The sequence below is a fragment of the Falsarthrobacter nasiphocae genome (assembly GCF_031456275.1).
Lineage (GTDB): Bacteria > Actinomycetota > Actinomycetes > Actinomycetales > Micrococcaceae > Falsarthrobacter > Falsarthrobacter nasiphocae.
Genome location: NZ_JAVDUI010000001.1, coordinates 2057804 through 2172851, shown reverse-complemented (window position 1 = coordinate 2172851; position 115048 = coordinate 2057804). Strand labels below are relative to the sequence as shown.

General features: G+C 68.7%; 99 protein-coding genes, 5 tRNA genes and 1 other RNA gene (2 of these 105 cut by a window edge). 24 read left to right on the top strand and 81 right to left on the bottom strand.

The genetic code is table 11. The features are described from left to right. The 16 genes from J2S35_RS09820 to aspS form a co-directional block, all read right to left on the bottom strand. Positions 1-150, bottom strand: partial view of a PH-like domain-containing protein gene (locus tag J2S35_RS09820; protein WP_309852882.1) — the 5' end (the start) only. 396 nt of this gene lie to the left of the window's left edge; 150 of the gene's 546 nt are visible here — the first part of the coding sequence; the start codon lies at positions 148-150; its stop codon lies beyond the left edge, outside the window. Beyond that, the gene (locus tag J2S35_RS09815) at positions 150-1520 is read right to left on the bottom strand and encodes a dihydroorotase (RefSeq protein WP_309852880.1); all 1371 of its coding nucleotides are present in this window, start codon (positions 1518-1520) and stop codon (positions 150-152) included. Before J2S35_RS09815 ends, J2S35_RS09820 begins: the two co-directional genes overlap by 1 nt. After that, on the bottom strand, positions 1517-2512 hold the full coding sequence (locus tag J2S35_RS09810) for an aspartate carbamoyltransferase catalytic subunit (protein ID WP_309852876.1): 996 nt from the start codon (positions 2510-2512) through the stop codon (positions 1517-1519). Before J2S35_RS09810 ends, J2S35_RS09815 begins: the two co-directional genes overlap by 4 nt. After that, the gene (gene pyrR / locus J2S35_RS09805; protein WP_309852874.1) at positions 2509-3111 is read right to left on the bottom strand and encodes a bifunctional pyr operon transcriptional regulator/uracil phosphoribosyltransferase PyrR; all 603 of its coding nucleotides are present in this window, start codon (positions 3109-3111) and stop codon (positions 2509-2511) included. Before pyrR ends, J2S35_RS09810 begins: the two co-directional genes overlap by 4 nt. Positions 3112-3267: 156 nt before the next feature. Continuing rightward, on the bottom strand, positions 3268-3708 hold the full coding sequence (nusB, locus tag J2S35_RS09800; RefSeq protein WP_309852871.1) for a transcription antitermination factor NusB: 441 nt from the start codon (positions 3706-3708) through the stop codon (positions 3268-3270). Next, positions 3705-4268: an elongation factor P gene (efp, locus tag J2S35_RS09795; RefSeq protein WP_309852869.1), complete on the bottom strand. Its 564-nt coding sequence runs from the start codon at positions 4266-4268 to the stop codon at positions 3705-3707. Before efp ends, nusB begins: the two co-directional genes overlap by 4 nt. A 144-nt stretch (positions 4269-4412) precedes the next feature. Next, positions 4413-5540, bottom strand: coding sequence for a 3-dehydroquinate synthase (aroB, locus tag J2S35_RS09790; protein WP_309852867.1), 1128 nt, complete (start codon positions 5538-5540; stop codon positions 4413-4415). Then, entirely contained in the window at positions 5537-6106 is a 570-nt protein-coding gene (locus J2S35_RS09785) for a shikimate kinase (RefSeq protein ID WP_309852865.1), read from the bottom strand. Before J2S35_RS09785 ends, aroB begins: the two co-directional genes overlap by 4 nt. Further along, positions 6103-7314: a chorismate synthase gene (gene aroC, locus J2S35_RS09780; protein ID WP_309852863.1), complete on the bottom strand. Its 1212-nt coding sequence runs from the start codon at positions 7312-7314 to the stop codon at positions 6103-6105. The genes J2S35_RS09785 and aroC overlap by 4 nt, the downstream gene beginning before the upstream one ends. Before the next feature lie 26 nt (positions 7315-7340). Continuing rightward, positions 7341-8255 (bottom strand): shikimate dehydrogenase family protein, encoded by a 915-nt coding sequence (locus tag J2S35_RS09775; protein ID WP_309852861.1) that lies wholly within the window; start codon positions 8253-8255, stop codon positions 7341-7343. Continuing rightward, entirely contained in the window at positions 8252-9574 is a 1323-nt protein-coding gene (mltG, locus tag J2S35_RS09770) for an endolytic transglycosylase MltG (protein ID WP_309852858.1), read from the bottom strand. Before mltG ends, J2S35_RS09775 begins: the two co-directional genes overlap by 4 nt. Continuing rightward, positions 9571-10083: a Holliday junction resolvase RuvX gene (ruvX, locus tag J2S35_RS09765; RefSeq protein ID WP_309852855.1), complete on the bottom strand. Its 513-nt coding sequence runs from the start codon at positions 10081-10083 to the stop codon at positions 9571-9573. The genes mltG and ruvX overlap by 4 nt, the downstream gene beginning before the upstream one ends. Positions 10084-10091: 8 nt before the next feature. Beyond that, positions 10092-12770: an alanine--tRNA ligase gene (gene alaS, locus J2S35_RS09760; RefSeq protein ID WP_309852852.1), complete on the bottom strand. Its 2679-nt coding sequence runs from the start codon at positions 12768-12770 to the stop codon at positions 10092-10094. A gap of 226 nt (positions 12771-12996) precedes the next feature. Continuing rightward, positions 12997-13623, bottom strand: coding sequence for a 30S ribosomal protein S4 (gene rpsD, locus J2S35_RS09755; RefSeq protein WP_309852849.1), 627 nt, complete (start codon positions 13621-13623; stop codon positions 12997-12999). Between the two features lie 191 nt (positions 13624-13814). After that, complete coding sequence (locus tag J2S35_RS09750) at positions 13815-15158, bottom strand: replication-associated recombination protein A (protein ID WP_309852844.1); 1344 nt, start codon at positions 15156-15158, stop codon at positions 13815-13817. A 15-nt stretch (positions 15159-15173) separates the two neighbouring features. Further along, positions 15174-17018 (bottom strand): aspartate--tRNA ligase, encoded by a 1845-nt coding sequence (gene aspS / locus J2S35_RS09745; protein ID WP_309853132.1) that lies wholly within the window; start codon positions 17016-17018, stop codon positions 15174-15176. 217 nt (positions 17019-17235) lie between these two features. Here aspS and J2S35_RS09740 point away from each other — a divergent pair, with 217 nt between their 5' ends. Both J2S35_RS09740 and J2S35_RS09735 read left to right on the top strand, forming a co-directional pair. Beyond that, positions 17236-18624, top strand: a complete 1389-nt coding sequence (locus J2S35_RS09740) for a DUF349 domain-containing protein (protein WP_309852840.1) — start codon at positions 17236-17238, stop codon at positions 18622-18624. Positions 18625-18736: 112 nt separating this feature from the next. Continuing rightward, entirely contained in the window at positions 18737-19363 is a 627-nt protein-coding gene (locus J2S35_RS09735; RefSeq protein WP_309852838.1) for a hypothetical protein, read from the top strand. A 6-nt stretch (positions 19364-19369) separates the two neighbouring features. Here the strand turns inward: J2S35_RS09735 and J2S35_RS09730 are convergent, their stop codons facing one another. The 9 genes from J2S35_RS09730 to pdxT form a co-directional block, all read right to left on the bottom strand. Then, on the bottom strand, positions 19370-21628 hold the full coding sequence (locus tag J2S35_RS09730) for a RelA/SpoT family protein (RefSeq protein WP_309853129.1): 2259 nt from the start codon (positions 21626-21628) through the stop codon (positions 19370-19372). Positions 21629-21757: 129 nt separating this feature from the next. Further along, positions 21758-22852, bottom strand: coding sequence for a protein translocase subunit SecF (secF, locus tag J2S35_RS09725; protein WP_309852835.1), 1095 nt, complete (start codon positions 22850-22852; stop codon positions 21758-21760). Beyond that, positions 22852-24552 (bottom strand): protein translocase subunit SecD, encoded by a 1701-nt coding sequence (secD, locus tag J2S35_RS09720; RefSeq protein ID WP_380083663.1) that lies wholly within the window; start codon positions 24550-24552, stop codon positions 22852-22854. The genes secF and secD overlap by 1 nt, the downstream gene beginning before the upstream one ends. An 86-nt stretch (positions 24553-24638) precedes the next feature. Beyond that, positions 24639-25166, bottom strand: coding sequence for a preprotein translocase subunit YajC (locus J2S35_RS09715; RefSeq protein ID WP_309852832.1), 528 nt, complete (start codon positions 25164-25166; stop codon positions 24639-24641). A 170-nt stretch (positions 25167-25336) separates the two neighbouring features. Next, complete coding sequence (gene ruvB / locus J2S35_RS09710; RefSeq protein WP_309852830.1) at positions 25337-26365, bottom strand: Holliday junction branch migration DNA helicase RuvB; 1029 nt, start codon at positions 26363-26365, stop codon at positions 25337-25339. Further along, positions 26365-26970: a Holliday junction branch migration protein RuvA gene (ruvA, locus tag J2S35_RS09705; protein ID WP_309852827.1), complete on the bottom strand. Its 606-nt coding sequence runs from the start codon at positions 26968-26970 to the stop codon at positions 26365-26367. Before ruvA ends, ruvB begins: the two co-directional genes overlap by 1 nt. A gap of 67 nt (positions 26971-27037) precedes the next feature. Beyond that, positions 27038-27700 carry a crossover junction endodeoxyribonuclease RuvC gene (gene ruvC / locus J2S35_RS09700; RefSeq protein WP_309852825.1) on the bottom strand — a complete coding sequence of 221 codons (663 nt, stop codon included), beginning with the start codon at positions 27698-27700 and terminating at the stop codon, positions 27038-27040. 3 nt (positions 27701-27703) lie between these two features. Continuing rightward, the gene (locus J2S35_RS09695) at positions 27704-28459 is read right to left on the bottom strand and encodes a YebC/PmpR family DNA-binding transcriptional regulator (protein ID WP_309852822.1); all 756 of its coding nucleotides are present in this window, start codon (positions 28457-28459) and stop codon (positions 27704-27706) included. An 8-nt stretch (positions 28460-28467) separates the two neighbouring features. Beyond that, complete coding sequence (pdxT, locus tag J2S35_RS09690) at positions 28468-29097, bottom strand: pyridoxal 5'-phosphate synthase glutaminase subunit PdxT (protein ID WP_309852818.1); 630 nt, start codon at positions 29095-29097, stop codon at positions 28468-28470. 67 nt (positions 29098-29164) lie between these two features. On the opposite strand from pdxT, the gene J2S35_RS09685 reads away from it, so the two are divergent. Both J2S35_RS09685 and J2S35_RS09680 read left to right on the top strand, forming a co-directional pair. Further along, complete coding sequence (locus tag J2S35_RS09685) at positions 29165-30448, top strand: MurT ligase domain-containing protein (RefSeq protein ID WP_309852815.1); 1284 nt, start codon at positions 29165-29167, stop codon at positions 30446-30448. Then, complete coding sequence (locus J2S35_RS09680) at positions 30445-31197, top strand: type 1 glutamine amidotransferase (protein WP_309852811.1); 753 nt, start codon at positions 30445-30447, stop codon at positions 31195-31197. Before J2S35_RS09685 ends, J2S35_RS09680 begins: the two co-directional genes overlap by 4 nt. A 52-nt stretch (positions 31198-31249) precedes the next feature. On the opposite strand, the gene J2S35_RS09675 is transcribed toward J2S35_RS09680, so the two are convergent. Further along, positions 31250-32479: a CapA family protein gene (locus tag J2S35_RS09675; protein ID WP_309852808.1), complete on the bottom strand. Its 1230-nt coding sequence runs from the start codon at positions 32477-32479 to the stop codon at positions 31250-31252. A gap of 88 nt (positions 32480-32567) precedes the next feature. Between J2S35_RS09675 and J2S35_RS09670 the strand changes: the two genes are divergently transcribed. Next, a complete protein-coding gene (locus J2S35_RS09670) occupies positions 32568-34634 on the top strand; it encodes a M3 family metallopeptidase (protein ID WP_309852804.1) in 2067 nt (688 codons plus the stop codon). A 246-nt stretch (positions 34635-34880) separates the two neighbouring features. On the opposite strand, the gene J2S35_RS09665 is transcribed toward J2S35_RS09670, so the two are convergent. After that, entirely contained in the window at positions 34881-35093 is a 213-nt protein-coding gene (locus J2S35_RS09665) for a hypothetical protein (protein ID WP_309852802.1), read from the bottom strand. 50 nt (positions 35094-35143) lie between these two features. Further along, positions 35144-35674: a GNAT family N-acetyltransferase gene (locus tag J2S35_RS09660; RefSeq protein WP_309853126.1), complete on the bottom strand. Its 531-nt coding sequence runs from the start codon at positions 35672-35674 to the stop codon at positions 35144-35146. 275 nt (positions 35675-35949) lie between these two features. Between J2S35_RS09660 and J2S35_RS09655 the strand changes: the two genes are divergently transcribed. Next, positions 35950-37026: a hypothetical protein gene (locus J2S35_RS09655; RefSeq protein WP_309852799.1), complete on the top strand. Its 1077-nt coding sequence runs from the start codon at positions 35950-35952 to the stop codon at positions 37024-37026. Positions 37027-37141: 115 nt separating this feature from the next. Here J2S35_RS09655 and pdxS read toward each other — a convergent pair whose 3' ends face one another. The 19 genes from pdxS to J2S35_RS09560 form a co-directional block, all read right to left on the bottom strand. After that, on the bottom strand, positions 37142-38071 hold the full coding sequence (pdxS, locus tag J2S35_RS09650) for a pyridoxal 5'-phosphate synthase lyase subunit PdxS (RefSeq protein ID WP_309852796.1): 930 nt from the start codon (positions 38069-38071) through the stop codon (positions 37142-37144). Positions 38072-38131: 60 nt separating this feature from the next. Continuing rightward, positions 38132-39244 carry a ThiF family adenylyltransferase gene (locus J2S35_RS09645; protein ID WP_309852793.1) on the bottom strand — a complete coding sequence of 371 codons (1113 nt, stop codon included), beginning with the start codon at positions 39242-39244 and terminating at the stop codon, positions 38132-38134. Further along, on the bottom strand, positions 39241-40026 hold the full coding sequence (locus tag J2S35_RS09640) for a thiazole synthase (RefSeq protein WP_309852790.1): 786 nt from the start codon (positions 40024-40026) through the stop codon (positions 39241-39243). The genes J2S35_RS09645 and J2S35_RS09640 overlap by 4 nt, the downstream gene beginning before the upstream one ends. Before the next feature lie 2 nt (positions 40027-40028). Continuing rightward, complete coding sequence (gene thiS, locus J2S35_RS09635) at positions 40029-40280, bottom strand: sulfur carrier protein ThiS (RefSeq protein ID WP_309852787.1); 252 nt, start codon at positions 40278-40280, stop codon at positions 40029-40031. Next, positions 40277-41446 (bottom strand): FAD-dependent oxidoreductase, encoded by a 1170-nt coding sequence (locus tag J2S35_RS09630; RefSeq protein WP_309852783.1) that lies wholly within the window; start codon positions 41444-41446, stop codon positions 40277-40279. Before J2S35_RS09630 ends, thiS begins: the two co-directional genes overlap by 4 nt. 5 nt (positions 41447-41451) lie before the next feature. After that, positions 41452-42141, bottom strand: a complete 690-nt coding sequence (locus J2S35_RS09625) for an HIT family protein (RefSeq protein WP_309852780.1) — start codon at positions 42139-42141, stop codon at positions 41452-41454. Positions 42142-42247: 106 nt separating this feature from the next. After that, positions 42248-44272 carry a threonine--tRNA ligase gene (thrS, locus tag J2S35_RS09620; RefSeq protein WP_309852778.1) on the bottom strand — a complete coding sequence of 675 codons (2025 nt, stop codon included), beginning with the start codon at positions 44270-44272 and terminating at the stop codon, positions 42248-42250. Positions 44273-44517: 245 nt separating this feature from the next. Beyond that, positions 44518-44590, bottom strand: a tRNA-Ala gene (locus J2S35_RS09615). Between the two features lie 131 nt (positions 44591-44721). Beyond that, entirely contained in the window at positions 44722-45453 is a 732-nt protein-coding gene (locus J2S35_RS09610) for a histidine phosphatase family protein (protein WP_309852776.1), read from the bottom strand. 5 nt (positions 45454-45458) lie between these two features. Continuing rightward, complete coding sequence (gene rsfS / locus J2S35_RS09605) at positions 45459-45968, bottom strand: ribosome silencing factor (protein ID WP_309852773.1); 510 nt, start codon at positions 45966-45968, stop codon at positions 45459-45461. 22 nt (positions 45969-45990) lie between these two features. Then, positions 45991-47847 (bottom strand): hypothetical protein, encoded by a 1857-nt coding sequence (locus J2S35_RS09600; RefSeq protein ID WP_309852770.1) that lies wholly within the window; start codon positions 47845-47847, stop codon positions 45991-45993. Further along, positions 47844-48467: a nicotinate-nucleotide adenylyltransferase gene (gene nadD, locus J2S35_RS09595; RefSeq protein ID WP_380083660.1), complete on the bottom strand. Its 624-nt coding sequence runs from the start codon at positions 48465-48467 to the stop codon at positions 47844-47846. The genes J2S35_RS09600 and nadD overlap by 4 nt, the downstream gene beginning before the upstream one ends. A 59-nt stretch (positions 48468-48526) precedes the next feature. Continuing rightward, positions 48527-48745, bottom strand: a complete 219-nt coding sequence (locus J2S35_RS09590) for a hypothetical protein (RefSeq protein ID WP_309852765.1) — start codon at positions 48743-48745, stop codon at positions 48527-48529. A gap of 112 nt (positions 48746-48857) precedes the next feature. Beyond that, positions 48858-50135 (bottom strand): glutamate-5-semialdehyde dehydrogenase, encoded by a 1278-nt coding sequence (locus tag J2S35_RS09585; protein WP_309852762.1) that lies wholly within the window; start codon positions 50133-50135, stop codon positions 48858-48860. An 89-nt stretch (positions 50136-50224) separates the two neighbouring features. After that, on the bottom strand, positions 50225-51370 hold the full coding sequence (proB, locus tag J2S35_RS09580; protein ID WP_343825683.1) for a glutamate 5-kinase: 1146 nt from the start codon (positions 51368-51370) through the stop codon (positions 50225-50227). Between the two features lie 12 nt (positions 51371-51382). Next, on the bottom strand, positions 51383-52936 hold the full coding sequence (obgE, locus tag J2S35_RS09575; RefSeq protein WP_309852756.1) for a GTPase ObgE: 1554 nt from the start codon (positions 52934-52936) through the stop codon (positions 51383-51385). Positions 52937-53061: 125 nt separating this feature from the next. Further along, entirely contained in the window at positions 53062-53322 is a 261-nt protein-coding gene (gene rpmA / locus J2S35_RS09570; protein ID WP_309852753.1) for a 50S ribosomal protein L27, read from the bottom strand. Positions 53323-53370: 48 nt separating this feature from the next. Next, positions 53371-53679: a 50S ribosomal protein L21 gene (rplU, locus tag J2S35_RS09565; RefSeq protein WP_309852750.1), complete on the bottom strand. Its 309-nt coding sequence runs from the start codon at positions 53677-53679 to the stop codon at positions 53371-53373. A gap of 281 nt (positions 53680-53960) precedes the next feature. Then, the gene (locus J2S35_RS09560) at positions 53961-57173 is read right to left on the bottom strand and encodes an Rne/Rng family ribonuclease (RefSeq protein WP_309852748.1); all 3213 of its coding nucleotides are present in this window, start codon (positions 57171-57173) and stop codon (positions 53961-53963) included. 399 nt (positions 57174-57572) lie between these two features. Here J2S35_RS09560 and J2S35_RS09555 point away from each other — a divergent pair, with 399 nt between their 5' ends. After that, complete coding sequence (locus J2S35_RS09555) at positions 57573-58256, top strand: vitamin K epoxide reductase family protein (RefSeq protein ID WP_309852746.1); 684 nt, start codon at positions 57573-57575, stop codon at positions 58254-58256. Between the two features lie 122 nt (positions 58257-58378). After that, positions 58379-59608, top strand: a complete 1230-nt coding sequence (locus J2S35_RS09550; protein ID WP_309852743.1) for a glucose-1-phosphate adenylyltransferase family protein — start codon at positions 58379-58381, stop codon at positions 59606-59608. Between the two features lie 190 nt (positions 59609-59798). Here the strand turns inward: J2S35_RS09550 and J2S35_RS09545 are convergent, their stop codons facing one another. From J2S35_RS09545 to J2S35_RS09500, 10 genes are all read right to left on the bottom strand, one after another. Next, positions 59799-61025 carry an MFS transporter gene (locus J2S35_RS09545; RefSeq protein WP_309852740.1) on the bottom strand — a complete coding sequence of 409 codons (1227 nt, stop codon included), beginning with the start codon at positions 61023-61025 and terminating at the stop codon, positions 59799-59801. Next, positions 61022-62221 carry an ATP-grasp domain-containing protein gene (locus J2S35_RS09540; RefSeq protein ID WP_309852738.1) on the bottom strand — a complete coding sequence of 400 codons (1200 nt, stop codon included), beginning with the start codon at positions 62219-62221 and terminating at the stop codon, positions 61022-61024. The genes J2S35_RS09545 and J2S35_RS09540 overlap by 4 nt, the downstream gene beginning before the upstream one ends. Further along, on the bottom strand, positions 62211-63389 hold the full coding sequence (locus J2S35_RS09535) for a hypothetical protein (protein WP_309852734.1): 1179 nt from the start codon (positions 63387-63389) through the stop codon (positions 62211-62213). Before J2S35_RS09535 ends, J2S35_RS09540 begins: the two co-directional genes overlap by 11 nt. A 132-nt stretch (positions 63390-63521) precedes the next feature. Beyond that, positions 63522-63950 (bottom strand): class I SAM-dependent methyltransferase, encoded by a 429-nt coding sequence (locus J2S35_RS09530; RefSeq protein ID WP_309852731.1) that lies wholly within the window; start codon positions 63948-63950, stop codon positions 63522-63524. 338 nt (positions 63951-64288) lie between these two features. Continuing rightward, on the bottom strand, positions 64289-64705 hold the full coding sequence (ndk, locus tag J2S35_RS09525) for a nucleoside-diphosphate kinase (protein ID WP_309852728.1): 417 nt from the start codon (positions 64703-64705) through the stop codon (positions 64289-64291). Between the two features lie 66 nt (positions 64706-64771). After that, the gene (locus J2S35_RS09520) at positions 64772-65227 is read right to left on the bottom strand and encodes a DUF4233 domain-containing protein (protein ID WP_309852725.1); all 456 of its coding nucleotides are present in this window, start codon (positions 65225-65227) and stop codon (positions 64772-64774) included. Next, entirely contained in the window at positions 65217-66587 is a 1371-nt protein-coding gene (locus tag J2S35_RS09515; protein WP_309852722.1) for a bifunctional folylpolyglutamate synthase/dihydrofolate synthase, read from the bottom strand. Before J2S35_RS09515 ends, J2S35_RS09520 begins: the two co-directional genes overlap by 11 nt. Next, positions 66584-69952 carry an isoleucine--tRNA ligase gene (gene ileS / locus J2S35_RS09510; RefSeq protein ID WP_309852719.1) on the bottom strand — a complete coding sequence of 1123 codons (3369 nt, stop codon included), beginning with the start codon at positions 69950-69952 and terminating at the stop codon, positions 66584-66586. The genes J2S35_RS09515 and ileS overlap by 4 nt, the downstream gene beginning before the upstream one ends. Positions 69953-70458: 506 nt before the next feature. Beyond that, positions 70459-71208, bottom strand: coding sequence for an SDR family oxidoreductase (locus tag J2S35_RS09505; protein WP_309852716.1), 750 nt, complete (start codon positions 71206-71208; stop codon positions 70459-70461). Positions 71209-71361: 153 nt separating this feature from the next. Further along, positions 71362-72045, bottom strand: coding sequence for an HhH-GDP family DNA glycosylase (locus J2S35_RS09500; protein ID WP_309852714.1), 684 nt, complete (start codon positions 72043-72045; stop codon positions 71362-71364). Between the two features lie 103 nt (positions 72046-72148). Here J2S35_RS09500 and valS point away from each other — a divergent pair, with 103 nt between their 5' ends. Beyond that, positions 72149-74761 (top strand): valine--tRNA ligase, encoded by a 2613-nt coding sequence (valS, locus tag J2S35_RS09495; RefSeq protein ID WP_309852712.1) that lies wholly within the window; start codon positions 72149-72151, stop codon positions 74759-74761. 94 nt (positions 74762-74855) lie between these two features. Here valS and J2S35_RS09490 read toward each other — a convergent pair whose 3' ends face one another. Further along, a complete protein-coding gene (locus J2S35_RS09490; RefSeq protein ID WP_309852711.1) occupies positions 74856-75476 on the bottom strand; it encodes a hypothetical protein in 621 nt (206 codons plus the stop codon). Then, positions 75473-78238 (bottom strand): DNA methyltransferase, encoded by a 2766-nt coding sequence (locus tag J2S35_RS09485; protein ID WP_309852708.1) that lies wholly within the window; start codon positions 78236-78238, stop codon positions 75473-75475. The genes J2S35_RS09490 and J2S35_RS09485 overlap by 4 nt, the downstream gene beginning before the upstream one ends. A 258-nt stretch (positions 78239-78496) precedes the next feature. Here J2S35_RS09485 and J2S35_RS09480 point away from each other — a divergent pair, with 258 nt between their 5' ends. Both J2S35_RS09480 and J2S35_RS09475 read left to right on the top strand, forming a co-directional pair. Next, positions 78497-80689, top strand: a complete 2193-nt coding sequence (locus tag J2S35_RS09480) for a glycosyltransferase family 39 protein (protein ID WP_309852705.1) — start codon at positions 78497-78499, stop codon at positions 80687-80689. A gap of 124 nt (positions 80690-80813) precedes the next feature. Then, positions 80814-81281 (top strand): DUF2231 domain-containing protein, encoded by a 468-nt coding sequence (locus tag J2S35_RS09475; protein WP_309852703.1) that lies wholly within the window; start codon positions 80814-80816, stop codon positions 81279-81281. Between the two features lie 110 nt (positions 81282-81391). Here the strand turns inward: J2S35_RS09475 and J2S35_RS09470 are convergent, their stop codons facing one another. The 9 genes from J2S35_RS09470 to J2S35_RS09430 form a co-directional block, all read right to left on the bottom strand. Then, entirely contained in the window at positions 81392-82417 is a 1026-nt protein-coding gene (locus J2S35_RS09470) for a hypothetical protein (protein WP_309852700.1), read from the bottom strand. Positions 82418-82618: 201 nt separating this feature from the next. Further along, positions 82619-83212: a mycothiol-dependent nitroreductase Rv2466c family protein gene (locus J2S35_RS09465; RefSeq protein ID WP_309852698.1), complete on the bottom strand. Its 594-nt coding sequence runs from the start codon at positions 83210-83212 to the stop codon at positions 82619-82621. Positions 83213-83305: 93 nt separating this feature from the next. Continuing rightward, positions 83306-84580, bottom strand: coding sequence for an ATP-dependent Clp protease ATP-binding subunit ClpX (gene clpX, locus J2S35_RS09460; RefSeq protein WP_309852695.1), 1275 nt, complete (start codon positions 84578-84580; stop codon positions 83306-83308). Positions 84581-84714: 134 nt separating this feature from the next. Next, positions 84715-85374, bottom strand: a complete 660-nt coding sequence (locus J2S35_RS09455; RefSeq protein WP_309852692.1) for an ATP-dependent Clp protease proteolytic subunit — start codon at positions 85372-85374, stop codon at positions 84715-84717. Positions 85375-85418: 44 nt separating this feature from the next. Next, on the bottom strand, positions 85419-86045 hold the full coding sequence (locus tag J2S35_RS09450; RefSeq protein ID WP_309852690.1) for an ATP-dependent Clp protease proteolytic subunit: 627 nt from the start codon (positions 86043-86045) through the stop codon (positions 85419-85421). A gap of 196 nt (positions 86046-86241) precedes the next feature. After that, positions 86242-87588, bottom strand: a complete 1347-nt coding sequence (gene tig / locus J2S35_RS09445) for a trigger factor (RefSeq protein ID WP_309852687.1) — start codon at positions 87586-87588, stop codon at positions 86242-86244. A gap of 86 nt (positions 87589-87674) precedes the next feature. After that, positions 87675-87752 (bottom strand) — tRNA-Pro (locus J2S35_RS09440). Between the two features lie 122 nt (positions 87753-87874). Then, positions 87875-87948: transfer RNA gene (locus tag J2S35_RS09435), tRNA-Gly, on the bottom strand. Between the two features lie 77 nt (positions 87949-88025). Then, a complete protein-coding gene (locus J2S35_RS09430; RefSeq protein ID WP_309852683.1) occupies positions 88026-88490 on the bottom strand; it encodes a ribose-5-phosphate isomerase in 465 nt (154 codons plus the stop codon). Between the two features lie 234 nt (positions 88491-88724). Here J2S35_RS09430 and pepN point away from each other — a divergent pair, with 234 nt between their 5' ends. The 5 genes from pepN to J2S35_RS09405 all read left to right on the top strand — a co-directional run bounded on the left by pepN (position 88725) and on the right by J2S35_RS09405 (position 94027). Continuing rightward, positions 88725-91274: an aminopeptidase N gene (gene pepN, locus J2S35_RS09425; RefSeq protein ID WP_309852680.1), complete on the top strand. Its 2550-nt coding sequence runs from the start codon at positions 88725-88727 to the stop codon at positions 91272-91274. 239 nt (positions 91275-91513) lie between these two features. Next, entirely contained in the window at positions 91514-91978 is a 465-nt protein-coding gene (locus J2S35_RS09420) for an OsmC family protein (protein WP_309852677.1), read from the top strand. Next, the gene (locus J2S35_RS09415) at positions 91978-92826 is read left to right on the top strand and encodes a mechanosensitive ion channel family protein (RefSeq protein WP_309852674.1); all 849 of its coding nucleotides are present in this window, start codon (positions 91978-91980) and stop codon (positions 92824-92826) included. The genes J2S35_RS09420 and J2S35_RS09415 overlap by 1 nt, the downstream gene beginning before the upstream one ends. Next, positions 92823-93302, top strand: a complete 480-nt coding sequence (locus J2S35_RS09410; protein ID WP_309852671.1) for a globin — start codon at positions 92823-92825, stop codon at positions 93300-93302. Before J2S35_RS09415 ends, J2S35_RS09410 begins: the two co-directional genes overlap by 4 nt. Beyond that, on the top strand, positions 93299-94027 hold the full coding sequence (locus J2S35_RS09405) for a TenA family protein (RefSeq protein ID WP_309852666.1): 729 nt from the start codon (positions 93299-93301) through the stop codon (positions 94025-94027). Before J2S35_RS09410 ends, J2S35_RS09405 begins: the two co-directional genes overlap by 4 nt. Here the strand turns inward: J2S35_RS09405 and J2S35_RS09400 are convergent. Next, positions 93999-94787, bottom strand: coding sequence for a hypothetical protein (locus J2S35_RS09400; protein ID WP_309852663.1), 789 nt, complete (start codon positions 94785-94787; stop codon positions 93999-94001). The genes J2S35_RS09405 and J2S35_RS09400 overlap by 29 nt on opposite strands. Then, on the bottom strand, positions 94784-95254 hold the full coding sequence (locus tag J2S35_RS09395) for an acyl-CoA thioesterase (RefSeq protein WP_309852660.1): 471 nt from the start codon (positions 95252-95254) through the stop codon (positions 94784-94786). Before J2S35_RS09395 ends, J2S35_RS09400 begins: the two co-directional genes overlap by 4 nt. 61 nt (positions 95255-95315) lie before the next feature. Between J2S35_RS09395 and J2S35_RS09390 the strand changes: the two genes are divergently transcribed. After that, positions 95316-96242, top strand: coding sequence for an acyl-CoA thioesterase (locus J2S35_RS09390; protein WP_309852657.1), 927 nt, complete (start codon positions 95316-95318; stop codon positions 96240-96242). Between the two features lie 278 nt (positions 96243-96520). On the opposite strand, the gene ettA is transcribed toward J2S35_RS09390, so the two are convergent. The 4 genes from ettA to J2S35_RS09370 form a co-directional block, all read right to left on the bottom strand. After that, positions 96521-98203 carry an energy-dependent translational throttle protein EttA gene (ettA, locus tag J2S35_RS09385; protein WP_309852654.1) on the bottom strand — a complete coding sequence of 561 codons (1683 nt, stop codon included), beginning with the start codon at positions 98201-98203 and terminating at the stop codon, positions 96521-96523. A 34-nt stretch (positions 98204-98237) separates the two neighbouring features. Then, positions 98238-98954 (bottom strand): class F sortase, encoded by a 717-nt coding sequence (locus J2S35_RS09380; protein ID WP_309852652.1) that lies wholly within the window; start codon positions 98952-98954, stop codon positions 98238-98240. A 188-nt stretch (positions 98955-99142) separates the two neighbouring features. Continuing rightward, positions 99143-102889, bottom strand: a complete 3747-nt coding sequence (locus tag J2S35_RS09375) for a COG1361 family protein (protein ID WP_309852649.1) — start codon at positions 102887-102889, stop codon at positions 99143-99145. A gap of 165 nt (positions 102890-103054) precedes the next feature. After that, complete coding sequence (locus J2S35_RS09370) at positions 103055-103654, bottom strand: single-stranded DNA-binding protein (protein WP_309852646.1); 600 nt, start codon at positions 103652-103654, stop codon at positions 103055-103057. Between the two features lie 437 nt (positions 103655-104091). Here J2S35_RS09370 and J2S35_RS09365 point away from each other — a divergent pair, with 437 nt between their 5' ends. After that, a complete protein-coding gene (locus J2S35_RS09365) occupies positions 104092-104664 on the top strand; it encodes a hypothetical protein (RefSeq protein WP_309852642.1) in 573 nt (190 codons plus the stop codon). A gap of 125 nt (positions 104665-104789) precedes the next feature. Next, positions 104790-105302, top strand: coding sequence for a hypothetical protein (locus tag J2S35_RS09360; RefSeq protein ID WP_309852639.1), 513 nt, complete (start codon positions 104790-104792; stop codon positions 105300-105302). 350 nt (positions 105303-105652) lie between these two features. Here the strand turns inward: J2S35_RS09360 and J2S35_RS09355 are convergent. The 3 genes from J2S35_RS09355 to mptB form a co-directional block, all read right to left on the bottom strand. Further along, a tRNA-Arg gene (locus J2S35_RS09355) sits at positions 105653-105725 on the bottom strand. Positions 105726-105814: 89 nt separating this feature from the next. Continuing rightward, positions 105815-106234 (bottom strand): DUF3224 domain-containing protein, encoded by a 420-nt coding sequence (locus J2S35_RS09350; protein ID WP_309852636.1) that lies wholly within the window; start codon positions 106232-106234, stop codon positions 105815-105817. A 26-nt stretch (positions 106235-106260) separates the two neighbouring features. Beyond that, positions 106261-108048 (bottom strand): polyprenol phosphomannose-dependent alpha 1,6 mannosyltransferase MptB, encoded by a 1788-nt coding sequence (gene mptB / locus J2S35_RS09345; protein WP_309852633.1) that lies wholly within the window; start codon positions 108046-108048, stop codon positions 106261-106263. Between the two features lie 127 nt (positions 108049-108175). Between mptB and orn the strand changes: the two genes are divergently transcribed. The 3 genes from orn (at position 108176) to def (ending at position 109683) form a co-directional block, all read left to right on the top strand. Next, positions 108176-108796, top strand: a complete 621-nt coding sequence (orn, locus tag J2S35_RS09340) for an oligoribonuclease (protein WP_309852632.1) — start codon at positions 108176-108178, stop codon at positions 108794-108796. 139 nt (positions 108797-108935) lie between these two features. Beyond that, positions 108936-109011 (top strand) — tRNA-His (locus J2S35_RS09335). 99 nt (positions 109012-109110) lie between these two features. After that, the gene (def, locus tag J2S35_RS09330) at positions 109111-109683 is read left to right on the top strand and encodes a peptide deformylase (protein ID WP_309852629.1); all 573 of its coding nucleotides are present in this window, start codon (positions 109111-109113) and stop codon (positions 109681-109683) included. Between the two features lie 261 nt (positions 109684-109944). Here the strand turns inward: def and J2S35_RS09325 are convergent, their stop codons facing one another. Beyond that, a complete protein-coding gene (locus J2S35_RS09325; protein ID WP_309852626.1) occupies positions 109945-111441 on the bottom strand; it encodes a glyceraldehyde-3-phosphate dehydrogenase in 1497 nt (498 codons plus the stop codon). A 143-nt stretch (positions 111442-111584) separates the two neighbouring features. Then, positions 111585-111999, bottom strand: an RNA gene (gene rnpB, locus J2S35_RS09320) — RNase P RNA component class A. Between the two features lie 159 nt (positions 112000-112158). Between rnpB and J2S35_RS09315 the strand changes: the two genes are divergently transcribed. After that, positions 112159-112944: a YaaA family protein gene (locus tag J2S35_RS09315; protein WP_309852623.1), complete on the top strand. Its 786-nt coding sequence runs from the start codon at positions 112159-112161 to the stop codon at positions 112942-112944. A gap of 65 nt (positions 112945-113009) precedes the next feature. Here the strand turns inward: J2S35_RS09315 and J2S35_RS09310 are convergent, their stop codons facing one another. Continuing rightward, entirely contained in the window at positions 113010-113471 is a 462-nt protein-coding gene (locus J2S35_RS09310) for a hypothetical protein (RefSeq protein ID WP_309852621.1), read from the bottom strand. 102 nt (positions 113472-113573) lie between these two features. Beyond that, positions 113574-114461 carry a Nif3-like dinuclear metal center hexameric protein gene (locus J2S35_RS09305; RefSeq protein WP_309852619.1) on the bottom strand — a complete coding sequence of 296 codons (888 nt, stop codon included), beginning with the start codon at positions 114459-114461 and terminating at the stop codon, positions 113574-113576. Positions 114462-114621: 160 nt separating this feature from the next. On the opposite strand from J2S35_RS09305, the gene msrA reads away from it, so the two are divergent. Further along, positions 114622-115048: the 5' portion of a peptide-methionine (S)-S-oxide reductase MsrA gene (msrA, locus tag J2S35_RS09300; RefSeq protein WP_303128650.1), read on the top strand. It continues 134 nt past the right edge of the window; only the first 427 of its 561 coding nucleotides appear in the window; it begins with the start codon at positions 114622-114624; its stop codon lies off the right edge, out of view.

Genomic DNA, 115048 nt, shown 5'->3' with positions numbered 1-115048 from the left:
GAAGGTGTCGCCGGGTCCGTCCGCGGGGACATCCGTCAGGCCCGGCGCGGAGGCCGCGCGGCGGCGGCGGAGGAAGCCCGCCGTGATTGCCGCGCACACGGCTGCCACGGCCACGAGCCCGATGAGGAGCGCGAGGATCTCCGTCCCCATCAGGCGCGCCCGCCTGAGGCGGGGTGCGCCGTCGCGAGCTCGCCGTCCAGCACGGTGGGGTGTCCGTGGAAGATCGTCGCCACGACGGCGGCCGGCAGCGTCATGCCGTGGAACGGCGAGTTGCGGCCCTTCGTCGCCATGGCGGCGGCGTCGATCGTGCGCGAGGCCGACGGGTCGACGAGGACGATGTTCGCGGCGGAGCCCGCCTCGAGCGGCTGCCCCTGGTCGGCCAGGCCGCCGATCCGCGCCGGCGTCGTCGACATGATCTCGGCGACGCGGTCCCAGCCCGCCAGACCGGTCTCGACGAGGGAGGCGACGACGACGCTGAGCGCCGTCTCCAGGCCCGTCATGCCCATGGCCGCCTGCGACCACTCGCAGGACTTGGAGCTCTCCGTGTGCGGGGCGTGATCCGTGCCGATGACGTCGATGACGCCGTCCGCCACGGCCTGGCGGAGGGCGTGGACGTCCTTTGAGGTGCGCAGCGGCGGGTTGACCTTGTAGACCGGGTTGAAGCTCTCCACGAGCTCGTCCGTCAGGAGCAGGTGGTGCGGCGTGACCTCCGCCGTGACCGCGATGCCTCGCTCCTTGGCCCAGCGGATGATCTCCACCGAGCCGGCCGTCGACACGTGGCACACGTGCAGGCGGGAGCCGACGTGGTCGGCGAGGAGCACGTCCCGAGCGATGATCGCCTCTTCGGCGACGGCCGGCCACCCCGGGAGGCCGAGGGTCGCGGACATCTCGCCCTCGTTCATCTGGGCGCCCTCGGTGAGGCGCGGCTCCTGGGCGTGCTGGGCGACGAAGCCATCGAATGCCTTGACGTACTCGAGGGCGCGGCGCATGATCGCGGCGTCGTGCACACACATGCCGTCGTCGGAGAACATCCGCACCTGGGCGCGGGAGTCCGCCATGGCTCCGAGGTCCGCGAGCTGGGCGCCCGCGAGGCCCTTGGTCACGGCCCCCACCGGGCGGACCTCGGCCCAGCCGGCGTTCTTGGCGGCCGTGAAGACCTGCTCGACGACGCCGGCGGAGTCGGCGACGGGGGTCGAGTTGGCCATGGCGAAGACGGCCGTGTATCCGCCCTTGGCCGCGGCCTGGGTGCCCGTGAGGACCGTCTCGGCGGCCTCCTTGCCGGGCTCCCGCAAATGGGTGTGGAGGTCGACGAACCCGGGGAGCGCGACGAGCCCCTCGGCCTCGATGACCCGCGCCCCCTCCCCCGCCTCAAGCGAGCCGGCGGGCGCCACCTCGGCGATGAGCCCGTCGACCACGAGGATGTCCTGCGCCTCGCCCCCGAGGACCTTGGCGCCACGGACGAGGATGCGGCCCTCGGCGGGCCCGAACTGGGAGGTGGACGAAGATGCGGAGCCGGTCATGAGGCGTCCTTTCCGGGGTCGAGGGTGTCCGCGGCGGGGTCCGTGGCGACATGATAGAGCGCGGCCATGCGCATGGACACGCCGTTGGCCACCTGGTCGAGGATCCGCGACTGCGGGGAGTCGGCGGCGCGCGAGCTGATCTCGAGCCCGCGGTTCATGGGGCCCGGGTGCATGACGATCACCTCGTCCTCCCGCCCGGCGATGAAGCGCTCGAAGCGCGCGGCGCTGAGACCCCAGCGGCTCGCGTACTCGCCAGCCGAGGGGAAGTAGGCGGAGTTCATCCGCTCGGCCTGGATGCGGAGCATCATGACGACGTCGGGCTGCGCGGCCAGGACCTCGTCAAGGTCGTAGGACACCGAGCACGGCCAGGCGCCCACCCCGTGGGGCATGAGCGTGGGCGGCGCCACGAGCGTCACGTTGGCCCCGAGCGAGTGAAGCATCCACACGTTGGAGCGGACGACGCGCGAGTGAAGCACGTCGCCGACAATGACGACGTTGAGCCCGGCCAGGTCCGTGCCGACGACGCCGACCCCGTCCCGCTGGGCCTTGAAGCGGCGCATCGTCATGGCGTCGAGGAGAGCCTGGGTGGGGTGCTCGTGCGTGCCGTCGCCCGCGTTGACGACATGGGCCCGCGTCCAGCCGGAGTCGGCCAGCTGGCGGGCCGCGCCGCTGCTCGGGTGGCGCATGACGATCACATCGGCGCCGATGGCCTCGAGCGTCTGGACGGTGTCCTTGAGCGACTCCCCCTTCGAGACGGAGCTGCCCTTGGCCGCGAAGTTGAGCACGTCAGCGGAGAGCCGCTTGGCCGCGGCCTCGAAAGACACGCGCGTGCGGGTCGAGTCCTCGAAGAAGAGGTTGACCACCGTTCGGCCCCGGAGGGCGGGAATCTTCTTGACCTCGCGCGAGGAGACCTCGCGCATGGACTCGCCCGTGTCCAGGAGCGCGACAATCTCCTCCGTCGACAGGTCCCGCGCCGACAGCAGGTGCCTCATGCCGACTCCCCCGTCCCGCGGTCCTCAATGACGACCTGGTCCCCGGCGTCGTCGACCTCAGAGAGGCGCACCATGACGCGCTCCCGGGACGAGGACGGGAGGTTGCGGCCCACGTGGTCCGCGCGGATGGGAAGCTCGCGGTGGCCCCTGTCCACCAGGACGGCGAGGCGAACGCGCGAGGGGCGGCCGAGCTCGACCAGCGCGTCGAGGGCCGCGCGAATGGTGCGGCCAGAGAAGAGGACGTCGTCGACGAGGACGACCGTCTTGCCGTCAATGCCGCCCTCGGGAAGGACCGTGGGGCTCGGGGCGCGGAAAGCGGTGGCTCCCAAGTCATCCCGGAACATCGTGACGTCGAGGCGGCCCACGATGTCTTCGGCCGTGACGCCCTCGGCATTGGCGGCGATGCGGCGGGCGAGCCGCTGGGCCAGCGGGTAGCCCCGGGAGACGATCCCGAGGAGAACGAGGTTCTCCGGCCCCTTGTTGCCCTCGAGGATCTCGAAGGCCATGCGCGTCAGTGCGCGCTCAATCTCTGGACCCGAGAGGACCTGGCGGCCCCCTTCGGTACCGGCGCCGTCTTGGGCGCGCTGGTCTGCGGTCATGCGGACACGTCCTTCCCCGCCTCTCCGGACGGTCATTAAAGGTGTGTGAAGTATGCGCTTGTCGAGGCCGCCCCGAAGCGGTCCATCAGCTCGAATCTAGCACGGCGGCCGCCTCATGGCAGGAAGCGGCGGGCCGCGGGGCCCGCCGCTTCACGCTCAGCGAGAGGAGTCCGTCCCAAGACTCGGGGACAGCTTCTGGATCCGGCCCAAGAGGCCGTTGACGAAGGAGGGGGAGTCATCCGTGGAGAGCTCCCTCGCGATGTCAGTCGCCTCCTTGACGGCCACGGTGGCCGGGACGTCCGCGGGATCCCCAAAGAGGATCTCCCACGCGCCCACACGGAGAATCGCGCGGTCCACGTTCGGCATCCGGTCCAGCGTCCAGCCCTGCGCGTAGGTGGCGAGGATTTCGTCGATCTCCTCGCGGCGCTCGACCACGCCGTACACGAGGCGGCGGGTCAGGGGGTTGAGCACCTGGTCCGTCGCCGTCTCCCGAAGGCGCAGGATCTCGTCCACCGCGATGTCGCGGAGGTCAGCCTCGAAGAGGATGTCGACCGCGCGCCGCCTCGCCTTGCCGCGAGTGGTGACGAACGAGCTCACTCGGAGACACGCCCCAGGTAGTCGCCCGTGCGGGTGTCGACCTTGACGCGGGTATTCTGCTCGACAAAGAGCGGCACCTGGATCTCGTAGCCGGTCTCGAGCGTGGCGGGCTTGGTGCCAGCCGAGGAGCGGTCCCCCTGGAGGCCCGGCTCGGTGTAGGTGATCTCGAGGACGACCGACGGCGGGAGCTCGAGGTAGAGCGGGGAGCCCTCGTGCATGGCGATCGTGGCCATCTGGCTCTCGAGCATGAAGTTGGCGGCGTCGCCGACGACGGCGGCGGGGACCGTCATCTGGTCGTAGTCCGTCGTGTCCATGAACACGAAGTCCTCGCCGTCCTTGTAGAGGTACTGGTAGTCGCGGCGGTCAACCGTGGCCGTCTCGACCTTGGCGCCGGCGTTGAACGTCTTGTCCACGACCTTGCCGGAGAGAACGTTGCGCAGCTTGGTCCGAACGAACGCACCGCCCTTGCCCGGCTTCACGTGCTGGAACTCGATGACGTTCCAGAGGTTTCCTTCAAGCTTGAGAACGGTGCCGTTCTTGATGTCGTTCGTAGTCGCCACGAAATCTCTCTTTTCACTGTTGACAAAGGGCGCGCGGCGCCCAATTGGCCATGGCCGCTCGCGTCAGCGGGGCCTTCCGGGGTCCATTCTACGCGGCCGCCGCGATTCCCTCGCCCCGCCGCGCGGTCCCCCACCGCGAATTCGCTACTCCGCGATCTCCTGATACGCCGCGAAGAGAACGGAGGGGTCAGGGACGTCGAGCACGGTCGGCTGCCCGATCCCCGTGAGGATGACGAAGCGCAGCATGGACCCGCGGGCCTTCTTGTCGCGCCGCATGCCGTCGAGGAGGGCCTGCCACCGGTCCCCGCGGTACGTCGTCGGCAGTCCGAGGCTCGTGAGGATCCTCACGTGACGGTCCGCGTCCTCATCGGAGAGCCGGCCCATGGACCGGGCGAGCTCCGCCACGAACGCCATGCCCACAGACACCGCCGCTCCGTGGCGCCACGAGTAGCGCTCGGCGAGCTCAATCGAGTGGGCGAGCGTGTGACCGTAGTTGAGGAACTCACGCTGTCCGCTCTCGCGGAAGTCAGCGGAGACGATCTCCGCCTTGACGGCGATGGCTCGCTGCACCAGCTCCCGGAAGACGACCGATGCCGGGTCCGTGGCCTCGTCCGTGTGCTCCTCGATGAGCTCGAGGATGCGCGGGTCCCTGATGAATCCGCACTTGACCACCTCGGCGAGCCCGTTGATGAGTTCGTTGCGGGGCAGGGTCGCCAAGGCGTCCAGGTCCGCGAGGACGCCCGCCGGCGCGTAGAAGGTGCCGACGAGGTTCTTGCCCTCGGCCGTGTTGATGCCGGTCTTGCCGCCCACGGCCGCGTCGACCATCCCGAGCAGGCTCGTCGGCATGTGGACGACCTTCACCCCGCGCAGCCAGGTCGAGGCCACGAAGCCCGCCACGTCAGTCACGGCGCCGCCGCCCACCGAGACAATCGCGTCGCTGCGCGTGAAGTCGTTCTGGCCCAGGACCTGCCAGCAGAACCCGGCAACCTGGAGGTGCTTGGCCTCCTCGGCGTCGGGGATCTCGGCCGTCACGGCCTCGTAGCCGCGCTCGGTGAGCTCCTCCCGCACCGCATCGCCGGTCGCGCGCAGGGCGCGCGGGTGAATGACGAGGACCTTGGCCACGCGCTCCCCGAGGAGCTCGGGCAGGCGGGAGAGGAGCCCCCGGCCCACGACGACGTCGTAGCCGCCCTGGTCCTCGCCGCCGACACGGATGCGCCACGGCTCGGCGGCCGCCGCCTCGGGCTGCTGGGGGGCGGGCTGTGCATCGGTCATCGAGGTGTCTCCTTGGACTCGTGCTGGTCAGTCGTGTCTGGCTCGGCTAAGCCATCGAGGATGAGGCCCACAATGGCCTCGGGGCGGCGGACCTCAACGCTCGCGACGTCGATCGTCCGCGTCGCGAGGCGCTCGTAGGTCGAGCGGCGCCGGTCATAGACCCGCTCCCACGCCTCCACGGGATTCTCGGAGAGGAGCGGGCGGCGCCGGTCCCGCGTGATGAAGGGCCGCACGGTCTCCACGTCCGTCTGGAGGTAGACGACGTACTCGCGGGTGAGCAGCTGCGCCGTCCCAGCGTCCAGGACCGCGCCTCCGCCCAGGGACACGACGACGTCCCGTCGAGCGAGGGAGCTCGCGACGAGACGGGCCTCCGCCTCCCTGAAGAACGGCTCCCCGAGAGACTCGAAGACTCGCGAGATGGGCCCGTGCTTCTTCTCGAACTCGTGGTCAGTGTCCACGAACTCGAGGCCCAGGCGCTGGGCCAGGCGGGAGCCGACCGTGGACTTCCCCGCGGCCATGGGGCCGATGAGGACGATCCGCTCGGGCGTCCGCGCGGCTGGCGTCACCGCGTCTCCCGCGGCGCCGTCCGCACGGAGGCGGGAAGCGACTCGAGGTAGGACTCAAGGTTGCGGCGCGTCTCAGCGAGCGAGTCGCCGCCGAACTTCTCCAGAACGGCCTCAGCAAGGACGAGCGCCGTCATGGCCTCGGCGACGACGCCCGCGGCCGGGACCGCACAGACGTCGGAGCGCTGGTGGTGGGCCCGGGACGGCTCTCCCGTGGCCACGTCGATCGTGGCGAGCGCCTTCGGCACCGTGGCGATCGGCTTCATCGCCGCGCGGACGCGGAGGACATCCCCCGTGGACATGCCGCCCTCAACCCCGCCGGCCCGGTTCGCCGCGCGCGTGGCGGCTGCGGGAGCGTCGGCAGGAATGATCTCGTCGTGTGCGGCCGACCCGGGGCGGCGCGCCGTGGCGAACCCGTCGCCGAACTCGACGCCCTTGATGGCCTGGATCCCCATGAGGGCGCCAGCCAGGCGCGCGTCGAGCCTCCGGTCCCAGTGCACGTAGGAGCCGAGTCCCGGCGGAAGACCGTAGGCGAGGACCTCGACGACTCCGCCGAGGGTCTCCCCCGCCTTGTGAGCCTCGTCCACGACACCCACCATGGCCTCGCTCGTTGCTGAGTCGAAGCAGCGCAGCGGGTCGGCGTCGAGAGCGGCCACGTCGTCGGCCGTCGGGAAGGGGGCGTCCTCCGGCACCGCGACCTCAGCGAGGGCCACCGTGTGGCTCACGAGCCGGATCCCCAGCTCCTCGAGGAGAGCGGAGGCGACGGCGCCCAGCGCCACGCGCGCTGCCGTCTCGCGGGCCGAGGCGCGCTCGAGGACGGGCCGGGCCTCGTCGAAGCCGTACTTCTGCATCCCGGCGAGGTCAGCGTGCCCCGGGCGGGGGCGCGTCAGGGGCGCGTTCCGGGCCCGGCCGTCCAGCGATCCCTCGGGGACGGGGTCTGCGCTCATGACCTCAGTCCACTTGGGCCATTCGGTGTTGCCGACCAGAATGGCGACGGGCCCGCCCTGCGTCAGCCCGTGGCGAACGCCGCCGGTGACAGTCACCTCGTCCTGCTCGAAGGACATTCGGGCCCCGCGCCCGTACCCGAGCCGGCGGCGGGCCAGCGCCTCGCGAATCCTCTCGGACGTGACGGGAATGCCCGCGGGGAAACCCTCGAGAATGCCCACGAGGGAAGGGCCATGCGACTCACCTGCTGTTAACCAACGAACCATGGTCCCAGCCTCTCACGTCTCGGGGATCAGGCGCGTGATCGGTCGGCCTCATGAGATGCGGGCAACCCCAAAGCGGCGGCCATGGAGGCCACGACGCGGGCGTCGGCCGCGAGCCCCGTGAAGAGCTCCACCTGGCGGACGGCCTGGTGAAGGAGCATGTCCAGGCCGTGGATGACGCGGCCGGGCCACACCTGGGCCAGGCGGGACGGCCACGGGTCGTACGCCACGTCGAGAAGCATTGTGTGGTGGTCCGCGGCCGCGCGCGCCCACTGCTCCGCGAACGGGTCGGCCGCCCTGGGCGGCAGGGTGGAGATGGCGACGCCGGTGCCGCCGGCGAGGACCGCCGCGGCACCCGCGAGAGGCACCACGTCCACGCGGAGGCCGAGCGCCTCCGCGGCGGCTCGGAGCGAAGGGGCCCCGTCGTCGGCCTTGGCAGGAGAGCGCAAGGCGAGCGTCACGCTCGATGTGCCGAGCTCAGCGAGGGCGGCAAGCGCGGCAAGAGCCGTGCCTCCCCCGCCGACAACGAGGGCATCGCCCGTCTCGGGGCGCGGAAGCCCGGCGCGTGCCGGACTCGCCATGGCGTCGCGGCCGGCACGGAGCGCCTCGACGATCCCGTCGACGTCCGTGTTCTCGGCGAAGACTCCCCCGTCCTCGACGACGAGCGTGTTCGCGGCGCCCAGGAGCTCGACCCTCGGGCTGAGGCGGGTGGCGAAGGCGGCCGCGGCGTGCTTGTGGGGCATCGTCACGGACAGGCCCGCGAACCCCTCGAAGGCCCCGCGGCGCCACTGGCTCGCAAGCTCGCCTTCGGGAACGCGGATGGCCTCGTACGAGGCGCCCTCAATCCCGAGGGCTGCGTACGCCGCCCGGTGGATCGTCGGCGACTGCGAGTGGGAGATCGGGTCCCCCACAACGCCTGCCTTGAGCGCGGCTGAGCCTGTCACTCGCACACGCCGGGGTGATCGGCGCAGTACTGCTGGTACTTGACCTCGTTCTTCTGGTGCTCCGCGTACGTCCTGGCGTACAGCGTTTCGCCCGTCTTGATGTCGATGGTCACCCAGTAGTAGTAGTCGTTCTTCTCAGGGTTGATCGTGGCCTCGATGGCCTTCTTCTCGGGCGAGCCGATGGGGCCGATCGGCAGGCCCTTGTTCGCGTAGGTGTTGTACTTGTTCGACTTGTCCCGCTTCTGGTCCTCGCTGATGTGCAGCGTGCGGGAGCCGAGGCCGTACGTGACGGTGGCGTCGGAGTTGATGAAGCCGCCCGTGTCCTCGTTGGGGCGCTCGACACGGTTCTCCAGGGCGCCGGCGATGGTCGCGTAGTTCGTGGGGTTGCCCTCGGCCTCGACGATGGAGGCCTTGGTCAGCATGATGTACTGCTTGTCCGCGTCCGTCACGCCCCCGGCCTTGAGGATGGAGAGCTGGCGGTCCACCATCTGGCGCACCATCTGCTCGGGAGTCGACTTGATGTCGAAGCGGTACTCGCCCGGGGCGAGGTAGCCCTCGAGATTCTTGGCCTTCGAGCTGAGGCCGAACCGCTTCGGGTCCTCGACGATCTTCTGGAAGTCCGTGAGCGGCATCCGGGTCTTCTCGGAGAGGGTCTTCGTCACCTCGTCGATGCGCATGTTTCCGGCGATCGGAACGTAGTAGACCTTGGTCATGTCCTTGGCCACGAGGGCCTTGACGGCCTCTTCGTTGCTCATCTTCGTCTTGAGCTCGTAGGTGCCGGGCTGGATCGTCGCCCCGTCGCTCAGCTGGTCGAACGAGCGCGCGAAACCCTGCTCGCTCGCGATCACGTCAAGGCTCTTGAGCTTGGCGTAGATGGAGGACGTGGCCATGCCCGGCTTCACCTCTAGCGTCACGGCCGTCTCTCCCGGGCCAGGGTAGGACTGGGGCTCGTTCATGCCCAGCAGCTGGCGCAGGCCGAAGGTGATGAGCCCGACGACGACCGCGAACGTCACGACCACGGACGCAAGGACAATGAGGCGACGACGGCGACGCCGCTGCCGGGCGCGCCGCGCGATGAGGCGGCGCTCGCGCGGTGTCAGCTCCTCCGCGGAGGGAACCTCGGCCGCTTCGGACAGCCGGACGGTCCGGGGGCCGTCCGTCTGCCATTCATCGTCAACCTCGAAGAGGTCGTCGTCTGTGACGCCGAGGTGCGAGCCGTGGAGCGTGCTCGCGGCGGACTCCGCTGCGGCGGCACGCCCAGCGCTCCTCGCGCGGCGGGCTCGTTTGGGCACGGACTTCGGAGAGGTTTCGTCGGTCACAGTGTTTCCTCTCCGGTTGAGTGCGGCGGGGCATCGGGCAACGGGGTGCCGGCTGCTCCATGCCGCTTGAAGGTCTCGAGGGCATGCTCCAGAATGGCCACGGCGGCCACCTGGTCAATGATCTTACGCTGATCCCGTGCGGCGACCCCCACGCCGGAGAGCTGCTGCTGCGCCGTGACGGTGGTCAGGCGCTCGTCCACCATCCGGACCTCGCACTCGACCCCGCCAGCCTGGAGGGCCGCCGCGAGGTGGGAAGCGTAGTCCCGCGCGTCCTGCGTCGAGGCCGTCTCGCGGCCAGACAGGGCGAGCGGAAGGCCGACGAAGACCCTCCGCGCGTCCCGTTCCGCCGCGATGGCGGCGATGCGGTGAACGTCCCGGCGCTTGCCTGCGTCCCGTTTGAGAGTGGCCACGGGTGTGGCCATGATCCCGTCGGGGTCGCTCGCCGCGAGTCCGACGCGGGCCTTGCCCACATCCACTCCCAGGCTCACGCCGGGCCGTTCAACGCTCACTCGGCCGCCTACTTCGCGAGCTCGGCCGTCAGGGCCGCCAGGGCGTGATCGATCTTCGACGCGTCCTGACCTCCGCCCTGGGCGACGTCGTCCTTGCCGCCGCCGCCGCCGCCGAGCACCTTCGTGGCGGCGCGGACGAGCATGCCCGCCTTCGCCCCGCTCGTGCGGGCGGCCTCGTTGGTCATGGCGACGACGATGGGCCGCCCGTTGGACGTGCCGATGAGAACGACGACGGCTGCGTCCGCACCCAGCCGGTCACGCACGGCGGTGGCAAGCTGCTTGAGGTCGTCAGCGGAGTCCACGTCGCCGAGGTTGGCCAGGACGACTCGACGCCCGGCGAGGTCCCGCGCTCCAGCGACGAGTTCGGGGACCCGCGCCGAAAGGGCCTGGGCCCGGTAGCGGGCGATCTCCTTCTCGGCGGCCTTGAGCTTCTCGAGAGTGGCCGTAATGCGGTCCTGCAGCTGGTTGGCCGGGGCCTTGAACTGCTCGGAGAGGGAGTGGACGAGCGCGCGCTCGGCCGCCTGGTGGCGGAAGGCCTCGTAGCCCACGAAGGCCTCGACGCGACGGTTGCCCGAGCCCACCGACTGCTCGCCCAGGAGCGTGAGCGAGCCGATCTGTGCCGAGTTGCCGACGTGCGTGCCGCCGCAGAGCTCGCGGGACCAGTCGCCGTTGATCTCGACGACGCGCACGACATCCCCGTAGTTCTCGCCGAAGAGGGCCATGGCACCGAGAGCCTTGGCCTCCTCGATGGGCATCTCACGGGTCAGAACCTCGTGGTGGCCGAGGATCGCCTGGTTGGCGACGTCCTCGATCTCCGAGCGCGTCTCCGGGGACAGCTGCTGCGCCCACGCGAAGTCGAATCGGAGGTAGCCGGCCTTGTTGAACGAGCCGCGCTGGGTGGCCTCCTTGCCGAGGAGCTGGTGCAGGGCCGCGTGGACGATGTGCGTCGCCGAGTGGGCCTGCTCCCCCGCGTGGCGGCGAACGGCGTCCACCTCTGCGAGGGCAAGGGCACCCTGGGAGACCTCGCCCTCTCGGACGATGGCCTTGTGGACCGAGAGGCCCTTGACGGGGCGCTGGACATCGAGGACTTCGAGGACGAAGCCGTCGCCGCGGATGACACCCGTGTCGGCCGCCTGGCCGCCTGCTTCGGCGTAGAACGGCGTCTCGTCCAGGACGAGCTCGATCTCGCTGCCGGCCGAGGCCGACTGCGTCGCCTGGCCGCCTGCGAGGATGCCGCGGACCGAGGACTCGGAGGTGAGCTCCGTATAGCCGGTGAAGAACGTCTCGCCGGCCTCGCGGAGGGAGGCGTATGCGGAGACGTCGACGCCGCCCAGCTTCTTCGCGAGAGAATCCGCCTTCGCGCGCGTGCGCTGCTCCTGCATGAGGGCTCGGAAGCCGTTCTCGTCGACGGAGACCCCGGCCTCCTCGGCCATTTCGAGAGTCAGGTCGATCGGGAACCCGTACGTGTCGTGGAGCGCGAACGCCTCTGCGCCCGACAGGCTCTCGCCGCGGCTCTTCGCCGCGACGACGGACTCCTCAAGGCGGGCCGTTCCGGACGCGATGGTGCGCAGGAACGACTTCTCCTCTGCCACCGCGATGCGGCGGATGCGCTCGAAGTCCTCGGCAATGTTGGGGTAGGTGCCGCCCATGGCGTCCTTGGACACCTCGACGAGCTCGCCCACGACGGGGCGCTCGACGCCGAGGAGGCGCATCGCGCGGATGGCGCGGCGCAGCAGGCGGCGCAGAACGTAGCCGCGGCCCTCGTTGGAGGGGGTGACCCCGTCCCCGATGAGCATGACCGAGGAGCGAATGTGGTCCGAGACCACGCGCATGCGCACGTCGTCGGCATTGCGGGGATCCGCAGGATCCTCAGTGCCCCCGTATTCCTTGCCGGAGAGCTCCGCAGCCTTGTCAAGGACTGCGCGGACCTGATCCGTCTCGTAGAAGTTCTCGACGCCCTGGAGGAGCATCGCCAGGCGCTCGACACCGAGGCCCGTGTCGATGTTCTTCGTCGGCAGCTCTCCGCGGATCTCGAAGTCATCCTTGCCGATGCCCTCGCCCCGCTCGTACTGCATGAAGACGAGGTTCCAGATCTCGATGTAGCGGTTGTCGTCCGCCGCAGGCCCGCCGTCGGCTCCGTACTCAGGGCCGCGGTCATAGAAGATCTCGGAGTCGGGGCCAGCGGGGCCGCCGGGCTGGCCCGCAGACCAGTAGTTGTCCTTCATGCCCATGCGCTGGATGCGCTCGGCGGGGAAGCCGACCGTCTTGGTCCAGATCTCGAAGGACTCGTCGTCAGTCTCGAAGATCGTGACCCAGAGGCGGTCGGGATCGAGGCCGAAGCCGCCCTTCTCGAGAGGCGACGTCAGAAGCTCCCATGCGAAGGGGATGGCCTTCTCCTTGAAGTAGTCCCCGAACGAGAAGTTGCCGGCCATCTGGAAGAACGTGCCGTGGCGGGCGGTCTTGCCGACCTCATCGATGTCAAGCGTGCGGATGCACTTCTGGATGCTTGTGGCCCGCCGGTACGGGGCCTTCTGCTCACCGAGGAAGTACGGGATAAAGGGGACCATGCCAGCGATCGTGAACATGATCGAGGGGTCGTTCGAGACGAGCGAGGCAGACGGGACAACCGTGTGGCCCTTGCTCTCGAAGAAGTCGAGCCACCGTTTGGTGATCTCCTCGGTCTTCATGCGGCGCGGGTTCCCTTCATTTCGGTGGGCGTTGGGCAACGCCCGTCAGTGCAGGTACTCAAATCTACCAACGAGTCCCGGTGCAGCGGTACAAGCCAGCCCGCGTCCCGGGTTCTGCAGCGCCGCCGTGCCGGCGCGGCACGGACGCGGCGCTCCCGGAAACGGAACGGCCCGCCGGTCCGAAGACCAGCGGGCCGCCCCATGCGCGTTCGCGCGAGAACGAGTGTCAGCGAGCGTAGTACTCGACGACGAGGTTCTCTTCGCACGTCACGGGAACCTCAGAGCGCTTCGGGCGGCGCACAAGGCGTGCCTGCAGCTTCTCGAGGGTGACGTCGAGGTAACCCGGAACGGCGGGGAGGACATCGCGGTGCGCGCCCGTGGCCGCGAGCTGGAACGGCTCGAACTTCTCGCTGCGCTCGTGAACGTGCACAAGCTGGCCCGGGGCCACGCGGAAGGACGGGCGGTCAACGCGCTGGCCGTCAACGAGAATGTGGCGGTGCACCACAAGCTGACGGGCCTGAGCGATCGTGCGGGCGAAGCCTGCACGCAGCACGAGGGCGTCAAGACGCATCTCGAGGAGCTCGATGAGGTTCTCACCGGTCAGGCCGGACGTACGGCGAGCTTCCTCGAAGACCCGGGTCATCTGGGCCTCGCGGATGCCGTACTGTGCGCGCAGACGCTGCTTCTCGCGAAGGCGCACTGCGTAGTCGCTGTCCTGCTTGCGACGAGCGCGGCCGTGCTGGCCGGGACCGTACGGACGGCGCTCCATGTACTTCTCGGCCTTAGGGGTCAGCGCAATGCCAAGGGCGCGCGACTGGCGCACCTTACGGCGGGCACGTGTGTTGTTAGCCACGTAATCCTCTTTTTCTGTCTTCAAGGCATGTCAGTTCACTGGCCTCCGGGCGCCCGAACTCCGTGACAGGCTCAGCCTGAAACGGGTCGATGACGCGGAGAGCTCGGGCCTGCCTTGCGGCCCTGCGCTGCAACCTGGGTGAACTCGCCTTGAAGAAGGCGCACGAAACCCACGGCTTGCCAGTCGTCCTTTCAGCTTACCTCATCCGGGCGCTGAATCCGCCGAATCCTCTCAAGGCGCGCCGCCACCTCGCGCTCCGCTCCGGTCTGCCCGGGCTCGTAGTATCGGGCGGTCTCGATCCCCTCCGGCAGGTACTGCTGGCGGGCCACCGAGGTCGGTTCGTCGTGGGGGTACACGTAGCCCTTGCCGTGCCCCAGCCCCTTGGCGCCCGGGTAGTGCGAGTCCCTCAAGTGCGCGGGCACGAGCCCCGCCTTGCCCGCCCGCACGTCTGCGAGGGCCGCCGAGAGCCCCATGTAGGAGCGGTTGGACTTCGGCGCCGTCGCAATGTGCACCACAGCCTGGGCCAGGACGATCTGCGCCTCCGGCATGCCGATGAGCTGGACCGCCTGGGCCGCGCTCACGGCGACCTGGAGGGCCATCGGGTCCGCCATGCTCACCTCTTCGCTCGCCGCGATGACAATGCGGCGGGCGATGAACCTCGGGTCCTCCCCCGCCTCGATCATGCGAGCAAGGTAGTGCAGGGCGGCATCCGGGTCAGAGCCGCGCATGGACTTGATGAACGCGCTCACCACGTCGTAGTGCTGGTCCCCGTCCTTGTCGTACCGGACGACGGCCTTCTGGAGGGCCTGCGCCACGTCGTCGCGCCCGATGTCCGCCCGCCCCTCCGCCGAGGCGACGTCAGCGGCCGCCTCGAGGGACGTCAGCGCGCGCCGCGCGTCCTGCCCGCTCAGCTCGACGAGGTCAGCCTTGGCCTCAGGCGAGATCGAGAACGCCCCGCCCAGGCCGCGCTCATCGGAGAGGGCCCTGTCCACGAGGGCGGCCACGTCGTCGTTCGTCAGAGGCGAGAGGGTCAGTAAAAGCGACCGGGACAACAGAGGCGCGATGACCGAGAAGGACGGATTCTCCGTCGTCGCCGCAACGAGTGTCACCCAGCCGTTCTCAACGCCCGGAAGGAGCGCGTCCTGCTGGGCCTTGGTGAAACGATGGATCTCGTCGAGGAAGAGGATGGTGCGCGTCCCGTGGAGGTCACGCTGCGTCAGCGCCTCGTCCATGACGCGCCGAACGTCCTTGACGCCGGCCGTGATGGCGGACAGCTCCACGAACTGACGCCCCGGTGCGCGGGCGATCACGTGCGCGAGCGTCGTCTTTCCCGTCCCAGGCGGCCCGTAGAGGATCACGGACGTCGAGCTCGCTCGGTCTCCGCCCTCCATGAGGCGGCGAAGGGCCGAGCCCGGGCTGAGGAGGCGGGACTGGCCCACAACCTCGTCCGCGGTGCGCGGCCGCATGCGGACGGCCAGCGGGGCCGGCGCCTTGGAGGCAGGCGCCGACCCTCCGCTCGAGAAGAGATCCTCCATCAGGCTCCCGGCAGGCTATGCCTTGGCGCCCTCGGCGGTCTGCGGGAGCGCGGCCTCGGCGGCGTCGCCCTCGGCACCGTCAGCGCGCTTGGCGTCGGCCTTGGCACCCTGCGGCTTCGCGTCGATCCCCGCCTCCTTGCGCTGCTGCGCGGTGATGGCTGCGGGAGCGCCGGTGAGCGGATCGAACGCGCCGGCCTTCGGGAAGGCGATGACGTCGCGGATGGACTCCGAGCCCACGAGGATGGACATGATGCGGTCCCAGCCGAAGGCAATTCCACCGTGCGGGGGCGCACCGTACTTGAAGCCCTCGAGGAGGAAGCCGAAGTTGCGCTGCTGGTCCTCCTCGCTCAGCCCCATGACCTCGAAGACGCGCTGCTGAACCTCGCGGTCGTGGATACGGATCGAACCGCCTCCGATCTCGCTGCCGTTGCAGACCACGTCGTAGGCCTGGGCCAGCGCGTTCTGCGGATCCTCATGGAACGTGCCCAGCAGCTCGGGCTTCGGCGAGGTGAAGGCGTGGTGGAGGGCGGTCCAGGCGCCCTGTCCGACGGCGACGTCGCCTGCGGCGGTCGCGGCCGCCGCGGACTCGAACATCGGGAAGTCAACGACCCAGGCGAAGGCGTACTCGCCCTCCTTGATGAGTCCGGTGCGCCGCGCGATCTCAACGCGGGCCGCTCCGAGGAGCTCCCGAGCCGCGTCGCGCTCGCCTGCGGCGAAGAAGACACAGTCACCGGGCTCGGCGCCGACGAAGGCGGCGAGGCCGTCCTTCTCCGCATCGGAGAGGTTCTTGGCGACGGGGCCCGTCAGCTGGCCGTCCTCCTGGATGAGGACATAGGCGAGGCCCTTGTGCCCGCGCTGCTTCGCGAACTCCTGCCACCCGTCGAGGGTGCGGCGCGGCTGCGACGCCCCGCCAGGCATGACGACGGCACCCGTGTAGTCCGCCTGGAACACGCGGAAGGTCGTGTCCTTGAAGTAGCCGGTCATCTCGGTGAGCTCGAGACCGAAGCGCAGGTCCGGCTTGTCAGAGCCGTACTTGTCCATGGCCTCGGCGTACGTGAGGCGCTGGAAGGGCGTCTCGATCTCCACGCCGATGGTCTTCCAGACGTTGACGAGAATGCGCTCAGCGAGGGCGATGACGTCCTCCTGCTCGACGAAGCTCGCCTCGATGTCGAGCTGCGTGAACTCCGGCTGGCGGTCCGCGCGGAAGTCCTCGTCGCGGTAGCAGCGGGCGATCTGGTAGTACTTCTCGAAGCCGCCGACCTGGAGGAGCTGCTTGAAGAGCTGCGGGCTCTGCGGCAGGCCGTACCAGTTGCCCGGAGACAGGCGGGAGGGCACGATGAAGTCTCGCGCTCCACCCGGCGTGGAGAGCGTGAGCGTCGGCGTCTCGATCTCGACGAAGTCCTCGGCCTCGAGGACCTCGCGCGCCGCCTTGTTCACCTGGCTGCGGAGGCGGATGTTCCGGCTCATGTTCGGGCGGCGGAGGTCGAGGTAGCGGTGCTTCAGGCGAGCCTCTTCGCCCACCTCGACGTGCTCGTCCACCTGGAACGGCAGCGCTGCGGCCTTGTTGAGCACGACGACGCGCTCGGCGACAACCTCGATCTCGCCGGACGGGAGGGCCGGGTTCTCGTTGCCCTCGGGGCGTCGCTCGACCGTCCCCTCGACCTGCAGCACGAACTCGTTGCGCAAGTGCGCGAAATCGGCCTCGTCCCGGATGACCACCTGGGAGACCCCGGTGGAGTCACGGAGGTCCACGAAGGCCACCCCGCCATGGTCTCGCCGGCGCGAGACCCATCCGGCCAGTGTCACTCGTTCTCCGATGTCAGCGGCCGTCAGGGCGCCGAGGTCGTGCGTACGCAGCACAGTCAATCCCTCCCAGGGGTAAAGCGCGTTCTTCTCGTTCACACGAGTCTACGTTGAACCTGGCTCGTGGCCTGAAGTGGTGCGGCCCACCCCGCCGCGAGTACGCTTCTAGCACGAGGAGCGAACCGCTGACATCAGCGCGACGCCCTTTGACCACGCCCGGCGGGGCCCCCTCTCGCCGCGGCCTCGACGCATCATTGAGGAAAGAGTTCTCCCGGTGGACCAGAATTCCGACGACCAGACGACGCAGGAACCTCAGGACGGAACCCAGTCCGAGGCGCCGGCACAGCCCGCGCCCGCAGAGGGCCCGGCCATCGTTCCCGCCCCCGAGGCGCCCGTGCGGATTGACGCCGTGGCCACTGACCTCGATGAGGCCCGCCGCTTCGGCCGGGTCGACGACGAAGGGCACGTCTTCGTCGTCGTCGGCGAGAGCGAGTACGCCGTGGGGCAGTACCCCGGCACCGACAAGGACGAAGCGCTCGCCTACTTCGTCAAGAAGTACGACGACGTCGTCAACCAGGTCGCCCTTCTTGAGGCCCGCATCGCCAGCGGCAACGTCCCCGGCAACCTGACGAAGACGCTCCAGCAGATCTCGCTCAGCATTGCCGACCACCGCTTTGTGGGCGACCTCGAAGCGCTCGCTGCCCGGATCGAGGCGCTCCGCGAGAACGCGGCCGAGGCACAGGCGAAGGCCAAGGAGCGCGCCGCAGCCCGCGCCGCAGAATCCCTGACGGCCCGCGAGGCCGTCGTGGCCGAGGCCGAGGAGATCTCGGCTCAGGACCCCCGCCGCATCCAGTGGAAGCAGTCCTCCGCCCGCATGGCGGAGCTCTTCGAGGAGTGGCAGCGCCTTCAGAAGGCGGGCCCGCGGCAGTCGAAGTCCGTCGAGGAGGGGCTGTGGAAGCGCTTCCGCGGCGCCCGCGCAGCCTTCGAGAAGAACCGCCGCTCCCACTTCAGCCAGCTCGATGCCGAGCACGCCGAGGCCAAGGCCGCCAAGGAGAAGCTCATCCAGAAGGCGGAGGAGCTCTCCTCGTCCACGGACTGGGGCGTGACAGCCGGCAAGTACCGCGACCTCATGACCGAGTGGAAGTCCGCCAAGCGCGCCTCCCGCAAGGACGACGACGCTCTCTGGGCCCGCTTCCGCGCCGCGCAGGACGTGTTCTTCAACGCCCGTCAGGCGGCCAACGACGAGATCGACGCGAGCTACCGCGACAACCTCACCGTCAAGGAGGGTCTCCTCAAGCGCGCCGAGGCCCTCCTCCCGGTCAAGGACCTCGCGGCGGCCAAGCGAGAATTCGCCATCATCCGGGACGAGTGGGAGTCCGCCGGCAAGGTGCCGCGCAAGGACATGGGCCGCATGGACGGCGGCCTGCGCCGAGTCGAGGACGCCATTCGCGCTGCAGAGCGCGAGGAGTGGGACCGCACCAACCCCGAGGTCCAGGCCCGCGCGAACTCGGCCCTGAGCCAGCTCGACGAGTCCCTGGCCAAGCTGGAGCGGGCCCTCGAGCGCGCCAAGGCGAGCGGAGACGCGCGCAAGATCGCTGCCGCCGAGGACGAGCTCGAGAAGAAGCGCGCTCTCGCCGCCCTCTTCAAGAACGCGCAGCGCTAGGCTCCTCACGGCCGGCGGCTGACCGCCCGCCCGAACGACCCCGGGCAGAAACGTTATCCACGTTTCTGCCCGGGGTCTTCTTCATCATGACGCCCGTGAGGAAAATGGGCTCATGACATACCTCATCACGAACAAGGGTCAGACGGTCACGACCCCCTACTCCCCCGCCGAATGGCAGTGCATGGAGGCCGAGGGCCTCGTGAGGCCGCTGATCGACGGCGTGTGGGCGGCCGGCGCCTTGCGGCAGACGGCGGACATCCGCGCCCGCGCAGCGGGGCTCGTGACACCGATTCAACTCATCGGCAGGGTGGTGATCGGCTGGTCCTCAGCTGCGTGGGTGCACGGGTGGGCGCCAAGCCCTGCCCGCCTCGAGCTGCTCATCGATCAGTCCAGCCGCACGACGAGCGCCCACAGGATCACGGACAAGGTCATCATCCACGAGGTCAAGAACCCGCTGGACCGCAGCCTCAACATGAGCGGGACCTTCGTGTCAGACCGCGTGCGCACCGCCGTGGATGTAGCCCGGTACTGCAACGACGACGAAGCGGCCGCGATCCTCAGCCACGCCTTCCGGGACCCGAGCCTGCCGGCGCAGATCCAGGCTGCCGAGGAACTGGGATCGCTGCCAGCCCTCACCGGCCCGACCTCCCGTGCGCGCAGACGTCTTCGCAAGGCGGCGCAGGGCGCGTGGCGGCCGCGCGCCGGCTCACGAGGAGTGAAGGCGGCATCAGGGCGGTGACGGGGCCTAGCCCTGTCGCCGGTTGCCGGACATGCGGTAGACGTCGTACACGCCGTCGATCCGCCGAACCGCAGAGAGGACGTGGTCGAGGTAGCGGGGGTCCGTCATCTCGAAGGAGAATCGCGAGCGGGCAATGCGGTCCTCGCTCGTCTGGACGGACGCGGCGAGGATGTTGACGCGGTGGTCGCTCAGAACACGGGTGACGTCGGACAGCAGGTTCTTGCGGTCGAGCGCCTCCACCTGGATCTCCACGAGGAAGACGCCCACGCTCGTCTCCGTCCATGCCACGGGCACGAGGCGGTCCTCCTGCGCCAGGAGAGACTCGGCGTTCGTGCAGTCTCGCCTATGGATGGACACGCCCTTGCCCCGAGTCACAAATCCGAGGATGGGATCTGGCGGGACCGGGGTGCAGCACTTGGCCAGCTTGATCCAGACGTCGGCGTCGCCCTGGACCGCGACAGCGCCGTCGACCGCCCGGCCCTTGCGGGGAGCCGTGATCGTAATGGGCTCGCGGACCTCGAGGTCCGTCTCCCCGAAGTTGCTCTCAAGGGACTGAATGACGGACTGCGGTGAGCTGGTGCCCTCCCCGATCGCCGCGAAGAGGGAGTTGATGTCCCCGAGGCCCATGCTCTCCGCAATGGTCTGAAGCTTGTCCTGGGTGAGGAACTTCTGGATGGGCAGGTTCCGCTTGCGCAGCGCCCGTGTCAGCGAGTCCCGGCCTGCCTCAATGGACTCCTCGCGGCGCTCCCGGCTGAACCAGTGACGGATCTTCGACTTGGCACGGCCGGACTTGACGAAGCTGAGCCAGTCACGGCTGGGACCGGCGTCCGCAGCCTTCGAGGTGACGATCTCGACCCAGTCGCCGTTCTTGAGCTCCGTCGAGAGGGGCATGAGCCGGCCGTTGACCCGCGCGCCGATGGTCCGGTGGCCCACGTCCGTGTGGACCGTGTACGCGAAGTCGACGGGCGTCGAGCCGGCCGGGAGGGCCTGGATGTCGCCCTTCGGCGTGAACACGTAGACCTCCGCCGCGTTCATCTCGTACCGCAGGGACTCGAGGAACTCGCTCGCGTCCCGCGTCTCCTGCTGCCAGTCCATGAGGGACTTCAGCCAGCGCATGTCCTCCGTGCCCTGTGCGGAGGTCGCATTGGGCTGCTGCTTGTACTTCCAGTGCGCTGCGATGCCGTACTCGGCGCGGCGATGCATCTCGTGGGTGCGGATCTGGAACTCGACGGGCCGTCCGCCCGGCCCGATCACCGAGGTGTGCAGGGACTGGTACAGGTTGAACTTGGGGCTCGCGATGTAGTCCTTGAAACGGCCCGGCATCGGCGACCACTCGTTGTGGATGATCCCCAGGGTCGCGTAGCAGTCCCGCACCGAGTCCACGAGGATCCGGATGCCCGTGAGGTCGTGGATCTCATCGAACTCCTTCCCTCGGACGATCATCTTCTGATAGACGGAGTAGTAGTGCTTCGGGCGGCCCGTCACGGTGCAGCGGATGCGGGCCTCGTGGAGGTCGGCGAGGATCGCCTCCCTCACCTGAGCCAGGTACTTCTCCCGTTCCGGGGTCCGCTGGCCAACGAGTCGGACGATCTCCTCGTACCGCTTGGGGTACAGGACGGCGAAGGACAGGTCCTCGAGCTCCCACTTGACGGTGTTCATGCCGAGTCGGTGCGCCAGGGGCGCGAAGATCTCGAGCGTCTCTCGGGCCTTCTTCGCAGCGGACTCCGAGGACACATAGCGCCACGTGCGGGCGTTGTGGAGCCGGTCGGCGAGCTTGATGATGAGAACGCGGATGTCGCTCGACATCGCGATGACCATCTTCCGGACCGTCTCGGCCTGTGTCGCGTCCCCATAGGTGACCTTGTCGAGCTTCGTGACCCCGTCCACGAGCATCGCGACCTCGGCGGAGAACTCGGCGGTCAGCTCCTCGAGCGAATAGTCGGTGTCCTCGACGGTGTCGTGGAGCAGGGCCGCCTGGAGCGTCGTGCCGGTGAAGCCCATCTGAGCGAGGATCGAGGCGACGGCCACGGGATGGGTGATGTACGGGTCCCCGGAACGGCGCTTCTGCCCCTCGTGGAGCCGCTCGGCGACAGCGTAGGCACGACGGATCGGCTCCAGGTCGGCTTTGGGGCTTGTCGCCTTGATCTGCCGCAGGAGCGGGTCGAGGATGGGCGTGGGGCTGGGCGCGCGTCCGGCGAGACGCGCGAGCGGAGACAGGACGGAGGGCCGCCGCTCCCTGGGGCTCGGGGTCACACCATTCGCCATCGTCACGTCTCCTCGCCTGGCCCAGCGGCCGTTCCTCCAGATGCGTCTGACCCGCTCCGGTCACGCGACGCGAAGCGGGTCAGATCAGTGTACGTCCTCCGCTCACATTGGGGCGGTGGGCGGCTCGGGCTAGCCGCGCTCCGGACGGGAGTCGGCGATGGAGCCGCGCTCGTCAGGCTCAGCTGCCTTCTCTGCGGCCGCGTCCATGGCCGCGTTCTCGTGGGCCGCCCCCGGGTCGTCGACGCCGTCCGAGGACAGCACGCCCCGGTCGGCGTCGGCGGGAACGCCGTCATCGATCCCCCGCTCGTTCTCACGCAGCGCCGCGTAGAGGGGCGCCTGGACGTAGATCGTGGCCAGCGTGGCCACAATGATGCCCACGAACAGCGCGAGCGAGAGGTCCTTCAGCGTGCCGGCCCCCAGAAGGAACGCGCCGATGAAGAGGATCGCGCCCACTGGCAGCACGGCCACGACGGAGGTGTTGATGGAGCGAACCAGCGTCTGGTTGATGGCCAGGTTGACGGAGTCGGCAAACCGGCGCCGGCCCTTGCCTGCGCGCGTGTTCTCCCGGATCTTGTCGAAGACCACGACAGTGTCGTAGAGGGAATAGCTGAGGATCGTCAAGAAGCCAATCACCGCGCTCGGGGTGACCTCGAACCCCGTGGCCGCATAGACCCCACCCGTGATGATGAGGACGACGAACAGCCCGGCGATGGCCGCGATGGACATCTTCCACGTGCGGAAGTACAGCGCCATGAGCAGCGTCACGAGGACCACGAACATGACGAACCCGACCAGCGCCCGCTGCGAGACATCCTTGCCCCACGTGGGGCCGACGAACGTGCTCGTCACCTTGTCTTCGCCGACGCCGTAGGCCTCCGTCAGGCGGCGCTTGACCTCAAGGGTCTGCTCGTCCGTCAGGCGCTCCGTCTGGACGCGGACGGTGCCCGCGGCGATGTTCGTGACGTGCGGCTCCGACTGCGGGACCACGGCATGGACCGCGTTCTCACCCGGTTTGATGTCCGTGTGGTTGGTCTGGGAGACCGTGAACTCGGATCCGCCGCGGAAGTCGATGCCGAGGTTGAACCCGCCCCGGATCACCGGAACGAGGATGGAGAGGAGAACGAGGACGCCGGTGATGGCGAACCACAGCTTCTTCTTCCCCACGAAGTCGTAGGACTTCTCTCCCGAATAGAGGGCGTTGCCCCAATCAGCGAGACGCTTCATCACTTGCCTCCCTCCTCAGCCTGGCGCGCCCGCGCACGGGCGGCGGCCCGGCGCTCGGCGATGGTCAGTCCGGCGGTTTCGTCGTCGTCCGTTTCCGTCCCTCGAGGCGAGCGCGGGCCGGTGTCTTCCGGCGTGCGCACGCGCCCCGCCCCTCGGTAGAGGGGCACGGCGCCCAAGGCCCGGGGGTCGAGTCCCGACGCCGGGTGGCCCTCCGCGAAGAAGCGAGTCCTCGAGAGGAGCTCAAGCACGGGGTGCGTGAAGAGGAAGACGACGATGAGGTCGGCGACCGCCGTGAGGCCGAGCGTGAAGGCGAATCCCCGAACGCTGCCGACCGCAGCGATGAAGAGGACCACGGCGGCCAGGAGGTTCACGGCCTTCGAGGCGAGGATCGTCCGCTTGGCGCGGGCCCATCCAAGCTCCACGGCGGCGCTGAGCGTGCGTCCCTCGCGTAGCTCGTCGCGGATGCGCTCGAAGTACACGATGAACGAGTCCGCCGTGAGGCCGATGGCCACGATGACGCCCGCCACGCCCGCCAGGGACAGGCGGTAGTTCGCCGTGACGCCGAGGATGGCGATGGCCACGTAGGTCAGGACGCCTGCGACGATGAGCGAGCCGAGCGTCACCAGAGAGAGCACCCGGTACTGGAAGGCCGAGTAGACGGCCACGAGGGCGAGGCCGATGAGGCCCGCGATGATGCCCATCTTGAGCTGCTCCTGGCCGAGCGTGGCCGAGATCTGCTGCTCGGACTCGATGGAGAAGCTGATCGGCAGGGCGCCGTAGCGCAGCTGCTCGGCCAGGGCCTTCGCGGAGTCCTCCGTGAAGTTGCCCGTGATCTGCGGGCGTCCGTCCGTGATGACCGCGCGGGACATCGGGGCGGAGACGATGGAGCCGTCGAGAACGATGGCGAACTGGCCTCGGTCCGAGGTATTGAGCTTCGTCAGGCGCTCGGTGACCTTGCGGAAGATCTCCGTGCCCTCTTTGTTGAACTCGATGTTCACAGCCCACTGTCCAGTCTGGACGCCGCCGGAGCCCTGGACCTGGCCTGCGGAGGCGGTCTGGATCATCGTGCCGGGAACCTCGACCGGGCCGAGGATGTACTTCAGGGACTGGCTGCCCTCGTACTGGCACGCCACCATGGGCTTGTCTCCGGGCGCGTTCTTCTGCTGTCCGGGGGTTGGGGGCTTGGTGCAGTCCAGCGCCTCGAACGCCTTGCGGACGTCCTTCGTGATCCAGTTGGGATCAGAGGCGTCCTTGGGCTTGGCTGTGGGGGCCTTGATCGCGGAGTCGGGCGTCGGCTTGGCGGCCTTGGCCGGCGCGCCGATCTCCAGGACGGGGCGGAACTCCATGTCCGCTGACGCCTGGATGAGCTGGCGCGTCTTGGCACTCGGAGTGTCAGGCATGCTGACGACGACGTTGCGGCCGTTCTGCGTCGTGATCTCGGCTTCGGAGACGCCCGCGCCGTCCACGCGCTGGCGGATGATCTCGACGGCCTGGTTGAGCTGCTCCTCCGAGACAGGCTGGTTGCCTGTGGTCTTCGGGGACAGAATCATCTGGGTGCCGCCCTCGAGGTCGAGGGCGAGCTTCGGCGCGAACGCCTGCTTGCCCTGGCCCGCCAGCATGCCCATGACGCCGAACGCGAGGGCCGTGAGCAGGAGCAGGACGGTCAGGCTTGCCCAGGGGCGGCTGCGCCGCGGACGCATGGAACTGCGCGTGCCGCGGCGAGGGCGTCCGACCCCAGGCCCGTTCCCCTTGAGGGAGCGGCCGGTGGGAGCTGTGCGCTGCTGGCTCACCGCTGCTCCCCCGCCTCCGGGCGGGTCTCGGCGGACGTGGAGCCAGCGGAGCCGGCGCCCGGGGTCCCAGGCTCCGTGAAGCCGGCTTCCGCCTGGCTCCCGGGGTGACGGTAGGCCGACGACGGCGTGGCCGCCTCACCGGATGCCGCGGCATCGACGGGAGCGGGCTCAACGAGTCCGTCCCCGTCAGCGGGGGCGGTCGTCGCGTCCTCGGCCGCCGGAGCGGTCTCGGGCGCCGGAGCGAGGGCGCCGATGTGCATCGTGACCTCAACACCCGGGGAGATCTCCACGAGGGCGGTGTTCTCAGCGTCGTTGCGGGAGACGACCGTGCCGAAGATGCCCGAGGTGCTCATGACCCGTGCGCCGGCGACGACCTGGGCACGGCGCTCACCCACCTCCTTCTGCTGCTTGCGGAACCGCATGACGGTGAAGAGGAGGAAGAGAACGAGCAGCGCGGGCAGGAAGAGGGAGCCCGGGTTGAAGGCTGCGTCCGCACCGAGAGGCAGGGAGAGGGAAGGTGACACGATGTTCCGTTCGGTTGGCGGCGGGCTCGGTGTCCGGGCGCCTCTCGAAAACGAGGGCGCCCCGGCGGTTGCGAGGGGGCCGATACGGCCTCAAACTCCCCGCACGCCTCGCCGAGAACGCCTGATGTGTACTGGTTCGAGCGTACACGACGGGGATCACACCGGACCGGCTAGAGACCCCCTGTGGAGGACCAGTGGCCCTCGGGAAGCGGCCGGCCCACGTGGGCGTAGGCCGCTGGGGTGGCCACGCGACCGCGGGGTGTGCGCCCGAGCAGCCCTTCGCGGACGAGGTAGGGCTCGGCGACCGTCTCCACGGTCTCCGTCTCCTCTCCCACAGCGATGGCGAGGGTGGACAGGCCGACGGGCCCGCCCCCGAACTTGTCGATCAGCGCGAGGAGGACGCTGCGGTCCAGGCGGTCCAACCCGCGTTCGTCCACCTCGTACATCGTCAGTGCTGTGGCCGCGTGGGACTGTTCGATGTTGGTCACGCCGTGCACCAGGGCCCAGTCCCTCACACGGCGCAAGAGGCGGTTGGCGATGCGGGGCGTCCCCCTGGAGCGCCGGGCGATCTCCGAGAACCCCTGGCCCGAGACGGCCAGGTCAATGAGCAGGGCCGAGCGGCGCAGGACCAGCTCGAGCTCAGCCTCCGAATAGAACTCCAGCTGGCCCGTGAAACCGAACCGATCCCGCAGCGGACCGGGGAGCAGGCCCGCGCGGGTCGTGGCCCCGACCAGCGTGAACGGCGGGAGCTCCAGTGGAATGGACGTGGCCCCGGCGCCCTTGCCCACGATGACGTCCACACGGAAGTCCTCCATGGCCATGTAGAGCATTTCCTCAGCAGGCCGGGACATGCGGTGAATCTCGTCGAGGAAGAGGATCTCCCCCGGGACGAGAGAGGAGAGAATGGCCGCGAGGTCTCCGGAATGCTGGATGGCCGGGCCGCTCGTGATGCGCAGCGGCGCGCCCATCTCCTGGGCCACGATCATGGCCAGGGTTGTCTTGCCGAGCCCGGGCGGGCCGGAGAGCAGCACGTGGTCCGCGGTCCGCTCGCGAATCTGGGCCGCCTTGAGCACGAGGCCAAGCTGTTCCCGGACGCGCTCCTGCCCCACGAAGTCCCCGAGGGTCTTGGGCCGCAGGGCGCCCTCGAGGGCCCTCTCCTCCGGGTCCGCCGTGGGCTGGACGATGTCGCGGTCCGCCACTAGCGCTTCCTCGCCAGGCGCGCCAGGGCGGCCTTGAGCGCCACGGACACGTTCTCCGAGGCGGCGGCATCAGGGTCCTCTGCGACGAGGCCGGACCAGGCAGACTCCGCGTCTTTCTCGCTCCATCCGAGGGAGAGCAGGGCAGCCTGGACCTGGGGCCCGACACCAGCGGGTCCCGCGCCTGATCCGCCGGCGGCGACCGCCGCCGGGCCAAAACGGTCCTTGAGCTCGAGCAGCATGCGGGCGGCGGACTTGGGTCCGATGCCCGGCACGGACTGGAGGGCTGCCTTGTTCTCCGTGGCGATGGCTTCCCGCAGGGCGGCCGGCTCCAGGACGGACATCACCGCGAGCCCCAGCTTGGGGCCCACGCCGGAGATGCTCGTGATGACCTCGAACGCCTCCCGCGCCTCGGCCTCGGTGAACCCGTAGAGGGTCATCGAGTCCTCCCGGACCACCATGGACGTGTACAGCTGCGCCTGGCTGCCCGTGCGCAGCGACGCGAGCGTGGGCGCTGGCGCCATGACCTCGAAGCCGATCCCGCCGACGAGCACGACGGCCCGGTCCAGCCGCACGGAGACGACCTCGCCCCGGAGAATGGAGATCATGGTGTGGTGACGCCCCTTTGTCTGTGCCAATGGCGCCCCGAGCGGACACCTCGCTGATTAGAACATACTAGCGAAAAGTCCCGGGCTTGCGCGATCCCCGCTTGGCGGCCTCCGCCCACGCCTTCTGCGCAGGAGTCAGCGCACCCGAGGGCCTCGGTGCGAGCTCTGTGCGCGCCCGGCCAACGACACGCGCGCCCTCGGCGGCCCCCACCGAGCGCCGCCACCCGGCCGCAATGCACAGGGCGAGCGCGTCCGCCGCGTCCGCGGGCCTGGGAGGGCTGCTCAGCCGCAGAATGCGGACAACCATCTGCGTCACCGCCTCCTTGCCGGCCTGCCCGTCCCCGGTCACCGCCGCCTTGACCTCTGTGGGCGTGTGCAGCGCCACGGGGACGCCACGCCGGGCGGCGGCCACGATGACCACGCCGGAGGCCTGGGCCGTGCCCATGACCGTGCTGACGTTGTTGTGGCTGAACACGCGCTCCAAGGCGAGCATGTCCGGCGAGTGCTTGTCGAGCCACTCGTCGATGGCCAGCGCGATCGTCAGGAGCCGCTGATCCAGCGGCTGCTCCGCGGCGGTGCCCACCACGCCCACATCCACGAGCTCCGCCGTGCGGTTCGCGTGCATGTCGACGACGCCGATGCCGCAGCGGGTGAGACCCGGGTCGACGCCGAGGATGCGCAGAGGCCGCGCCCCCGGCTGGGCGGGGGCGCGGCCTGGAAGCTGGGCCATGGGCTAGTCGTTCTCCAGCTCCGTCATGACCTCGGCCGAGATGTCGGCGTTGGAGTAGACGTTCTGGACGTCGTCGAGCTCTTCGATGGCATCCGCGAGCTTGAGGAACTTGCGCGCGCCGTCCGCGTCGAGCTGAACATGCATGGAGGGAACGAACTCGACCTCGTCGGTCTCGTACTCGATCCCGGCCTCTTCGAGGCCCGCCACGACGGCGCGGAGGTCGCCGGGCTCGCTGATGACCTCGAACGACTCGCCGTCGTCTTTGACCTCTTCGGCGCCGCCGTCGAGGACGGCCATGAGGACGTCGTCTTCCGTCAGGCCGTTCTTCGGCAGGCGCACGAGGCCCTTGCGGGCGAAGAGGTACGCGACAGAGCCCGGGTCCGCCACGGTGCCGCCGTTGCGGGTGATGGCGACGCGCACCTCGGAGGCGGCCCGGTTCTTGTTGTCCGTGAGGCACTCGATCAGGAGCGCGGAGCCCTGCGGTCCGCGTGCTTCGTAGATGATCTCGCTGTAGTCGACGACCTCGCCGGTCAGGCCGGCACCGCGCTTGATGGCGCGGTCGATGTTGTCGTTGGGCACCGACGTCTTCTTCGCCTTCTGGACGGCAAGCTCAAGGGCGGGGTTGCCGGAGAGGTCGGCGCCGCCAGCGCGGGCCGCGACCTCAATGTTCTTGATGAGCTTGGCGAACGCCTTGGCGCGCTTGGCGTCGATCGCGGCCTTCTTGTGCTTCGTGGTAGCCCATTTGGAGTGTCCGGACATACGTCTGCCTATCTCTTCGCGATCATGTGCATAAACAGCTCGTGGATCCGGCGCTCCTGCGTGACCTCCGGATGGAAGCTCGTTGCGAGCAGGTTCCCCGAGCGAACTCCAACGATTCTACCGGCGGCCCGTCCCAGCCCGCCCACGCGCGCAAGGACCTCGACGCCCGGGCCCGCCTCGAGCACCTGCGGCGCCCGGATGAAGACCGCATGGACGGGGTCCGGCTCGAGCCCGGCGAACTCCAGGTCCACCTCGAAGCTCTCGCGCTGGCGGCCGAACGCGTTGCGGACGACCGTCACGTCAAGCCCGCCGAACGTCTCTTGCGGGCACCCGGCGGCGTCGAGCGCCGGGTCCTTGATGCGGTCCGCGAGGAGGATGAGGCCCGCGCACGAGCCGTAGACGGGCAGGCCCTCCCGGATGAGCTCCCGGATGGGGTCCATGATGCCGAGGACGCGGCACAGCTTGGCCATGGCCGTCGACTCCCCGCCGGGCAGGACGAGCCCCTCGATCCCCTCCAGGTCCCGAGGGGTCCGAATTCGCCGCGTTCGCGCTCCCACGTCCTGGAGGAACTGCTCGTGCTCGCGCACGTCCCCCTGAACGGCGAGCACTCCGACCAGCGGTGCTCCCGAGTGCTGCATGTCTGCCCCTTTTGTCGCGGCCCCAGCGCGAGGCCTGCCGCGCATGTCATGAACTAGTATCGAGTCCATGATCCCCGTGAGCATTCTCGTCGGCAAAGCCGTCCGCGCCGCATCCCGCCTCCGGGGCTCAGGATCGGCCCTCCCGGGCCTCGTCGTCGAGCGGTTTGACCCGGGGTTCCTCGCAGCCATGCTCTCGAGGATGCCGCAAGGCGTCGTCGTCGTCTCCGGAACCAACGGCAAGACCACCACGACGAAAATGGTGGTGGAGCTCCTCGCGTCCCAGGGCCTCAAGGTGTTCACGAACCGCTCCGGCTCGAATTTCACGCGCGGCGTGGTGGCGTCCCTCGTCGCCGAGGCGAGCGTCACGGGCCGCCTCGACGCAGACATCGCGGTCCTGGAGCTGGACGAGGCCCACGCGGTGCACTTCGTCCGCCAGTTCCAGCCGACGTACGCCCTCCTCCTCAATGTCCTGCGGGATCAGCTTGACCGATTCGGCGAGATCGACACGACCGCCCGTTTCCTCGACACCATCGCCTCCCGGACCACGGGTACGGTCGTCCTCAATCGCGAGGACCCGCGCGTGGCCCGCATCGCCGAGGGCGGGGCGGCCCACGCGGACGTCGCGTACTTCGGCCTCGCGCCTCAGCTGCGCCGGATGTTCCCGGCCGACGACGACCTGCGCCGCGCGGCCGCCGCGGACTCGGCGACCCCCGCGGACGCCCTGACCGCCGACGTTCTCCTCGCGAGCCTCGAGGGCGAGAAGGCCGAGTTCGACATCGGCGGGCGCCGCGTCCCCGCGACCATGTCGCTCAAGGGCGTCTACAACGTCTACAACGCGGCTGCGGCCCTCGCGCTCGTGCGCCGGATTCTCGGCGACGCGGCAGACGAGGCCGCACTGGTGCAGGCCCTTGAGAACGTCACGCCCGCCTTCGGCCGCGGCGAGTCCTTCGTGGTGAACGGGCAGCCGCTTGAGCTCGTCCTCGTCAAGAACCCTGCCGGGTTCCGCCTGGGTTTGCAGTCCTTCGTCAGCTCGGACGCGGCCACGATGATCGCCGTCAACGACGACTACGCCGACGGCCGCGACATGTCCTGGCTGTGGGACGTCGACTTCGACATCCTCCGCTCCGGGGGCGTCGACCGCGTCTCGGGCGTGCGGGCGGCAGACATGGCCCTGCGTCTGAAGTACGACGACGTGCCTGTCGGCGAGGTGGACGAGGACCTGGCCGCCTCGCTCGAGGCCCTCCTCAAGGAGCACCCGGACCGGCCGAAGCGCATTTTCTCCACGTACACCGCCATGCTCGCCCTCCGCCGCGCACTGGCCCGCCACACGACCGTCGAGGACTTCTCGTGAGCCACCCCATCTTCACCCCCGAGGGACCGTCCAAGGGCGCGCTGCGGATCGTCCAGCTCTACCCGGATGACATGAACATCTACGGGGACTGGGGCAACACCCTGACGCTTGCGCGCCGCGCGGCCTGGCACGGCTACTCCCCCGAGATCGTGGACTACAACGTCGGGGACGCGTTCCCCGAGGACGCAGACGTGATTGTGGGCGGCGGGGGCCAGGACTCCGGGCAGTTCAAGATCATCGATGACCTCGCCCGCATCGCCGACCGTTTGACCGGCCTCGCCGCAGACGGCTCCCCCATGCTCGTCATCTGCGGGATGTACCAGCTCTTCGGTCATGAGTTCGAGACCCTGTCCGGCCGCGTCCTCCCCGGGCTCGGCATCCTCGACCTGACCACAAAGGGCACCGACGAGCGACTCATCGGCAACGTCGTCACCGAGTCGGACGAGTTCGGCCGGATCGTCGGGTACGAGAACCACTCGGGGAAGACCGTCCTCGGCAGCGGCGCCGAGCCCCTCGGCCGCGTCGTCGTCGGTGCGGGAAACAACGGCGAGGACGAGACGGAGGGCGCCCGGCACGCGAACGTCCTGGGCACGTACCTCCATGGGTCCCTTCTGCCAAAGAACCCGGCCCTCGCCGACTGCCTGCTGCGCACCGCGGCGGAGCGCCGCCACGGCGAGTTCGTCCCCGGAGCGCTCGACGACTCGCTCGAGGAGCGGGCTCGGCGTTCGGCCGAGAAGCGGCCGCGCTAGAGCGACCTGTCCCGGCGGGGCGGGCTGTCCCGGCGGGGCGGCACCGCGCCCGCTACGGCGCGATCTTCCACTCGACGGCGCCGTCCTTGTCAGCGCCCATCGAGTTCACCGTCTCCGTTGTGCGCGCCCGGGACTCCGCCGCGGCCGCGGCCGGCGCGCATGTTGGAGCCGGGTTCACGGTGCCGACGGGGCACCACCGGTACGGGTCCTTGACGATGAGGCTCGGCGCCCAGCGCAGCGTCGTCACGGTCCACTTCTCCCCCTTCTTGCCGAAGACCGCGTTGACCATGAGGCCCTCGTTGTTGACGGGGTACCACGGGGAGAGCTCGGTGAGGTTGTTGCCCAGGCCGTAGACGATCCACGTGCCCTTGTACTTCTCGATGGGCAGGACCGAGTGCGTGTGCTCGCCGTAGATCAGGTCGAACTGGCCCGAGTCGACGAGCGCATGGGCGGTGGTCGTCTGCTCCTCGTTGGGCACGGAGGCGTACTCCTCGCCGGCGTGCATGTTGGCCAGGACGATGTCCGCGCCGGCGGCCCGGGCGGCCTTGGCCTTGGCGATCATCGTCGGGGCATCCAGCGTGTCGACCCGCCACGGCACGTCCGGCTCGATCCCGTTGAGCCCGTAGGTCCCCGTCACGACGGCCACCTTGACGCCGTTGGACGAGGTGAAGATGGCCGGCTTCTTCGATTCGGCTTCCGTCAGGTTCCCGCCCGTGCTGCCGAGCTTCGCGGCCGCAAGCGCCTTCCGGGTCCGCTCGACGCCGGGGACGCCTTGGTCGATGGTGTGGTTGCTCGCCATGGTGCAGGCGTCGTAGCCTGCGGCCTTGGCGGCGGGGAGGATCTGCGGCGGGACGTTGAAGGACGGGTAGGCGCTGTAGGGGCCCTTTGCGTCGGCGAGGGGCGTCTCCATCTGGCACATGGACAGGTCTGCCTGGGCCAGGTAGGGCTTCTGGGCGGCGATGAGGGGCCCGAAGTCGAGGCCGTCCTGTCCGCCTCCTGTGGTCCGCGCGTCCGCCTCGGCCTGCCTCCAGAGGCCTTCGTGGAGGAGGAAGTCCCCGCTCACGGAGAGGGAGAAGCACTCGCCCTCACCGCAGGCGTCCTTGCCCGCCGCGGACTCGGTGATGCGGGGCGCTGCGGAAGGCGACGACGACGGGCCGCCCGTCTCTCCCCCGCCGGAGGGCGCGGTGCCCCCTGGGCCGTCCGAGGCGCACCCGGCGAGGGCCAGCGCAAGGCCCAGGGTGGCGGCGGTGACAGCGCGGTGAACGGTGGCTGAGCGTGGCACGTGCGGGTCCTTCCGAAGGTGGTCTGTGTCTCAGTCTTGCACGCGTCGGACTCGTGGGACAGGCGCCGGAGGGCTAACCTCAGGAAGTATGAAACATCACATTCTGAATTCCAGCGCTCTCCCTGGCGGTGTCCCGGACTATTCCGAGCTGACCCCGGAGAGCCTGGACGAGCTGCTGGCCGAGGCCACCGCTCACCAGCGCGCCGCGTGGGCGGCCATCGCCGAGAACCCCGAGTCGGCCACGTTCCAGAACACGATCGTCCCGCTCGAGGAGGCCTACGCGGTGGCTGCGCTCGCGTACGCGGCACTCGGAACATTCGAGGGATCGTGCGGCACGGACGAGATTCTCGACCTCTCCGCCCGGTGGGCCCCGAAGCTCGCGGAGCACTCCGCGGCCATGGCGGAGGACGAGCGGCTGGCAGCGCGCCTCTCGGGCCTGAGCACCGAGGGCCTCTCCCCCGAGCAGGCCCACCTGGTCTCCGAGTGGACCAAGGCGTTCGAGGCGCAGGGCGCGTTCCTCGCGGCAGACGTCAAGGAAGAGGTGGCCCGCATCGACGCGGAGATCGCCTCCCTCATGAGCGAGCACAGCACCGCGCTGCTCAAGGGCGCCGAGGCCGCGGCCTTTGTCACGGACCGGGAGGAGGACCTGGCGGGCCTCTCCGAGGAGGCGGTGGCGCGGGCCGCGGCGAACGCCGCCGAGGCCGGGCTCCCCGGCCACTGGCGGCTCACGCAGGACTTGTTCGCGGCCCCGTCGTCGCTCTCATCCATGACGGACCGCCAGGCGCGCCGGACGTACTACGCCAACTCGATCAACCGCGGCCGTGGCCCCGTCCGGGACACCGGCAGCGCGGACACCCCGGAGAACCTGACCACGGCCGCGAAGATCGCCGCCCTGCGAGTCAAGAAGGCCGAGCTGTTCGGGTTCCCCCGGTACGCGGACCTGTCCCTGCGCACGAGCGTCGCGGGAGACGTGAACACGGCCCTCGGGATGCTCGAGCGCCTCATCCCCGCCGCGCTCGCGAGCTTCGAGCGCGAGCTCGACGTCATGGCCGAGGTCAGCGGGATGGCCCGCGAGGACATCGAGGCCTCCGACGTGCCCTACCTCCAGGCACTGGTGGCCAAGGAGCGCTACAGCGTGGACGAGGACGCGCTCCGCCCGTACTTCGAGCTGGACCGCGTCCTCAACGAGGGCGTGTTCCGGGCCGCGTCCGGCCTCTACGGGATCAGCTTCCGCGAGCTGACCGACGTGCCCACGTACCGGCCGGACGTGCGCGTGTGGGAGGTGACGGACGCGGACGGCAGCCGCCTCGGCATGTTCCTCGGCGACTTCTTCGCGCGCTCCACCAAGCAGGGCGGCGCGTGGATGCATGACCTCGTCCCCGCGAACGGCATGACCGGCGCCCGCCCCGTGGTCATGAACACCCTGAACATCCAGGAGCCGCAGCCCGGCGAGCCCGCGCTGCTCAGCATTGACAACGTGCGCACGCTCTTCCACGAGTTCGGGCACGCGCTTCACTCCCTTCTCACGGACACGGGCTACGTCTCCAACGCGGGCACCAACGTGCCACGGGACTTCGTCGAGTACCCGTCCCAGGTCAACGAGATGTGGATGTTCGCCCCCGGTGTGGTGGAGCACTACGCGGTGCACCACAAGACGGGCGAGCCGCTCTCCGCCGAGACCATCGAGGCCATCCGCCGCTCCGCTGTCTGGGGCGAGGGGTTCAGCACGTCCGAGTACCTCGGGGCCGCGCTTCTCGACATGGCGTGGCACACGCGGACCTCTTCGGACGAGCCCATCGAGACGGCCGAGCAGGCGCTTGAGTTCGAGCGGTCCGTCCTCGCCAAGTATGGGTTCGAGGGCCTGCCCGTCGGTCCGCGCTACCGCACCGGCACGTTCAAGCACATCTTCGGCGGCGGCTACGCGGCGGGCTACTACTCCTACATCTTCTCCGAGATGATGGACGCCGAGACCGTCGCCTGGTTCGAGGAGCGCGGCGGCCTCACGCGCGAGAACGGCGACGCTTTCCGCACCGCCCTCCTCAGCACGGGCAACCGGCAGGACCCGGCCCAGTCCTTCCGGGACCTCCTCGGACGGGACCCGGAGATCGCTCCCCTGCTCACCCGCCGGGGGCTCGTGGTCGACGACGACCGCTAGCGCGAGCACTCAGCACCGCGGCGCCCCAGTCCCGGGTTCGGGGCTGGGGCGCCGGCGTATGCGAGCCTCGGCCTGTCAAACTGCGTCGTCATTGAACAAACTACGTCAAGAACGCGGCGAGCTTTCGCGGAAAAATCCCGGCAATGCCGACGTGGTTCGTTTGAACATGGCGTCGTTCAACCGCGGACTGATTCTCCGCCCCGCCGGCCCTCACGCAAGGATGAGAGCCCCCGGCTTACCGTCCGTCTACCGGAGGGCGTCTTGTCCAAAGGTCTTGGTCGTGAAGATGCGGACTGCGTAGGCGGCAGCGCACACTGTCCCGACCGCCGGGACGCAGACCGCCCCAAGGAGGACCATGTAGCTCAGCGGCGTCCGCCGAATGCCCGCCGTGAACCCAGCGAGGACGACCCCACCGACCCACAACAGAATGAACAGCGTCTCAAGCAGGTTGATCTCCATGGCGTTCCATTCTCTGAGTACATGGGGGAAATGTCTGGTGTACTCGAACACTACAGGTGGGGATCCATTGACCGCGCTGAAGAGCGGGCGATCTTGTTGAGTCGGTATTCGACGTGCCCGCCGCCGTCGCCACAGGCACCCCCAAGCCGGAAACCGAGCTTGAGCGCCAGGCGAGCGGAGGGCTCATTCTTCGGATCAATCATGGCCACGATAGGCACGGAGGGGTGGCGATCACGTGCCCATTCCAGGACGGCTTGCGCGGCCTCAAACGCGAAACCCCGCCCCTGGGCCGAGGGGGCAAACCGGTAGTACAGGTTCAGCACTGCCTCGCTACCAAGCTCGACAAAGCGCACTCCACAGAAGCCGAGAGGCTGATCATCGTGATCGGTCACGAGGCAATAGCCGACCCCATCCTTCTCCCAATGAAGCCGCCATGCCTCGCAGAGGGCGTCTGCCTCCGCGCGCGAAGTCATCACGAGGTCTGGCCTATGCTCATACGTCCGCGGGTCTGAGTGGACTGCCCAGACGGCATCGACGTCGTGCTCCTCAACCGGCCGCAAGCGCAGCCGCTGGGTCCTCATCATCCCCGCATCCTATCCAACGGGCGGAGGGACAATGACCCGTGACCCGAGATATCATGCGACCGGATACACAGGCTCCATGATCGAACGCCTCATATAGGCGATCACGGCAATATCGATTCAGAAATAGAGGTCTCGTCATCAGCATAAATCAACCGAAGCGTCGATGGAATGCAGCATTGAATAGACCTCCACAAAGCCGTCGGTCGCACATTGCTCAGTCCCTGATTCTCGCTGGATTATTCTACTGGTTGGCCCATTCGTTCAGAACCCTGATGACCAACACCACCAGTGTTACTGGCGATTTGGGCATCGTCGACTCAACCAACTCCACCCATCCTGGCGTAGGTCCGGACGATCAAACAGCGGCAGTGGTCAGCTTCTACATTGCGTTGAGCATTGGCGCCTTCGCCGTCTGGTGGCATATTTCTCAGAAATCCACCGATTACGCCAGCGAATCCGCGGCCGACAGACTTGAGGATTCGAACCGTTACTGGTGGGGAAACCATCCGGGACATCTATTCATCGTGTCCGCGTGCGTGGGTTTCGGATTCCTCCCCGCCCGTCCGACCAGCCCGTTCTTTCCCTTGGCCACCGCTCTCGCCATCTCCCTGTGCGTCACCGCAGGCTACTTCACGCACTTTCACCTATATGTGGCAGGCGTTGCGAGCGCGAACGACGGCAGACTGTTCAGGCGCATCAACGAAGCCCTCGGCCTCGACAGGGCTGCCAGCGACGAAGACGACCTAGACCAGAAAACACGAGAATCACTGAAGTCACTACTTCCGCATAGGGACACACCCACACGCCGAAGTGTCTTCGTCCTGCGGTCGATCGTCTTGCTGACGACCCTGTATGCCATCATGGTCCTGCTGCCCGCGGTATTCAGCGTTGGCAAAACAGACCGCAGCCACGCTGCTGCGATTGCGATCATTGCACCGCTCCTTTTGGCAGCGCACTTCCTCCTCGCACACGGATTTCTCAACCGAGACGAGCGCACTTATGTGGATCGAATCCTCCGACGGCGCCCGCTTATTTCCACCTCCGACATTACGCTGCTCACTTCCGCGTCATTCTTGATTGTTCTCTGTTCGGCGGCTACCGTCTCCCCATCCCCTACAAGCAGCGAAGAATTGTGGACCGCCCTAGCGCAGTCGGGAGTGGTAGCTCTGATCTCGGCGTGGGCCTTCTACCGCCATGTGCGGTACCGACACCGCCTCGCGCTCTCCTCCGGAAACATCGAGCACATCGCGAAGGTCGTCTTGGACCTGCGTCGAGACATCGCACCGCCGCCGCCCGAGTCGTCGCAGGACGGCACGTGGTGGAAACGGCTCTGGCGAACACGCTCGTAGGAAGCGCGGAGGCTTCCCGGGCCGAAACCCGGGGAGCCTCCCGATTCGCCGCGCCCACTCACGAGCGCAACAGCCTTCCTAGAATCAGCGCCCGCTCAGGAGCGCCACCGCGGTCCTACCAGCCGCGCTCAGCCAGGCGGTGCGGCTGCGGGATCTCGTCGACGTTGATGCCCACCATCGCCTCGCCGAGGCCGCGGGACGCCTCAGCCACGGCGGCCGGGTCGTCGAACATCGTCGTGGCCTTGACCACGGCCTTGGCACGCTTCTCCGGGTTGCCGGACTTGAAGATGCCGGAGCCAACGAAGACGCCATCGGCGCCGAGCTGCATCATCATCGCGGCGTCAGCCGGCGTCGCAATGCCGCCTGCGGTGAAGAGCACCACGGGGAGCTTGCCGGTCTGGGCGACCTCCCGCACGAGCTCGTACGGCGCCTGAAGCTCCTTGGCCGCGACGTACAGCTCGTCCTCGGCCATCGCGGTGAGCGCGGAGATCTCGGCGCGGATCTTGCGCATGTGCGTCGTCGCGTTGGAGACGTCGCCCGTGCCGGCCTCGCCCTTGGAGCGGATCATGGCCGCGCCCTCGTTGATGCGACGGAGCGCCTCGCCAAGGTTCGTTGCGCCGCACACGAACGGGACGTCGAACGCCTGCTTGTCGATGTGGTTGGCGTAGTCGGCCGGGGTGAGGACCTCGGACTCGTCGATGTAGTCAACGCCGAGCGACTGGAGGACCTGCGCCTCGACGAAGTGGCCAATACGCGCCTTCGCCATGACGGGGATGGAGACGGCGTCGATGATCGCGTCGATCATGTCCGGGTCGCTCATCCGGGACACGCCGCCCTGAGCACGGATGTCCGCGGGAACGCGCTCGAGGGCCATGACGGCCACGGCACCGGCGTCTTCGGCGATCTTGGCCTGCTCGACATTGACGACGTCCATGATGACGCCGCCCTTGAGCATGTCGGCCATGCCCCGCTTGACGCGGTCCGTTCCGATTGCCGGGGTGGTGCCGGCGGTGGCCTTCGAGTTCTGGTCAGGAGCGTGGGTCACGTAGTCCTCTTTCGGTCCGTACTTCCGATGCCGTACGTCACAGCATCAATGTCCTCCAGTCTAGGCCCAGGCGGCGAATCCGCCCCGCACGTGACGCACCCTGCGCGCCCCTTCCAACGAGGCGAGCGCACTGAGCGCCCGGCGGCTCCGCACCCCTGACGCGCAGTACAGCACCACGTCCTCCGTCCCGGCCTGCGCCGGGTCCGCGAGGAAGGCCTCAAGGGGAATGTGGAGCGCGCCCGGAATGCTTCCGGCTGCCAGTTCCGCTTCCTCTCTGAGGTCGACGACGACGGGCGGCCGCCCGGACGCAAGCTCCGCCCGGAGGTCGTCGGCCGTGACGTCGAGCAGCGCCGCGGTGGCCGGCGGGGACTGCGGTGGCGCAGCCGCGTCGTCGTCCGCTGCGGGAGGCAGGGGCGCGCGGTCCGGATCCCGGCAGATGCGCAGGGACCGCCACGCCCCGGAGAGGGCGTCATACGTCCGGAAGGAGCCCACGGGGGTCTCCCCCGCGCCCGTCAGGAGCTTGAGGGCGTCCACGGCCATGGTGGCGCCGATGACGCCGCAGAGCGCGCCGAGGACGCCCGCCGTGGCGCAGTTGGGCTGATCCTCGCCGCTGGGCGTCTCGGGAAATAGGTCCCGGTACCCTGGCCCGTCCGGCTCGTGGAAGGCGCAGACGTGGCCCTCGAAGCGGAGAATCGCGCCCCAGACGTGCGGGATGCCGAGGCGCGCGGCGGCGTCGGCTGCGGCGTAGCGGGTCTCGAAGTTGTCGGCGCCGTCCACGATGAGGTCGTAGCCGCGGGCGATCCCCAGGGCCGTCGAGTCGTCGACGTACGCGCGGATGCGGGAGACGTCCACAGCTGGATCGAGGTCCGTGACGAAGCGGGCGGCGGAGTCCGTCTTGGCCGCGCCAACGTCCTGGGTGCGGTGGATGATCTGCCGCTGGAGGTTGGACTCATCCACGACATCGGTGTCCACGATCCCGATGTGGCCCACCCCGGCCGCCGCGAGGTAGGCGATGACGGGGGCGCCGAGCCCGCCTGCCCCGATGACGAGGACGCGCGCGCGGCCGAGCGCCGCCTGCCCCTCCTCCCCGATCCCGGGCAGGATGACCTGGCGGCTGTGGCGGCTGCTGCGGGGCGCGGGGCCGGGCCCGGCCGCGGAGCAGGAGCCGGTCACAGGTCCGCCCTGCCGTCCATCGGCGAGGACGCCAACGCGCTGTGTCGGCGCTCCGGGATGCGTCCGGCGCGCGCGGCCCACGCCCCCGCCTCGACGGCGTGCCGCATGGCTCGGGCCATCGCGGCCGGGTTCTCGGCGCGGGTCACGGCGGACGCCACGAGGACGGCGTCGCACCCCAGCTCCATGGCGAGCGCGGCATGGGAGGCCGTGCCGATGCCCGCGTCCAGGACGATGGGCACGCTGGCCCGGGAGGCGATGAGCTCGATGTTGTGCGGGTTCAGCACGCCCAGACCGGTGCCGATGGGCGCGCCCGCGGGCATGACGGCCGCGCACCCCAGGCCCTCGAGGCGCTGGGCCAGGGCCGGGTCGTCGTTCGTGTAGGCGAACACCTTGAAGCCGCGGGCCACGAGCTGCTCCGCCGCGTCGACGAGCTCGACCGCCTCGGGCAGGAGCGTCCGCTCGTCGGCGATGACCTCGAGCTTGACCCAGTCCGTCTCAAGCGCCTCCCGCCCGAGCTCCGCTGTCTTGACGGCCTCCCGCGCCGTGAAGCACCCCGCCGTGTTGGGGAGGATGCGCACGCCGAGCCGCGTCAGCATCCCGTACAAAGACTCCTCGCCGGGCGCGTGCCTGCGCAGCGCCACCGTGGTCAGCGCCGTCCCCGACACGCGCAGCGCCTCCTCGAGGGCGCCGAAGGACCGGGCCCCGCCGGTGCCAACGATGAGCCGGGAGTCGAGGGTCTCCCCCGCGACCTCCCACGTTCCAATGCCCGCTGCCTCACTCATGGCTAGCCTCCCTGAACTGCGGTGACGATCTCGACGGCGTCGCCCGCCGCCAGGCGCGTCGTCGCCCACGCGGACCGCGGCACGACCTCCTCACCGACGGCCACGGCCAGGCCCAGGCGGCTGCCGTCCAGCGCCAGCCCCTCGGCCGTGATCTCCCGCCCGGTGTGCCGGGAGACAAGGGTGGAGACGGTGGCGGGCTCCGGGACGTCGGTGGCCTCTCCATTGACGGTGACGACGACGGTGCCGTGGGTCATGACGCACTCCTGTACGGGTTGACGGGCTGTGGGAAGGGCTGGCCGGCAAGGACGTGGTCTGCGACCGACCGGGCGGCCCAGGGAGCCAGGAGGACGCCGTGGCGGTCGAACCCGGTGGCCCACACGAGACCCGGCATCGCGTCCCCGGCCGGGCTCTGGGCGACGCCCAGCACAGGGAGGTGGTCCCGCGTGGCGGGCCGGTCCCGGGTGGTGATGTCCTCGAGTGTGGACTCGCGCAGCGCGGGAACGACCTCGACGGCGTCGTTGAGCAGGTCCAGGGTGGCGCCGACGTGCGTGCCGGAAACGTCGTCCGTGCGGACGGTGGCGCCGATGACCACCGTGCCGTCCGCGCGCGGGACGATGTACGTCTGGCGGCCGCGGACGAACGCGCGAATGACCCGCCCCGGGACGTCCTCGCGGTCCAGGGGCCGGATCCTCAGGACGTCGCCGCGCTCGGCGTGGAGCGGGGTGTGCGGCGCGGCGGGGGTCCGAAGCACGGACGTGCCCAGGGCGGCGGCCACGATGACCGTGCGCTGCGCGGAGACCTCGCCGGCGGTGGTCTCAATGCGCCAGCCTGCGTCGTCGCCCCCTCCGCCGGAGGCCGCAACGACGGAGAGCGCGCGCTCCCGGACGACAGAGCCGGGGCGCCGCGACTCGAGGGCGGCCATGAGGCGAGACGCGAGGCGCCGGGGGTCCAGCCACTGGTCCGTCTCCACGCGGAGGGCGGCCCCGATCCGGGGCGAGAGCGCGGGCTCGAGGCGGCGGGCCTCGCGCACGGTGAGGCGCTGCTCGGCACGCCCTGGCTCGGCGGCGAGGAGGCGCTCGGTCAGGGCGAGCTCGCGGACGTCCGCCTGGTCCACGGCGACGACAAGGGTGCCGGTCCGGCCGAGGTCGACGTCAGCATCCTCCCCAGGCACCACGAGACGCGCCAGGAAGTCCGTGTGCATCGCAGCGGAGGCTCGCGTGAACGCGGCGAGGGCCTCTTCCCCCGGGACCTGCTCGGAGACGGGGGCGATCATGCCCGCCGCCGCCCAGCTCGCGCCCCGGCCCGGCGTGGGGTCAAGGACCAGGACGTCCTCGCCCCGGCTCGCGAGCTCCCAGGCTGTCGCCAGCCCGATCACCCCCGCGCCGATGACGACGTGCGCCGCAGTCCGCGTCCCGCTCATCCGCGCTACTCCTCGCGGGCCCCGGTCTCGGAGCGCTTGAGATCCTCGGGCTCGTCGGCGCCCGGCGCGCCGTGGCCCTCGGCCTGCGTGCCCTGTCCTGGCTTTGTGCCGTGCTCAGCCGGGGTTCCCGCCCCTGAGGCAGGCCACGCGGCGGCCACGCGCTCGCGGACCTCCCCGAGCAGCTGCGGCAGCGCCTTCGTGCCGGCGATGATCGGCAGGAAGTTCGAGTCCCCGCCCCACCGCGGCACGATGTGCTGGTGCAAGTGCGCCGCGACGCCCGCGCCGCCCACGGCGCCCTGATTCATGCCGATGTTGAACCCCTGGCAGCCCGAGGCGTCCTTCAGCGCGCGCATCCCGGCCTGGGTGAGGCGGGAGAACTCGTCGAGCTCCGCGTCGGTCAGGTCCGAGTACATGGGGATGTGCCGGTACGGGCACACGAGCAGGTGCCCCGGGTTGTACGGGAAGAGGTTGAGGAGGACGTAGCAGTGCTCCCCGCGCGCCACAATGAGGCTCTCCTCGTCCGACCGGGGCGGCGCCGCGCAGAACGGGCACTCGTCCTCCTTGTGATCCTTCTGCCCGCCCTTGACGTAGGCCATGCGGTGCGGGGTCCAGAGGCGCTGGAAGGCGTCGGGGACGCCCGGCAGCTCGAAGTCGTCCGTCACCTGTGCGGTGTCCTGGGCGTTCTCGTGGTCCATGCGGCTCCCCCGTGTGTGTCAGAAAGTATGCGGTGCCGCGACCTTCGCGCGGCCGGGTGCGGCCCGGGCCCCGTCCCTCTCGGAAGCGGGGCCCGGGCCTGGCGCTCTAGACGTTCTCGCGGCGCTCGATCACGCCGACGATCCGATCAACGGCCTCGTCCACGGCGATTCCGTTGTCCGTGCTTCCGTCGCGGAACCGGAAGGAGACAGCGCCGGCCTCGGCGTCCTCGCCGCCCGCGATGAGCGTGAAGGGAACCTTGTCCTTGCTGGCGTTGCGGATCTTCTTCGGGAACCGGTCAGACGAGTCGTCGACGACGACGCGCACGCCGCGGGCCTTGAGCTTGCCCGCGACGTCCCACACGTAGTCGTTGAACGCCTCCGCCACGGGGACGAGCCGGACCTGCTCCGGGGCGAGCCACGCGGGGAACGCGCCGGCGTAGTGCTCCGTGAGGACACCGAGGAAGCGCTCGATCGAGCCGAACTTCGCCGAGTGGATCATCACCGGCTCCTGCCGCGTTCCGTCAGCGGCCTGGTACTCGAGGCCGAAGCGGGCGGGCTGGTTGAAGTCGTACTGGATCGTGGACATCTGCCACGTGCGGCCGATCGCGTCGCGAGCCTGGACCGACATCTTCGGGCCGTAGTACGCGGCACCGCCCGGATCCGGGACGAGCTCAAGACCGGACTCGCGCGCCACGTTCTCGAGGACGGCCGTGGCCTCTTCCCACTGCTCGTCCGAGCCGATGAACTTGTCCGACTCGGGGTCCCGCGTGGACAGCTCCAGGTAGAAGTCGTCCAGGCCGAAGTCCCGCAGCAGGCTGAGGACGAAGTTCAGCAGGTGCTTGACCTCCGCCGGCGCCTGCTCCTTCGTCACGTAGGAGTGCGAGTCATCCTGGGCGAACCCGCGCACGCGCGTCAGGCCGTGGACCACGCCCGACTTCTCGTACCGGTAGACGTGACCGAACTCGAAGAGGCGCAGCGGCAGCTCGCGGTACGAGCGCCCGCGGGAGCGGAAGATGAGGTTGTGCATGGGGCAGTTCATCGCCTTGAGCCGGTACTCCTGGCCCGGCTTGGTGACGTTGCCCTCGTCGTCGTACTCCTCATCGACCTTCAGGGCCGGGAACATCGTGTCCGCGTAGTACGGGAGGTGGCCCGACGTGTGGAAGAGGCCGTCCTTCGAGATGTGCGGCGTGCCGACGTACTCGAAGCCCTCCTCGATGTGGCGGCGGCGGACGTAGTCCTCCATCTCCCGCTTGATGACGCCGCCCTTCGGGTGGAAGACGGGCAGGCCGGAGCCCAGCTCGTCCGGGAAGGAGAAGAGGTCGAGCTCGACGCCGAGCTTGCGGTGGTCGCGCCGCTCGGCCTCGGCGAGGCGCTCCTGGTAGGCCTTGAGGGCCTCCTTCGTGGGCCACGCCGTGCCGTAGATGCGCTGCAGCTGCTTGTTGTTCTCGTTGCCGCGCCAGTAGGCCGCGGCCGAGCGCGTCAGGGCGAACGCGTTGGAGATGAGCTTCGTGGCCGGCACGTGGGGGCCGCGGCAGAGGTCCCGCCAGACGACGTCCCCGCTCTTGCGATCCACGTTGTTGTAGAGCGTCATCTCGCCCGCGCCCACCTCAACGGACGCGCCATCGGCGGCGTCGGCGCCCGAACCCGGGCCGCCGGCAAGCTCGATCAGCTCGAGCTTGTACGGCTCGTCTGCCATGGCCTCCCGCGCCTCGTCCGGCGTGACGACCTGGCGCTCGAAGCGCTGGTTCTGGTTGACGATCTTGAGCATCATCTTCTCGAGGGCCTTGAGGTCCTCGGGCGTGAAGGGCTCCTCCACGTCGAAGTCGAAGTAGAAGCCGTCCTTGATGTACGGGCCGATCCCGAGCTTCGCGTCCGGGCGCAGCTGCTGAACGGCCTGCGCCATGACGTGCGCGGCGGAGTGGCGGAGGACGTCGAGGCCCTCCGGGGAGTCGATCGTGACGGCCTGGACGTCGTCGCCCTCCGCGAGGACCGTCGAGAGGTCCTTGAGGTCACCGTTGATGCGCGCAACGACGACGTCCTTGCGGTCCGCGAACACGTCCGCCGCCGTCTGGCCCGTGGTCACCGTCGTGTCCTGCCCGTCAATATTGGCTTGGATCAGTTCTGGTGCCATGGTGCGCTCCTTGCTTGTCGATGGTGAGCCTTCATCAGCGCAGGACAGACTGGGGTCCCGGCCGGCTCGAGAACCAGTCTATCCAGACCCTGCACCACGCGGGGATCTCCTGCGTGTGCGACTGGGCGGGCCGCCTCGTGGCCCACAACCTCCGTGTGGACTAGCGGCCTCACCGCGACCAGCCCCACGTCGAACAGCAAGAAACCCTGCCCCGCATCAAGCGGGACAGGGTTTCTTTGTCTTTGTGGAGGTAAGGGGATTCGAACCCCTGACCTTCTGCATGCCATGCAGACGCGCTACCAACTGCGCCATACCCCCATATTTTGTTTTCATTCCCTCCGGGCTTCACCCCGTGGCAACTCATCCATCGTACTACGGCCTCAGCGGGAATGCAAAATCGGCGGCCTCGTCGTGTCGAGACCGCCGATCTGCACCACAGACAGACCGTCTCAGACGAGGCCCGGCGTCCACACGTTGTGCTGCCGGAGGCGCCACGCGTTGGCGCTGGCGGCCCCAGATTCCGCGGATTCTCCGGACTCAGCCGGGTCTCCGGCACCCACGGCGCCTTCCCGCTGGACCTCCCCCCGGTCCACGCCCGCGAAGTCCTCGCGCAGCACGGACCACGAGCAGTTGCCGAGACCCTCGAATGTGACAAAGGCCTCTTCTGGCAGGCGCAGCAGCGCGTGGATGAGCGCCGCGGCCGCCCCGCCGTGCATGACCACGAGCGTCGTCGACCCGGGCTCGGCGTCGGCGAGGATCCCGTCCACGGCGGCCGTGGCGCGACGCGCGACATCCACCCGGGTCTCCCCCGTGCCGCCAGCGGCGACGTGCATGTCCCCGGACCGCCACTGGGACAGCAGCTCGGGCTCGGCCGCGGCGATCTCGTCCGCCTCGCGGCCCTCCCAGCCACCGAGGAAGGTCTCCATGAGGCCCTCGTGCGTCGAGACGTCCAGACCGAGTTCGCGGCCCACGGCCTGCGCTGTGACGAGCGCCCGTGAGAGCGGCGAGGCGACAATGCGGCTCGGAGCCCACTGCGCCACGATGGGCGCAGCCTGGGCCGCCTGGGACTCGCCCGTCTCGTTGAGCGGGATGTCCGTGCGGCCCTGGAAGCGCCGTTCGGCGTTCCACTCGGTCTGCCCGTGGCGCATGACCACGAGCGTGCGGGGCTTGGGGTGCGGCATCTGGGCTAGGCCTGACGGGCGGCGTCAGCGTCCGCGGAAGAGCCCGCGGTGGTGTCCTCGGCGCCAGCCGCGTCGTCGCCCTCAGAATCCTCAAAGAACCCAGCCGCGGCACCGGCCGCGTGCGTGCCAGGGTGCGCCGGGGCGGAGTCCTCATCCGGCAGGCCGAGGTCAACCTGAGGCGAGTCAGACCAGAGGCGATCGAGCGCGTAAAACGCCCTGTCCTCTCCGTGCTGGACGTTGACCACGACATCGCCGAAGTCCACGAGAACCCAGCGGCCCTGGGCGCGGCCCTCGCGGCGAACGGGCTTGAGCTCGAACTGCTCGCGCAGCTCGTCCTCCACCGCTTCCACGATGGCGTTGACCTGACGCTCGGTCTCGCCGGTGGCGACGAAGTAGGCGTCGGCCAGGCCCACGGTCTCGTGGACGTCGTAGGCCCGGATGTCGGTGGCGAGCTTGTCCCCTGCGGCCTTGGCGGCCGCCTTGAGGATGTCCATCGTGTTGGCGGGAAGTCCCACAGTGCTCCTTTTCAGGGACCGGTCAGCGGTTGATCCACATGACGATCGCCGCGGCCAATGCGGCCACGCCTCCCGCCAGCAGGGCGCCTTCGGTCATGATGCGCTTCCGGCGGCTGCCGGCAGCGTCGTTGGGGTGAAGTGAATCGAGTCCGCTGGAGTTCGAGGCGGGGACGGGGCCGCGCGGCGGCTTGACGTCCTCGGTCTCGTCCGCGTCCTGGGCTGTCGTCGCGTCCGTCGGGGCGGAGGGCTCCGAGGCGGCCGCGCGGTCGGCGGGCGTCACGATGGACACGCTGGCCGTGGGCGGCGCCTTCATGGCGCCCCGCTGGCCGTCCGCGGTCTTCTCGAAGTCCACGGGTGTCACCATGCCGAGGTTGCCGGTGCCGGCAGGTGTCTCGTCGGTCTCGCTCCCGCGTGGCGCGGCGGTGCCCTCGGCGGCTGCTCCCTGGGTCTCGGACTCCTCGGCACCTGCGGCGGCCTTCGCGTCCTTCGGTGCCGACTCGGCGCCGTCAACGGCTGCGCCCTTCTCAGCGGCGTCCTTCGCGGCGCCTGCACCGGCGGGAGCCTGGGCTCCGCCTGCGACGGCACCCGCGGACAGGACGGCGGTGGCGCTGCCCGGGTCCACGACGTCCTTGGACGCCCGCTCCTGCTCCCTCTTCCGCTCCTCGACGGCCGGCGCGGTGAGCTTGCCGATCTTGCTCGTCTGCGGCGCCGGGTCCTCCCACGCGGCGTCCAGGGCGGCGCGGCCCTTCGGCTTGGCCTCGTCCTTCGGAGCGGCATTCTTCTCGCCGGGCTTCGGGGCGGGCGTCTTCGCCAGGGCGGTCGTCTTGGGCTCGGCGGACAGCGCCTCGGCCTCGGCGGCCTTCTCCGTGCTCGCGACCGGGGCGGCGGCGCTCGTCTTCGCCTCCTCCGCGGGCGTCGTCCGAGCGGCCCCGGCCGACCCACGCGCGGGAACAGCCTTGGACTGGGGTGCCTCGGGCGCCTCGCTGCGGGCCTCGGGCGCAGTGGGCTCAACGGTCGACGACGGCGCCGCCGCCGGGCTCGGCGCCGTCACGGCGGGGCGAGGGGCCACGGACCCGCGGCGCAAGCGGGAGAGGAACCCGCGCGGTCCTTGATCTGCCGCGCGGCCGGAGCCTGCCGACTTGGCCGAGGACATCGTCGACTCGGCGGCCTCGGACTCGGTCTCGGCGGCCTCCGCGCCCGTCTTGGCCGCAGCGCGCTGACGCTCCTCCTCCAGACGGCGACACTTGGAGGCCTTGAACATCGGCTCCGGAACCCCGCCAGCGCCCGGGGTCGCGGGCTTTGGGCGAGTGGTCTTGGTGTCCGAGGGCGCGTCCGCCGCAGCGGGGCCAGGCTTGGCCGCCGGCTGGGACGCGGTCTCGCGGGCCTCGGCGCCCTTGGGCGCAGTGGGCTTGGACGCGGTCTCGCGCGCGTCAGGGCCCTTGGCCGCAGTGGGTTTGGGCGAGGTCTCGCGGGCGTCAGCGCCCTTGGCCGCAGTGCGCTTGGGCGCGCCGGACGTGGGCGCAGGCGCCTCGGGCGCGGAGACCTTGGCCGGGGCAGACGTCGAGCCCGGCGCACCGAGGCCGGCGGCCGGCTTCGCCTGACGCTCCGAGGACTTCGGGGCGTTGGCCGGCGCAGCCTTCACCTCAGTGGGGACCGGCTCCGCAGCTCGGCGTCGAGCGCGGCGGGTTCCCGTCGTCGTCGGCTCCGCCCCGCCCTTGACGGGCGCGGGGGCCTGAGTGGGTCCCGGCTGGGCGCTGCGGTCATCCGCCGACGGCGCGCCAAGCGGGGTCGCCGAAGGCGCCTGCGCGGGCGTGACCGGTCCGGCGGCCCGACGGCCGCGGCGCGGCCCCTTGACGGTGGAGTCTTCGTTGGCGGTCATGAGTGCTGATCCTCTGCCTTGTGGCCCTCAGCGGAGACCAGGGGATCTTCCGTCTCAGGCATCTCCGATGAATACAAGTGATGCTTAGCGATGTGCTGGACCACGCCGTCCGGCACGAGGTACCAGACCGGCAGTCCCTCGCGCACACGCTCCCGGCAGTCCGTTGAGCTGATGGCCATGGCGGGGATCTCCAGCAGCTCGACGCCCTCAAGGCCCTGGTTCGAGAGCACATGGCCGGGACGAGTCACGCCGACGAACGTCGCGAGATCCCACATCTCGTCGACGTCCTTCCAGGACATGATCTTCGCCAGGGCGTCTGCGCCCGTGATGAAGAACAGCTCGCTCTCCGCATACTGCCGCTTGAGGTCCCGGAGGGTGTCCACGGTGTAGGTGGGCCCGGCACGATCGATGTCCACGCGGGAGACGGTGAACCTCGGGTTGGAGGCCGTGGCCACCACCGTCATGAGGTACCGGTGCTCCGCCGGCGTCACAAGCTGGTCCGCCTTCTGCCACGGGCGGCCCGTGGGCACGAAGATCACCTCGTCCAGGTCGTACCTGGCCGCGACCTCACTCGCCGCGACCAGGTGGCCGTGGTGGATGGGGTCAAACGTGCCGCCCATGATGCCCAGCCGGCGCGGCTGAGTGCGCGTAGAAGTCAAGTTTCCGCCCAGGTCCACCGTCAGTGGTGGGAATCCCGGCTGTGGACGGAGCGGTGCGGGTCAATCCGCGCAGGCGTCTGCGGGTGGCGGTGCGCGGCGTTGCTGAAGGCCATCGTGACGACCATGAGGAGCATGAGGACCCCGAAGATCAGGGCGCCGATGAGGATCGCTCCCGCGTGGGAGGCATTCTCTCCGGACTCAGCGGACGCGAGGACCAGGGAGTTGAGAACCGACTGCACTGACTTCTCCTAGAGGTTGGCTCAAACGTGTTCACTGCCATTCTACTGTCCACGGGCCGAAGCGGGACGACCGCCGGGCTCGGCGCGGCGGAATTCCGCCTCAGATTGCCCGTCAGGGTCGAACGTGCCCGTCGCCCGTGACGAGCCACTTCGTCGTCGTCAGCTCATCAACACCCATGGGACCGCGCGCATGGAGGCGGTCTGTGGAGATCCCCACCTCCGCGCCGAGCCCGAACTGCCCGCCGTCAGTGAAGCGCGTTGAGGCGTTGACGACGACGGCCGCCGAGTCCACGCGCCGCTGGAACAGCTCGGCGTTGCGCGTCGAGTCAGTGAGGATGGCCTCCGTGTGTCCGGTCGAGTAGCGGCGGATGTGCGCGATGGCCTCCTCGAGAGAGTCCACGGTCCGCACTGCCAGGTCCATGTTGAGGTACTCGGTCTCCCAGTCCTCCTCCGTGGCCGGGACCACGCGCTCGCTCGCGGCCACGAGCTCCCGCGCCCGCTCGTCCGCGTGGAGCGTCACGCCGGCGTCGACGAGCGCCCGCAGGGCGGCGGGCGCCGCCTCGGCCCCGTCGAGAACGAGCAGGGTCTCCGCGGCGTTGCACACGCCCGTGCGCTGCGTCTTGGCGTTGAGCAGGATCTCGACGGCCTGCGCCTCGTCCGCGCCGCGGTCCAGGACGATGTGGACGTTGCCCTCGCCCGTCGCGATGACCGGCACACGCGCCTCCTCGGTCACGCGGCGGATGAGCTCGCGCCCGCCCCGAGGAATGAGCAGGTCCACGTGGCCGCGCGCCCCGAAGAGCGCCTGGACGCCGTCGCGCCCCAGGTCATCCAACCCGACGACGGCGTCCGCGTCCACGCCCGACTCGGCCACAGCCTGCCGGAGAACCTCGATGAGGACGGTGTTGGTCTCGCGCGCGGCCGATCCGCCGCGGAGCAGCACCGCGTTCCCGGACTTGAGCGCCAGCGCGACGATGTCGACCGTGACGTTGGGGCGCGCCTCGTACACGCAGGCGATGACGCCGAGCGGCACCGTGACCTGCCGCAGCCGCAGGCCGTTCGGCAGGGTGCTCCCCCGCCGCACGCGCCCCACAGGGTCCTCGAGAGCGCGGACGACCTCCAGGGAGTCGACGAGGGCCCGGATTCGCTCCTCGGTGAGGCGGAGGCGGTCAACGAGCGGCGCCGACATGCCCGCAGCGGTCTCCCGCTCGACGTCGAGGGCGTTGGCCTCGAGAATGACCGCGGCCTTCGCGATGAGGGCCTCGCCCATGGCCTGAAGGGCCGCGTCCCGGGTCTCGCGGGTGGTCTCGGCAAGACGGTCCGCGGCGCCGCGCGCTCGCTCGCACCGCGCGAAGAGCTCGGTCTCGACGGGCGTGGTGGGCTGTGCCAGCATGGGGGCTCCTCGGTCGCAGTCGTGTCTCGCTGGTGCGTCGCGACGCGGGGGCGGGGCCTGCTCGGACCGAGCCGGACGGGAGCCGCAGCCTAGGCCACGACGGCCATAGCGTCCGCGTGCACGACAGGGCGATCGTACCCCTCGCCGAGTTCGGCCGCCATGTCCGCGGTGCTCCGTCCCATCATGCGAGGCACGTCCGCCGCGTCGTACGCGGACATCCCCCTCGCAACGAGCGCACCCTCCCGGTCCAGGATCTCGACGGCGTCCCCGGCGGTGAAGTCCCCCTCGACGCTGATGATCCCGGCGGCGAGGAGCGAGCCGCGGCGGGTCCGCAGGGCGCGAGCCGCGCCGTCGTCCACCCTCATGCTCCCGCGCGCGTCCGCGAGGTGCGCGAGCCAGAGACGCCGGGCCGGCTGACGCGGGCCACGGGCAGGGAAGAGCGTGCCGACATCCTCGCCGCGCACGACATCGCTGAGGCGCCGAGCGCTGGTCACGAGGGCCGTAATGCCCGAGTCCGCGGCGAGGCTCGCGGCCCGGATCTTCGTGGCCATGCCGCCCGTGCCGATCCCCGTGCCCGGCCGAGAGGCCTCCACCGCGTCCAGGTCCGACTCGCGGGCCACGACCGGGATGCGCACGCCGCCGTCGTCGGGATGGCGCGTCAAGACCGCGTCCACGTCCGAGAGGAGGAGGAGCGCGTCCGCCTTGACGAGGTGAGCCACCAGCGCGGCGAGGCGATCGTTGTCCCCGACCCGGATCTCCTGGGTGGCCACCGCGTCGTTCTCGTTGATGACAGGCACCGCCCCGAGGCCCAGGAGACGCTCCAGGGCCCGCGAGGCGTTGATGTGGTGCGAGCGGCGCACGAGGTCCTCACTCGTGAGCAGCACCTGGCCGACGACGAGGCCGTGGCGCGCGAACCGCTCCGCGTACCGGTGCATGAGCAGGCCCTGGCCCACGGTCGCCGCGGCCTGCTGGCTCGCGAGATCGGAGGGGCGACGGGCAAAGCCCAGCGGGGCGAGGCCCGCGGCGATGGCGCCCGAGGAGACGAAGACGACCTCGGCCCCGCGGAGGCGCAAGGCTGCGAGGGCGTCGACGATGTCGCCGAGGGCCCGCTCGCTGATCCCGCCCTGCTCACTCGTGAGAGAGGACGAGCCGACCTTGACGACGACGCGCCTGGCGGCGGCCAGGGGGCCGGTCAGCGGGCCCGCCGACGCCGGTGACGAGGGCTCCACGGTCATCCCGCTTTCCCCCTAGCCGTCCGTGCGGCGGCGGCCGTCCACCGACTCAGTCCAGATGCCGGCCTTGCGCTCGGTCTCGAGCTCTTCGCGCGCGGCGGCCTTGGCCTGCTTGCGCTCCTCGTACTCCTCGCGCTTCTGCTCTCGGGTCGGGCGCAGGACCTCCTGGAGGCGGATGTCCGTGCCGCGCGGCGACGCGAGCAGCTCGGCGCCGGCAGCCATGGTCGGCTCCCAGTCGAAGACGACGGAGTCCTCGCTCTGGCCGATGACGACGGCGTCTCCCGGGCGCGCGCCCATCTTGAAGAGCTCATCCTCGACGCCCAGGCGGGCCAGGCGGTCCGCGAGGTAGCCGATGGCCTCCTCGTTGCGGAAGTCGGTCTGGTGGATCCACCGCTCGGGCTTCTCTCCGATGACGCGGAACAGCGGCTCGAGGTTGCGCTCCTCGCGGCGAATGATGAAGCCCTTGTCATTCTTGGTGCGGGAGCCCTTGGGGCGCAGCACCTCGGGGGTGATGACCTCGGGCTCCGCCTCCACGGCGTCGCGGGCCTGCTGGACCAGCTCCGCCATGGCGAAGCCGAGCTCTCGCAGGCCAGTGTGAGCCACAGCGGACACCTCGAACACGCGGTAGCCCTGGGACTCGAGATCCTCCTTGACGAACGCAGCCATGTCCTCGCCGTCCGGGACGTCCACCTTGTTGAGGACCACGAGCGCGGGACGCTCGTTGAGCGGCACGGCTCCCTCTCCGAACGACATGTCCACGGAGTACTTGGCCAGCTCGGCCTCAATGATCTTCAGGTCGCTGATCGGGTCCCGGTCGGACTCGAGCGAAGCAGTGTCGAGGACGTGCACGATGGCGGCGCAGCGCTCCACGTGGCGGAGGAAGTCGTGGCCGAGGCCGCGGCCGTCTGCGGCGCCCTCGATGAGGCCGGGGACGTCGGCGATGGTGAACCGGACGTCGCCCGCCTGGACCACACCCAGGTTCGGGATGAGGGTGGTGAACGGGTAGTCGGCGATCTTCGGGCGCGCGGCAGACATCGCGGCGATGAGCGATGACTTGCCTGCGCTCGGGAAGCCGACGAGTGCGATGTCTGCGATGGACTTGAGCTCAAGGACGATGTCCTGGCCCGTGCCCGGCGTGCCGAGAAGGGCGAAACCGGGGGCCTTGCGCTTGGTCGAGGCGAGCGCCGCGTTGCCGAGTCCGCCCAAGCCGCCCTTGGCCGCCAGGTACTCGGCCCCAGGGGTCGCGAGGTCCGCGAGGATCTCCCCGTCCCTCGTCTTGACGACCGTCCCGACGGGGACGGTCAGCGTGTGGCTCTCGCCGAGCTTGCCGTCGCGGTGGTCGCCCATTCCGGGCATGCCGTTGCCGCCGTTGCGGTGCGGAGAGTGGTGGTAGTCCAGGAGGGTCGTCACCTGGGGGTCGGCGCGCAGGACGACGTCGCCGCCGTCACCGCCATTGCCGCCGTCGGGCCCGCCGAGGGGCTTGAACTTCTCGCGGCGGATGGACACGCAGCCGTGCCCGCCCTTGCCCCCGGAGACGTGTAGGACGACGCGATCGACGAACTCAGCCATGGGTCCTCGCTTTGCTTTCTCGTGCGTAGGGCCAGTGTATGCCCGGGGGTGGATCGGCGGCTCGGCCGCCAGGGGAGACAAAAGGGCCGCGAACCCACGGGGTTCGCGGCCCTAGAGCGGGAAGCCTATTCGGCTGCCGATGCGACGATGTTGACGACTCGACGTCCGCGACGCGTGCCGAACTCGACGGCTCCAGCCTCGAGGGCGAAGAGCGTGTCATCCTTGCCGCGGCCCACGCCGGCGCCCGGGTGGAAGTGCGTTCCGCGCTGGCGAACGATGATCTCGCCTGCGGAAACGACCTGACCGCCGAAGCGCTTCACGCCGAGGAACTGCGGGTTGGAATCCCGACCGTTGCGAGTGGAACTCGCACCCTTCTTGTGTGCCATGTGTCTGTCCTACCTTTGGAAACGATGGATGGGGAGGTCGAAGCGCCGTTAGGCGATCGACGTGACCTTCACCTTGGTCAGCGCGGCACGGAAGCCCTGGCGCTTCTTGTAGCCGGTCTTGTTCTTGTACTTCTGGATGACGATCTTCGGACCACGGAGGTTCTCAACAACCTCAGCCGTGACCGTGACCTTCGCCAGCTCATCTGCCGACGACGTGATCTTGTCCCCGTCCACCAGGAGCAGAGCGGGCAGCTCGATGGTGCCGCCGGGCTGCGAGGCAACGCGGTCAAGGGTCACGAGGTCTCCAACGGACACCTTTTCCTGCCGGCCGCCGGCACGGACAATCGCGTACACCACTTGGTTCTCACTTCTCTAGACGTTTACTACTTCTGACTGCTCTTCCCCCGCGCCCGGCCGCCTCACGCAGGCAAACTGCGCGGGCCCTGTTCACCGGGGGTGAAAGAGATGCCTCACGGCATGGCTTGTAGCCACACCGACAACCCCTTGGCCCGGAAGGCAGCCCGGGCGGACCCGGACGGTTCAAAGGCCAACGTCAGTTGGAGGCTAAAGCACCGAAGATCCATTCTACTCCACTAGGCGCGGAGCACATAACGCCTGGACCTTCGGCGCGTCGCCACCTACTTCTTGGGCCGGGCGATCTCCGAGGCGGGCACGCCGACCCCGAGCATGACGGGCGCCGCTGCGGCGCTCTTCTGCTCGGCGGGGCGGCTCGCTGCGGACGCCACCACGCGAGTCGCGGCTGACTGCGCCACGGGCTCGCGGACAGCCACCTCGCTCGCGCCCTGGGCGCTCACAGCCACACGGCGCACGCGCTTGGGGCGCGCTGCCGCTGCCGGCTTCTCGGACGACGACGGGGCCGCGGGGGCCTTGGCCGCCGGCTTCTCAGCCTGCTTGGGCTCAGCAGAGGCCGCCGGGGGCTCAATCGAGTGGCTTCCCGCCTGCGTGGCCTCGGCGGACGCGCGCCGCGAGGGGCGGCGACGGGACGTTCCCCGGCCCTCCTCGGACGCAGACTCGCCGCGGCCGCCCTTGCCGGAGAAGACGTCGTCCAGCTTGTCCAACGTCACATGATCGGCCTGGCTTGAGCCGCCCTCGCCGCCCTGCGGCAGGTTCACGCGCTCGCCGCCGACCTCGATCGTCTCTGCAGACGCAGACGCGCGGCCCGAGCGTGAGCGGCCAGACTGGCCCCTGCCCTCGGAGCGGTTCCCTGCCAGGCTCTGGCCCGGCTCGGCCTTGCGGCGGTCATTGCGACCTCGGCCGGTCTGCTCGGCGGTCTCGTCGTCAGAGTCCGACGCACGCGACGGGACCGAGCCGGAAGCGAGCGAGCCCGGAGCGAGCCGGGTCCCCGTCCCGATGGCGTCGAGATCGTTCGGACGTCCGCCACGGCCGCGGCCACGCCCCCGATCCTGCTGGCCGTTCGAAGACGAGCGCTGCTCGTTGCGGCGTCGGTCCCCCTGGCGGCCGCTGCCGCCCTTGGACTCGGTCTCGCGAGACGGCTCCGCAGCGGCCTCTGCGGGCTCGGACGCCGCGTCCTGCGACTGCCCACGGCGCGAGCCGTTGGAACGGCCGCCCCGCTCGCGCTGCTGCCGACCGCGCTGGGGCCGCTCCCCCGCAGAGTCCTCGGAGCGCGACTGGCCCCGCTCGTCCTCGTGTCCCTCGGCGCGTGCGGTCTCGCTCGGCTCGGCCGCCTCGACGGGCAGAGGCGTGACACCGTCGCGCGCCTGGCCGCTCGGGCGGGGAGCCGTGGCCGCAGGCGCGTCGTCGTGCGCCTCAGGGGCCTGCGAGGCACCCTCAGGCGCCTGCGAGGAGACGCTCTCCTGCGAGGTCTCCTGCGAGCCCTCCTGCTCGCCGCCGCGCTTGCGGCCGCGACGGCGCTCGGCTCGGCCCGACCGACCCGGGCCCTCGCCGCGAGCAGGGGCGCTCGGGGCAATGGGGCGGCGGTGGAGGATGGGTTCCTCGTGCGTGATCATGCCGCGGCCAGCGCACTCGGGGCACTGCTCGCCGAAGACCTCAAGCAGGCCCGTTCCCATGCGCTTGCGCGTCATCTGGACGAGGCCGAGGCTCGTGACCTCGGCGACCTGGTGCTTCGTGCGGTCCCGCCCGAGGCACTCGACGAGGCGGCGCAGGACGAGGTCGCGGTTGGATTCGAGGACCATGTCGATGAAGTCGATGACGATGATGCCGCCGATGTCCCGCAGGCGAAGCTGGCGCACGACCTCCTCGGCCGCCTCCAGGTTGTTCTTCGTCACCGTCTCCTCGAGGTTGCCGCCCGAGCCGACGAACTTGCCCGTGTTGACGTCGACCACGGTCATGGCCTCGGTGCGGTCGATGACGAGCGAGCCGCCGGACGGCAGGTACACCTTGCGGTCCAGGGCCTTGTTGATCTGCTCGTCGATGCGGTGGTGGGCGAAGACGTCGTCCTCCCCCGCCCACTGCTCCAGGCGCTCCACGAGGTCCGGGGCCACGTACGTCACGTACGCCTCGATCTGGTCCCACGTGTTCTCGCCGGAGACGATGAGCTTCGTGAAGTCCTCGTTGAAGACGTCACGGACGACCTTGATCGTGAGGTCCGGCTCCGCGTAGAGGAGCTCGGGCGCCGCCGTCTTGCGGCTCTGGGCAGCCTTCTGGATGCCCTCCCACTGGACGCGCAGGCGGTTGATGTCGTTCGTCAGCTCTTCCTCGGACGCGCCCTCGGCGGCCGTGCGCACGATGACGCCCGCGTCAGCCGGCAGGTGATCCTTGAGGATCTTCTTCAGGCGCGCGCGCTCGACGTCGGGCAGCTTGCGGGAGATGCCCGTCATCGAGCCGTCCGGGACGTAGACGAGGTAGCGGCCGGGCAGGGAGATCTGGCTCGTCAGGCGAGCGCCCTTGTGGCCCACGGGGTCCTTCGAGACCTGAACGAGGACCGTGTCGCCACCCTTGAGGGCGTTCTCAATGCGGCGCGGCTTGCCCTCGAGCTTGACGGCGTCCCAGTTGACCTCGCCCGCGTAGAGGACCGCGTTGCGGCCCCGGCCGATGTCGATGAACGCGGCCTCCATGGACGGGAGCACGTTCTGGACGCGGCCCAGGTAGACGTTGCCGATGAGCGAGTCCTGGGTCGTGTTGGAGACGAAGTGCTCAGCCAAGACGCCGTCCTCAAGGACGCCGATCTGGATGCGCTCGTCCTTCTCGCGGACGATCATCGTGCGCTCGACGCTCTCGCGACGCGCGAGGAACTCGGCCTCGGTGATGACACCGCGGCGGCGTCCGCCGTCCCGGGAGTCGCGGCGGCGCTGGCGCTTGGCCTCGAGGCGCGTCGAGCCCTTGAGCGCGGTCACGTTCTCCGGGCCCGTGCCCTCGGCAGCGGCGGCGCGGGGCGCGCGAACGCGGGTGATCGTGTTGGGCGGATCCTCGTCCTCGCCGCCCTCAAGCTCGATGTCCTCGTCCCCCCGGCGGCGGCGACGGCGGCGGCGGGACGAGCCCTCCTCGGCGGAGTCCTCCGCGTCCCCGCGGCGCTTGCGCGACGGGCGCTCCTTGACCTCGGCCTCGATCGTCTCGACGATGAGGGACTCGACCTCGGACGGGATGTGGAACGGGTCGAACGGGTCGATGCTGATGACCGGCTTGCCGTCCTCCGGCGTCTCGTCCTCCGCAGTCTCATCCTCGGCGGCCTCAGGCTGGGCGGCAGCCGTCGTCGTCGTCTCCTGCCCGGTGCCGGGCGTCTCCTGGGCCTGCGCGCCCGACTCGGAGACCGGGGCGTTCTCGGCGGTGGTCTGCGCGTCGGCGCTCGGCGCCTCGGTGGCCGGGGCGTCCGCCTCAGGGGCGCCGTGACGTGTTGCGTCTGTGTCTGACATGAGTCAACTCGATTCTCGTGGGCAGTCCTCACCGCTCGCACTCGGGGGTCCGCCGGATTCTGACCTCGGCCGGTCCGCGTGGGGCGTGCCCTGCGTCCAGCCGCACATCCTTCGTCTCTCCCCGCGACACTCCGCGGGGCGTCGGGCCTGTGCCACTCGTGCTCTGTGAAGACGCGCCCGGGGCTTTCCTTTGCCCTGCGGCCGGCCCGCGTGTCTTGCGCGGGCTCCAGGCCGTCCGGCGCGTGCGCTCTCCTGCGGCACTTCCGACGGGGCCAGGGCGCTCGGTGCGGCGAGTGCCACTGGACCTGCCTACCATGCTCTCACGGAGGCGCCGGAAACTCCGAGTGCCGGCACGCGTGCGCGGACCGTGGCGCGGGAGCCAGGGATATCCTGAGTCCTATGAACGCAGGAGAAGGCAGCACCGCCCTGGACCATGAGACCGCCCCTGACGGGGCCAGGACGCGGCATGAGGAGGGCTCGCGCAGCGCGCTCAACGAGCCGCCGGCTCTGCCGCCCGTGGACCGCGCCTTCGCGTGGACCCTCCTCGTCACCTCGGTCGGCGCGTGGATCGCCTCCGCCATCCTCGTCGCGGAGCGGCTGCACCTCTACAAGGACCCCGGCTACGTCACGAGCTGCGACATCAACCCGTGGCTCTCGTGCGGCACCGTCATGAAGTCGTGGCAGGCGGCCCTCTTCGGGTTCCCGAACCCGCTCATAGGCATCGTCGGCTTCGCCATCGTCGTCACCATCGCCATGTCGATGCTCGCCGGGGCCCGGTTCCGCCGGTGGTTCTGGGTGTGCTTGCAGATCGGCCTCTTCCTGGCCCTCGCGTTCCTCGGCTTCCTCTACTACTCGGCGGTCTTCGTCATCGGCGCGCTGTGCATCTACTGCATGATCGTGTGGTTCTTCGCCCTGCCGATGTTCTTCGCCACGCTCAAGCGAAACCTTGTGACCGGGACCATCCCCGCGCCAGCCGGCGTCGTCCGCTTCTTCGATCACTGGACGTTCGTCATCGTGGCCGTGGCCGAGGTGCTCGTCTTCGGCGGCGTGTTCATCCAGTTCTACGACGCGTTCCTCGGCTAGCCGGCCGGCGCTGTGCCCGGGCCGCGACACGCTGCCCGCACCGGTGCCTCTCGGGAGCGGACACGCCCCAGCCCCGGCGCATAGCATGGGCACATCCCCAGCCGCCGCCCTAAGGAGCCACGATGGCCCGCCCGTTCCCCGCCCACCCCGAACCGCCTGTCGTCGCGCTCGTCCTTGCAGGCGGACGCGGGTCCCGCCTGTCTCCCCTGACGGACGCTCGGGCCAAGCCCGCCGTTCCCTTCGCCGGCTCGTTCCGGATGATCGACGTTGTGCTCTCGAACATCGCGCACTCGGGGCTGGAGAACGTGTGGATTGTCGAGCAGTACCGGCCCTTCACCCTGAACCGGCACCTCGCGGGCGGTCGGCCGTGGGACCTCGACTCGACGCGGCACGGCCTCCAGATCCTCCCGCCCGCCGAAGGGCGCAGCGAAGAGGGCTTCGCCGCAGGCAACGGCCACGCGCTGCACCAGCAGGTGCCACTCCTGGAGTCCTTTGGCGCCAGCACCGTCGTCGTCCTCTCCGCCGATCACCTGTACCACCTGGACCTCCGGCCGGTCCTCGAACAGCACGCCGAGCGCGGGTCCGAGCTGACCGTCGTGACCACCGAGGTGCCCGGGGACCCCTCCCGCTACGGCGTGGTGCAGGTGGACGACGACGGGGCCGTGACCCGGTACGACTACAAGCCGGAACAGCCCGAGGGGCAGCTCGTGGCCACGGAGGTGTTCGTGTACAGCGTCGAGGCGCTCGCCGAGGTGACCCGAGCCCTCGTGGCCGAGGAGAAGGCGTCCGAGGCCGCGGGCGAGGCGGACCACGACCCGGAGATCGACGGAGACTCGCTCGGCGACTACGGCGAGTCCATCATCCCGGCGCTCGTGGAGCGGGGACGCGCGCACGAGTACCGGCTCGACGGCTACTGGCGGGACATCGGCACGATTGACGCGTACTTCCAGGCCCACATGGACCTCGTTGAGGGCAAGGGCCTCGAACTGGATCGGCACGCCTGGCCTCTCCTGACGAACCCGCGGGAGACGGCGCCCGCGTGGATCGGCCCCTCGGCGAGTGTCCGGCGGAGCCTGGTCTCCCCCGGCGCGCGGGTCGAGGGTGAGGTGGAGGACTCGGTCATCGGCCCGGGGGTCACCGTTGAGCGCGGCGCTCGCGTGCGCCGGTCCGTGCTGCTCGGGGACGCCGTGGTGCCGACGGGGGCCTCGCTCGACGCGGTGGTCGCGGACCTGGGCGCGGACATCCCGGCCTCGGCCGTGGGTGAGTCCAAGCCGGGCCCCGGAAACATCACGGTGCTTGTGCCAGCCCGGCGCGGGCCCGCGGAGTCGTCCGACGAGACGACGGGCGTCTGAGGGGGCGCGGCCGGTCCACGGCATGAACGACTCAACGACGACACCTTTGGGCCGTGATCTCGCAGGGTCACGGCCCCGAGGGTGGCGGGGTTCGGGGAAACATGACGTGGTCCGGCTTGGGTGACAACGCCCGGAGAGAACGACGACGGGGGCGCCGCGGGATTGTCTCCCGCGGCGCCCCCGTCGTCGTTCACATCGGAGACACGACACGCGCCCGGCGCAGTGCCCTGACCACAATCAATCCGCACCCGAGCCCGAGCAAAGCCAAGAAGAGGAGGAGGGCGCCGAAACCGACGCTGCTCGCGATGACGACAAAGCCGCCGAGGACCGGCGCGAAGACACCGCCCACACCCCATGCCGACTGGTAGATCGATTGGCCGCGTCCCTTGACCTCAGATGGAAGAGCCGAATCTGCCAGCTGGTCCGACGATGGCGCGACGAGGATCTCACCAATCGTAAAAACCACGACGCCGGCCAAGAACATCCACGGGCGTGCCACGTCCGGGAGCACCGCCGCCCCAACAAACACGGCACCCGAAGCAACGTATATCGATGCGCCCAGAATCAGGCACCCAGCGGGACTGAATTTCTGCGCTCTCTTGATGATCCACGGCTGCAGGAAGATGATCATCCACGTATTGACGCTGAATCCTATGCCCGCAAGCCACGCGGCGGAAAAATAGGTGTCGGCGACCACGGGCAAGAACGAGCCAAACACGCCAGCGATGATCACGAGGAAGAGTTTCACGACCACAACGAGCCAAAAGACGCGGCCGAACGCGAGACGCACGGGAGCCGCCTCGCCGGGTTTCCGCGACTCCGAGGACGTCTGGGCGCCCGCCCCGGCTCCACTAGCCATAAAGCACAGCCCTGCGATGATGTAGCTCACCGCGTTGGCCCACACGGCCACGACCATGAGGGAAAGATCCGAGGCAAGAACCGCCGCCACGAGCGCTCCCACGCCCAGGCCGACGTTCCGGAGCCAGGAGAGACGGGCGAAGCGCAGTGCGCCGCTCGCGCCAAAGAGACTCGGCGAGCGGCCGATGACCGTGTAGAGGGCGACCCAGCTGCCCCTCTCCAGAAGACAATTCAGGATGAGTAGAACAAGGATCGTCGGAGCGTGCGGGACGAAGGCGAAGAGCCCGAAGATGACCGCCCGTCCCATATTCGCGAGGACCAAAACCCGCTTGGCCCCTAACCGATCTACGGCCACCCCGAGCGGATAGGCACACGCGAGCGTGACTCCGGCCCCCACAGCAAGCCCCACGCTGACAACCGGCAAGGGGATTGACCGAGCCTGAGTGAAATAGAGCAGGGAGAAGGGAATGAACATCCCTGCCCCGAGCCCGCCGACGAGCGTCCCAACGGTGAAGCGCTCGATGAGCCATCCGAGACGCCGATTCGAGACGGCGCTCATGTCACGGGAGTCATGTCAATGCACAGAGCGTCGGCCAGCATCCGCGCTGCACGCCGGGCGTCCGACTCCACCGTGGGGCCGACCCCGTGAGCGAGCGCGTACCCCGCTCGAGCGTCATTGCCGCTCAGCGGTGCCAAGTCCCCGTCAAGTCGGGGTGCCTGATATACCTCGGGGACATTCGGCAAGCGAGATATGGCGCGGAGCGTCTCTGGCGAAGCATGGCTCATCGGCTGTCCTACGACGTGGGCGATCGCTGCGCTGGTTCCATTCGGGACGGGCTCGAATACGTGGGCCCCCACGGCGATCCGCGCCTGGGCTTCGTAGAGGTCGACGTTCGTCGTGAGACTCACCAAGGTCGGGATCAGGCCGCCGGCGGGCCGCAGCGCAATTTCAATGATTCGTGGCCCGTCAGGCGACAATTTCACCTCCGCGTGAAACACGCCGTCTGCGACACCGAGCAGACGCAACGCAGACCGGATCAGGGCCCACGCCCCCGCGTTCGGCGCGTGGGTCGCTGTGTGCCCTATTTCCACGAAGTCAGCCGTCGTCCTCTTCCGGACGACCGCAGCAAGAACAGCCTCGGAACCTTGAACCCACCCTTCGTAGCTGTACTCCGGTCCGGCGACATACTCCTCGATCACCACATCCCCACCGAAGCTCCATCGACGCACTGCTTTAAACCGCTGTGCAGCCTCTGCGAATGATGTCACCCGAACGACGCCAGCGCTTCCCGAGCTGTCTGCCGGCTTGAGGACGTAAGACTCCTCTCCGTGAATGGCGAAGAAGGCCTCAAGATCTCGCTCCGACCGGATCTCCGCGGATGCAAGATCACCGTCCAGTCCTGATGCACGGAGCACGCGGCGCAGATGAGCCTTATTTCGGGCCACGTTGGCCGCGCTCGTCGTCACCCCTGGCAACGACAACAACTCTGCCAGGGTGGCCACCGCCTGCACTGAAAACTCCGACAGGGTGACGACTCCGTCAGAGACAGGGATAGCCTCCATGAGGCCGCGCGTGTCTAGCGCGTTCAGTCGAGTGACGCCCGCTGCCAAGTGTTGCCACGACTCGGTGCGAGTCTCGGGCGAGACCACAGCATGAACGCTAAGGCCCATCTCCGCCCATCTGTGAAATGCCGCCTCACGATGAGCCGCCACGCCAACGACGGTCAACGTCTTCCCCGCAACGTCAGTCGGCACGTCTCACTCCGTCCGGACCCCGGCGCCGCAGCACCCGCAGCGGCCCCGCCGGAACCGCCACAACCTGATCCGACGCAAATCTCTGTGCCTCTCGAACCCGCGAGAGAGCCTGTTCCTCTGTGTCTCCCTGTGCGAGAATTTGTCCCAGCCGCTCGACTGTCGAAGCCTGACGGGCACGCATCTGTGTGCCTACCGGAAGTTCAACGACGGCGTCAATAACACCGGTCTGCCGCATGATGTCCTCAGCATCCGGCAACGCGAGAATGGTTCCGTCCGCCTTCGGGATAGCGATGGACGCGATGACGTCGCCAGACGGCCTCGGCACAATATCCAAAGGCTCGCCCAGGGCAATCGCGAGAGCTGCGTCTGCCAGATCGACGCCATGCTTTGCCAAGACAAGTTCTTGTTGCATCCCGCCTCCCCTGCGAAGGGCGCATTCACTGAACTGTGCGCGCTTGCCGTCGTCGAACGCTTCGAGATGGAACACGCCATCTGGAGCGCCAAGCGCGGCGATGGCGACCTCACCGAGAGCTCGAATCCGCTGCGCGACCGCAGTGTGCTCCTCCGCGCTGACGATGCAGCATGGGTTCCCGGTCGTGACGACATCCAGGGGTGCTGAAACGTATCGCGCGACTGAGGCAAAGACGATCCTGCCCTGGTGAATCACCCCGTCGAGGATGTACTCGTCTCCCACAGCCACACTCTCGGCGACGAAGGAGCGCGGAGCATTGCCAGGCAGAGCGGCCTTAAACTGCTCGAAGTCATCGATACTCGTCACTAGCGCTGTCAAACTCGTACCAGCTCCGAAACGCGGCTTGACCACCACAGGCATCTGGAGATCAGGGAGTCCGTCTCTTACGTCATGAATGGCCGCAATGTCGGCCGCAGGCACTCCAACCCCTCTGACGAGGTGTTTTTGAACGAGCTTGTCCCGAAACTTCGCGACGTCAGATGGGTTCGGGCCATTGAGCCCTAGAAGTAAATTCAAGGTGGCCGCCGTAACGACGGCGTCCTCGGATGTCGTGAGGACCGCGCTGATCCTGACCCCGCTGGCGCAGATCTGCTCGACGGCGCCAAGCGCCTGCTCTAGCTTGATCGGCGAGTCAACAAGGTAGGTGTCTGTCGGCGCCTCAGGGAATCCGAAGTCGCGCGTTCCGTGGGTGCACATGACGACAGGCTCCAAGCCACGACGAGCACAAGCAGCCAGGAGGTGGCGGTCCAGCCCAATGAGGAGCGGCCTGGATTTCATGCTGCGGCCTTCACTGCAATGTATCCAGCGAAATTCATCCACCGCCAGAAGCTATCCACAGGGCCGACCCGCCGAGATTTCGTCAGCGAACCTCTGCTCCAGCACCTCGATCATCGGCGGAGAGACTTCGACACAGACAGCGCGATCTGCCTGAGAGACCCCCTCAAGCAAAGGTGCGACCGCGTTTCCCCGCGAGGCACCGAGATCAACAAGCACCCCTCCATCATCCAAGAAATCGCGACTGAGGTCCGTGACGAGCTGTCGCATGACAGCATAATTTGGGATACTGCGTTCGAGCATGTTGTCGAACACTTCCGTCACCTCACGGTCAAATTCCCACCGCTGACCGGGAACCACGGCATCAATTCCCGTTTCCATGACAAGCCCCTCTGAATCCATGATATTGACGACAAGGACCGCGAACATCGATGCAGGCAATCGGCCACCTGGACCCGTGCGCTCCGGCGTATGGTGCGTCATAAGCCATGATCCGCGCACCTAGGGGCCACGACCACAAGACTATGACATGCATCATAACACGACCGATCGTCATGTCTCTCGTGCTATCTCGTGCCAGGTTGTCGCCATCGCCGCGAGCTGGCACGTGGAGGCACGGAGACCTGTAGCGGCCCACAGGGCTGCGGCCCAGAAGTGGCTCACTCGTATGCCCGGAGAGAACGACGACGAGGGCGCCGCGGGAGTCAATCCCGCGGCGCCCTCGTCGTCGTTCACATCAGAGGCAGGACGCGCGCACGGCCGCCGGGGTGGAGAACCCCAGCCGCCGGGGAGGCGCGCCCGCCGGGCTCACGCCGTCACGCTCAGGCGAACCAGATGCCGATCTCGCGCTCAGCGGACTCGACGGAGTCCGAGCCGTGGACGAGGTTCTTCTGAACCTTCTCGCCCCAGTCGCGGCCGAAGTCGCCACGGATGGTGCCCGGCGCGGCCGTCGTGGGGTCCGTGGTCCCGGCGAGGGAGCGGAAGCCTTCGATGACCCGATCGCCCTCGACGACCACGGCGACGACCGGGCCCGAGGACATGAACGCCAGGAGCGGCTCGTAGAACGGCTTGCCCTCGTGCTCGGCGTAGTGCTGCTCAAGCACCGAGCGCTCCGGCGTCACGAGCTTGAGCTCGGCGATCCGGTAGCCCTTCGCTTCGATGCGAGCCAGGATGGCCCCGGTGAGGTTGCGCTCGACGCCGTCCGGCTTGACGAGGACGAGAGTGCGCTCCGTGGTCATGACAGTCTCCTTCAGAAGATGGGGTGTGGCCGCGGCGTCAACGCGCCGCAGTCCGTTGATTCCAGGCTATCGCGGCTCGCCGCCGCCGGCCGCGAGCTGGCGCTCGGCCTCGTCCCGGCGGGCGTTCTCCTCGTCGATCTGCCGGCCCTTGACGAGCGCGTAGATCCAGCAGCCCGTGAAGCCGGCCGCCACGACGAGCATGATCGGCACGAACACGGCCACGGCGAAGGTCAGCACCTGCATGACCCACCCAAGCCGCAGCCCCCAGGGCTTGGAGAGCACCGCGCACGTGGCGATACAGCCGAGCGCAACGGCCACGCCGAACGCGATCATCCACGGCAGACCCTCATGCCCGCGGTACAGGCCGATGAACGTCAGTGTGGCGAACGCCACGGCCAGGCCCTGAAGGGTCAGAACCGTCGAGGCGAAGAGCATGCGCACGCTCCGGCGCGGCTTGGGCATGCCCGGGCGCCACTCGGCCCGCTCCCGTTCGAGGCGGGCCCTCACGGACTCACGCGCCATGGCTGTCCTCCTTGGCCAGTAGGGTCTGGGCTTCGCCCACGAGAGTGATGGAGCCCGTCACGAGGATGCCCCCAGCCGAGTCTCCCGGTTCCTCAGCCAGCGCGCCGGCCACCCGCAGAGCCTCGACGAGGCCCTCGGTGACGTGAATGTCCTCCTCGCTCCAGCCAGCCGCGAGGGCCAGCTCCTCGAGCTCCGCCGCGGGGATTGCGCGGGGCGAGGTCGAGGCGGTGAGCACGAGGGCGCCAGCCGCGTCGTCGAGCTCCCTGCGGAAGACGGACAGGAACTCCGCCGCATCCTTCTCCGCGAGGATTCCGACGACGGGGACGAGCCGCGAGAACGAGAACGCCTCCTTGAGGGCACGCGTCGTGGTGCGGATGCCGTCCGGGTTGTGGGCCGCATCGAGGATGACGGTGGGATCGGTGCGGACGACGTCGAGCCGACCCGGCGACGTGACGGCCTCGAAGGCCTGTTCGAGGGCCTCGCGCCCGAGCTCCCTCTCTCCCCCGCCGAGGAACGCCTCAAGGGCAGCCACGGCCACGGCCGCGTTCTCCGCCTGGTGCTCGCCGTGCAAAGGCAGGTGAAGGTCGGGGTACCGGCCCGCGAGGCCCTGGATGGTGAGGACCTGGCCGCCGACCGCGAGCTCGCGGCTCTCCACCCCGAACTCGACGCCCTCAAAGCGGAACGGAATGCCGAGCTCGCGGGCGCGCTCCAGCAGCACGTCCGCGGCCTCCTTCTCCTGGGCGGCGGAGACGAGGAAGCCTCCCGGCTTGAGGATGCCGGACTTCTCCAGGGCGATGTCTCGGACGGTGTCGCCGAGCAGGTCCGTGTGGTCGAGGCCGATGGGCGTCACGACGCTCACCGCCCCCGAGACGACGTTCGTGGCGTCCGTGATGCCGCCGAGGCCCACCTCGACGACGGCCACGTCCACGGGCTGGTCCGCGAAGACCGCGAAAGCCAGGACCGTCAGGGCCTCGAAATAGGTGAGGCGCGGCTCGCCGCGTGCGGTGAGCTCCTCGTCCACCATGGCGACGAACGGCCGGATCTCGTCCCAGACGCGAACGAAGTCCTCGTCCGAGACAGGCTCCCCGTCCACGCTGATCCGCTCCGTGACGCTCGTCAGGTGCGGGCTCGTGTAGCGGCCCGTGCGCAGGTTGTGCGCCCGCAGGCCCGCCTCGATGATCCGGGCCGTGGACGTCTTGCCGTTGGTGCCGGTGATGTGGATGCTCGGGTACGCGTTCTGAGGGTCGCCGAGCAGCTCCATGGCCCGCCACATGGGCTCCATGCGCGGCTCCATCTTGTTCTCGGGCGCGCGGGCGAGCAGCTCGGCGTAGACGCTGAGGACGTCGGTCTGGTCCGTCATGCCGCTGCCCCAATCTGCAACTTCACCGCATGGCCCGACGAGAGGTGAACCTTGTGGTTGCCAGTTCCGTCACCTGACGCCGCCTCCATGCTGCCGAGGGCATTGTCGTACCGGGCATCAGCGTCGACCTCAAAAACCACCGCATCGGCAAGGACCGCAGCCTTGATCAGACTCTCGTAGGACTTAAACGCATCTACCACATCGGCTGCCCCCCGGAGCGTTAGGTCAATTCTTGCCGACACTTCGAGCCCGTCCTGCTTGCGAGCAGATTGAATCGCTCGGATGACGTCGCGGGCCAGGCCCTCCGCCTCGAGCTCCGGGGTGAGCGCCGTGTCGAGGACGACGAACCCGCCGCCCGGCAGCACGGCCGCTGCAGAGGCGCCCGCGTGCTCCGGATCAACAACCGTCTCGAGGGAGTACTCCCCCTCCTCCAGGGCAAGCCCGCCGGCCGTCACCGTGCCGTCCTCGGCCACGGACCAGTCCCCGCTCTTGGAGCCCTTGATGGCCTGCTGGACGCTCTTGCCGAGGCGCGGGCCGGCGGCGCGCGCGTTGACGACGAGCTTGCGGCTGATGCCGAACTCCTCCGCCGCGACCTCGTCCGCGTCGAGCACCTCAACCGACTTCAGGTTGAGCTCGTCCCTGAGGATTGCGGCGTGGTCCGCCGTGATCCGCTCGGGATTGGGGACGACGACGGTGGCCCCTGCCAGCGGGAGCCGCACGCGCAGCTTCGCCGCCTTGCGGAGGGCCGAGCCCGTCGAGGCCACCTGGCGCACGAGGTTCATCGCCTCAAGGCCTGCCGGATCCTGCGGGAAGCGGGACGAGTCCGGGTAGTCCGTCAGGTGCACGGAGCGGCCGCCCGTGAGCCCGCGCCAGATCTCCTCGGCGGCGAGCGGCAGCAGGGGCGCGGCGACCTCGCACACCGCCTTGAGGCACGTGTAGAGCACGTCGAACGCGCGGGGGTCCTCCTCGAAGAACCGCTCGCGGGAGCGGCGCACGTACCAGTTGGTCAGCGTGTCCGTGTAGGAGCGCAGCGCCTCGCACGCGTCCGAGACCTCGTAGGCGTCTAGGCTGTCGCGGACGCTGTCGATGAGTCGCCCCGTGGCCGCGAGGACGTACGCGTCAAGCGGGTCATCGGACTCGTACCGCTCCGACGCCTCGTGGCCCCCGCCGTCGTTCGCAGCGTTGGCGTACAGGCTGAAGAAGTACCAGACGTTCCACAGCGGAAGGAGGACCTGACGGACGCCCTCACGGATGCCCTCCTCAGTGACGATGAGGTTGCCGCCGCGGAGGATCGGAGAGGACATGAGGAACCAGCGCATGGCGTCCGAGCCGTCGCGGTCCAGGACCTCGGACACGTCCGGGTAGTTCCGCAGGGACTTGGACATCTTGTTGCCGTCCGAGCCGAGGACGATTCCGTGGCTGATGACGTTGCGGAACGCCGGGCGGTCGAAGAGGGCCGTGGACAGGACGTGGAGCGTGTAGAACCAGCCGCGCGTCTGGCCGATGTACTCGACGATGAAGTCGGCGGGGTTGTGCGTGTCGAACCACTCCTCCGCCTCGAACGGGTAGTGATTCTGGGCGTACGGCATCGAGCCCGAGTCGAACCAGACGTCGAACACGTCCGAGACGCGGCGCATCGTGGACTTGCCCGTGGGATCGTCCGGGTTGGGGCGCGTCAGCTCGTCGATGAACGGGCGGTGCAGGTCCGGCTTGCCCTCGTGGTTGAGCGGCAGGCGGCCGAAGTCAGCCTCGAGCTCCGCGAGCGAGCCGTAGACGTCCGTGCGCGGGTAGTCCGGGTCATCCGAGACCCACACCGGGATGGGCGAGCCCCAGTAGCGGTTGCGGGAGATGGACCAGTCACGGGCGTTCTCCAGCCACTTGCCGAACTGTCCGTCCTTGACGTTGCCAGGGATCCAGTTGATGTCCTGGTTCAGCTCGACCATGCGGTCCTTGAACTTCGTCACCGCGACGTAGAAGGACGTGATGGCGCGGTAGATGAGCGGCTTGCGGCAGCGCCAGCAGTGCGGGTAGCTGTGCTCGTAGGTCGCCTGGCGGACGAGGACACCCTTGTCCTTGAGGACGCGGATGATCGTCTTGTTCGCGTCGAAGACCTGGACGCCCGCGATCTCCTTGAGCTCCTCCGAGCCTGACGGGCTCGGGCGGCCGAAGACGGGCAGGAACCTGGCGCCCTCGTCCACGGACAGGACCACGGGGATGCCCGCGGCCTCGCAGACCGCCTGGTCCTCCTCACCGTAGGCGGGCGCCTGGTGGACGACGCCGGTGCCGTCGGTGGTCGTGACATAGTCCGCCACGAGGATGCGCCACGCGGCGCCCGTGCCGTACTGCTCGGCGTCCGTGAAGTAGTCGAACAGCGGCTCGTAGGAGATGTCCTCCAGCTCGCGGCCGGTGAACGATCGCGACACTGCGGCGAGTGCGGCCTCGGCGTCGTCGTACCCCAGATCCTTGGCGTGGGCACCCAGGAGGTCCCGCGCGAGGAGCACAGAGCGAGGCGCGAAGTCCGCGCCGACGCCCGCAGAGCCCGGGCCCGTGGGGACGACGACGTACTCGACGTCCGGACCGACGGCGAGCGCCTGGTTCGTGGGGAGCGTCCAGGGCGTCGTGGTCCAGGCGAGGGCGTGCGTGCCCGCAAGTCCGAGGGACTCGGCCTTCTCGCCGCGGAGGGCGAACGCCACCGTCACGGTGGGGTCCTGACGCATCTGGTAGACGTCCTCGTCCATGCGCAGCTCGTGGTTGGACAGCGGCGTCTCGTCATTCCAGCAGTACGGCAGGACGCGGAAGCCCTGGTACGTGAGCCCCTTCTCGTGGAGCTGCTTGTACGCCCAGATCACGGACTCCATGTACTCGACGTTGAGCGTCTTGTAGTCATTCTCGAAGTCCACCCAGCGGGCCTGGCGGTTGACGTACTCCTCCCACTCCTTCGTGTAGGCGAGGACGGAGCTGCGGCAGGCATCGTTGAACTGATCGATGCCCATCTCCTCGATCTGCTTCTTGTCCGTCATGCCGAGCTGCTTCATCGCCTCGAGCTCCGCGGGCAGGCCGTGGGTGTCCCAGCCGAAGCGGCGCTCGACGCGGTGGCCGCGCTGCGTCTGGTAGCGGGCCACGAGGTCCTTGACGTAGCCGGTCAGAAGGTGGCCGTAGTGGGGCAGGCCGTTGGCGAAGGGCGGGCCATCGTAGAACACGAACTCGTTCTCGCCGCGCTCGCCGGCCGGGCGCGCGTCAATCGAGGCCTGGAACGTTCCGTCCTCGCTCCAATAGCGCAGGACGCCTTCTTCGATGCTCGGGAACGTCGGCGAGGCCGGCGTGCTGGAGAAGCCTGTGGCGGAGGCCTTGGGATAGGTGCTCATCGCGATTCCTTCGGGGCAGACGGACGGGGCGCGGGAAACGCCACGACAGGCTGCGAGGACGATCAGCAGCCGCACACAGGCTTCGGCGACGGTCTTCCCCACCGGCCGAAGCTGTGCACGGCACCGCTCGCGGTACCACCTCGCTTGCACACACCCTCCGGCACCGGCCTGGGCAACCGCGGGCCGCGGGCGGCCCGTCATGGGCCAGCCCTCGCGGTCCGAGGTCACGTTCGTGCCGGAACCGAACGGCGCGTGCCGCTCAATTCAGTGCTGTCACGGGCACACCCGTCCGGGTCTACTGGGACGCTGGCGTGCAGGCCGGGCGTTGCCGCCTGGCTGCGGTGCCATGGGCTTCCAGAGATGGCCGCCGCGCCGCCCCGAGCGGGGTTCGGTCACGCTGGCCTGGAGCCATACATCCGTTCTTCCGAATGCTCGCCGGTGATGGCCGGGTCATTGCAGATAATCCCCATCGTAGGGTCTGTGAGGCCCGGGGGCAAAGGGGCGGCTCAGAGGCGCCGAATGACCTTGTGCTGGGCGGCCTGCGCCACCGGGCGAAGGACGATTTCATCCAAGCTCACGTGGTGCGGGACCGTCACCGCATAGCGGATGACATCCGCCACATCCTCCGCCGTGAGGGGCTCGGCGACGCCCTCGTAGACCTTGTCGGCGGCCGCCTGGTCCCCGTGCATGCGCATGAGCGAGAACTCCTCCGTTCGGACCATGCCGGGCAGCAGCTCGATGACGCGGACGTCGTGCTCCGCCTCCTCGAGTCGGAGGGCGCGAGTGAAGCCGCGCTCGGCGAACTTCGCGGCGTTGTACCCGGCGCCGCCCTCGTACCCCACGATGGCCGCCGTGGACGTGAGGTTGAGCACGGTCCCCCGGCCCTGGCGCAGCTGCGGCAGGAACGCGCGGGTCATCGTCATGGTGCCGAGGACGTTGACGCGGAGCATCCAGTCCCAGTCCTCGGTGACGGCCTCAGCGACCCTCTCGGTGCCCCGGGCGCCACCGGAGATGTTGACGAGGCACTCGGCACCGCCCGCCTCGGCGACCTCGGCGGCGAGGGCCGCGACGGCCTGCTCGTCTGTGATGTCGAGGGCCTTGGGCCGGATCGCCGCGTTCTCCTCAGCGAGGGCGGCCAGGCGGTCCTCACGGCGCGCCACCGCGTACACGGTGAACCCTGCCTCTGCGAGGACCAGCGCTGTCGCGCGCCCAATGCCGGTGCTTGCTCCTGTGACTACTGCTGTGCGGGTGCTCATGTGCTTCAGATTACGACGACGGCGCGTGTCCGCGGTGTTGGCCCCCTCTTTCGCGTTTGCCCCTCTTTGCCGTTTGCCCCCTGGAATGGCGTTTGCCCCCTGCAATGTCGGTGGCGAGCGCCAGAACGCGGGGCGAACGGGCGGGGGCGGGGCTCAGGCGAGGGGGTCCGCGGCGCGGCTCAGGGCCACGCGGACGAGGGCCGCCGCAAACCGGGCCTCCTCCCCCGCGGGTGCCAGGGCCGCCAGGCGCTCGGCGTCCCCAGGCAGGCCGAGCTTGACGGCGCCTTGGAGGGCCTTGGGGTCGAGGAACGGGCGCAGCTCGGGCCACACGGCCTGCACTTCACGGATGAACATCGCGGCGCAGGCGGGCCCCACACCCGGAAAGCGCTGGAGGCGGGCGGACAGCTCTGAGGTGGCGCCAGCCGCGTCGTCGTCATGAGAAGGCCGCAGGGTCCGCACGTCCCCGCCGAACTCTGCCAGAAGCAGGCGGGAGACCTCGTCGAGGCGCCGGACGGTGCTTTCGTCGTAGCGCCGGTACCCGGTGCGCGCGAAGGAGCGGATGCGGGCGGGGCGGCCGGCGGCGAGCATGCGCTCGGGCGAAGTCCAGCCGTGGGCGATGAGGTCCTTGGCCGCAGCGACCGCCACGGACGCCCCGATGGGCTTGGCCTGAAGGAGGCACAAGGTGAGGAGGCCGAACAGGGGCTCGGGTCCGTCTGCGGCGAGGTCGAGGCCGGCCTGCTCTGCGAAAGTGACGCCGTGGCGGTCGAGGAGGCGGGCCACCGTGGCGTCAAGGTCCGTGCCCGCGGGGCCCTCTGGCGTGCGTCCGTTCTCCGTCACCGCGCGTCCCTTCCGCCCGTGGACGTGTTCCAGCGGAGCACTCCGAGAATACGGCGTCCCCGGGCACACGACCTAGCGCGTCCGCTCATGGGACAATGGAGAAATGACTGCGAACCCCCAGGGCACAGACACGCCCGTTTCCGTCCCGGACAAGCCGGCCCTTGAGGGCCTCGAGGAGAAGCTCAGCGCTCGCTGGGCCTCGGAGAAGACCTACGCGTTTGAGCGCGAGACCACGCGCGAGCAGGTCTACTCCATCGACACGCCCCCGCCCACCGCCTCGGGCTCCCTCCACGTTGGACACATGTTCTCCTACACGCAGACGGACGTCCTCGCGCGCTACCAGCGCATGAAGGGCAAGAACGTGTTCTACCCGATGGGCTGGGACGACAACGGCCTGCCCACCGAGCGCCGCGTCCAGAACTACTACGGCGTGCGCTGCGACCCGACGTACGCCTACGACCCCTCCTACGAGCCGCCGGAGAAGCCCGCGAAGAACCAGCGGGACTGGGACGTCGTCTCTCGCCGCAACTTCATCGAGCTGTGCGAGCGGCTCGCCGTGGAGGACGAGAAGGTCTTCGAGCACCTCTTCACGACGCTCGGCCTGTCCGTGGACTGGTCCATGACCTACCGGACCATCGACGACCACTCCCGCGCCGTGTCCCAGCGCGCGTTCATCGAGAACGTCCAGGCCGGGGACGCCTACATGTCCGAGGCCCCCACGATGTGGGACGTGACCTTCCGGACCGCCGTGGCCCAGGCTGAGCTCGAGGACCGCGAGATGCCGGGCGCCTACCACCGCTTCGCGTTCACGGCCGCAGACGGCGAGCAGGTCTTCATCGAGACGACCCGCCCCGAGCTGCTTCCCGCGTGCGTGGCCCTCGTGGCCAACCCGGAGGACGAGCGCTACCAGCACCTCTTCGGCAAGACCGTGACGTCGCCGCTCTTCGGCGTCGAGGTCGAGGTCAAGGCGCACGCGCTGGCCAAGCCGGACAAGGGCTCGGGCATCGCCATGATCTGCACCTTCGGCGACGCGAACGACATCACCTGGTGGCGCGAGCTCGGCCTCCCCACCCGCGCGCTCATCGGCCGTGACGGCCGCTTCCGCTCCGAGACTCCGGAATGGATCACGACGACGGAGGGCCGCGCGAACTACGAGCAGGTCTCCGGGAAGACGGTGTTCTCCGCGAAGGAGGCCGTCGTCGAGATGCTGACTGAGAACGGCCTCCTGGACGGCGAGCCGCGCAAGATCACGCACCCCGTGAACTTCTTCGAGAAGGGCGACAAGCCCCTCGAGATTGTCGCAAGCCGCCAGTGGTACATCCGCAACGGCGGACGGGACGAGGACCGCCGCGCCGCCCTCATCTCCCGTGGGCGCGAGATCGACTTCCACCCGTCCTTCATGCGCGCCCGCTACGAGGACTGGATCAAGGGCCTCAACGGCGACTGGCTCGTGAGCCGCCAGCGCTTCTTCGGCGTGCCGATCCCCGTCTGGTACCCGCTGGACGCCGACGAGCAGCCGGACTACGAGAACCCGATCCTCCCGAGCCTCGACATGCTCCCCGTGGACCCCGCCGCCGAGCCCGCCCCGGGCTTCAGCGAGGGCCAGCGCGGCGTGGCCGGCGGCTTCGTCGGCGATGCGGACGTGCTCGACACGTGGGCCACGAGCTCCCTCTCCCCGCAGATCGTGGGCGGCTGGGGACACGACGAGGACCTCTTCACGACGGTCTTCCCGTTCGACCTGCGCCCGCAGGGCCACGACATCATCCGCACGTGGCTCTTCAGCTCCGTGGTCCGGGCGGACGCCCTCCAGGACGCCGCGCCGTGGAAGCACGCGGGCATCTCCGGCTGGATCCTCGATCCGGACCGCAAGAAGATGTCCAAGTCCAAGGGCAACGTCGTCGTCCCCACCGACGTCCTCAACGAGTACGGCGCGGACGCGGTGCGCTACTGGGCCGCCTCGGCGAAGCTCGGCGCGGACACGGCGTACGAGGTCGCGCAGATGAAGATCGGCCGCCGCCTGGCCATCAAGCTGCTCAATGCCTCGAAGTTCGTCCTCAACCTCGGTGCCACCGAGGCGGACGTGCTCCGCGGGGACGCTTCCCGCGTCACCGAGCCGCTGGACCAGGCCCTCCTGGCGCAGCTCGCGGCGGTTGTGGAGCAGGCGGGACGGGCGTTCGAGCAGTACGACTACGCCCGCGCGCTCGCCATCACCGAGTCCTTCTTCTGGTCCTTCACGGACGACTACGTCGAGCTCGTCAAGGACCGCGCCTACGGCACGTCCGGCGAGGCCGGCAGCGACTCGGTGCGGGCCGCGCTCGCGACGACGCTGGACGCGCTCCTGCGCCTCTTCGCGCCGTTCCTGCCGTTCGCCACGGACGAGGTCTACTCGTGGTGGCGCCAGGGCTCCGTGCACCGCGCCTCGTGGCCCGAGGCCGCCGATTTCTCCGCCTTCGAGGCTGGGGACGCGAGCGTCCTCCCGGCCGTGGGCACCGCCCTCGCGGGCCTCCGCAAGGCGAAGTCCGAGGCCAAGGTCAAGCAGCGCACCGCCGTGACCCGCGCCGTCATCACCGCGTCCCCCGCCGAGGCCGCGAAGGTCCGTGCCGGCCTCGCCGACCTCCGGGCCGCGGCGAACGCGCAGGAGATCATCGTCAACGACGGCGAGGGCGAGCTCGTGGTCAGCGACGTTGAGCTGGAGCAGGCCGAGCCCACCCCATAGCGGAACTCCGCAAACGCCAGAGGCCGCGCGGGCCGTCTCTCCCCCTTCCGGGGCGGGGCGGCCCGCGCGGCCTTTGCATGCCCTCAAGCGCGGATCATGACGACGACGTGCCTGGCGGCCCCACTACGCCGCCAGTCCCGCGGTTCAGTTGGGGGCTGGATCGAGTCCAAGCGAGTTCAGGGAACCGACCACTCGTCAAGGCATCGTCAACACTGATGACCTCCGCGATTTCTGATGGGGCTATGGCTCGCTCAGCCCACATGGCAGGATCGTCCTCTTCTCCCTGCAGCATGACGCCTACAGATCCCAGCGGAACGCCACAGGTAGTAATTCCTGGCAGATTCAGATCCAGGTCAAGGAGGACGATGTGAGGGGTGCCAATCCTTGACAGCAGATCTTGGATATACCTGTTATGGCAGTGCATCGCCTCGCCGCCCCAGCAGCCAAGGACACCAAACATCCCGTCTTCCTCCCCTAGGTGCTCGCGTGCGGTGAACATGTGAATCATGCCCTCACGCCGTTCCGTCCTGGTGGTTTTGAAGAAATGCCGCTCGTTCAGCCATGAAGCCAGTTCCTCCGTAATGAAGCCGTACGTGCATGCATCGCGGATTTTTCGCTCGAGAAGTCCGAGCGTCAGAGGTTGGAGTCCATGTGTCCTGATCGTTTCCACCTCGTGAGGCAGAAGCCGGGTTGCGTGGTATGCCCGCAGAGTCACGACTGGCTGTCGCCGGTCATCGCAGCGTAGGACGCGAACAAGGCCTTGAGACGATCCTCGTTCGAGACCCTCTTGCCCGTCGTGTCCCGCAAACCAAAGACCTTGTCAACGGCCTTGTCGAGCTGTTTGTGGGCTTTCACCAGCGCCGGGTCCATCCCGAGTGGCTGATAGTGCTCTGCCAGGGACTTCTCGGGGTGGAGGGCTCGGGCGTCGAGCACCGCCCGACCACCGGCGATGATCGCCGCACGATCCTTTTCCGAGATTTCCGGCACAGGGAACGTGTACCAGGTCAGAGTCGACGCAAACCGCAGACGTGACTCCAAGCGCCCACCGATGGCCTTCTGCCACGTGATGAATGCCGAGGACGACATTACGGCAAACTGAAGGCCGTCAGGGTCCTGAATCGTGAAATTTGCGTCTCCGGCAATGACGTCCGCGTCAAAATGCTGCACTGTAAAGAATTCGCGCGTCTCAGAGACATGACGAGGCACGCACACATAGGAGGTATCCTGCTTCGCCAACTGACGGAAAAGGTGGTGGTACGGATAGTCACGTGTTGTCGCGGCCGTCGAAGCCGCACGGAAGTCTTTCACTGCCTCGACGCGCATCCTCAACAGGGCGGATTTGTTCAGATCACGACTATCCCATCCGTCGAGCCAGAGACACCACCGGTCTGTTCCGTGGAGGAGCTCCTTTGCCCCGATGTATCGATGCAAGTACGTGGAGGCGATCGGATCGGCCGCGAACTCTGCATAGTCCTCGGGCTCGACGATGAGATTTCCACCGTCAGATGGCATAGACCCCCGTAGGGTCTTCGTTAGGCAAGGACTTAGCATCGAGGATCGCTTCTCGACGAGGACGTTTTCTGCATCAAGAAGGTAGCCATTGATCTGCGCCGCATCCTGTTCCAGCGGCTCCGCCTTGGGACTCGGGTAGGTGAACAGGCGGCGAGGCGCCGCCTTATCCTTCGTGAAGCCGACGATGACGCAGTGCACCGCGGCAGCATCCGACGCCTCGCTGGTCCATGCGAAGGTCTGATGGGCAAACTTAATCTTCCACCCCTGGGCGAAGATCGGCCCGAACAGGCGTGGCGGCTGGTCCCCCTGGGTAATCGAGTTGGTCGTTACAAACGCCCACTCCCCTCCATACTCACGGTTCTTGAAAAGTTCGAGGGCCTTGGCGTGCCATCCGGTCACGTAATCCAGACGGGACAGGACCGAGGCGTCACCCCACGCGTCCTGAAGCTCCTTCTTCTGCTCCTTGGTCCGGGTATTGTCCCCGAGGAACGGAGGATTGGACATGATGAATAGGTGCTGAGTGGGCGGGATGTAATCCTGCCACCGCACCTTTAAGGAGTTGACCACATGGACAGTCGTGATGGTCTCGAGCGGGAGGGGCTCTGGGGCCTTTCCGAGCGCAAGCTCCATCGCCTGGTTCGCCTGATGGTCCACGAGGTGGAGGGCCGTGGCCGCGATTCGCGCGGGCCATTCTTCGAGCTCCAACCCGATGAAGCTCTCCATCTTGACGGGCAGGTCGGCCTTGGTGAAGAACATCGTGGGAATCTGGCTTGAGTCCCCGAGCTCCTGGAGCCGTTCGAGGATTCGCAGATCCAGGGCTCGCATCTCTCGGTATCCGATGACCAAGAAGTTGCCGCATCCAGCGGCAGGGTCCACAAAAACGGCCTCTCCCATGCGAGCACGCAGTTTCTTGAGGCCGGCCTTGTGGTGATGCTGCTTGGCGAATTCAGCCTCAAAGTCGTCCAGGAACAGAGGCCGGATGGTCTTGAGGATGTTCGTCTCGGTTGTGTAGTGCTCGCCGAGCTCGCGCCGGGCTTTCTTGTCCTTGACGGCCTGGAAGAGAGAGCCGAAGATGGCAGGGCTGATGGCGGACCAGTTAAAGGCGCACGCCTCGAGGAGCTGGGCGCGCATCGCCCGGTCAAAGGAGGGGATGCTCAGCGGCTCGGCGAAGATGCCGCCGTTGACGTAGGGGAAACGGGCAATGAGCTCGTCCAGGTTCTTCTGGCGCTTCTCGGGCAGGCGATTGAGCTCCTGGTAGAGCTTGGTCAGCTGCGAGCCGAGGTCAGACCCGTCTTCGCTCGTTCGGGTCTCGATGAACTCGAAGAACATGTCTCGCTCCCACACACCGGAATCGTCGGCGTAGAGGGCGAAGAGTGTGCGGACGAGGAACACGCTGGCCTCATGGTCGTCGTATCCCGAGCCCTCCAGAGCCTCGTAGAGCCCGGCCATGATCTTCGCTGCCTTAATGGACGCCGCCTCCTGCTCGCGGCTGCCAAAGGAACGTGCCTGGTACCCCGCAAGGAATGCCAGGTCCTCCACCCGCGCGGGCAGTTGTTCGAGCGTGAAGACGACCGTATCGGCGTCGTCTTCCGCATGAAGATCCAGGATGCGGAAGGTGTGGAAGTCGCACGTAATGACCCATCGGGGGGCTTCCGCGTCGCTGAGATCGTCGATGTAGTCGAGAGCCTGTCTCTCCGCAGCGGCCAGGTCCTTCCCTGCACTCTTCATCTCGATGAGACAAAGGCCAGGCACGAGCGCGTCAATATAGCCGCCTGAACCAGTGGACGAACGGCGGGCCCGCTTCTCGTAGAGGGCGGCCTTCGTGCCTGTCACCCCGAAGACATGCAGGAGGTCCCGGACGAAGCTCTGAGCCTGCTGTCTTTCCTCTCCGGGCTCGCCCTTCCACTCGTGATGGAAGGCGACGGCGCGGGAACGGATCTCGTTCAGCGAGAGGGTTTTGCTCATGCGGGGTCCAATGCTTGGGTGGCAACGGGTCAGTTCGCGGCGCGGAGTGCCAAGGCCCCATCGCCAAGAACGGTTCTGACCCCCAGCATATGCGGCGGCTGCTCCTGTTCGGCTGAACTTCAGCAGTGACGGCACGACGGCCCAGATCCCGCATTCCCCTGCTCCTCAACGGACAGGGAATCTTCCTTTGCTGCCCTCACAGAGGCGCCACAGGCCAGCCGTGACCCCCGCACAAGGGGCCCGCCCAGAGTGGAAGGCATGAACCGCTCATCCCAGACGGCAGTCCTCGACCGCCCCACTCAGCCCGACCCACCCACCACCATCCTCGACACACCCCGCAGCGAGTCCGGTGCCCGCCGGGCCTCGCGCCGCGCGGCCTTAGGAAGCAGCCGAGCCACGGCCCCCACAGAGGGCACCCGAGGCCCCACTGGCCGCTCCCGAGCTGCCCGCATCGCCCCGACTGCCGCGCCAGCCCTGGCCCCCGTGAGCCGCCGCGCCAAGCTCGCCGAGGCCGCGCTCCTCGCCGTCACCGCCCTCCTGTACTTCTGGAACCTGACCAACTCCGGCTACGGCAACACGTTCTACGCCGCCGCCGTCCGGGCGGGCTCCGAGAACTGGGTCTCGCTCTTGTTCGGGTCCCTTGACGCCAACAATGGCATCACCGTGGACAAGCCCCCGGCCTCGCTCTGGATCCCGTCCCTCCTCGGCCAGGTCTTCGGCTTCTCCTCCTGGACGGTCCTCGCACCGCAGGCCGCCATGGGCGTCGCGGCGGTCTGGATCCTCTCCCGGGCCGTCAGGCGGACCAACGGCCCCGTGGCGGGCATCCTCGCCGGCGCCGCCCTGGCAGCGACGCCCGTGGCGACGATGATGTTCCGCTTCAACAACCCGGACGCCCTCCTGACGCTCCTGCTCACGGCCGCCGCCTACGCGGTCATCCGCGCCACGAGCACCGCGAGCCGCCGCTGGCTGTACGTGGCGGGCCTCGTCCTCGGCTTCGCATTCCTCACGAAGATGCTCCAGGGCTTCCTGACGATCCCGCCCCTCGCCCTCGGCTACCTCTGGGCCGCGCCGGTCTCCCTGCGCCGACGGGTGACCGACCTCTGGGCCGCCGTCGTCGGACTCATCACCGCCCCGGCCGTCTACCTGACGATCTTCCAGCTCACCCCCACCTCCGTCCGCCCGTACATGGCGGGCAGCGAGAACAACTCGTTCTGGGAGCTGACGCTCGGCTACAACGGGCTGGGCCGCATCTTCGGCGGCTCCGGCAACGGAGGAGGCAACGGAGGCGGTGGCGGCGGCGGAGGCGCCATGGGCGCCAACACGGGCTTCGGCGGCTCCACGGGCCTCGGCCGCATGTTCAACGCGGCCTTCGGCACGGAGATCTCCTGGCTCCTCCCCGGCGCCCTGCTGCTCCTCGTGGCCGGCCTGTGGTTCACGCGCCGCCAGCCCCGCACGGACTCCACGCGCAGCGCGCTCGTCATCTGGGGCGGCTGGCTCGTGGTCACGGCGCTCGTCTTCAGCTTCATGGAGGGCACGATCCACCCGTACTACGCGGTGGCGCTCGCCCCGGCCATCGCGGCCATCGTCGGCATCGGCGCGTGGGAGCTCTACCGGGGGCGGGACGCCTTCCTGGCCCGCTGGGCCCTCGCGCTCTTCGTCCTCGTCACGTCCACCTGGTCCTTTGTCCTGCTACATCAGGACGCGTCCTGGCTGCCGTGGCTCAAGTGGCTCGTCCTCGCGGCGGGCATGGTCTCCGCGGCCGGACTGGCGCTCGGCCTGGACCGCCCCCAGGCTGAGGGGACGGTGCGCCGCGGGATGGCCGCGCTCCTCCTCGTCACGGGCCTGATCGGCCTCTTCGGGGGCACGGCCGCCTACTCTGCGGTGACGGCCACCGTGGGTCACCACGGCTCCATCCCCACCTCCGGCCCCTCAGCTTCAGCGTCCGACGCCGGACCTGGCGGTGGCCAGAGCACCGCCGGCGCGGCTGGCGCCGGGGCGCAGGGTTCCGCCGGAACCGGGGCAGCGGCCCCGACGCAGGGCGGAGCCACCACGGGGCCCCAGGGCTCCACGGGGACGGCTACGTCGGGCGCGGGCTCGACCTCCTCGAGCGCCCTCCACCAGGCCCTCGCGGCCACGCACACGAAGTACTCCGCCGCCACGGTCGGGGCGACCACGGCGTCTGACCTCATGATCGGCTCCGACACCGAGGTCCTCGACATCGGCGGTTGGATGGGGTCCGACCCCTACCCCACCCTCGCCCAGTTCCAGGCCATGGTGAAGAACGGCGACATCACGTACTTCATCGTCGGCCAGGGCGGAGGCGCGGGCGGACCCGGCGGCGGCAACGACGGCACGGGTCAGGCGTCGTCGTCCTCCGCGATCACCGCCTGGGTGACGGCCAACTACACGGCGACCACCGTGGGCGGGCAGACCGTCTACAAGCTGACCTGACCGGTACGCCCGCAGGCGCCCTCCCCACCCCGGGGAGGGCGCCCGCGCTTGTCACAGGAGCTGCACAGGTCCCTCAGAGCAGTCTTGGGCCGTTCGCGCGACACAGACTGGGCATACTGGATGAATGCCCATTGACGCTGCCCTGCCTCTGCACCCGATCTTCGTGCACGCCCCCATTGTCCTCATCCCGCTGACTCTCATCCTCGTGGTGCCAGGGCTGTTCTCGCGTCGCTGGTTCGCGTGGGGCGCGCACGCGAGCGTCGTCATCGCCGTTCTGGCCGCTGCCACCGCCTGGGGCGCCACGGTCACCGGCGAGCAGCTCGCTGACGCCACGGTCGGTGAGGAGGCCATCGCCCGTCACGCCGAGCTCGGCGAGATGGCGCGCAACCTGGCAGGCCTCGTCGCGGCCTTCGTCGTGGCCCGCTGGCTCCTCTACTCGGACCGCGCGCCCGAGACCTTCCGGCGCATCGGGGAGCGCGTGCCCGCCCTGGAGCTGATCACGGGCATCCTCACCGCGGCCCTCTGCGTTGCGGCCACGATCTGGGTCCTCCTCGCAGGCCACTCCGGCGGCATGGCCGTCTGGACGTCCTGACACACACGCAAAGGCCCCGCTCTTCCGGAGCGGGGCCTTTCTTTGCGTGCGGCGGTCTCGGGTGCCTGCGCGCGGTCACCTCAGGAGATGACGACGACGGTCCTTGCGGGTCACTCCGACGCGCTCGTGTCCTTCGATGCCGCGGCGGTGCCGTCCAGCGCGATGCTCGACGCCGTGTACGTGGACCCCACCCTGGTGGCGCCGATCGTCACGGTGTCCCCCACCTTGACGGACCCGATCGTGGTAGCCGTACCCTGGGCGGCCCCCGACTGGGAACCGCCTGCGGTGCCGGGGGCGGCGGTGCCGTTCGCCCCCGAGGCGGCCGCACCCACGGGGGCCCCGCCCTGGGCCCCGCTTGGGGCCGCGGGCGGCGCGCCCTGAGCTGCCGTCCCCTGGGTGGTGGAGCCCTGCGTGCCTGAGCCCTGCGGGGTGGAACCCTGAGTGCCGGCGCCCCGTGCGGCGGTTCCGCTGGCGCCAGCCGCCGTCGTCGTTGTGGTCACGGACGTGGAGGAAGTCACCGCGTACGTCTTGGTGAAGCCATCCGCGCTCTTGACCGTGATGGACGTGGAGGACACCGCCGTGACGGTGCCCGTCTGCGTGGCGCGCGTGACCCACGAGGAACCCTCCTTGACGACCGCCTCGCTGTGGACGGCGGACGCGCCGGTGGCCGACGCTCCCCCGCCCATGACGCCGGGCACCATGCCCTGCTGCTGCTGGCTGGCGGTGGAGCTGTGCGTGGACGCCGCGATGGCCGCGACGCCGCCGGACATGGCGAGTGAGAGCGTCACGCCCGCCGCGATGAAGGTCTTGCGGCCGGACCAGCCGCGCTCCGCCTGGCCCCAGCGGATGGCCTCGCCGGGACGGGCGGCGGCCACGCTCGCGAGCGTCTCGTGCTCCCCGCGCAGGCGGCGGGCGGCGCCGTTGGCCACGGTCACGGGCTCGTCCCGCGCGGGCGTGCTGCGGCCGTCTGTGGCAGACCTGGCAGGGGTGGACGCAGCGGACGCGGCAGGGGTGGCCGCGATGGACGCAGCCAGGCCGGCGCTGCCGATGCTGTCGCTCGCGCGCCGGCTGCCGCTTCCGGGCGCGGCGGGGTCGGCGGGAGCCGTGGGGCGGTTGGTGAATTCGTTGGCAGCCATGCTGGCCTCCTCGGTGTGGGGAATGGGCTTCCTCCACTCTCCGCACTGGCCTTGTGCGGCCGCTGTGGCCCGATGCGGATGGGCCTGTGACCTGAGACGAGAAAGGGACGGGCCCCTTCAAGGAGCCCGCCCCGTGCGGCCCTGCGGCCGCCGCGCCGCCGCTCGCCCGTCTCCGGGTCAGCCTCAGCCGCCGCCTCGACGTCAGTCGACCTTCGGATCCTCCGTGCGGGAGCGCTTCAGCTCGAAGAAGTGCGGGAAGCCCGCGAGGGTGCGGGCCGCGTCGAACATGCGCCCAGCGTCCTCCCCGCGTGGGACCCGGGTGATGACGGGTCCGAAGAACGCGGTGTCCGCGATGGCGACGACGGGCGTGCCCACCTCGTCCCCGACGCGCTTGAGTGCCTCCTCGTGGGACGCGCGGATGGCGCCGTCCCGAGACTCGTCCTCGGCGGCCTCAGCCAGCTCGGCGGGCAGGCCCGCGCGATCCAGCGCCTGCCTGATCACCTCGGTCCTGTCCTCGACCCCCTCGTTGTGGAGGACCTCGCCGAGCGCGGTGTAGAGCGTGTCGATGTTGGCGGGGTCCAGCTCGGCGGCCGCCTGGACCACGCGCACCATCCACATGGACGTCGGATCCCCGTGGTGGTGGTTGTCCGGGTTGTTCTCGTTGAGGATCCCGAGCGACATGATGTGCCACTCGACCTCGATGTCACGGACTTGCTCCACTTCCTTGATCCACCGCGACGTGGCCCAGGCGAAGGGGCAGAGGGGATCGAACCAGAAGTCAACGCGCTCGGACATGCTGTCCTCCTTTGTGGGGTGGGGGCGGCCGATTGACGCCTCCAAGTCCTGATGCCGGGCGCGCCCCGCAAGGCACGGCCCAGCGGTGAAGCTCTAGGCGCTCTTGCGCCGCTTGCGGGGAGCCTGGACGAGCTCCGGCGCGGACTCGCCCCGGACGTTCGCGGCCGTGACCGTCACCCCTGTGACGTCGTCCCGGCCGGGGATCTCGAACATGGCGTCCGCGAGGACCTCCTCGAGAATCGCGCGCAAACCGCGCGCGCCAGTCCCGCGCTCAAGAGCCTTCGCGGCGATCGCCTGGAGAGCATCCTCCTCGAACGTGAGCGCGACGCCGTCCAGCGCGAACATCTTCTGGTACTGCTTCACGAGCGCATTCTTGGGGCCGGTGAGGACCTCGATGAGCGCCGGCTCGTCCAGCTGGGACACCGTCGTGATGACGGGCAGGCGGCCGATGAACTCGGGAATGAGGCCGAACTTGAGCAAGTCCTCCGGCAAGACCGTGCCGTACTCCCCCGAGACTGCGGCCTCCTTGAGGGCCGCGCCGAAGCCGATGCCCTTGCGCCCCGAGCGCCCGCCAACGATCTCCTCGAGGCCCGCGAACGCGCCGGCCACGATGAAGAGGACGTTGCTCGTGTCGATCTGGATGAACTCCTGGTTGGGGTGCTTGCGGCCGCCCTGCGGGGGCACCGACGCCACGGTCCCCTCGATGATCTTCAGGAGGGCCTGCTGCACGCCCTCGCCCGAGACGTCGCGCGTGATGGACGGGTTCTCCGACTTGCGCGAGATCTTGTCGATCTCGTCAATGTAGATGATGCCCTGCTCCGCCTTCTTCACATCGAAGTCCGCGGCCTGGAGGAGCTTGAGGAGAATGTTCTCCACGTCCTCGCCGACATAGCCGGCCTCGGTCAGGCTCGTGGCGTCCGCCACGGCGAAGGGAACATTGAGCCGGCGGGCCAGCGTCTGCGCGAGGTACGTCTTGCCGCAGCCTGTCGGGCCAATGAGCATGATGTTGGACTTGGAGAGCTCGACGTCGTCGTGCTCCTCAGCCGCCGCACCCAACTCCTTGTGCCCCGCATTGGCGTGGATGCGCTTGTAATGGTTGTAGACCGCAACGGCGAGGGCGCGCTTGGCGACGTCCTGACCCACGACGTACTCCTGCAAGAACGCGAAGATCTCTCGAGGATTCGGCAGCTCGCCGGGGCCCAGGTCCGTGACCTCGGCAACCTCTTCCTCGATGATCTCGTTGCACAGCTCGATGCACTCATCGCAGATGTACACGCCCGGCCCAGCGATGAGCCGGCGCACCTGCTTCTGAGTCTTGCCGCAGAAGGAGCACTTGAGCAGCTCGGAGCTGTCCGTCGTGCGCGCCATGTTCTTCTCCCTTACACCTGAAGCATGAGGCGAGCCAACCGCTCGCGTCCGCCGTAGTCCACCCTATGCCAGAAGGCAGCGGCCCCCCGGCACGCCCGAAGACGGAACCGAGGGGCCGACCCGCCGCCGAGGGCCTACTCCGGCGTGTTGATCCGCGGCTTGCGGACCTTGCGGGACTCCAGCACCTGGTCGATGATTCCGTACTCCAGGGCGCCCTTGGCCGTGAGGATCTTGTCGCGCTCGATATCGCGGTTGATCTGCGCGACGTCCTTGCCCGTGTGAAGAGACATGGTCTCCTCGAGCCACTCGCGCATGCGCATCATCTCCTGCGCCTGAATCTCGAGGTCCGAAGCCTGGCCCTGCCCGCCGCCGACGGCCGGCTGGTGGATGAGGACACGGGCGTTCGGCAGGGCGAGTCGCTTGCCCGGCGTGCCGGCCGCGAGAAGGACCGACGCCGCGGAGGCCGCCTGGCCGAGGCAGACCGTCATGATCTCGGGGCGGATGTACTGCATCGTGTCGTACAGGGCCGTCATGGCCGTGAACGAGCCGCCCGGCGAGTTGATGTACAGCGTGATGTCGCGGTCCGGGTCCTGCGCCTCGAGGACGAGGAGCTGGGCCATGACGTCGTCCGCGCTCGCGTCATCCACCTGCACGCCGAGGAACACGATGCGGTCCTCGAAGAGCTTGGTGTACGGGTCCTGGCGCTTGAAGCCGTACGGCGTCCGCTCCTCGAACTGCGGCAGGACGTAGCGGCTGGACGGCATGGGGTGGGTGATCCCTGACGTGGGGTTCATGGTGTCTCCTGGAAGTCTGTGTGTGCGGGCTGCGGGCCGGATTCTTAGGCGTTCTCGTCCGTGCCGCCGCCGCCGGACACGCTGGAGGCCTTGTCGGCGATCTTGTCGAAGAAGCCGTAGGCCAGGGCCTGCTCCGCGGTGAACCAGTTGTCGCGGTCGTTGTCCTCGAGGATCTTCTCGAGGGACTGACCGGTCTGCTCCGCCGTCAGCTCGGCCATGACGCGCTTCATGTCCATGATGAGCTCCGCCTGGATGCGGACGTCCGTGGCCGTTCCCTGCACGCCGCCGAGAGGCTGGTGCATGAGGATGCGCGTGTGCGGGGTCGCGTAGCGCTTGCCCTTCGTGCCCGAGGACAGGAGGAACTGGCCCATGGAGGCCGCGAGGCCTGTGGCCACCGTGACGACGTCGTTCGGGATGAACTGCATCGTGTCGTAGATGGCCATGCCCGCGGTGATCGAGCCGCCGGGCGAGTTGATGTAGAGGTAGATGTCCGCCTCCGGGTCCTCGGCGGACAGCATGAGGAGCTGCGAGCAGATGACGTTCGCGTTGTCGTCCCGCACATCCGAGCCGAGCCAGATGATGCGCTCCTTGAGCAGGCGGTTGTAGATGTAGTCGTCGCGCGTGGCTCGGACGTCCGAGGCCGCCTGAGGCGCCTGTGAGGTCTGGGTCATCGTCATCTCCTCGAAAGTGCTGTCTTCACCCGTGGCCGGGCTCGGTCCTTGTCTAGGACACTAGCCGTCCCGGGCGCCGGGATCCCGGGTGGCGGGCCCCGTTTCGCTGTTGGCGCATGGGCGCCGGGGGTATGGAGAAGGGCGGGACCGGTTGCCCGGCCCCGCCCTCATCTCGCCGGACGAGCCGGCGGGAGAACTACTTCGACTCGGACGTCGCGTCCTCGTCGGCGGCGGTCTCCTCGGCGGCCTCGTCGTCGTCCCCTGCGGTCCCCAGGATGGAGGAGAGGTCGACGGCGTTGCCGTCCGTGTCCTTGACGCTTGCCAGCTCAACGACCTTGCTCAGGGCCTTGTTGCGGCGGACGTCGGCGATGACCATGGGAAGCTGCCCGGCCTGATCGATGATCTGGGCGAACTGCTGCGGGTCCATGCCGTACTGCTGCGACGTCTGGAAGATGTAGTCGATGAGCTCCTGCTGATCGACCTCGACCTCGTGCTGCTCGAGGACGGCGTCGAGGACGACCTCGCGCTTGAAGGCGTCAACCGTGTTCTGGCGGACCTCGGCGCGGTGGTCGTCGGAGTCGTGGCCCTCGGAGGAGTCCTGCGTGAAGTGCTGGTCGACCTGGTCGTCGATGTAGGAGTCCGGAACCGGCACCTCGACCTTCTCAAGGAGGGCGTCGATGGCCTTGTCCCGGGCCTCGCCGGCCTGGGCGAAGCGCTTCTGCTGCTCGACCTGCGTCTTCGTGGACTCGCGGAGCTCGGCGATCGTGTCGAACTCGGAGGCGAGCTGAGCGAACTCGTCGTCGGCCTCGGGGAGCTCGCGGGTCTTGACGGCCTTGACGACGACCTTGACCTCGGCGTCCTCGCCAGCGTGCTCGCCGCCGGCGAGCTTCGTAGTGAAGATGGCGTCCTCGCCAGCGGAGAGGCCCTCGACGGCCTCGTCGAGGCCCTCGAGCATCGTGCCCGAGCCGACCTGGTAGGACAGGTCTGCGGCGGAGTCGACCTCTTCGCCGTCAACCTTGGCGGTGAGGTCCATCGTCAGGAAGTCGTCCTTGGCGGCGGGCTTGTCCGCAGCCTTGAGGGTGCCGAAGCGCCCGCGGAGCTCATCGATGGCGGTGTCGACGTCGGCGTCCTCAACGGCAACGGGCTCGACGACGAGCTCGAGGCCCGCGAGGTCGGGAAGCTCGATGCTCGGCTTGACGTCGAGCTCAAGCTCGAAGACGAGGTCACCGGACTTCGTCTCGGGGTCCGGTGCGGAGGTGATGTCGACCTCGGGGCGCGAAAGCGGCGTGATGTTCTGCTCCTCGAGGGCAGCCTGGAACCATCCGTTGAGGCCCTCGTTGATGGCCTGCTCGTACACGTAGCCGCGGCCAACGCGCTGGTCCACAACCGACGCAGGGATCTTGCCCTTGCGGAAGCCCGGGATGCTGACCTGCTCGGCGACCTGCTTGTACGCCTTCTCGATGGACGGCTTGACCTCGTCGAAGGGAACCTCGACGGTCAGCTTGACCCGAGTCGGGGTGAGGGTCTCGACAGCGCTCTTCACGGCGATGAACTCCTGAATGTGTGGTTGATGTGGTCTTGATACGGCATGCGCCCAACGGCCTCCATCCTGCAAGGCCCCTGGGCGTGTGGTCGGGGTGACAGGATTTGAACCTGCGGCCTCACGCTCCCAAAGCGCGCGCTCTAGCCAAGCTGAGCTACACCCCGTTGAGTCATTCAACCCACGACTCTACCGCCTGGCCAGAACGATTGCCGAATCTCCCCCCGGGGAGGCGCCGCGGGCAACGCGAAGGCCCCCGCCGAACTGGTGTTCAGCGGGGGCCTTGCTCTGGAGGGGATGACGGGAATCGAACCCGCGTCATTAGTTTGGAAGACTAAGGCTTTACCATTAAGCTACATCCCCGCATTCGCCGAAGCGGTGCTCTACCGACTATAGCAGAGCACCGCGAACGACTCAAAGCTCAGCGACCTGTTCGGCCCTCAGCCACGCTGCGCCTCGTACTCGGCAATCTGGCCGATGCGGCGAACGTGCCGCTCGTCCCCGCTGAACGGCTCCGCGAGGAACCACTCCACGATGCGAATGGCCTCCTCGAGCGAGTGCTGCCGGCCGCCGACGGCGACCACGTTGGCGTCGTTGTGCTCGCGCGCCAGCTTCGCCGTCGCCTCATTCCACGCGAGAGCCGCACGGACGCCGACCACCTTGTTGGCCGCGATCTGCTCGCCGTTGCCGCTGCCGCCCAGGACGATCCCGAGGGCCTCGATGCCGGCGGCACGGTCGGCGACGACGGCGGTGGCTGCGGCGATGCAGAAGCGGGGGTAGTCGTCGAGCGGGTCATAGCTGGTGGGGCCGTGGTCGATGACCTCATGGCCCTGGCCCGTGAGGTGCTCGATGAGCGCGTGGCTCAGCTCGAGTCCGGCGTGGTCTGTGGCGATGTGTACCCGCATGTCTCCCCTTCGCGGTGCCTCGATGGCACGTGTTCATGGGCGCGAACCGGCTGTCTGCGCGGACGCGCCGCGGCCCTTCCACCAGGTTACCGGGGCGGGCAGGGTGCCCCTCTCCCCTCGTCACCGTGCCGCGCCGCCGGCCGGAAATGTGAAACGGATATGCTCACATATATGTGACCGGCACCGCATTGGCCCGGTCGATCCACCCGCGATCCATGCGCCGAAAGGGACCTCATGCCCGGAATGAACCTCACCCGAACCGAGGCGATCGAGCGAGCCTCCATCGTCAAGGACGTCCAGTCCTACCGTGTCGAGCTCGACCTGACGCGCGGCGAGCGCGTCTTCGGGTCCAAGACCACCGTCCGCTTCAGCGCCGAGCCCGGGGCAGACACGTTCATCGATGCGGTCACGGACAGCGTCCGCTCCGTCACCCTCAACGGCAAGGCGCTGGACCCGGCCGGGGTGGCCGACGGCGTGCGGATCGCGCTCCCCGACCTCGAGGCGGAGAACGAGCTCGTCGTCGACGCGGACGCCCTCTACATGAACACGGGCGAGGGCCTGCACCGGTTCGTGGACCCGGTCGACGGCGAGGTGTACCTGTACACCCAGTTCGAGGTCCCGGACTCCCGCCGCATGTTCGCGGTCTTCGAGCAGCCTGACCTCAAGAGCGAGTTCACGTTCGTCGTCACGGCTCCGGAGCACTGGAGCGTCGTCTCCAACGAGCCCACGCCCGAGCCCGTCCCGGCCCACGAGGGCGCCAAGACGTGGGAGTTCCCGCCCACGCCGCGGATGTCCTCCTACATCACGGCGCTCATCGCCGGCCCGTACAAGGGCGTCTTCAGCTCCCTCACGAGCTCCTCGGGCCGTGAGATCGAGCTCGGCGTCTACACGCGCGCCTCCATGGCCGAGTACATGGACGCCGACAACGTCTTCGAGCTGACCCGCCAGGGCTTCGCCTTCTACGAGGAGCAGTTCGGCACCCCGTACCCGTTCACGAAGTACGACCAGCTCTTCGTCCCCGACTTCAACGCGGGCGCGATGGAGAACGCGGGCGCCGTCACCTACCTCGAGTCCTATGTGTTCCGCGGCAAGGTCACCGAGGCCGTCCGCGAGCGCCGCGCGATCACGATCCTCCACGAGCTGGCCCACATGTGGTTCGGCGACCTGGTGACGATGAAGTGGTGGAACGACCTCTGGCTGAACGAGTCGTTCGCGGAGTTCATGTGCCACCTCTCGGCGGCGGAGGCCACGGAGTTCACGGATGCGTGGACGTCGTTCGCGGCTGCGGACAAGTGGTGGGCGTACTCGCAGGATCAGCTGCCGACGACGCACCCGATTGTGGCGGAGATCCGCGACCTCGACGATGTGCAGGTCAACTTCGACGGCATCACGTACGCGAAGGGTGCCTCGGTGCTGCGTCAGCTCGTGGCGTGGGTGGGCCAGGAGCGCTTCATGGAGGGCGTGCGCGCGTACTTCGCCAAGCATGCGTGGGGCAACACGGAGCTGCCGGACCTGCTCTCTGAGCTGGAGGCGTCCTCGGGCCGTGACCTGTCCGCGTGGGGCAAGGCTTGGCTCCAGACGTCCGGCGTGACGACGCTCGCCGCGGAGTTCGAGGTGGAGGACGGCACGTACCGCAACGTCGCCGTGGTTCAGTCGTCACCGGACGCGGACAAGGTTCTGCCTCCGCACCGTCTTGGGATCGGCGTGTATGCGGATCAGGACGGCCGCCTGGTGCGCACGCATCGGGTTGAGATTGATGTCGACGGCGCCCGCACGTCCGTGCCCGAGCTCGACGGCGTCGCGGCCGGGGACCTCCTTGTCGTCAACGACGGCGATCTGGCGTACGGCAACATTCGTCTCGACGACGCGTCCTTCGCAGTGGCCAAGGCCCGGCTCGCCGATGTCGAGGACTCCCTGACGCGAGTGCTTCTCTGGGGCGCGGCCGTTGAGGGCGTGCGGGACGCGGAGATCGCCCCGACGGAGTTCCTGGATCTCGTGGCGGCGAACATCCCGCGCGAGACGACGTCGACCGTGGTGTCCATGATCCTGCGGCAGGCGCGCGTGGTGCTCCAGAACTACGTGGTGGAGTCCCGGCGCGCGGAGGTGGCGGAGTCCCTCGCGGCCCGCGTTCTCGAGGCGCTGGAGGCGGCGGAGCCGGGATCCGACATGCAGCTGCAGCTCATGCAGTTCTTCGCGGTCACGGCGGCTGACGCGAAGCACGCGTCCATCGTCAAGGCGGTCCTGGACGGTGAGCGCACACTGGAGGGGCTCGAGCTCGACAGCGACCTCAAGTGGACGCTTCTGCAGGCCCTCGTGGCGTCGGGCGCGGCCGGGGAGGCGGAGATCGCCTCGATGCTCGAGTCCGACAACACGGCGAACGGCGCCCTTGCAGCGGCCCAGGCGCGTGCGGCCGTCCCCGGCTCCGAGGCGAAGAAGGCGACGATGGACCTTCTCTTCACGGACCGGTCCATTCCGAACCTGACCCTGCGCATGGCGGCGATGGGCTTCCAGAGCGGCCTCGACACGCAGGCGCACAGGGAGCTCGTCGACGAGTTCTTCTCGCGCGCTCGGGAGATCAAGGGGAAGCTGTCCCACGAGGTCACGCAGACCCTGGTGCGCGGCCTCTACCCGTCCCGCGTGGTGAGCCGCACGGCGCTCGACGCGTCGGCGGCGTTCATCGCGAGCCTCGGAGAGGAGGACGCGGCCATCAAGCGCATGGTCGTCGAGTCCCACGACGGGCTCGCCCGCGCCCTGCGCGTGCAGGAGGCGTTCCCGAACGGGTGACCCTCGCGGCCCGGCGGCTGATCCTCTCGCCTCACCCCTTCGTTCATCGGGGGTGGGCGGACGACGGCGGACGCGGACCCGAACAGCGACAGGCCCCGGCGGCGCTCGGCCACGGGGCCTGTCCCGTGCCCGCGGGGGCTGAGGCCGGCGGCAGGCGTCGTCGTCATGGTGAGGCGGGGGCGTTCCGAGGCGAGTTCGGTGCCCAGGGATCCCAGAGCTGACCCAAATACAATGGCGACATGGACTTGACCGCGCATTCCTACCGCGTCCGCACCGAATGGTCCTCTGAGGCCGGGACGTCCGGATACCGTGCCTACAGCCGGGATCATGTCGCGTCTGCTGAGGGGCCGGGGGCGCTCGCCGTCTCCGCGGACACCCCGTTCCGCGGCAGTGCGGACCGCTGGAATCCGGAGCTCATGCTCCTCTCCGCGCTCTCCTCGTGCCACATGCTCGCGTTCCTGCACGAGGCAGTGAAGGAGGGGGTCACCGTCACGGCCTACGAGGACACGGCCGAGGGCATCCTGCGGCTCAACCCCGACCACTCCGGGCAGTTCGAGAGCGCCACCCTGAGGCCCCGGGTGACGACCGCCGAGCCGGTCCGCGCGGAGACCCTCCAGGCGCTGCACGAGCGGGCGCACGCTGCTTGCTTCATCGCGCGGAGCGTGAACTTCCCGGTCACCACTGACATCTCCCAGGAGGCTTGATGAACCCCGTTGCCCTCACCGAGCTCGCCGCCGTCGCGGTGGCCGCACCCGCCCACACCGTCGCCGGAGGGCTGTGGAAGTCCGCGCTGATCATCCTGGGCTCGCTCGCCGTCCTCCTGGCCGGGCGGGTCCTCATTCGGCGGATGCTGTCCATGGTGGCTGAGGCCCCGGGGCTGGTTCGGCTGGTCGGCTCGAAGGGACGGGCGGGCACCGTGCCGTCGCGCTCCGCCGTGCGCCGAGAGCGCCGCACCGACACGGTGGCGTCCCTGCTCAACAACGCGCTGACCATTGTCGTCAGCGTCGTGGCCGTGCTCATGCTCCTCGACGTGTGGGGCTTCCCGGCCGGTCCGCTCCTGACGAGCGTCGGCATCGTCGGCATCGCCGTGGCGTTCGGCTTCCAGCAGGTCTTCCGGGACTACCTCGCCGGCATCTTCATCACCGTGGAGGACCAGTTCGGCATCGGGGACCTCATCGAGACGAGCGAGGTCAAGGGACGGGTGCGCGCCATGTCGCTGCGCATCACCACCGTGGAGTCCGAGGACGGCGCCGTCTGGTACCTGCGCAACGGAGAGATCCTGCGCGTCGCCAACCACTCTCAAGGCGTCACGACGACCTCCCTGCCCCTCCAGGAGGCGCGCACGGGGTCCCACGCGGAGGCCTCTGCGCCCGCGACGCCAGCCTCTGACGCCCCGACCGCCGCCACGACCCGCATCACGCGCGTCGGGGACCCTGACCACAACCCGGCGCCTCGCCCAACGGCGGCGGCGAGCGACGCGCAAGCCGCCGTCGGCCCCTCCGCCGACGCGAAGACCCGCCACCAGGCCCCTGCACAGAAGGAGACAGAATGACCACCGATGCGCCCATCGGCCCGCCGCCGCCCTCAGGCCACCAGGGGCTCAGCCTGACCACCGCCAAGCCCGTCCGGCGAGGCCCCGCCGAGACGACCTTCTACGAACAGGTCGGCGGGCACGAGACCTTCGTCAAGCTTGTCGACGTCTTCTACGGGCATGTGGAGGAGGACCCCGACTTCCGCGCCCTCTACCCCGAGGAGGACCTGGCCCCCGCCAAGCGCCGACTCCTCATGTTCCTCGAGCAGTACTGGGGCGGCCCCACAACCTACTCCGAGGAGCGCGGACACCCCCGCCTGCGCATGCGACACGCGCCCTTCGTCATCGACGAATGGGCCCGCGACACCTGGCTGAAGTACATGCGGGCCGCCGTGGACTCCCTCAGCCTCTCCCCCCTCCACGAAGCCACCCTCTGGGACTACATGGACCGCGCCGCCCACTCACTCCTCAACGCGCCCGGAGGTGACCGGCGGTGACTGACACGCAACCGCGCTTCACCGACGCCCTGCGCCACGCGCACGCGGAGACCTGGGACGCGGTCGTACGGCATCGCTTTGTCCGGGAGCTCTTCGCCGGCTCCGTGCCGGACACTGTCATGGCGGGGTACCTCGTCCAGGACTACCGGTTCTTCGACGACTTCATCCGCCTGCTCGGTGCCGCGATCTGCGCAGCGGACTCGACAGACGCGCGCATCACGCTCGCCCGCGTGGCCGGCGAGGTGGCCGGGGACGAGAACACGTACTTCCTGCGCTGCTTCGAGGCCCTCGGGGCCGACGAGCCGCTCCGGGCCGAGACCCCGGACAGCCCCGCGACGGCCGGCTTCCTGGCGCTCATGCGGGAGGCCGTGGCCAGCCAGAACTACGCCGCGATCCTTGCTGTGCTCGTTGTCGCGGAATGGTCCTACCTCTCCTGGGCCCGCACTGCGCCGGCCACACTCCCCCAGGACTTCGTCCACGCCGAATGGGTTGACCTCCACGACGGGCCTGAATTCCGGGAGCGCGTCGCGTTCCTCCGGGCAGAGCTGGACCGCGTGGGCCCCGGCGAGGAGTCCGTCGCTGCGGACTTCTTCGGGCGCGCCATCGCCCTGGAACGGGACTTCTTCGACGACGCCTACGCACACCCGCTCACCGCGGCCCGGCGGGCGGCCTCGGGTCCCGAGCCGTCCGGGACCGTCAGGAGGCCTCGGCGCCTGCGAGCCTGACGACGACCACGCCGAAACGCATCGCCACCAACACGAGCCCGCCCTGCTGAAACACCCGGACCCGGTCCAGTGAGGCAGCAGCAGCCGCCTGACCATGCTGCGGGCCATCCGCCCCCGCGGCACCGCCGGGCTGGGCGCCCAGGCCAGGCCGGACCCCCTCGCGGGGCTCAAGGCCTTCCGGTCCGCGCCCCACGAATCCCAAGCGGACAGCTGCGAACCCCACGCCCAGCGGCAGCCCGCCCAACGACGACTCGGGCCGGCCCCACACGGCGCGCCGGGCCTGCCGCAGCATGGCCTGGCCCGGGTCTGAAGGGAGCGCATCAGCGATCTCCTGGCTACCCGCGCGCTCACCCTCGCGGAGTGCAGACCCGTCAAGGACACCCGCCTCCGCCCAGCCCGAGCGGGGAATGCTCTGCCCAGCCCACGCCTTGTGGACTTCGCTCGGCGGCACCGGCCACTCAGTCCCATCCCCGCGTTCCAGGCGGTCCAGGAGAGCGGCATGGTCGTAGACAGCGTCCACGGGATCCGCAGAGCGGATTGACCACGAACGCACTCCGAACACCTCGGGCCCCGTGTCCAGGAGCCCCGCTCGAGTCAAGACCGGGACGGTCACATCCAGACGCGCCCCGGCGTCCCCGGCCAGCGGAGTCACCGTCAAGCGGGCACCGTCGTCGTCCACCGCACGCGCACGACGCACGAAGGTGGCGACATCCGAGGCCGTCTGCGCATCCCCCAAGTGGATGCGAGGAGCCGCGCTCACGAAGCGCCGCGCCGACGGCGCAAGGACACCGGCGGGCAGGAGAGGGCGGCGAGCGCGTCGCGGAGGGCCTCCGGCAGGCGCACGGGGCGGCCCGTCCCCTCATCGACGAGGACGACGCTCACCTCCGCCACGACCTTCAGGCGCCCTTCGGAGAGGATCTCGCACGCGTAGTCGAAGCTCGAGGCGCCGAGGGAGCTGACGCCGATCCTGACCTCGAGGGGTTCGGTCGAGTAGCCCGTCGCCTCGCGGTACTCGATCTCCTGGCGCGCGATGAACGCGAGCTTGCCCGGGCCGATCAGATCCCACAGAGTGTCCCCGCCGCGCGGGTGATCCGGGGCAAAATCGGAGATCGGCTGGTGCATGAGGCGCACGCGCGCATCTTCCAGGTACTGGACGTAGCGGACATTGTTGACGTGACGATACTGGTCGAGGTCGCCCCACCGCATCTGCAGGCTCACCGTGTGCATGCCTCCCAGCCTAGCGCCGCGCAGAACCTCCAGCCCCAGCCGTGCTCGATAGACTAGGCGGGTGAATCACAGCCCAGACGCCGCCCAGCCCACCGCCCAGGACCCCACGGAGATTCTCCGGCAGCTCATGGAGGTCAGCTCCCTTAACGAGACGCGGCACGACGAGGAGATGTTCCTGGGCCCCGTGGTCCCCAACGCCGGCAAGCGCGTCTTCGGCGGACAGGTCCTGGGGCAGGCTCTCGTCGCCGCCAACCAGACGGTCCCCAACGGCCGGTTCGTCCACTCGCTCCACGCATACTTCCTGCGGGGCGGGGACGCTCACGAGCCCATCGAGTTCGGCGTCGAGAAGCTGCGAGACGGGCGATCGTTCTCGGCGCGCCGCGTCCACGCCTACCAGCACGGGCGGACCATCCTCTCCATGATGACGTCCTTCCAAGACTGGGATGAGGGCCTGGACCACGCAGACCCCATGCCCTCCGGCATTCCCGACCCCGAGTCGCTGCCGACGGCCGCGCAACTGCTCACGGGGATCGACCACCCTGCGGCGCGGTACATCGCCGAATTGCGGCCCTTCGACATCCGCCACGTTGAGGCCCCCCTCTACCTGCCGGGCGCACCCTCCCCAGCCACAGCCGACAACGCCGTGTGGATGAAAACCTTCACAAGCTTCGAGGGCGACGAGCCCCTCCAGCGGGCCGCCCTCGCTTACGCGAGCGACTTCACGCTCCTTGAGCCGATCCTCCGGCGGCACGGGCTCACGTGGGCCAACGAGGGCATGAGCATCGCAAGCCTTGACCACGCCATGTGGTTCCACCGCCCCGTCCGCGCGGACGAGTGGCTTCTCTACGTGCAGCACTCCCCCTCCGCATCCGGTGCCAGGGGGCTTGGGATCGGGCGGATCTACAACCGGGCCGGCCAGCTCGTGGCAACGGCCAGCCAGGAGGGCATGGTCCGGGTGCCTCAGGACGTCATGGAGGGCGCACGGTAGCAATCGCCCACCACTGTGGCGGCGTAACCTGTCAGCCACCGCCGACGAGTGCGGGACGTCTCCGGACCTCCGTCCCGTGCCCGCCGATCTCCGGACCTCCGTCCCGCGCCCGCCGATCTCCGGACCTCCGTCCCGTGCCCGCCGATCTCCGGACTTCCGTCCCGTGCCCGCCGATCTCCGGACCTCCGTCCCGTGCCCGCCGATCTCGGCTCACATGCACCAAGGCCGCGGCTCCCGAAACGGGGCCGCGGCCTTGTCTGTGCGAGTGAGGAGGAGGGCTAGTCGCGCGTCAGGCGGCGGTGCGTGACACGGTGCGGCTTGGCCGCATCCGGGCCGAGGCGCTCGATCTTGTTCTCCTCATAGGCCTCGAAGTTGCCCTCGAACCAGTACCACTTGGCCGGGTCCTCCTCGGTGCCCTCGTAGGCGAGGATGTGCGTGGAGACTCGGTCGAGGAACCAGCGGTCGTGAGAGACGACGACGGCGCAGCCGGGGAAGTCGAGGAGCGCGTTCTCCAGCGAGCTCAGCGTCTCCACGTCGAGGTCGTTCGTGGGCTCATCGAGAAGCAGGAGGTTGCCACCCTGCTTCAGGGTCAGCGCCAGGTTGAGGCGGTTGCGCTCACCACCGGAGAGGACGCCGGCCTTCTTCTGCTGGTCTGGACCCTTGAACCCGAAGGCGGAGACGTAGGCGCGTGACGGCATCTCGACGTTGCCGACCTGGATGTAGTCCAGCCCGTCCGAGACAACCTCCCAGAGGGACTTCTCAGGGTCGATGCCACCGCGGCTCTGGTCAACGTAGGAGATCTTGACGGAATCGCCGATCTTCAGCTCGCCACCGTCCAGTTCCTCAAGCCCGACAATGGTCTTGAAGAGCGTGGACTTGCCGACGCCGTTGGGGCCGATCACGCCGACAATGCCGTTGCGGGGCAGCGAGAAGGAGAGGCCGTCGATGAGGATGCGGTCCCCGAAGCCCTTCTTGAGGTTCGTGGCCTCGATGACCTGCGATCCAAGGCGCGGACCCGGCGGGATCTGGATCTCCTCGAAGTCCAGCTTGCGGGTGCGCTCGGCCTCCGCGGCCATTTCCTCGTAGCGGGCGAGGCGGGCCTTGGACTTGGTCTGGCGCCCCTTGGCGTTGGACCGGACCCAGTCGAGCTCCTCAGCGAGGCGCTTGGCGAGCTTGGCGTCCTTCTTTCCCTGGACCTCCATGCGGGCCCGCTTCTTCTCGAGGTAGGTCGAGTAGTTGCCCTCGTACGGGTAGAGACGTCCCCGGTCCACTTCACAGATCCACTCCGCGACGTGGTCGAGGAAGTAGCGATCGTGTGTCACGGCGAGGACTGCACCCGGGTAGCTGGCGAGGTGCTGCTCAAGCCACAGGACGGACTCGGCGTCGAGGTGGTTGGTCGGCTCGTCAAGAAGCAGCAGATCCGGCTTCTGGAGGAGGAGCTTGCAGAGGGCCACGCGACGGCGTTCACCACCGGAGAGAACCGAGACGTCGGCGTCCCCCGGAGGGCAGCGCAGCGCGTCCATGGCCTGCTCAAGCTGGTTGTCGATGTCCCACGCGTCAGCCGCGTCGATGGCTTCCTGGAGCTTGCCCATCTCCTCCATGAGGGAGTCGAAGTCGGCGTCCGGGTTGGCCATCTCTTCGGAGATCTCGTTGTAGCGCTGGATCTTGCCGTAGATCTCACCGACGCCCTCTTGGACGTTGCCGAGCACGGTCTTGTCTTCGTTGAGCGGCGGCTCCTGAAGGAGGATGCCGACGCTGTATCCGGGGCTCAGTCGAGCCTCGCCGTTGGAGGGCGTGTCAAGCCCTGCCATAATCTTGAGGATCGTCGACTTTCCCGCGCCGTTGGGACCGACGACGCCGATCTTTGCGCCAGGGAAGAACGACATGCTCACGTCGTCGAGGATGACTTTGTCCCCGACGGCTTTTCGGGCATGGGTCATGGTGTAAATGAACTCGGCCATGGGAACCACACTAGTCCTCTCACACCGGGCGCGGCTATTCGCGCGCCACCGTCCGAGGCCTCTCGTCCACGGGGGCCGCGCGCACGATGAGGTTGTGCTCGTACCGAAACGCGAACGGCGAGCCTGCCTCTCCCACCGTGGGCCCTGAGCAGGTCACGAGCACGAGCTCCTTCGGACCCAAGATCCGGTAGATGTCCTCCTTGAGAATGTCTCTCTGTCCGACGGTGTACAGGTCCGTCACCACGAACTCTCTCGTTCCCCCGTGCGAGTCCCTCGCATAGATGCGGTTGCACGGCTCAAGGCGGTGGAGCGCACCCCATGGCGTCAGTCGCCCCTGGGCATCGTCCACGTGACCGGCCATGACGGCTGCCCCCGCAGCGCTGTAGACGCCAGGGCCGTCGGAGAGGAGCACGCCCTGAGGCGGGTCCGGCAAGTAGACCGCGACTCGCCTCTGACCGGACCACACCACTTGCGCGCCCACACCGAGGCTCGGCACGCTCCAGCTCATCGGTTCCACAGTGATTTCCGCCTGCGGTTGGCGGTCGCACTGGGCTGCTCGGAACTGCCGGGCTGGGTTCGGCGCCACACGAAGCCCATCCTCGTCCACAGCGAGGAGGTCCCCCGGTGACTTCGGCTGCGAGGCGACCATAGGCCCTCTCAGGAACAGCCACGCGGCGAAAGCCGCGCCCGTGACAAGGCCCAGCAACAGGCCGAGCCCAATCCATCCGCGCACGCGCGATTGTCTGGCCATCTGAGTTTCCTTTCCCCGGCCCCGAGGGGCCCGACGTGAGCGACGTCAGCGATGTCAGCGAAGTGAGGCGACTGGAGGCGGGCGCGGGACGCTGTCCTGCGCCCGCCTCCTCGCGATGGTGACCGTTCCCGGTCGGGCTGTCAGCCACCCCGGCCCGCCCTGGGCCCGGCATCCGCCCTGTGACGGCGTCAGCGAGATGCGTTCCGGCGCTTCCGTTGCGTCCAGCCCGCGAGCGCCCCGACGGCCCCGACGGCCGCTGCGAGCCCGGCCAGCGGGAGGAGAGACGGTTCCGGCCTACCCTGGCCCGCGTGGCCTGTGCCGAAGAGTCGCGGGAGGACGCCCGCTGGCTTCTCGTCCGGTCCGTTGGGTGGGGTGAGGTCGACGGCGAACGTGTCGCAGGAGTCCGTGTCTGCATCGATCCCATTGTTGACTTGGCACAGGCGTGTCGGGTCCTTGGCCTTGGCCTCGTTCGGGTCCCTCAGATCAGGTGTTGAGGGGTCCTTCTCCCACGCTGTGGCCGTGTTGCGGACGGTGGAGGTCTTCTCCCCTTGATCGGCCGCGCGCCGCAGCTTGACGGTGACGCTTCGGGTCTCCCCGGAGCGGAGGCTCGGGATGAGCCAGTGGGGTCCCTCGGTGCGGGTGCCATCGGGCACGGATTCGAAGACGAGGGACGAGGCGTCGAGTCCCTCGCCTCCGTAGTCCTTGATGACGACGTTGGTCGCCTCCCGGCTGCTCGCATTCTTCACAGTGAGGCGGAAGGGAACGAGGCCGTCTTCGCCTGGCTGCCCTGCGGACTCTTTGTCAATGCGCAGGAGTGCTGGCTCCGGGACTTCGTCATCCGTCACATGGCACCCGTCCGTGTCAGAGAGAACGTCAACATTGGGCACGCACGTCTCGGGCCCTTCAGGGCGTGGATGGCGCGGGTTCTCGATGGTCACGACGTTCCCGACTCGTCCGCCGGCCGCCGTGTCGCTGATGCGCACTTCGACGAGGATTCGCTTGGTCTCGCCGGCGCCCAGCACACCGACACGCCATTCGTCGCCGGCGATGTGCGTGCCCTTGGGCGGCTCGAGGAAGCGCACGCTGCCGGGCTCAACACCATTTCCGCCTGGGTCCCGGACGAGGACGTCCTCGGCGGGTGTGGACCCTGCATTGTGCACGTCGATGGCGTACCGCACTGTGGCACCGGCCCGCAGCTGTTGTCCCTCAACGAGTTTCTTGTGCACCTGGAGCTTCGCGGCCTCCTTGGGGGAAATAGCGGTTGCCGAACGAATCATGCGAAGGTCCGTGTTTTCTCCTCCAACCCCGGAGCGCGACCACGCCGCGTTCGCGTACCTGTCTTCCGGCAGGTTCCCCTCCGTGCTGAAGGGGATGCGGGCAGTGAGGCGTGCGCCCGGCGCCTGCCCTTCGCTGACGAGCATGACGGCGGTGTATCCGCCGTCTGGCTTGTCCGTGACCCAGCCCTCGCCCGGGGTGTCGAGGTTGGGCCCCAGGTTCTTCGGGTCCGCAGGGTCCTTTGAGATCGTCTCGGGCTTCTGGCGCGAATAGTAGACCTTGACGCCCGGGCTTGCGGCAACAGGCTCCGTGTAGTGGACGCGTCCCCGATACCGGGTGCCGTTGCCATCCCCCGCATAGGGCAGGATGTCCACGACAGCGACGCGCCCAGCCTGTGTGGACGTCTTGTTCTCTTCCTCGATGATCCAGGCATTGGAGCCGTTGAAGCTCATCTCGGGCGCCACCGCCGTCTTCGAGAGCAGGGTCTCATTTGAGGCCGCGAGCGCGAGGCCATAGACGGACTCCGCATAGGCCCAGTCGAATGAGCGTTTCACGAACTCTGAAACGTCCCGTGTCTCGTGCCGGATCCGGGCGACGCTGCCGTTGGCGAGAGCGGTCACTTTGACCCTGGTCTCGGCCCGTTCGTTGGTCTGCGTGGAGCGACGGTAGACCAAGGTCGTCGTGCCGTCCTCGTTCTGGGTGACTTTGGCGTCCGCTGGCAATCCCTCGCGCTCAAGGCGCAGGGTTGCGGGCAGGGTGACCGTGGACTCCAGAGTGTGGGGCTGGTTCCGGTAGGGAGCGAGGTTGGGGTGCCGGGAAGTGGACGCATCCGTGAGCACGAGAGTTGCGCTCTCCCCCGTGGCGAGCCGCTTGGCATCGACGGAGGTGGCCGACTCCGTTGAGAAGGGTGCCGCCGAGATCGCGTCCACGCGGGTGTTCCGCCGGGTCACGTTTGGGTACCGCTTGGACGGCACAGGCAGGTAGGCCCGCGGATCCCCGCCCGCGGAGATCGGGTGGTAGCTGTTGTCCCCTACGGAGAATGCGGAGAATTGGAAGACGTTTCCGTCGAAGTCCGCGGTGATGTTGTCCGGCAGGACCTCGATGGGAACGAAGAACTGGTCACTGCGCCCCCGGGGGTCGTCCGGAACGTTGGTGGCAGAGGCGTACTGCTCGCGGCTGTTGTCCCACGCGATGACGGTCGCGTTCTCCGGCATGGACCCGCCGCGGGTGTAGTTCAGCGTCCTCAGGTCGCCGTCGTGGGGCGGCAGGGGGTCCGTGGACCAGCGGATGAACGAGGGCAGGTTGTTCCTGTCGTAGAACCGTGTGTCTCCTCCCAGCGTGCGCACCCCGACCTTGTTTCCGGCGAACCGTGTGAACCCCGGGTCCACGGTGAGGAAGTGCGTGGTCTGGAGGAACGCGCTCTGGTTCTTCGGCGTGAGCGGGTGGTTGATGAAGGAGGTCGTCTGGACAAGGAACTTGTCGCCCGGCTGCGCGTGGAGGAAGGGCCCATGCCCGGCCCGATTGCGCATGCCCGCGTTCTCCTCCTCCGAGAGCAGCTCCGGCACTGTCCAGCGAAGGATGTCGGTCTGCACTGTCCCTCGGGAGTGACGCCCGTGGAAGGTCCGGACGTTGTCCCCGGGCGAGTCGGTGGTGATCGCCGTGTTCGCGGACGTTCTCACGTCGAGGTTCTCGATGGTCATCGTGTACTTGTACGGCTTGTTGCGCTGGGCTCCGCGGGCCCCGTTGTTGAGCTCCGGGTAGAAAACCATCTTGACGACAGGGAGCCGGTCCGGTGTCACCTTTTCGCCATTGGGTCCGAGCCGAAGCGCGGGAGGCTTGGGCGGCTTCAGACCGGTCAGGACGACGTGGAAGGACTTCGTGGCGGCGTTCTTAGTCACCGTCACGCCCGGGAGCGGAACTCCGTTGGCGTCCCATCGCGTCACAGAGAGATTCTCAAAGAAGTCCGCCTCGTCGCTGCGGACGACCAGATCAAACTCCGCCTTGTCTCCAAGCGGCACCCCGTCCACTGGCACGGTCATCATGAACGGAAACCACATCTTGTGCTTTGGTGTGCTGTCCGCCATCGCGTGGAGGGACTCGTGGGGTTCCGTGGACACCTGGACATCGTGCGTGGCCGAGACCCGCAGGCCCGGAAGCTCAATCTTGGACGCGACGTTCGGCGTCACCTTGGCGGTGAGCATCGTGCCGTTCTCCCCGTTGGGCTGCACATCGAGTGCGAGCTGCTTGGTTGTGCCGCCCGCGACCTGCCCAAAGTCAACGGTGGCCTCGCGGCCATCGGCGGAGACGGTGACGCCCGAAATTTGCTTCACGTCATCCGGGAACCGCCCGTTCTTGAGCTGAACCGACATCCGGGTCGGCCGCGCGGTGGCGGAGCCGTCCGCGTTGTTCGCGTTGATCTTCAGGTTGATCTGGACCAGCTGATTGTTCTTGACTGTGGCGCCGGGCTTGATTCCGAGCCATTCAGCGCTGGCCTCCTGAAGGTGCCCGTCTTTGGTGCGGCCGTGCGTGACGTTCGGTCCTGAGAGGCGAGCGGCTGCGTCGTCGCCCTTCTCCCCTTCAGCCTGGGTTCCAGGCGCAGATTGCGACGACGACGGGGCTGGCGCGCGGTGAGCCGACTCGGCTCCGGGACCCGGCGACATGCTCACCTGCGGAATAGCGTAGGCAAGGTCCGGGAGAACGAGAGCCCCCGCAACGAGTGATGTGGCGGTGATTGTTCGGCATGAATTCGTGAGGCGAGAACGCATCACAGTGACTCCTGTCTGTGGGAATGGTGCGTCGAGGTTGAGGTGGCCCGGGGCCTGGGGTCAGAAGGGGGTGCCTGCAGAGGCAGCTGCTGGAACGGGGCTCGCGGACGCGCTGGAGATTTCGGGGCGATCAAGCGGTCCCTCGCCGAAGTCCTGGTCCTCGCCCGGGGCGGACGAGGAAGCTGCAGGGTCGTAGATCTCGCCCGTCTCGCGGTCAACCTCGTCCTCGAGGACGTCCGGCTCGAGCGACTCGTCTGCGGTCTCGAACTCGCTCGCCCCGCCGCCGGCTCCCCCGTTCCTGGGGCCCGAGGGATGGTGGACAGCGCATGTTGTGAAGCGGAGATCTGGCCCGATGCTCTCCGCGATGATCTCGACGGCTCGGCCGCGCCGTCCATCCTCAGCCGCCCAGTCGCGGACCGTCAGGCGCCCCGTCACCACCACCCGGTCCCCTTTGGACAGGCTCGAAATGGCGTTCTGGGCCAGGCGGCGGTAGGCCTGGACGGTGACCCAGCTCGTGGGCCCCGACATCCAGTCCTGCTCCCGTGGACGGTAGAAGCGGTGTTGAGTTGCCAGACGAAACCGGGCCGTGGGGGTGCCGAGGGCCGTGGAGCCCGCGCTCAAGTCCGTCCCGATCACCCCGTGTAGAACCACGTGAGACATGGTCTTCCTTTCGTTGCCGTGACGCCGATGGCTTCGGCGTTGACAACGACTGTGGCAAGGACCAACCCGCCGGGCACCGCGGAGGCGCGAAACGTGGATAACTTTCCCGGTCCGGGTGCATCGGCTGCGGCTGTGGAGGGGGAAGCGAATCGGATGGTGTGCCGAGCAGGTCCCAGCCACGGCAGGCGCGGGGAAGCACGGCTTCTCCGAACACCCGGTGCCCGCCGACGAGCGCAGGCGCGCCGGATCGGCGTAGCCGTGAGACCAGCATTTCCAGCACGTTCGCACTTTCAGAAGTGCTTTTATTCCACTCGTTTACATATTTAATGTACGGTTTATCTCGAAGATCGCCATCACTTTGCAGAGGGGGAGATTGTTAGATAGGGTTACGAATAATCTTGGCGCAGACCTAAACCCCTATCCAACGGAGACCCATCGTGTCTAACTCAATTTCTCGTCGAAACGTGGCCAAGGGCGCTGCCTGGGCGGCTCCGGCCGTCGCGCTCGCCTCGGCAGCCCCTGCGCAGGCAGCATCCTGCACGCCGTGGAACAACTGGGACTACCACTTCGAGCACGTTCAGTACGTCGGCGCAGATGGCGCGCTCGGCACCGTGTCGTTCTGGACTGTCGTCACGCCCGGCGTCAAGCCGGCCAATGGCTGCAAGGCCCCGGAAGCCGTCACGACTGAGACCATCACGGTCAACGTCCTCCGCAACGCCGGCGGCATCAACCGTTTCCGTCCGGTCACCCTCACCCAGGCTGACCGTGTGACGACCGACATCAAGACCCACGACGTCGCCCAGACCTCGACGCACCCGGTCGGCAGCCTCGACTACCAGTGGACGATCACCTTCAATCCCCTGGACGTCTACAACCTCAACGGCCAGCACCGCTTCTACACCACGATGTCCGCAGGCGACGGCGGCGTGACCGATGGCCGCATCACGAACCTCCTTCAGCTCAACGGCGTCACCCAGACGTTCGAGAACCAGGGCGATCAGGTCTTCTAAGGCCTGACTCCTCTTCGTTGTTCTTCAACGAACACCCGGCGACGGGCGCGGTCGGTGGCTTGGCCACCTCCGCGCCCGTCGTCTAACCCATATCCCCAGAGACAAGTAAAGAATCGAGCAGAATCATGACTCTGTCCCGTCGCCAGATCCTCGGCACTGCGGCCCTCGCCGCCCCGGCCGTCGCCCTGACCGGAGCGGTCGCCGCCAAGGCTGAGCCCGTTCGGACCTACAGCCCGCTGACGGTCAACGTGTTCAGCAACGCCCCGGTCCCCGGCGCGTTCACCGCTGGCAAGATCTCCATCCGCAACAACACGGGTGAGACGATTCCGGCCGGCGCCTGGATCGACGTCACGTTTGTCGATGCCTTCACCGGTCAGACCAACACGGGCTTCAACGCCACCCTGACGGCTGACAACCCGCTGTGGATCCTCGTCTCGAAGAACTCCCCGAGCACCTTCCGCATCTCCACGCGCAAGGACTTGGCGCCGGGCGCCCGCCGCGATCTGACGTGGAGCAACGCCTGGTTCAACATCGGCAAGCGCAACGCCGTCCTCGTTCAGCAGGTCTGGTCCCCCACGGTCTTCCTTGCCAACGAGGCTCCGCAGGACCGCTACGACAACTTCGGCCGCGGCATCTGACCCACGCTGATGTGACTCGCGTGCTCGGCTGCCGCCCATAGACACGGCAGCGCCGCGCACCCACGCACGGAGGGCCGACTTCGGCCGCGTACCAACACCTTGGATTGTTCCCGGGAGTTGACGCGACGAGGTCGGCCCTCTGTGTGTTCCGACGCGTTGGAACGCGGCTGCGGCATCCGTGACCCCGCCGCCGTGCCGGCCCACGTCTCAGCGCACAGGCGCACCGCCGACAGTGAGTGGGATTGGGTCACAGCGGCGAGGCGCCCGAGTAATGGGAGGCTCTCGGGAGACTTGCCCGCGCCCCGGGCACGACAAAGGCCCCGGAATCGGCGTGATTCCGGGGCCTAGCGTGCCCCAGGAGGGATTCGAACCCCCGACCAAGAGATTAGAAGGCTCCTGCTCTATCCCCTGAGCTACTGAGGCATACGGCTCAGCGCGTGCGGCGGCGATGCCGAAGGCCGCTGAGCCGAGCGGATGGGTCCAGTCTATCTGGGTTTGTGCGCCGCTCGCCCTTACCTCGGCCCGGCGTTGAGCTTGACGTGGTGGCGCCCCTCGGCGTCCTGCCACATGGTGAGGTGTCCGATAAGGTCGGCGAGCTCTCCCGTGCCGGAGCCGGGGATGATGTTGCCACTGGAGGCAGCTGCAGCGCCCTCGGCGAGGCCCCAGTGCTGGAAGACGAAGGACCCGGACCTCTCGCCGACGGCACCGACGAACACCTCCGACGCCACGTAGCCGGCCCCGATGGAGTTGCCTGCCATGAGCAGACGCCCATAGCTGACGCCCTCGATCTGTCCGGCGTACTCTTTGGTCGACTGCACTTGGGACAACTCGGAGTTCGAACCGGAAACGGTGTACGGTTCGGACTCCCAGCCGTGCACCTCGAAGGTGCCCTGAAAAACGGACTCTGAACTGCCTGTCGGATTGGTATCCATACCCCAAGACTACAAAAGAATGGACTTCACTTTCGCCGCGACGGCGTTTGAGGGGTGCCGCCAGGCGCGGCGTCGGGCGCGGATGGCGCGTCACTGAGCCCCTGGGCGCGGCCCTTGACGATTTTCTCGTCTGTGCCTGTGTGGCCTTCTGCGCCGCGCCGGATCCGCGCAGCCTCCGCGCGCACTGCGTCCCGGGCTCGCACTCCGAGCTCGCGCATCTGAGAAAGAGAGGGCCAACGAATGTTGAAAAGATGTTTGGTCTTGGAATCAATCGCCACGAGGTACACACAGAATGCGAGCACGAGAACGGCGGCGAAGTTTCGGGCGCTCGTCAGGTCAATCCCCGTGAGATAGGGGAAGATGTCCAGCTGATCGCACAGGGAATAGGCCACAAAGAAGGGCGTGACGAAAGACAGGACTTTGTATTGCCAATCGGACCGTACCCCCGAGACCGCAAACAAGGGCAGCAACCACACTACGTACCACCCCTGAATCATGGATGAGGAGAGGACGACGGCGGCTAGCGCCACCCCCATCCGCCGCACCAAATGCGCATCTTTCCCCACAAAGAACACACGCGCCACCACGAGCAGCCCCACAACCTTGGCCCCGAGATACACGAGATCCGTCAGCGACGCCCCGTCAAGCCCCAGCGCATTCGCCAGTGCACCCACAATGAATCCGAGCATGCCCACGGGCGCGTACCAGATCCACACGGTCCCGGGCGTCTTGAGGGCAGCCACCCACCCGAATCCGCCGCCCACAATGAACCCGAGAATGGCCATCAGGCCGAGGCTGTACGCGGTGGCCAGGCCGGCGAAGACGAGCTTTCGCCGCCACGAGGCGCGAGGCCCCGCCCACATGAGCCCAATGAACGGCAGGAGCAGGACGGTGATGGGCTTGATGCCGATCGAGAGGGTGAAGACGGCAATGCCCAGAATGGGCTTCTTCCTCGCCACGAGGTAGAGGCCCACAAGGACGCATCCCATCATGAGGGCGTCATTGTGGATGGAGGCGATGAAGGTCGTGAGCACCAGCGGGTTCGTCACGGACAGAAAGACGGCGCGCGGGACGTTGACGTGATGGAGCGCGGCCATCTTCGTGACGCCCCACCACATGAGGAGGAACCCGACAATGGCGAGGAGCCGGAAGACGGCAATGCTCGGCAGCGGATTTCCCTGGCCGAAGAACACGGCCCAGGACTCGAGCCACAGCCACACCGGCCCATAGGGCGTGGGCGACTGGGACCAGAGGTCGTCCGCCCCGATCTGCAGGTACCCCGTGATCTGGGAGTAACTGTCCTTGTAGGGGTTGAGCCCGTTGGTGACCATGAGGCCCTGGGCAATGTACGCGAAGACGTCCCGGCTGAAGAGCGGCAGGGAGAACGCGAGCGGCGCAGACCACAGGAGTGTCGCGTTCCGCACGGCGGCCGCTGTCCCGTCCTTCGCGAAGTCCCCCAGCCGGCTTCCGAGCCGCAGCCAGGAGCGGACGAGGAGCATGCCGCCGAAGACGAGGAGCAGGATCGACGTGATGACGCCCGCCAGTTCGTAGCGCATCCAGATGACCGGCGCCAGCGACGCCACGGAGTAGGACGCGTTCGGCAGCCACCCGACCCCGAACGAGGCAACGAGCATCATCATGGATCCGGTGAAGCCCTGCCAGATCGCCACCCAGGGGCGCCCCTCGCCCTCTTCGTACGCCATGAAGCGCTCGTGGAGCCTGCGTCCCAGGGAGCCTGCCTGCGAGTGCGCCCGCGCGTGCCCCACGGAAGCTGGAACGGCGCGGCCGCTCATTGAGCGTGCTGGATTGGCCACGGGCGGGGTCCTGGTTCGTCGAGTGCAAGCGTGAAGGTGCGCGGACGGCGCTGACATGCGGGCCCGCGGCAATGACAGAATCCTACCAAGCGGGGCCTGTGGGAGTCGGTTCGCGTAGGCTTGGCTGGTGCCTATTTCTCAAGAGAACATCGTCTGGATCGACTGCGAAATGACGGGGCTGGACCTCGCGAAGGACGCCCTGGTGGAGGTCGCGTGCATTGTGACGGACTCGGAGCTCAACCCCTTGGGCGAGGGTGTGGACGTCGTCATCCGTCCGTCCGCCGAGGCCGTGGCCGGGATGAACGACTTCGTGCGGGCCATGCACACGAACTCGGGTCTCATCACGGAGCTGGACTCGGGCGTGTCGATGGCTGAGGCCCAGAAGGTCATCATGGACTGCATCCGCGAGCACTGCCCGGAGCCCAAGAAGGCCCTCCTTGCTGGCAACTCGGTCGGCACGGACAAGGCGTTCCTCGCCCGGGACATGCCCGAGGTCATCGATCATCTTCACTACCGCCTCATCGACGTCTCCACGATCAAGGAGCTCGCTCGCCGCTGGTACCCGCGCGCGTACTTCAAGGCCCCGGCCAAGACGGGCAACCACCGCGCCCTCGGGGACATCCTCGATTCGATCGCCGAGCTGCGCTACTACCGGGAGACGGTGTTCGTCCCTGCTCCTGGCCCGGACTCCGCGGCGGCTGAGGCGGCGGCGCGGCGCGTCGCGGGCGGCCCGTCGTCGGGCTCCTGAGGAGAACGACGACGCCTGCTGGCGCATCCCCTCAACCCCCGCCGTACGACACTCCCCCACGTTTTGCGCAGCGCGGGGTTGATCCGCTAGCATTGAACACGCTGCTTCGGACGGGGTCCCCGGGCCGGAGTGACACACGGTGGGTATAGCTCAGTCGGTAGAGCGTCTGGTTGTGGTCCAGAAGGTCGCGGGTTCAAACCCCGTTACTCACCCCACAGTGTCCCGCCTCGCACAGCGAGCGCCCGGGATGTGAAGGCCGCCCCTCTTGGGCGGCCTTCGTCGTTTCATCGCGTCGCTCTCGTCCAAGGAGTCCTATGACCGTCCGGCCCATCACGATCTACGGCGAGCCCGTGCTCCACCGCGTCACCGCTGACGTCACGGTGTTCGACGACGAGCTGCAGACGCTCATCGACGACATGTTCGAGACGCAGAAGGCCGCCCACGGGGTGGGCTTGGCGGCGACGCAGGTGGGCGTGGGGCTGCGGCTGTTCACGTATGAGTACGAGAACGAGGACGGGGTGCCGCCGCGCGGTGTCATCATCAACCCGCGCCTGCGCCTGGGCAAGGTCTCGCAGATGCTCCCCGACCCGGACGAGGAGTCCGAGGGATGCCTGTCCGTGCCGGGCGGCTCCTACCCGCTCAAGCGCGCTGAGTGGGTGTCGTTGACGGGCCTGGACCGGGAGGGAAACCCGCTCGAATTCGAGGCCACGGGATGGTTCGCAAGAGTCCTGCAGCACGAGACGGATCACCTCGACGGGCGCCTCTACGTCGACCGGCTGGAGCCGCGCTACAAGAAGCGCGCCTTCAAGTTCATGAAGAACCGCGGCTGGCTCACGCCGGGCCACACATGGATGCCGGGCGTGGACGAGGACCCCTTCGGCCACTAGCCCGGCCCGCCCCGCCTCGGCTCGCCACCCGAAACGGCGTTGCCCCCGGTTTTGGCATCTGCCACCGATATTGCACGGGGCAAACGCCAGATCCCGGGGCAAACCGGAGCGGGTCCGGGGCATACGCCAATCGAGGGGGCACACGGGAGGGTCACCGACGCACGCAGAAAGGGAGGCCGCCCCCAACCGGGACGGCCTCCCCTGCGCGCTGCTAGCACTCCCCCGCAGCTCCCGCGGGGCGGGCCTCACGGGGAGCGCCGACTAGCCCTCGAGCGGCGGGTACAGCGTGAAGTTCGCCTTGGCCATGGTCTCCAGCACGCGGAGGACCTGGCAGGAGTAGCCGAACTCGTTGTCGTACCAGACGTAGAGCACAAGGCTCTTGCCCTGAGCGATGGTCGCGAGGCCGTCGACCACGCCCGCCTGGCGGGATCCGACGAAGTCCGTGGAGACGATCTCGGACGAGGACGTGTAGTCGATCTGCTTGCGCATCGGCGTGGAGAGGCTGATCTCGCGGAGGTACGCGTTGACCTCGTCCTTCTCCACCTCGTTCTCCAGCTGGAGGTTGAGGATGGCCATCGAGACGTCCGGGGTGGGGACGCGGATGGCGTTGCCGGTGAGCTTGCCCTTGAGCTCGGGCAGGGCCTTTGCCACGGCGGAGGCCGCGCCCGTTTCGGTGATGACCATGTTCAGGGCGGCGGAGCGGCCGCGGCGGTCGCCCTTGTGCATGTTGTCGATGAGGTTCTGGTCGTTGGTGTACGAGTGAACCGTCTCAACGTGGCCGTGGACGATGCCGTACTTGTCGTTGAGGACCTTGAGGACCGGTGTGATGGCGTTCGTCGTGCAGGATGCGGCCGAGAGGATCGTGTCGTCGTCGGCGATGTCCTTGTGGTTGACGCCGTGGACGATGTTCTTGAGCTCGCCCTTGCCCGGCGCGGTGAGGAGCACCTGCGAGACGCCCGCAGACTGGAGGTGCTGGCCGAGGCCCTCGGCGTCCCGCCACTTGCCCGTGTTGTCCACGACGATCGCGTTCTTGATGCCGTAGGCCTCGTAGTCCACCTGGGACGGGTCGTTGGCGTAGATGAATTGGATCAGGGTGCCGTTGGCGCGGATCGTGTCGTTGTCCTCGTCAATGGTGATCGTGCCGTCGAACGGGCCGTGCACCGAGTCGCGGCGGAGCAGCGATGCGCGCTTGGCGAGGTCGTTCTTGCCCGTGGGGCGGACGACGACCGCACGGAGGCGCAGGCCGTATCCGCCGCCGGCGTGCTCGATGAGCAGGCGGGCCACGAGGCGACCGATGCGCCCGAAGCCGTAGAGGACCACATCGCGCGGCTCCTGTGCGCCCTCGCCGCCCTTGCCCGCGATCTCGGCGAGCTCCTCGGCGAGGAAGTCCTTGAGCTCGCGGCCCTGGCCCTCAGTCCGGTACTTGACGGCGAGGCGGGCGACGTCGATGGACGCGGCGGCGAGGTCGAGGCTGTCGAGCTCCTTGACGAGAGGCAGGGTCTCGGCCACGTTGAGGGGCGAGCCGTCGATCTGGCGCGCGAAGCGGTGGAGCTTGAGGATGCCGACTGCGGAGCGGTTGATGAGCGCGCGGCCGTGGATGGAGGGGACGACGTTGTTGCGGCGGTAGAGGCGCCCGAGAACCGGGATCATCTCCTCGGCCTGGGCCTCGCGGTCGAGCCAGTCGTTGAGCGTCTCCTCGCTGTTCAGTCCAGCGGTGTTCTCAGTGACATCGGGCTCGGATTCGGGGTTGAGGGACATCCTTGTTCCTTCCTCGGCATGGCGGCGCATGCACGTCTTTGTACATCGCTTCGGCGATCACATCGGCGAATACTGCGCACGCCGCATCCCTCCTGGGGACGTGGGAGCGCCCTTCCATTCTACCGGCGCGGATCGCGTTGATGGGGACGGGGCGCGATGTAAGCCGGGTTCTGTGCCGCGCGCGGTTGCCCGGTGCGCGGTGACGATCATCTATCTCGCCCGCTCGTTGCCGAGCGGGTCTAGCGGTCCACCCGGATGCATCGGGCGAGCAGCCCTCAAACGCACCCTGTATGACCTTGCTCCCAATGGGGTTTACCGAGCCGCCCGGGTCACCCCGGGCGCTGGTGGTCTCTTACACCACCGTTTCACCCTTACCTGCGCTGTGATGCTTTGCGACAATGAGCAAAACTCTCGCACACGCTGGCGGTCTGCTTTCTGTGGCACTGGCCTGCGGGTTTCCCCGAGTGGGCGTTACCCACCATCGCGCTCTGTGGAGCCCGGACTTTCCTCGACGCCTGGAGCCGTGGGCCCCGGCGACGCGATCGTCCTCGCGCCCCGTCCTCCCCTCAGTCTACGCGTCGGCAGGCAAGGCGGCCGGCTGGCGGGCGTCTGCAGCGGGTGCTCATCGTTGATCACGACGACGGGGCCGCCGGATTGAGCGCCGCGGGATCCATGACAGGGCCGCCTCGCCGTCCCCCGCTCGATACGATTGAGCTCATGCGCTTCCTCCTCCCGCCGTCCGAGACCAAGCACCGTCCGGCCCGGGGGCGCGCCACCGATCTTGCGGCACTGAGCTTCCCCGAGCTGGAGGCGGACAGGCGGGCCGCGCTCGAGGCCATCGCGGGGGCCTCGGTCCGGGATGACGCCGCGGCGGCGTTCGGCGTGTCGGAGGCCTTGCTGCCCACCGTTCGGGCCAACGCCGAGTGGGCCACAGCCCCGTCCGCCCCCGCGGCGCTGGTCTACGAGGGGGTCCTCTACTCCGCACTGGGGGCCGAGACCCTCTCCCCCGCAGCCAAACGGCGCGCGAATGCCCGCGTGCTCGTGTTCTCGGCGGCCTTCGGCGTCGTCGGGCTCAAGGACCGGATCCCCGCATACCGCGCATCCGCGGGCACCAAGGTCCCGGGGCTGGGAGGCGCGCTCAACGCCTATTGGCGGCCGCGGCTCGCGGAGCCGCTCGCGGAGTGGTGCGGGCGGGAGCTCGTCGTGGATGCGCGAAGCGGCCCGTATGCGTCGATGTTCGCGCCCGCCCCCGAGCGGACGGTGGCGCTGGATGTGCTCCAGCGGCGCGGAGGCAAGCTGGCCGTGGTGTCCCACTTCGCCAAGCACACGCGCGGCCAGGTGGTGCGGGACCTGCTGGAGAGCGGCGCCGCGGCCCGCACGCCCGAGGCGCTCCGCGAGATTCTCTCCAAGAGCTGGGAGACGGAGCTCGTGCCAGCCGGAAAGAAGCCAGCCTCGCTGCGCATCATCCTGCCGGCGGACCACGCGTTCACGGCCGCGGGCTGACCGGGTCGCCCGGGTCTGATTCTCGCGTCCGGCCTCCGGCTCAGCTTGCAGTCACGATGTCGGCGCTATTGTGCGGCAATCGAGGCGATGTCTGGGAACGCGTGAGACATGCCAACGAATTCCAGCTGGAAGGTCCTCAGGTCGCACGTCAGCGAGGCAATGATGAGGAATGAGTCGTCTGGATCGGGGCTGGGGAAATACAGATCGCGATCGTAGAGTTCCTGGAACTCCCGCGGCTCAACAAAGCTCAAAATCCCGGCGTCCGCGCCTCGATCATATGAAAACCGAACGCCCGCGCACTCGCTGCCGTGACGCACACGAAAACTGGAAGTCACCGGTGCGCGGAGTGTGGCGAAGACGCCTGTGTCGGGCCCAAAGCCTAACCGGCTGATCCCGCCGCCTTCGACTCGGTCAATCACCAAAGTCAACAGCGTGTCTTCGCCCGGCTCGCACGTGAATTGCTGAGTGCGGGCCACGTCCTCGTTGAGGAGAGGAACATACTCGAGACATGCCTCAGTCAGCTTCATGGGAGCGAGACTAGCAACCGGTGCCACCCCGGTCTTCACGCCCCGGGCCGGCCACCATGGGCCGCGGCGGCCTGACACGCCGCGAGGCGCCGTCGTCGTGCTCTAGGACTCTGCGCCCGCAGCGCCGCGCTCCGGGAAGAAGACCGCATCCCAGGGGTCGGTGACGAGCTCGCTGACGGCCGCCTGGACGCTGAGCCCGCGCGAGGCGAGGTGCCGTTTGAGGGCCTGCGCCGCGAAGGGCACCCAGACCCATTCGCTCGCGAAGTGCGCGGTGTCGATGAGGAACGGGGTGCCGCCGCGGGCCGTCTCGCGGGCTTCGGAGGCGGGGTGGTGGCGGAGGTCGGACGTGACGTAGACGTCCGCGCCGCTGGCCCGCACGTCATCGAAGAGGCTGTCCCCGGCGCCGCCGCACACGGCTACGGTGCGAACCTCGGCCTGGAGGTCGCCGGCCACGCGGACTCCGCCAGCGACCCGCGGAAGCGAGCGGGCCACGCGCTGGGCGAACGAGGCGAGGCTGACCGGCTCGGCCAGCACGCCCACGCGGCCGATCCCGGCGTCGTCCGGCCCGTTCTTCGCCGGGGCGAGGGGACGCTGCTCGGTGAGCCCGAGGATGTCCGCGAGAATCTGGGACACGCCGCCCTCCGGCTGGTCCGCGTTGGTGTGCGTGCACACGAGCGCGCAGCCGGCCTCCGCGAGGCGCATGACCATCTCGCCTTTGGCGGTCTCGTCGGACACCGAGTTGACGCCCTTGAGGAGGAGGGGGTGGTGGGTGATGAGGAGGTCGAACCCGCCCTCGATGGCCTGCGTGACCACGTCCGCGACTGGGTCCACGGCCACGAGGATGCTGCGCACGGGCTTGTCCATCCGGCCGACGACGACGCCCGTCCGGTCCCACTCTTCCGTGAGGGAGAACGGCCAGAGCGCGTCGATGCTCTCGACGACCTCGGCGAGCGTGGGGGCGGTGCCTGGGTTCTCCTGCAGCTCAGTCATGCCCCCATCTTCTCAGGTGCGGGGGCAGAGAGCGGCGGGTGAGTGCGGGGGCGCGCGGGCGGCGGGGGCGTGCGGGGGCGTGCGGGCGGCCGGGGCGTGCGGGCGACGACGCGCTGGCGCGGCGGGAATGCCAGCCCGCCGGGAAGCGTTGTCATGAGGCATGGACCCCAACGCGACTGACACGCCCGAGACCCGAACCCTCGTCCTCGGAGGCGGCTGCTTCTGGTGCCTCGACGCCTTCTACCGCACCGTCAAGGGCGTGCGCTCCGTGACGAGCGGGTACACCGGCGGCCACACGCCGGACCCGTACTACGAGCAGGTGTGCTCCGGCGCGAGCGGCCACGCCGAGGCTGTCCGCGTGGTCTTCGATCCGGAGGTCATTCCGGCGCGAGTCATCCTCGCCATGTTCTTCGCGATGCACAACCCCACGACGCTCAACCGTCAGGGCTGGGACATCGGCACGCAGTACCGCAGCACGATCTTCGTTGCGGACGCGCAGGACGAGCGCGACGCCAAGGACGCCATCGCGGCCGCCCAGGAGCTGTGGCCTGACCCCATCGTCACGACGATCGAGCCGCTCGGCGAGT

What these genes read in the sequence shown, in the direction of transcription:
- J2S35_RS09545 (WP_309852740.1), bottom strand. Translation starts at nt 61,025, where the DNA reads ATGAGCGCCGTCTCGAATCGGCGTCTCGGATGGCTCATCGAGCGCTTC.
- J2S35_RS09810 (WP_309852876.1), bottom strand. Translation starts at nt 2,512, where the DNA reads ATGAGGCACCTGCTGTCGGCGCGGGACCTGTCGACGGAGGAGATTGTC.
- J2S35_RS09475 (WP_309852703.1), top strand. Translation starts at nt 80,814, where the DNA reads ATGCCCATTGACGCTGCCCTGCCTCTGCACCCGATCTTCGTGCACGCC.
- J2S35_RS09315 (WP_309852623.1), top strand. Translation starts at nt 112,159, where the DNA reads ATGCGCTTCCTCCTCCCGCCGTCCGAGACCAAGCACCGTCCGGCCCGG.
- proB (WP_343825683.1), bottom strand. Translation starts at nt 51,370, where the DNA reads ATGACCGTGGAGCCCTCGTCACCGGCGTCGGCGGGCCCGCTGACCGGC.
- alaS (WP_309852852.1), bottom strand. Translation starts at nt 12,770, where the DNA reads ATGAAGACCGAGGAGATCACCAAACGGTGGCTCGACTTCTTCGAGAGC.
- J2S35_RS09395 (WP_309852660.1), bottom strand. Translation starts at nt 95,254, where the DNA reads ATGCACACGGTGAGCCTGCAGATGCGGTGGGGCGACCTCGACCAGTAT.
- secD (WP_380083663.1), bottom strand. Translation starts at nt 24,552, where the DNA reads ATGCGTCCGCGGCGCAGCCGCCCCTGGGCAAGCCTGACCGTCCTGCTC.
- pdxT (WP_309852818.1), bottom strand. Translation starts at nt 29,097, where the DNA reads ATGCAGCACTCGGGAGCACCGCTGGTCGGAGTGCTCGCCGTTCAGGGG.
- ruvC (WP_309852825.1), bottom strand. Translation starts at nt 27,700, where the DNA reads ATGGCCCAGCTTCCAGGCCGCGCCCCCGCCCAGCCGGGGGCGCGGCCT.
- J2S35_RS09670 (WP_309852804.1), top strand. Translation starts at nt 32,568, where the DNA reads ATGAAACATCACATTCTGAATTCCAGCGCTCTCCCTGGCGGTGTCCCG.
- aroC (WP_309852863.1), bottom strand. Translation starts at nt 7,314, where the DNA reads ATGGTTCGTTGGTTAACAGCAGGTGAGTCGCATGGCCCTTCCCTCGTG.
- J2S35_RS09660 (WP_309853126.1), bottom strand. Translation starts at nt 35,674, where the DNA reads ATGAGGACCCAGCGGCTGCGCTTGCGGCCGGTTGAGGAGCACGACGTC.
- J2S35_RS09630 (WP_309852783.1), bottom strand. Translation starts at nt 41,446, where the DNA reads ATGAGCGGGACGCGGACTGCGGCGCACGTCGTCATCGGCGCGGGGGTG.
- rpmA (WP_309852753.1), bottom strand. Translation starts at nt 53,322, where the DNA reads ATGGCACACAAGAAGGGTGCGAGTTCCACTCGCAACGGTCGGGATTCC.
- J2S35_RS09640 (WP_309852790.1), bottom strand. Translation starts at nt 40,026, where the DNA reads ATGAGTGAGGCAGCGGGCATTGGAACGTGGGAGGTCGCGGGGGAGACC.
- J2S35_RS09600 (WP_309852770.1), bottom strand. Translation starts at nt 47,847, where the DNA reads ATGACCGCCAACGAAGACTCCACCGTCAAGGGGCCGCGCCGCGGCCGT.
- pyrR (WP_309852874.1), bottom strand. Translation starts at nt 3,111, where the DNA reads ATGACCGCAGACCAGCGCGCCCAAGACGGCGCCGGTACCGAAGGGGGC.
- clpX (WP_309852695.1), bottom strand. Translation starts at nt 84,580, where the DNA reads ATGGCGCGCACGACGGACAGCTCCGAGCTGCTCAAGTGCTCCTTCTGC.
- ndk (WP_309852728.1), bottom strand. Translation starts at nt 64,705, where the DNA reads ATGACCACGGAGCGCACTCTCGTCCTCGTCAAGCCGGACGGCGTCGAG.
- thiS (WP_309852787.1), bottom strand. Translation starts at nt 40,280, where the DNA reads ATGACCCACGGCACCGTCGTCGTCACCGTCAATGGAGAGGCCACCGAC.
- J2S35_RS09415 (WP_309852674.1), top strand. Translation starts at nt 91,978, where the DNA reads ATGAACCCCGTTGCCCTCACCGAGCTCGCCGCCGTCGCGGTGGCCGCA.
- J2S35_RS09350 (WP_309852636.1), bottom strand. Translation starts at nt 106,234, where the DNA reads ATGGATACCAATCCGACAGGCAGTTCAGAGTCCGTTTTTCAGGGCACC.
- J2S35_RS09610 (WP_309852776.1), bottom strand. Translation starts at nt 45,453, where the DNA reads ATGCCGCACCCCAAGCCCCGCACGCTCGTGGTCATGCGCCACGGGCAG.
- J2S35_RS09730 (WP_309853129.1), bottom strand. Translation starts at nt 21,628, where the DNA reads ATGGCGAATGGTGTGACCCCGAGCCCCAGGGAGCGGCGGCCCTCCGTC.
- J2S35_RS09325 (WP_309852626.1), bottom strand. Translation starts at nt 111,441, where the DNA reads ATGTCCCTCAACCCCGAATCCGAGCCCGATGTCACTGAGAACACCGCT.
- J2S35_RS09655 (WP_309852799.1), top strand. Translation starts at nt 35,950, where the DNA reads ATGACCAACACCACCAGTGTTACTGGCGATTTGGGCATCGTCGACTCA.
- J2S35_RS09480 (WP_309852705.1), top strand. Translation starts at nt 78,497, where the DNA reads ATGAACCGCTCATCCCAGACGGCAGTCCTCGACCGCCCCACTCAGCCC.
- J2S35_RS09750 (WP_309852844.1), bottom strand. Translation starts at nt 15,158, where the DNA reads ATGGAGGATCTCTTCTCGAGCGGAGGGTCGGCGCCTGCCTCCAAGGCG.
- ruvA (WP_309852827.1), bottom strand. Translation starts at nt 26,970, where the DNA reads ATGATCTCCATTCTCCGGGGCGAGGTCGTCTCCGTGCGGCTGGACCGG.
- J2S35_RS09420 (WP_309852677.1), top strand. Translation starts at nt 91,514, where the DNA reads ATGGACTTGACCGCGCATTCCTACCGCGTCCGCACCGAATGGTCCTCT.
- J2S35_RS09695 (WP_309852822.1), bottom strand. Translation starts at nt 28,459, where the DNA reads ATGTCCGGACACTCCAAATGGGCTACCACGAAGCACAAGAAGGCCGCG.
- J2S35_RS09735 (WP_309852838.1), top strand. Translation starts at nt 18,737, where the DNA reads ATGACATACCTCATCACGAACAAGGGTCAGACGGTCACGACCCCCTAC.
- J2S35_RS09450 (WP_309852690.1), bottom strand. Translation starts at nt 86,045, where the DNA reads ATGACCCAGACCTCACAGGCGCCTCAGGCGGCCTCGGACGTCCGAGCC.
- J2S35_RS09370 (WP_309852646.1), bottom strand. Translation starts at nt 103,654, where the DNA reads ATGTCTCACGTGGTTCTACACGGGGTGATCGGGACGGACTTGAGCGCG.
- J2S35_RS09465 (WP_309852698.1), bottom strand. Translation starts at nt 83,212, where the DNA reads ATGTCCGAGCGCGTTGACTTCTGGTTCGATCCCCTCTGCCCCTTCGCC.
- J2S35_RS09305 (WP_309852619.1), bottom strand. Translation starts at nt 114,461, where the DNA reads ATGACTGAGCTGCAGGAGAACCCAGGCACCGCCCCCACGCTCGCCGAG.
- J2S35_RS09685 (WP_309852815.1), top strand. Translation starts at nt 29,165, where the DNA reads ATGATCCCCGTGAGCATTCTCGTCGGCAAAGCCGTCCGCGCCGCATCC.
- ileS (WP_309852719.1), bottom strand. Translation starts at nt 69,952, where the DNA reads ATGAGCACCTATCCCAAGGCCTCCGCCACAGGCTTCTCCAGCACGCCG.
- obgE (WP_309852756.1), bottom strand. Translation starts at nt 52,936, where the DNA reads ATGGCTGAGTTCGTCGATCGCGTCGTCCTACACGTCTCCGGGGGCAAG.
- J2S35_RS09310 (WP_309852621.1), bottom strand. Translation starts at nt 113,471, where the DNA reads ATGAAGCTGACTGAGGCATGTCTCGAGTATGTTCCTCTCCTCAACGAG.
- J2S35_RS09520 (WP_309852725.1), bottom strand. Translation starts at nt 65,227, where the DNA reads ATGGCGCGTGAGTCCGTGAGGGCCCGCCTCGAACGGGAGCGGGCCGAG.
- def (WP_309852629.1), top strand. Translation starts at nt 109,111, where the DNA reads ATGACCGTCCGGCCCATCACGATCTACGGCGAGCCCGTGCTCCACCGC.
- secF (WP_309852835.1), bottom strand. Translation starts at nt 22,852, where the DNA reads ATGAAGCGTCTCGCTGATTGGGGCAACGCCCTCTATTCGGGAGAGAAG.
- J2S35_RS09470 (WP_309852700.1), bottom strand. Translation starts at nt 82,417, where the DNA reads ATGGCTGCCAACGAATTCACCAACCGCCCCACGGCTCCCGCCGACCCC.
- J2S35_RS09375 (WP_309852649.1), bottom strand. Translation starts at nt 102,889, where the DNA reads ATGTCGCCGGGTCCCGGAGCCGAGTCGGCTCACCGCGCGCCAGCCCCG.
- J2S35_RS09515 (WP_309852722.1), bottom strand. Translation starts at nt 66,587, where the DNA reads ATGACGGACCAGACCGACGTCCTCAGCGTCTACGCCGAGCTGCTCGCC.
- nadD (WP_380083660.1), bottom strand. Translation starts at nt 48,467, where the DNA reads ATGGGCGGCACGTTTGACCCCATCCACCACGGCCACCTGGTCGCGGCG.
- ettA (WP_309852654.1), bottom strand. Translation starts at nt 98,203, where the DNA reads ATGGCCGAGTTCATTTACACCATGACCCATGCCCGAAAAGCCGTCGGG.
- J2S35_RS09455 (WP_309852692.1), bottom strand. Translation starts at nt 85,374, where the DNA reads ATGAACCCCACGTCAGGGATCACCCACCCCATGCCGTCCAGCCGCTAC.
- valS (WP_309852712.1), top strand. Translation starts at nt 72,149, where the DNA reads ATGACTGCGAACCCCCAGGGCACAGACACGCCCGTTTCCGTCCCGGAC.
- pepN (WP_309852680.1), top strand. Translation starts at nt 88,725, where the DNA reads ATGCCCGGAATGAACCTCACCCGAACCGAGGCGATCGAGCGAGCCTCC.
- J2S35_RS09815 (WP_309852880.1), bottom strand. Translation starts at nt 1,520, where the DNA reads ATGACCGGCTCCGCATCTTCGTCCACCTCCCAGTTCGGGCCCGCCGAG.
- J2S35_RS09485 (WP_309852708.1), bottom strand. Translation starts at nt 78,238, where the DNA reads ATGAGCAAAACCCTCTCGCTGAACGAGATCCGTTCCCGCGCCGTCGCC.
- J2S35_RS09530 (WP_309852731.1), bottom strand. Translation starts at nt 63,950, where the DNA reads ATGACGCACCATACGCCGGAGCGCACGGGTCCAGGTGGCCGATTGCCT.
- J2S35_RS09380 (WP_309852652.1), bottom strand. Translation starts at nt 98,954, where the DNA reads ATGGCCAGACAATCGCGCGTGCGCGGATGGATTGGGCTCGGCCTGTTG.
- J2S35_RS09360 (WP_309852639.1), top strand. Translation starts at nt 104,790, where the DNA reads ATGACTCTGTCCCGTCGCCAGATCCTCGGCACTGCGGCCCTCGCCGCC.
- J2S35_RS09625 (WP_309852780.1), bottom strand. Translation starts at nt 42,141, where the DNA reads ATGGACCACGAGAACGCCCAGGACACCGCACAGGTGACGGACGACTTC.
- J2S35_RS09555 (WP_309852746.1), top strand. Translation starts at nt 57,573, where the DNA reads ATGAACGCAGGAGAAGGCAGCACCGCCCTGGACCATGAGACCGCCCCT.
- J2S35_RS09505 (WP_309852716.1), bottom strand. Translation starts at nt 71,208, where the DNA reads ATGAGCACCCGCACAGCAGTAGTCACAGGAGCAAGCACCGGCATTGGG.
- J2S35_RS09585 (WP_309852762.1), bottom strand. Translation starts at nt 50,135, where the DNA reads ATGCTGGCACAGCCCACCACGCCCGTCGAGACCGAGCTCTTCGCGCGG.
- J2S35_RS09665 (WP_309852802.1), bottom strand. Translation starts at nt 35,093, where the DNA reads ATGGAGATCAACCTGCTTGAGACGCTGTTCATTCTGTTGTGGGTCGGT.
- J2S35_RS09560 (WP_309852748.1), bottom strand. Translation starts at nt 57,173, where the DNA reads ATGTCAGACACAGACGCAACACGTCACGGCGCCCCTGAGGCGGACGCC.
- aroB (WP_309852867.1), bottom strand. Translation starts at nt 5,540, where the DNA reads ATGACCGATGCACAGCCCGCCCCCCAGCAGCCCGAGGCGGCGGCCGCC.
- J2S35_RS09430 (WP_309852683.1), bottom strand. Translation starts at nt 88,490, where the DNA reads ATGCGGGTACACATCGCCACAGACCACGCCGGACTCGAGCTGAGCCAC.
- J2S35_RS09410 (WP_309852671.1), top strand. Translation starts at nt 92,823, where the DNA reads ATGACCACCGATGCGCCCATCGGCCCGCCGCCGCCCTCAGGCCACCAG.
- J2S35_RS09550 (WP_309852743.1), top strand. Translation starts at nt 58,379, where the DNA reads ATGGCCCGCCCGTTCCCCGCCCACCCCGAACCGCCTGTCGTCGCGCTC.
- thrS (WP_309852778.1), bottom strand. Translation starts at nt 44,272, where the DNA reads ATGGCACCAGAACTGATCCAAGCCAATATTGACGGGCAGGACACGACG.
- J2S35_RS09535 (WP_309852734.1), bottom strand. Translation starts at nt 63,389, where the DNA reads ATGTGCACCCACGGAACGCGCGACTTCGGATTCCCTGAGGCGCCGACA.